Source organism: Paraburkholderia sediminicola, from assembly GCF_046027355.1.
Lineage (GTDB): Bacteria > Pseudomonadota > Gammaproteobacteria > Burkholderiales > Burkholderiaceae > Paraburkholderia > Paraburkholderia sediminicola_B.
This window is the reverse complement of record NZ_JAQQEK010000035.1, coordinates 1-88,263: the sequence shown is the minus strand read 5'-3', so window position 1 is coordinate 88,263 and position 88,263 is coordinate 1. Positions and strand designations below refer to the sequence as shown.

Sequence of the window (88,263 nt, the reverse complement as noted above, 5' to 3'; positions counted from 1 at the left end):
ACAGTGCGCATAGCCTCTCCGCTAGGTTTTTGGTTCCTCCTCCCGAGGCGGCTGAGATAACGAGCAACACGCACATCCTCCGCAAAAAGAAAACCCACACTAAAGAATACTATCCAGCCCCTTCTCGAACCTCTCCACCGCCCCCTCAGCATCATGCAGTTTATCCAACCCAAACAATCCAATCCGAAAGGTCTTAAAATCCTCAGGCTCGTCACATTGAAGCGGAACCCCAGCCGCAATCTGCAACCCCGCATCAGCAAACTTCTTCCCGGTTCGAATCCCATCATCGTCCGTATAACTAACGACAACACCCGGAGCCTCAAACCCTTCCGCCGCCACGCTTTTAAAACCCTTATCCACAAGAAGTGACCGAACCCGCTTACCAAGCTCAAGCTGCTCCGCTCTCACTTTGTCGAAGCCGTATGCCTCGGTCTCCTTCATGACGTCACGCAACGTCGCGAGACCGTCCGTGGGCATCGTTGCGTGGTACGCGAATCCACCGTTCTCGTAGGCTTCCATGATCTGCAGCCATTTGCGAAGATCACAAGCGAAACTGGTGCTGGTTGTTCCCTCGATTCTTTCGCGGGCAAGCGGGCTAAGCATGACCAGCCCGCAGCACGGCGACGCGCTCCATCCCTTTTGCGGCGCGCTGATCAGGACGTCAACGCCGCTCGCCTTCATGTCGACCCAGACCGTGCCGGAGGCAATGCAATCCAGTACAAACATGCCGTCGACGGCATGCACAGCGTCAGCCACCGCGCGCAAATAAGCGTCCGGCAGCATGATCCCGGATGCGGTTTCGACATGCGGCGCAAAGACCAGGTCCGGCTTGTTTTCCCTGATCGCAGCGACCACCTCTTCGATCGGTGGCGGTGCATAGGCAGCCTGTCTCCCTTGTTCGACTGGGCGCGCCTTCAGCACGATCGATTCAGACGGAATGCCGCCCATGTCGAAAATCTGCGTCCAGCGATAACTGAACCAGCCATTCCGGATGACAAGACACTTCCTGTTCGTTGCGAACTGCCGGGCAACGGCTTCCATACCGAAAGTCCCGCTGCCCGGGACGACAACGGCCGACTTCGCGTTGTAGACCTTCTTCAGAGAATTGGAAATATCGCGCATGACTCCTTGAAAGAGCTGCGACATATGATTGAGTGATCGGTCGGTGTAAACGACTGAATATTCGAGGAGCCCCTCGCGGTCGACATCGGGAAGTAAGCCTGGCACGTTTGTCTCCGGTTATGGACGAATATAAGCATCGAAAAACAGATTCTAACGAAAGCCACCTGTAGCGGAGGCAAAAAGCATGTGCTGTCGGCCCTTCGCGCCGGCTGCCGCTAAGCCAACGGGGAATCCGCCTGGCTTGATGGAAAGAGCCAAGGCGTCGGTTTGAACCATCGCCATGCCCTCCACAGACCAACCTCCAACTTAGAACTATACTGGGACACTTGGAGGTTCCAATGGCCGATCACGAAAAACTGCATCCGCTACGCCCGCTCCTGAAAAACTGGGTTTGGGAGCATGGTCGAGTCGGCACTCGCTATCTGGACTGCGTCGATGGCGAGATCAAGTTTGACGAAGGCAAGAAATCGCATTTCGCAGCCGAGAAATACACCTACGTGCCCCTTGGCAAGGACGCTCAAGACGATGCATCCAAGGATGGTCCTGCGATCCAGGAAGCGGGGCTAGCTCGATTTCTGCGCGCTGCGCAATTGGGCACGCCACAGGAAGCCGGTTCTGTATCGGAGGTTCAACGCGCCGTCCAGGACTGCATCGAACTCGGCCTATTCAGCGCATATCAACTTGCGGCTCGGGAGGCATTGGCCCGCTACGCGGAAGAACCCATGTTCGAGGACGAGATCCGCGCGGCGGTTGTCGACGATATCCGGCGCACCTACGCCGGCATGCCGGAACAACTGGCGCTGTACGATTTCAGCGTGCTTTACGGCTTGCCCACACCGCTGCTTATCAGCGAGTCGCCCTTCATCGACTGGCGCGTGCGCATCAGTCCTGCACTCCCGTTTGTATCGCTTCCGCTGGGACCTTACTGCCTGCTCGTAGGCGCGCCGTCGGGCAGGCAGAGCCGAGTCGGCTCAGTGGTCTGGAAGGCCGCCTCCGCGATGGGCCCGTTGAAGGATCACAACCGCCAGATCGCGGAGCACGCACGTCTGTGGCTGGTGGCGACTACTGATGATCAACTCGTCGCGGCTCAAAGCCGCATTGCTGCAGCCGCGGGCTCCAAGCCGGAGGATACGAAGCGCTAATCGCCACGGAAAGCAAACGTCCGTGAATCAGGCGCCCTGCATGAACACATGCTTCTCAACAATGCGCGCCGCCCGTGTAGTTTGCCTCTCGGCTTTGGTGCCGCTTCGATCGTCTCTTCTTTCTACGCGTCTTTCAGCCAAGGCATTTCCACAGGCGACACCACCAACTGTCGAGCCTCGCGCTTCAGTTCGAAGATAAACCCAACCAGGATCATGGAATCGGCATAAGGAATCGGGAAAACGTGAGGATTTTCCGCCGCGCGCAGCGGCCGCGCTGGCGTATCCGCGGTCGTCGCGGCGTTCTCGCGGACGCTTTCCAGTTCGTCAGCCATTGCCTGCCCACTTACTTTCACGACGCGGCTACGCAGTTCGCTGAAGGGTTCGATACGCGCCCCGTCTTCGTTGTATTCGGGCACTTCATAGATGAACCAAGACATTTTCAGCTCCCAGGAAAAGGGCAGCCATTCTAACAGTCGGCGTAATCGGTCGCGGATTCAACCGGTCGATGCAATAGTTTGATTGAATCGCGCAACCACCGCCTCAAGCCTACGCTTTCCTGCCCACTTTCTCCAACTCAAACGGCGTATCGCGCAACCGCTTCCCCGTCAGCTTAAACACCGCATTAGCCACCGCCGGCGCCACCGAAGGACTGGACAACTCCCCCACACCACCCGGCTTCGACGTATCCCCCTGCACAATCAAAACATCCACCTCCGGCATATCACTCATCCGCATGACCCGATAAGTATCGAAGTTCTTCTGCTCCACCTGCCCATGCCGAATATCAATGCGATCAGCGGTCGCATGCCCTAACCCCCACATCAACCCACCATAAAGCTGTTCCTCGACCCCACCAGGCGAAACCGCCAACCCACAATCCGCAACACAAGTCAGCTTCTCAATCACAACTCCATCACCTTTGCGAGCCACTCGCGCAACCACCGCCGCATAACTGCTATAAGCCTGATTAGTCGCCACCCCCAAAGCAGTCCCAGCAGGCAACGTCTTCCCCCACCCGGCCCGCTTCGCTGCCTCCCGCAAAACAGCCTGATGCCGCGGATCCTTCATATGCGCAAGCCGAAACTCAACCGGATCCCGATGCCCCGCATGCGCCGCCTCATCCATAAACGACTCAACCGCAAACACATTCGGTATATAACTCACCGCCCGATACCATCCAGTCGGCACCCCCGTCTCATGCCGCACCCAACCAATATCCACATGCGGCGCCCCATAAGCGAACTCATACTTGCTAATCGCTTCAGTAGTGCTGTAATCCATCCGATCTGGCCGATCGAAATACCCAGGCTCCCACTGTTCCGGCGAAGCAGGCATCACAGCCCGCAACTGCAACGTCGTCAAATTCCCGCGCTTATCGAGCACAGCCTTCGCCCGGTGATAACTCGCCGAGTGATAGTAAAGCGCACGCATTTCATCTTCCCGGCTATTCATCAGCTTCACCGGCTTCCCAACCTTCAACGCAAGCCACGTCACTTCAAAAAGCCAGTACTTCGACTCACGCGACCCAAAGCTCCCGCCTGAAACAAGCTCATGCAGCACCACACGATTTGCGGGAATACCGCCGATCACCTCAGCCGCCTCCTGCACCGTCGAAGGCACTTGCAACCCACCCCAATACTCAATCCCGCCATCCTTCTTAGCCCAGGCAGTAACGTTAATCGGCTCAAGCGGATTCGCTGCCTTATAAGGCATCGAATAAGAAGCCTCAATCACCCGAGCCCCATGTGGCCAGGCAGTCTTCACATCCCCACTCTGAACAGTCGGCACCACGCGCGCCGTCGGATCATCAAGCCACGCCGCCTGACGCGCAGCAAGCGTGCTGCTATCGAAAGTCTCAAGCGGACTATCTTCCCACTCCACATGCAAGGCCGCCTGCCCCTTGTGCGCCGACCAGTAATCATCGGCTAACACAGCCACGCCCGCCTGATTACCGCCGAGAATGTCGGGCCGCCCAGGAATCTGCAAAACCTGCCGCACACCCGGCACGGCCAACGCGGCTTTGTCATCCACGCTGCGCACGCGCGCATCGATTACCGGTGCACGCGTGACGACCGCGACGAGCATGCCTGGCAACGACACGTCGATGCTGTACGGAAACGCGCCCCGCGCCTTCTCCGCAGCGCCGCGTTTCTTCTGCAATTTGCCGATGTATCTAAACTGCGACGGGTCTTTCAACGCGACGTCTTTCGGCGCAGGCAATTGCGCCGCGACCTGCGCCAGTGAGCCGTAGTTCGCACGCTTACCGCTAGCCTTGTCGATCACGAAACCGTTTTCCGTCGAGCACGCCGACGGCGCCACATTCCATTGTTTCGCCGCGGCAGCGATCAACATCGCGCGCGCCGTCGCGCCTGCACGTCGCAAGCGATCATATTCCAGCGACACGCTCGTACTGCCGCCCGTCGAAAACACCTTCCACAATGGATGAATGTAGTCGCCGTAAAACGGATTCTCCGGCGTGATCACATCGACGCGAAACAGATCAACGTCCAGTTCTTCCGCGACCATCGCCGCGAGCGCGGTACGCGTCCCCGTACCGGAGTCGTGTTTATGGACGACCAGCTTGATCGTATCGTCCGGCAGCACGCGCACCCACGCATTCGGTTCGAACTCACCGGCTTGCGGTTTAGGGTCGCCGCTTTTGTTGTCGCCCTTGGCGAAGGCTTCAGGCAACTGGAAGCCGATCGCGAGACCCGAGGCCAACAATGCCGAACTCTGTTTGATGAAGCGACGGCGCGCAGCGCCGCGAACGCTGGTCAGCGCTTCTTTATCGTTGCGCATTCAAGCCTCCTCGTTCGTGACGTGAAACGAGCAGGCGGACGCGCAAGCAGGCATCTCCACAGCCGCCAACGCCGGATCACCCGACGCCGCTCGTTTGATCGCCTTGCGAATCCGCGAGTACGTGCCGCATCGACAGATGTTTCCCGACATCGCCGTCGTGATGGTTTCGTCGTTGACGGTCGGCTTGTCCTTGAGAAACGCGGCCGCCTGCATCAACTGACCGGACTGGCAGTAGCCGCATTGCGGCACATCCTCGGCGACCCACGCGAGTTGCAGTGGATGCCGGCCGTCCTTCGACAACCCTTCGATCGTCGTGATACGTTTGCCGGCCACGGCGACAGCGGGCAGCAAACAGGAGCGCACCGCCTCGCCTTCCAGATGCACGGTGCACGCGCCGCAAAACCCGCCGCCGCAGCCGAATTTCGTGCCGATCAATTTGAGCCGGTCGCGCAACACCCACAACAGGGGCATGTCTTCCGGTACATTGTCGAGCGAGTGCCGCGTGTCGTTGACCACGATCTCGATCATGCGCTGTCTCCTGAATGTCGTTGTGCAGCGCGACGCATTGCATGGGTGGATGCGTGACAAGGGCCGCGTGCTTGCGGCCATTATTGAAAGCCGTTAAGCGCAACGCCAGCGACCATTTCTTCCATCACCCGTAAGTCCGGCTAACACCATGTTGAAGCGCTATCCGTCCATTCAGTCGATGCAGGCCTTCCTGCAGGCCGCGCGCGTCGGCAGCTTTTCGAGCGCGGCGCGGCAGTTGTCGCTCACGCACAGCGCGATCAGCCAGCAGATCCGCACGCTCGAGGAGTTCGTCGGCCAGCCGCTCTTCGTGCGCGAAAGCGGCCGCGTGGTGCTCACCGACGCGGGCGTGCTGTTCGCGAATCAGTTGGCGGATGGCTTCGAGCAGATCGATCGCGCGTTGTCGTCGGTGAAAGAGCGCACGGTTAAGCAGTCGATCACGCTCGACGTCGATCCCGAACTCGCGCAGAGCTGGCTGGTGGCGCGGTTGCCTGCGTTGCTCGGTGCGTTGAGCGGCACATCGCTTACCGTGCTGTCGACGCCACGTCATGACCGCAGCGCGTTCGAGCGCGTGGATATTGCGTTGCGGTATGGGTATGGAGAATGGGACGGCTTCGAAAACGCGCTGATTTGCGGCGACCGTCTGACGGCTGTGGGTTCGCCTTCGTTGTTGCAGGCGCACGGACTCAGCGTGCCGCTCACGCCGGAACAGCTACTGGAGTTGCCGTTGCTCGGCTATACGAAGCGTTCGTGGATTCCCTGGCTCGCCGCAGCGGGCCTGCCCGAGGTCGAGCCTGACGCGGTAGCGGTTTTCGACAACGCTGCGGGCTTGATCGCCGCGGCCAGCGCAGGCGTGGGCGCAGGTTTGGCGCGCGGCCTGCTCGCCGCCGACGCCCAACGCAGCGGCACGCTGATCGAACTCACGCAAGTGGAAATTCCCACCCACTACAACCTCTACGCCGTATGGCCGCGCGAGAAAGCGGAGCGCGTGGCGCCGCTGATTGAAGTGATTCGCGACCTGGTCGCACGAACTAACAGCGCGGGTTAGGTCGTGCTGGCAGCCACTTCCCGCACAGTATCGAGAAACAGCGACAACACCGGCGAAGGTGCCTCAGCACGATAGCGCGCGTGCAGCGACACTTCGGGCCGCGGCGCAGCCACCGGCACAAACGCGACACCGCCCGTCGACAACTGTCGTGCCGACGAAGGCAGCAACGCCACGCCCAACCCTTCGCGCACGAGACACAACAGCGTATGCACCTCGACCACTTCCTGTTCGATCCGCGGTGTAAACCCTGCCTCGACGCAACAGTCCTGTAGAAAACGCGCCAATTGCGACTGCAGCAAACCGAACGACACGAAACGCTCGGCCTCCAACTCACGCAACGCAATCTCCTCACGCGACGCCAGCGCATGCCCCAACGGCAACGCGACCACCGCCGACTCGCGCATCACCACTTCGCTGCGAATCTCCGCGTCCTCATGCGAAACGCGAAAGAAACACACATCGAGCCGCCGCTCTTTCAACGCGAGAATCTGCGCGGCCGGCGTCATCTCATGCAGCGTCCATCGCACTTGCGGATGCTTCTCCGCGAATACCCGTAGCGCGCGCGGAATCGGCTCGACCATCGCCGAACTGATGATGCCGATCTCGAGGTTCCCCACTTCGCCACGTCCCGCGCAACGCGTCAGATCGATCGCGCGTTCGAACTGCGCGAAGATCAACGGCACCTGCTCTTTAAGTGTTTTCCCTGCCTCGGTGAGTTCGACACGATGCTGCGAGCGCGTGAATAACGCAGTGCCCATCTCCTCTTCGAGGATGCGAATCTGCTGACTCAGCGGCGGCTGGGAAATGTGCAGGCGCGCGGCTGCCCGGCCGAAATGCAGTTCGTCGGCAAGCACCGCGAAGTAACGCAACAGCCGGATGTCCATATCGCAAACGTATCAAGATCGTGGTTAAAAAATATTGTACAGAGCGTTTTTATCTTGTGAGACTGCATCGCAAGCAGCAGTGCACATCAGTGTGACACTCGATGCCGGCGAGGGGAAGGCGCACAAACACTGCGTCTTGCAAAGGGCCGCATGGGCAAGCCCAACGGGCTGAGTTCCATCGATGCGCCTGCCCGCGATCCGGCAACTGGATACACCAGTTCCTCTCAAGGAGATCGAGTACATGATCATCGACACTAGCTGTTATCCGACCAACCTGGTCGACCTCGCGTGGCGCCATGACGGCGAGCCATTTTCCGGCGAGCGTCTGATCGAGGTGATGGACGGCCCTTACATCATCAACGGCAAGCCTCGCCGCATCGACAAGGCCTTCATTCAGCCGCCGCAAGGCAACACCATCTATACGTGGACCGACGGCGAACGCTCGGGCCGCGAGTCGATCGACGACTACATGGCGTACACCGTGGAATGCGTTCAGAAGCACCCGGACCGTCTGCTCGGCTGTTTCGTCTACAACCCGCGTTGCGGTCCGGAGAACGGCGCTGAAGCGATCGAGTTCTATGCGAAGGAACACGGCTTCAAGATGGTGCAGTTGCAGGCCAACATGCATGCGTACCGTCCCGACCGCGCGCTCGATTGGCTGCGTCCTGCGTTGCGCAAATGCGCGGACCTCGGCCTGCTCGTGAAGCTGCACACCGGCGACGGTCCGTACAGCATTCCGAGCGAGTGGTATCCGCTGATCCGCGAATTCCCGTCGGTGAATTTCATCATGGCGCACTTCGGCGTGCAGACGGGCGGCGTGTATTGCTTCGAGCCGTATCAGATGGCGCTCGATACACCGAACGTGTATTGCGAATCGAGTTGGTGCCTGCAATCGCGGATCGTCGAATTCGCGAAGGTCCTGCCCACGCACAAGATTCTCTACGGTTCCGATACGCCACCGAACGAGCCGGGCATGTGGCTGCGTTTGCTCGAAGTGTTGTGTCACGAACCGCCGCAAGGCCTGAATCTCGACGAAGACACGCTCGAGGATTATCTCGGCAACAACCTCGCCCGCATGATCGGCATCGAGCCGAGCGCGCCGCCGAGGAGCGTCGAAGAAGCGCAAGCCTATCTGAAACACCATGCCGGCGCCGCGACGAAACACGCGGGCCAGGCCGACTACGCAGGAGCCCGCTGATGATCATCGATACCCATCTGCATCCCACGAACCTCGTCGACGAAGCGTGGCGCCATACCGGCGAGCCGTTCACCGGCGAACGTCTGCTGAAGATGATGGACGGTCCGTACATCATCAACGGCAAGCCGCGCCGTATCGACATGGGCTTCATTCAGCCGCCGCCCGGCAACACGGGCTATCGCGACGGCAATCGACGCGGACGTGAAGGCATTCGCGATTACATGTCGTATATCGCCGAACTCACGCAAAAGTACCCCGATCGCTTTATCGGCAACTTCACGTACAACCCGCGTTGGGGTCCGGAAAACGGCGCGGCCGAACTCGAATTCCACGTGAAGGAGTACGGCTTCAAGATGCTCAAGCTGCACGCGAATATGCATGGCTACCGGCCGGATCGCGCGCTCGACTGGTTGCGTCCCGCGATGAAGAAGTGCGCGGAGCTCGGCGTGGTCGTGTTGATTCACACCGGCGACGGACCGTACACGATTCCGACGCAGTTCTATCCGATCATCCGCGAATTCCCGATGGTGAATTTCATCATCGGTCACTTCGGAATTCAGACGGGCGGCAATTACTCGTTCGAAGCTTTCTGGATGGCGATGGATACGCCGAACGTGTACTGCGAATCGGGTTGGTGTTATCAGTCGCGCATCGTCGAATTCGCTCGGGAACTGCCGCGTAACAAGATCGTGTTCGGCACGGATTCGCCGCCGAACGAGCCGGGCATGTGGCTGCGTGAACTGGAAATGCTGTGCGGTCCCGCACCGCAAGGCATGAATCTGGATGAGGATGGTCTCGAAGACTATATGGGCAACAACATCGCCCGTCTGGTCGGGATCGAGCCGACCAAGCCGCCGAAGGATCTCGCAGAAGCGGAGAAGCGTTTGAAGGCGACCTATGTGAATGATGTGACGCAGCCAGCCTAACGCTGACTGACTGATGTTTTAAAGCAGGCGCGGTCAGCGCCGCGCCTGCGTCGGTTGCATCACCCAGCAGTCCGCTTCAGTTATCGCTTTCGACGGAGTTCACTATGGCGGATAACCTCTTCCGCGCCTCACAAGATTTTCATCGCTTTGCGCAAGCGTATCGCGAGCACTATTCCGACGATGTATTGACGCTTACTCAACCGTTGTCCGCCGATCAGGACGTCACGGCGGTCGTCGCCGAACTCGCGGTGCGCGGGCAGCATCCTATGCTGATCTGCGAGAAGGTCGACGGTATCGCAACGCCTCTCGTCACCAATTTCTTTGCTTCGCGTACACGTATTGGGCGCTTATTCGACGTGGATGCGTCCGGCTTGTTCGAAGCGTATCAACAACGCGCCAATGCACCCATCCCGCCGGTGTTCGTGGCGAACGGTCCCGTGTTGGACCAGGTGATCGAAGGCGACGCCGTCGATCTCGCGCAACTGCCGATGATCCGTCACTTCGATACCGACCGCGGCCCGTATATCACCAATGCGGTGATCGTCGCGGAAGATCCGGTCACTGGCGTGGCGAATCTCAGCTATCACCGCTCTATGCGTCACGCGAAAAACGCGCTGGCCACCAGCCTGCATTCACGTGGCCACCTCTGGCGCATGCTGCAAACCGCTCGGGCACGCGGCGACACGTTGAAAGTCGCGATGGTGATCGGCGCGCATCCGCTGTTCATGTTGGCCGCAGCCGCGCGCGTGCCGTTCGGCACCGACGAACGCGCGATTGCAGGCGGCCTATTCGGTGCGCCGCTGCAACTGGTGCGCACGCCGCGCTACGGCATCGGCGTGCCCGCGTCCGCCGAGTTCGTGCTGGAAGGCACGATCGATCCTTCCGCCCACGCCGAAGAAGGCCCGTTCGGCGAATTCACCGGCTATTCATCGGACCGCTCGACCAACAACGTTTTGCGCGTCGACACGATGATGCGTCGTAACGATGCCTGGCTCGTCGATGTAGTCGGCGGTCCTTACGCAGAACATTTGACTTTAGCCCGCTTGCCGCGTGAAGCGGAGATGAGCGAGAAGCTGAAGGCGCGTTTTCCATCCGTGACCGCGCTGCACTATCCCAACTCCGGCACGCATTTTCACTGCTACGTCGCGTTGAATCAGACGCGCGACGGTGAAGCACGCCAGATCATGCTCGCGCTGCTCGGCTGGGACCCGTATCTGAAGAACGTCGTGGCGGTGGATAGCGACGTCGACATCACCAACGACTCGCAGGTGCTGTGGGCCATCGCGACGCATTTTCAGCCGCACCAGGACGTGTTTATGGTCGACGGTTTGCCGGGCAGTCCGCTCGATCCATCATCGTCCGCGGCGGGCACCACGTCGCGTATGGGCATCGACGCGACACGCGGCTCGCATTTCGACGGCATCCGCGCTCGCATCAGCGAACGCGCTTCGCTACAGGCCGTCGACATTCTGGCCCGCGCCGCCGGAGCGCAGCGATGAGCGCGCGGCGACTCGTAGTCGGCATCAGCGGCGCATCCGGTTTTGCGTACGGCGTGCGTCTGCTGCAACTGCTGCGTCAACTCGATATCGAAACGCATCTGACCGTTTCGCGCAGCGCGCTACTCACGATGACGCACGAAACCGACTACAAGTTCGCCGACGTCAGCGCGCTCGCCAGCGCCACCTATCGTTGCGACGACATGGCCGCGGCCATTTCGAGCGGCTCGTTCCGCTCGCTGGGCATGATCGTCGCGCCCTGTTCGATGAAAACACTTGCCGAAATTGCCAGCGGCATGTCGTCGAGCCTGATTTCGCGCGCCGCCGATGTCACGTTGAAAGAGCGCCGCCCGTTGGTGCTATTGGCGCGCGAAACGCCGTACACGTTGGCGCATCTGCGCAACATGATTGCCGTAACTGAAATGGGCGCGATCGTCGCGCCACCCGTACCGGCGTTTTACGCGCGCCCGGCTTCACTCGACCAGATGATCGACCACACGCTAGGCCGCGTGCTCGATCTGTTCGGTCTCGAAGCAGGCACCGTCAAACGCTGGCGAGAAGTTGAAACACCCGCACCGAATATCGCCTGATAGCCGAACCGCAGCACGAACGAAGAAACGGAGACGAGCCATGAATCACATTCACACCACCCACAACGAAATCGAGAAAATCCCCGTCACGGTGCTGACCGGATTTCTCGGCGCCGGCAAAACGACGCTGCTCAACTACATCTTGCGCGAGAAGCACGGCCGCAAGATCGCGGTGATCGAAAACGAGTTCGGCGAAATCGGCATCGACGGCGGCCTCGTGCTCGAATCGACCGAAGAGATTTACGAAATGACGAACGGTTGCGTGTGCTGTGTCGGCGCGGTGCGCGAAGATCTGGTGCGAATCGTGCGCATGCTCGTGGAACGGCCGGACAGGCTCGATCACATCATCGTCGAAACTAGTGGGCTCGCCGATCCGTATCCGGTCGCGCAGACTTTCTTTCTCGACGATCCGATTGCTAAACAGGTCACGCTCGACGCCGTCGTCACGATGGTCGACGCGAAGCATATCGCGGCGCATCTGGACGATCTGGTGCTCGACGGCAGCGATAACCAGGCCGTCGATCAGATCGTGTGTGCGGACCGTATCGTCATCAACAAGGTCGATCTGGTGGGACCGGACGACATCGCTTCGCTCACGCAACGTATTCGCGGACTCAATGCGACGGCGGAAATCGTCGAATCGAGCTATGCGCAGATCGACCTCGACAAGATCCTCGGCGTGGGCGCAAACGAGTTCTCGCAGATTCTCGTCGAAACAGATGGCTTGCATGAAGAAGAACACGGGCACGGCCACGAAGAACATGAGCATGAGCACGAAGATGAGCATGCCCATCACGACGAGGATCACGCCGACCACCAGCACGACGAAAGCGTGTCCTCGGTCGGAATCGAAGTCGATACCGACATCGACCTCGATGCGCTGCAAGCCTGGCTCGCCGAGTTGCGCGACTCGGACGCTGCCAACCTGTTCCGTATGAAAGGCATTCTCGCCGTGCAAGGCCAGTCGCATCGTTATGTGCTGCAAGGCGTGCACAACGTCATCGAACTGCGCGCGGCGCAAGTGTGGGGCAGTGAGCCGCGCTCGTGCCGCATCGTATTCATCGGACGCGATCTCGATCGCGCCGCGCTGACCGACCGCTTCCATGCCTGTCTTGCCGAGCCGGTTACGGCCTGACGGGGATATCCGGTCGGCGCGCGGAGTGATGCCGCGCGACGCGCTCCGACCGAAAACAATAGTCTGGAGACACGTCATGAACACCGCCATACACCCCGTCGATCGGATTCTGCCGAAGCGTCAGATGATCACGCTCGGTTTGCAGCACATGCTAGTGGCTTACATCGGCGCCATTGCAGTTCCGCTGATCGTCGCGTCGGCACTGAAGATGTCGCCGGCCGACACCACCGTGCTCATCAGCACGGCGCTGTTTTGCTCGGGCATCTCGACGATTCTGCAAACCGTCGGCGTCTGGAAGTTTGGTGTGCGCCTGCCGATTCTGCAAGGCGTCGCATTCAGCAGCGTCGGACCTGTGATTGCGATCGGCACGAGTCCTGGTGTCGGCTTTGCCGGCGTGTGCGGCGCGGTGATTGGCGCGGGTTTGTTCACAATGTTTGCCGCGCCACTCGTCGGGCGCTTACGAAGGTTCTTTCCACCTGTGGTGACCGGCTGCATCGTGACCGTGATCGGCTTGCAGTTGTTTCCTGTTGCGTATCAATGGGCCGGTGGTGGGGAGGCCGCGCAGCAGCAGTTCGGCGCACTGCCCTTCCTGAGCGTCACGCTGTTCGTCGCGTTGGTGATTCTTGCGATCAACCGTTTTGCCAATGCGTTCCTGCGCAATCTGTCGGTGCTGATCGGTTTGATTGCGGGCGGCATTCTGGCCTGTTCGCTTGGTATGGGCAACTTCGCGAGCGTGGCGCAGGCGCCGTGGTTCACCATGCCATTGCCGTTCCACTTTGGCACGCCCGTGTTTTCGCTGGTTCCGGTGCTGACGATGATCGTCGTGATGGTGGTGCAGATGGTCGAATCCATGGGCCTGTTCGTCGCAATCGGTGACATCGTGGATAAGGACGTGAGCGAGGAAGACGTCGTTCGTGGCATGCGTGCCAACGGCCTGGCGAGCGCGATTGCCGGCATGTTCGCGGCCTTTCCATTCATCGCGTTCATGGAGAACGTCGGACTCGTCATTCTGACCGGCGTGCGCAGCCGATGGGTGGTCGCGATCAGCGGCGTGCTGATGTGCGTGGTGGCGCTGGTGCCGAAGATCGGCGCGGTGGTCGCTTCGACGCCCGCCGCGGCGCTTGGCGGCGCAGGTATCGCCATGTTCGGTGTGGTGGTTGCGGCCGGTGTGCAGACGTTGGCGAAGGTGGACTTCGAGCGCAATCGCTACAACGTGCTGATCGTCGGCTTTACGATCGCCACCGCGCTGATTCCGGTGATGGCGCCGCAAGTCTTCAAGCACATGCCCGACTGGACGCAACCTTTCCTGCATAGCGGCGTGGTGCTGGCGTGCCTCGTTTCCGTGGTGCTGAACGCGGTGCTCAACGGTGCGCATGAAGAGGATGTGGTGCCGGCGCACAACATGGTCCGCGAATAACGGACGCTGCATGACGAGCGCGGCCGTCTTTGTAAAAACGGCCGCTTCGCAGTAACTGAAAGGATATCGAATCGTGAGCATGCAAACTGAAGCGTTGCTGATCAAGAACCCTGTCGCGGTGATGAGTGGAATGAGCGGCGAGCGCGCAAGGCTCGGCCAGGTCGATCTGCGGATTCGCCACGGGCGTATCGAATCCATCGCGCCGAATCTCGAACCGCGTGCCGATGAACGTGTGATCGACGCGCGTTCCTGCGTGGTTTATCCGGGCTGGGTGAATACGCACCATCATCTGTTCCAGAACCTGCTGAAGGCCGTGCCGTCCGGGATCAATGCGGATTTGCAGGAATGGCTGGCCGCCGTGCCGTATCCGCGTCTTGCGCGCTTTACGCCGGATCTGGCGCGCGTTGCCGCCCGTTTGGGTCTTGCCGAGTTGCTGCTCTCCGGCGTGACGACTTGCGCCGATCATCACTATCTCTATCACGCGGACGGCACTACCGAGACAGGCGATCTGCTGTTCGACGAAGCGGCTTCGTTCGGCATGCGCTTCGTGTTGTGCCGTGGCGGTGCATTGCAGGCGGCTGGCGATCATCCGGGGTTTTCCAAAGTCGCGCTCAAGCCTGAGACGCTCGATCAGATGCTCGCCGACATCGAACGTTTGAAGTCGCGCTATCACGATGGCGGCGATGCTTCGATGCGCCGTGTTGTTGTCGCGCCGACCACGCCGACGTTCTCCTTGCCGCCCGAACTGTTACCTGAAGTCGCGCGCGCGGCTCGGCGGATGGGCTTGCGCTTGCATACGCATCTGTCCGAGACGACCCGTTACGTCGATTTCTGCAGGGAGCGCTTCAACAAACTACCGGTCGAATTCGTTGCCGATCACGAGTGGCTCGGACCGGATGTGTGGTTCGCGCATCTCGTGCATTTGCAGGCGAGCGAGATCGCGATGCTCGCTGAAACCGGCAGCGGTTGCTCGCATTGTCCGGTTAGTAACGCGCGCTTAGGCAGCGGCATCGCGCCGGCGCCGCAAATGGCGGCCGCGGGCGTGCCGATGTCGCTGGCCGTGGATGGCGTGGCGTCGAACGAATCCGGCAGCATGACCAACGAAGCGCATTTCGCGTGGCTCGTGCATCGGGCGGCGCAGGGCGCGTCGGCGACCACTGTGGAAGAGACGATCCATTGGGGCAGCGCGGGCGGTGCAGGCGTGCTCGGTCTCGACGCGGTCGGCACGCTCGAAGCCGGCATGGCCGCGGACTTCGTGCTGTATGACGTCAGCGATCTGCGCTTCAATGGATTTCACGATGTCGCGGTCGCCCCCGTGACAGCGGGCGAGCCGGCGCGCGTTCGCTATAACGTCGTGAATGGCCGTGTGGTGGTGGATAACGGTGTGATTCCGGGCCTCGATCTCGACGCACTTCGTTATGAAGCTGCTGAGGGTGTGAAGTTACTGCTGGCCGACTAAGACACAGGGAGACGCGCTGCGATGCAAAGCAAACGAATCCGGCTCGGTATTCTGACGCCGTCGTCGAACACGGCGCTCGAGCCGATTACAGCGGCGATGCTGAGCGAACTGCCGCACGTCAGCGCGCATTTTGCCCGCTTCACGGTGACGGAGATTGCGTTGTCCGAGCAAGCGCTCGGTCAGTTCGACGCGAGCCGAATTCTGGCGGCCGCACGTCAACTGGCCGATGCGCGAGTGGATGTGATCGGCTGGAGCGGCACGTCGGCGGGTTGGCTGGGGTTCGAGCGCGATCAGGCGTTGTGCCGTCAGATTACGGAGGCGACGGGCATACCTGCGACGACTTCCGTCCTGGCGCTCAACGAGATCTTCGAGAAAACTGGGGTAAGGCGGTTCGGTCTGGTCTCGCCCTATACCGATGACGTTCAGCAGCGAATCGTGCGTAACTACGAGAAGCTCGGTCTTGAATGCGTGGCGGAACGGCATTTTGGGCTACAGGATAATTTCAGCTTTGCTGAAGTACCTGATACACAGCTGGCGATCATGATGCGTGAGGCCGCGTTCGCAAGACCGGATGCGGTGACGACGTTCTGCACGAATCTGCATGCGGCGCATCTGGTGCGTGCGTTTGAGATGGCTACGGATATTCCTGCGTATGACACGGTGACGACGGTGGTGTGGAAGGCACTGAGATTGTTGAACGTGGACACGGAGCCGTTGCAGAGTTGGGGGCGGTTGTTCGCAGAGGTGCGGTAGCTTCTTGCCTTTGAGCCATGACGCCGCGCCGCCCGCCGTCGAATCGACGGGCCGGAGGGCGCGGCCCGCAACGCCCTCCAGCAAACGTCACGTCAAATCCTCTACGCCACCGCAGGCGGCAGCGCCGCCAGCCTTACATGCTCGACGCCGTCAGCAAATGACAAAGTCGCTTGCCGCCCATCCCGCATGCGAATACTGATCGTCCGATCCCGCTCGTCGCGCGAGCCCACCACGACGAGAAGCGGCACCTGCTTCTCGCGCGCATCGTAGATCTTCTTCTCAAGCCGCTCAGGCCGGCTATCGAGCACCGTTCTGACACCCGCATCGTCGAGCGCCTGCATAACCTCTTGCGCGTAAGCGATATTCGCATCGCTGATCGTCGCAACCACGACTTGCTCAGGTGCCAGCCACACCGGCAACCATCCCTCATGATGCTCGAGCAGCATCGCGATAAACCGCTCCATGCTGCCAAGCACCGCGTGATGAATCATCACGGGCCGCTCGCGCTCATTACGCTCGTTGACGAACTCCGCGTCGAGCCGCTCGGGCAGCACGAAGTCGAGCTGGATCGTGCCGCACTGCCAACTCCGCGCGCGGCTGTCCGTCAGATGAAACTCGAGTTTGGGCCCATAAAAAGCGCCCTCTCCTTCGAGCACGTCGAACTCAAGCCCAACCGCACGCGCAGCCTTCGCCAATGCGTCTTCCGCACGGTCCCACGTTTGATCGCTGCCCGCGCGCATGGCCGGCCGCGTCGCGAGCGCGACCTTGAACTCGGGAAAACCGAGGTCCGCATAGACCGCACGCAACAGTGCACAGAAGCGGCCGACTTCCGCCTCGATATGCGCTTCCATGCAGAACACATGCGCATCATCCTGCACGAAAGCGCGCGTGCGTTTCAGCCCTTCGAGCGAACCCGACGGCTCATCGCGATGACACGCGCCGAACTCGCTATAGCGGATCGGCAACTCGCGATACGACCGCACGCGCTGATTGAACACCTGCACATGACATGGGCAACTCATCGGCTTCAGACACAGCGCACGGCCTTCTTCCGCATCGGCCAACGAATACATCGCCGCGCCGAACTTCTCCCAATGCCCGCTCTTTTCCCACAGCGAACGCGCGAGCAATTGCGGCGTGCGAATCTCGCGAAATCCCGCGCGACGCATGCGCGCACGCACATAATCTTCAAGCACGCGATACAACTCCCAGCCGCGCGGATGCCAGAAAACCATGCCGGCACCTTCTTCCTGTTGATGAAAGAGGTCGAGTTTATTGCCTAATACACGATGGTCGATGTCGTTCACAGTCTTGCTCCATTTGATCGGTTGCCGCGAGTGGATGCCGCAAACGGAGGTCCAGAAACGCCAAAGGCCCCGTCCGTTTCCGGCGGGGCCCTTGGTGGTTTGCCACAGCTTCGTGCTTCTAGCGCGTGCAACCTCCAGACGACCCGCCTGAGAAGGTGGTCGTCGTGGTGGTGACGGCAGCGAAGGGAATCGAGTGGAAGTCCATGGATCGACAGTAATCGATTTTGTGACGAGGCGTCAATCGCATTCTCGTCGCGCTCTGGTCAGAAGAGCACGTTAAACGCTACGATGTATGTCTGATCCGAAACCGACGCGCCTTCGCGAAACTTCGGTCTGCAACTCAACCGATCCATCGAGCCTCTGACCTTGACTATCCATATCCGTCCCGCTCACGCTGCCGACGCAGCATTGATTCTTCGCTTCATCACCGAACTCGCGGTGTACGAAAAGGCGGAGCACGAAGTCGTCGCGACCGTCGGCGACATCGAAGCGAGCCTGTTTTCCGCCAGTTCCAGCGCGACGGCGCTGATCTGCGAGATGAACGGCGAGCCCGTCGGCTTTTGCGTCTACTTTTTTTCGTATTCCACCTGGCTCGGCAAACAAGGGCTTTATCTGGAAGACCTGTATGTGTCGCCGGCATCGCGCGGCAGCGGCGCCGGCAAACAGATGCTGCGCCACCTCGCGCGCATTGCCTGCGAGACCGGTTGCGGCCGCTTCGAATGGAGCGTGCTGGACTGGAACGAGCCGGCCATTGGCTTCTATGAATCGATCGGCGCGAGCGCGCAAAGCGAATGGGTGCGGTATCGGTTGGCGGGGGACGCGCTGAAGAAGTTTGCCGAGGACGAGGTGTGAGTAGAGCGCGTATTCGTCTGCCCGGCCCTACGCATTCATGCAGCCGTAACTCGGCGCGTTACTGGAATCGAAGGCGGGCAAATTCCTTCGAAGCATGTAGCGGTGCGCGCCGAGGCTCACTCACTCGTCGCGCCATTCGCCACGGCGTTCACCTCGAACGCGTCGCCCGTGGCAAAGAACGTCCCGCCGGCCACGTAGTGGCAGGTACGCAGATCGGGATCGTCGCCGAAGTGCCAGCGGTTGTTCGAGTACACGCGACTGTCCGCATACGCCGCGACCACTTCGCCGATGATCAGATCATGACGCTGGCTATCGTCCGGAATGACCTTGCATTCCATCCACGTGATGCAACCCGCGAGCATCGGCACGTCGATCTGTTGCGCGGGGAACGTCTCCAGGTCGAAGGCAGAGAACTTGTCGAGTTCAGTGCCCGCGTTCGTGCCCACCGCCAGCGTCTGTGCGGCGAATCCACGGCTCGGCAGTTGCAGTCCGAACACGCCGCTCGCCTCGATCAGTTGTCGCGTGAGCGTGCGGCTGTCCACCACCACGACCACCTTCGGCGGATTGAAGTCTAGCGGCATCGCCCAGGAGGCCGCCATGACGTTCGAACGGCCGCCGTGCGCGCTGGTGATGATCGTGACCGGTCCGTGATTCAGTAGCTGCGTGGCCCGCGACAAGGCCACGGGTTCCCGGGTGATTTTCATACGTAGGTTCCGCGTCAAATGAATGAGAGCGATTGTAGCGTCGGGGCTAGAAGTGCGCTGCGCGTGCCATTGCTGGGCGATTCAGGCGAGAATGCAAGACCATCCAACTCTGAACGAGAGACTGCGCGCGCCGCCTGCCTGTATACCGCTGACAGCAACACAGCCGCGCTCGCAAACTGAAGCTCAAATGTTCACCGAGTACATCGTCAAATGGGATCTGCAGCAGGACGGCGAGCCGATTCGCACGCACAGCAGTCGGCTTCTGCCCGTGCGCCGGCACGGCATTCCCGCGATGCTAAAAGTCGCGCAGGAACCCGAAGAAAAATTCGGCGCACGGTTGATGGTGTGGTGGGAAGGCGAAGGCGCGGCCCGCGTACTCGCCCACGATGCCGACGCTCTTCTGCTAGAGCGCGCGCAAAGCAGCCACACGCTGGCGGACCTGGCGCGCACCGGCAACAGCGACGCCGACGACCGCGCCATCGACATTCTTTGCGCCACCGCCGCGCGGCTCCACGCGCCGCGAAATAAACCGCCGCCCGAATTGATCGATTTGCCACGCTGGTTCGCGAGCCTCTGGCCCGCCGCGCAACGATACAGCGGCTGGATGCAGGACAGCGCCACCGTCGCACAAGCCTTGCTCGCCGCGCCGCAAGACCCGGTGGTGTTGCACGGCGACATCCATCACGGCAACGTGCTCGATTTCGGTCCGCGTGGCTGGCTCGCCATCGACCCGAAAGGCCTTTACGGCGAACGCGGATTCGACTACGCAAATATTTTCTGCAATCCGGACGAGGAGTCGGCGTTGCGATCGGGATGGTTCGAGCGCCGCGTCGAGCGGGTCGTGCGGAATGCCGGGCTCGACCGACGCCGTTTGCTGCAATGGATACTGGCGTGGTCCGGTTTGTCCGCGGCGTGGATTCTCGAGACGGGCGAGACGCCCGACATCGATACGGAGATCGGCAAGCTGGCTGCCGAGGCGCTCAAGCGCGAGTAAGGTCAGGCAAATCAGGGCGGCAACTCGCGAGCCGCCGCCCGGGTGTGCATCAGTGCGGCGCTTTGCCGTTGGGCACGGCGTCCAGTGGTTTGTGTTGCTCCTCGCCGAGTCCGGGGAAGAAAGCGTTCCACGCGGCGCGTACGCCTTGGGCCGCGGTGGCTTCGGCGGCGATCGATTCGGTCTCGCCTTCGCCGGCTTTCGATGGATCGGCGGACAAGCCGCGCCAGTGTGTAAAGACCAGCAACGGTTTCTCGGTCCATACGCCGTCGCCAAACTTCGCAAAAGCCGTGTCCCCGCTCGTCAACTGCACCTCGTACCAGCCTTCACGGACGGGCGTGTGGGCCTCAAGCTCAAACCACGGGGTCGGTTCGATTTCCTTCATGTCGTCTCCGGTCGGATAGATCGTCATAGATAACCACAACAAAGGCATTCTTCATGCCCGAGCCAACAGCGACCCGGCAAGCGCGCTTGCGGCACCGCATATCACGCGATGTTGCAGTGCGGCGCGTGTGGCATGAGCTGCGGGCGATCCGTCGATGAAGCACACTTCGAAATCGCCGCGCATAAGCGACACGATAGCGCGACATGGGCCGCGCGGACAAACGCAAAAAGTTACACGCGCATCTTCGCGGCCGACGCCGCGGCCGGCCGGCGCTTCGGCTTGCCGTCCAACTCGGCCGCGAGCCCGGCCAGCACACGGATTGCGGGCGCCAGCCGCTCGGCCGGCGTACTACCGTAGCCGATCACCAGCCCGTTCGTCTCGGCGCGAGGCTGCAACGCGAAACCGGACAGCGCGCGCGGATTGAGCCCGTGGGCGAGCGCGCGTTCGGCGAGGGTCCGATCGTCGATGTGCCCCGGCAAGCGCAACGTTAGATGCATGCCGCAATTGCCGCCGAGGATTTGCGACGGCGAGAAATGCGCGGTCAGCGCATCGCGCAACGCCTGCTGGCGCTCGCGATACAGACGCCGCATGCGCCCCAGATGCCGCCCGAACTCGCCGCTCTCGATGAACTGCGCAAGCGCCAGTTGTTCCAGCCGGTGCCCGCCGCGCAGCATCTCCTGCACCGCGACAGCGGTGTGCGCGGCGATCGGACGCGGCAGCACCACGAAGCCGATGCGCAGCGCGGGAAACATCGTTTTGCTGAACGAGCCGACGTACAACACCGGCGCGTCCTCGACCAGCCCTTGCATGCTGGCGATCGGCTCCCCGGTGTGGCGGAACTCGCCGTCGTAATCGTCCTCGATCAGCCACGCGCCGCTGTGGCGCGCCTCGGCGATCAGCTCCAGACGGCGCGCCACCGACAGCACCGACCCCGTCGGATACTGATGCGCGGGCGACGTGTAGATCAGCTTCGGCGGCTGCGTGCGCCACGCGTTGGACGGCACCGCCATGCCTTCCGTGTCGACAGGTATCGGCAGCGTGGTCAGGTCGCCCAGATTGAACGCGGCCTTGGCGCCGCGATAGCCGGGGTCCTCGACCCATGCGACGTCGCCCGGATTGGTGAAGAGGCGCACGCACAGGTTCAGCGCCTCCTGCGCGCCCTCGGTGATCACCACCTGCGAGCCTTCGCAGCGCACGCCGCGCGCCATCCGCAGGTGAGCGGCGATGGCGTCGCGCAACGCCGGCTCGCCAGCCGGCGTGCCGTAGCCGAGCGCGAGGGGTAGCGCGCGTTCCATCGAGCGTTCGAGCGCACGCCGCCACGCGGTCACCGGGAAGCGGTCCAAGGCGGGCGTGCCGGGCGTCAGGGGCAAGGTGTTGTCGGCGTGGGTGCGCGTGGCCGCGAACTGGCTGACGCGCGCCGCGTAGGCCACATCCGGCGGCGCCAGTAGCACTCGCGGCTCGCCGCGTGCGGAAGGGCTGGAGAGCGGGCTCACGCGCGTGCCCTTCTTGTCGGCGACCACATAACCCACCGCGGCCAGATGCTCGTACGCGATTACCACCGTGTTGCGCGACACGCTCATTTCCGCAGCCAGCAGGCGCGACGACGGCAGCAGCGATCCCGCCGGCAAACGCCCCGCGAGAATCGCCTGCTGCAAGCGCTCGATCAGTTGTTTTTGCAGCGGCTCGGGCTTTGCGCCGCTGCCGGCGGCCGTCGAGGCAGCCGGGCTGGCAAGCGGGCCAATGATCTCGATCATCGCGGCTGGACCTATCAAATGACGTTCATGTGGATCTTTTTAACATACCACGTTTGCCGTATCGTTCTCCATCATCGACGATCATTCGTAACCGCCAGGAGAATAGACATGGAACCCAGACGTAACGCGTTCGAGCAGCCGATCGGCGCCCCCGTCCCGGGCTGGAACGGCGCTCAGGCGCCTGGCCGCGAGCCGCTGGTGGGCCGCTATTGCCGGATCGAACCGGTGGACGTGGAGCGTCACGCCGAGGATCTGTACGACGCGTACAGCTCGGCCGCCGATGGCCGCGACTGGACCTACCTGGCAGTCGGTCCGTTCGAAAGTCTCGCCGCCTATCGCGAGCATCTGACACGCGCCGCCGCGTCCGTTGATCCGCTGCACTACGCGGTGATCGATCTGACGACCGGCAAGGCGGTCGGCACGCTGGCGCTGATGCGGATCGACCGCGCGAACGGTGTGATCGAAGTCGGCCATGTCACCTATTCGCCGCGCCTGAAGCGCACGCGCATCGCCACCGAAGCGATGTTTCTGCTAATGACGCAGGTGTTCGACAAACTCGACTATCGGCGCTTCGAATGGAAGTGCGATTCGTTGAACGGACCGTCGCGCACGGCGGCGTTGCGCTACGGCTTCACGTTCGAGGGGATCTTCCGTCAGGCGATCGTGTATCGCGAGCGCAATCGCGATACCGCGTGGTTTTCGATCATCGATAGCGAATGGCCCGCGCTGCGTCCGAGCTATGCGCGTTGGCTCGATGCCGGCAACTTCGATGCGCAAGGGCAGCAGATTGAACGGCTGGTGGATCTGATCGCACAGCAGCGGGCGGCGGCGAGCAGCGACGCGCGGTGAGGTGATTGTCGAGCCGGCCGGCGCACACGGCCCGCTCGACGTAACGGGCAATAACGGCGCTCGCCACACGCCGGCTCAAACCGCGTGTGCCTGCCGACGCAGCACGATGGTCGGCTTGCCTTTATACGTGGTGCGAAGTTGCTCACGATAGCCGCATTTATGGGCGACGCGCAGCGACGGCAGATTTTCCGGCGCGACGATGCAGGCCGTTTCGCCATCCGGCCAATGCTGGTCGGCCCACTCCAGCGCGGCACGCACGGCCTCGGTCGCATAGCCGCGGCCATGCACGGCCGGGTCCAGCGCCCAGCCGACTTCGGGGGCCAACAAGGACGGCTCGATCTCGCGATGGTAGTCGGCAAAGCCGACTTCGCCGAGAAACCGGCCGCTCTCCTTTTCCCGCACGACCCAATAGCCATAGCCCAGCATCGCCCAATGTCCGGCGTAACGCAGCAGACGCGCCCAGACCTCCTCGCGCGTGAAGGGCTTGCCGCCGATATAGCGGATCACTTCGGGATCGGACCACATCGCGTAACTCTCGAGGAAATCGTCGCGGGTGTGGGGACGCAGGGTGAGGCGTTGGGTGGTGAGGAACGTGGGAGCAATCGACATTGCGTAGGAGCAGATAGTGGATGAAGTGGCCCGGCAATCAGTGCGCTCGATCATCGCAGATTTTTTGCGCGCCATGTGCGTTGCCAAAATCCTGGCCGCGCGCGCAGCAAGCCATGGCAAGCGAAGAGACTTCGCCCTACACTCGCCGGGTACGTCCGCGCATCGTTGCCACGCTCACCACCGCTCCGTCGATGAAACCTCGCCTGCGCTACCTCACCGCGCTGATCGTGAACGTCGCCTTGCCCTGGCTCGCCTACCGGCTCGCGTTCCCGCACTGGGGCCAGCTCGGCGCGCTGGCCGCGTCGGCGCTGCCGCTGATTGCGTGGATGAGCTGGGACCTGCTGCGCTATCGCCATTTCGACGCGCTCAGCGCGCTCGTGCTGGTCGGCATCGTGCTCTCGCTGCTGGCACTCAGCGTCGGCTTCGGCGGCAGCACGCGAATGCGCGAGATCGAAGACCCGATGGTGTCCGGCATGATCGGCGTGTCGTTCCTGGTGTCGCTCGCGCTGCCAAAGCCGCTGGTCTTCTATCTCGCGCGCTCGACCATGTCGCGCGAGGATCATCGCAGCGTCGCGAGCTTCGAAAAGCATTGGCGCGAACGCGCCTCGCTCGTTGCGTATATCCGCTTGATGACGCTCGTGTGGGGCATCGGCATGATGGGCGAGAACATCTTGCGCAGTCTGATCATCTGGCAATGGCCGGACGATCCGCGCTCGGCCATCGCCTCCAACGTGCTGAGATACGGCGTCTATGCCGGCCTGACGGCCTGGACCTTCTGGTGCCGTCGGCTCATCAAGCGGGATGCGCTGCGCTATCCGGACGACACCGTGGACCAGACCAACCACCTCGCCAGTTCATAAGCCCTCCCCTCACGCCAGCTCGAGAAAGCGCGCCAGACACGGATTGCGATTCGCCGGCGACCACGCCAACACCTGTTCGATCAGCGGCGCATCGACCAGCGGCCGGAACACCACGCCGGCGAGTTGCGCTTTGCGCATGGAAGCCGGCACCAGCGCCACGCCGACCCCTTCGTCGACGAGACTCAGCACCGTCTGCTGCAACTGCACTTCGAAGCGTATATCAGGCTCGAAGCCGCCCGAGCGACAATGCTCGACGATCGCCGCGCGCAAAGTGGGCGCCACGTCCTCGGACGCGAGCACGAACGGCTCGCCCGCCAGTTGCGCGATCTTCAGACGCCGCGCGCGGGCCCGCGGATGGCTGCGCGACAGCGCAACACATAAAGGCTCGCTGAGAATCGTGCGCGTGGCGAGCCCCTTGTCCGGCACGTTCGGGAACATGATGGCCGCGTCGATCTGGCCGGCAAGCACCTGCGCGGCGAGATCGTTGGAGACGACCTCGCGCAAGTTCAACGCGACTTCGGGATAGGCCGCGCCAAAAGCCCGCGCATAGCCGGGCACGACGTTGTACGCGGCGCACATCGTGAAGCCGATGGCGAGCTTGCCGGCATCGCCACGCGCGGCGGCTTGCGCGTTGCTGACCGCTTGCTCCACGGAGGCGAGAATCGCTTTCGCGTCGGCGTAGAAGCGCTCGCCCGCGGCGGTCAAGCTCACGCTGCGCGGACTGCGCTCGACCAGCGTCACGCCGACGCTCGCCTCCAGCGCCGCCAGTTGCCGGCTCAACGGTGGCTGCGACAGATTCAGACGCGCGGCCGCCCGGCCGAAATGGCGCGTCTCGGCAAGCGTCACGAAGTAGCGCAGCGGCTTGATATCGATCACGACACCTCACGGGAAAGGACAATGCAAAAAAGGTATTGTCGGGCACAAAAAACAGTATTGGATTGTATCAACGAGAGCCACTACGCTGGCGGATCGCCACTCCTCCCCACATTCTTGCGCCGATGTTAGCCACCCTCGAAATCCTGCTCCCCGTCTTCGGCCTGATTTTCGCGGGTTTCGCCTGCCGCCGGCGCAACGTGCTCGGGCCGAACTCGGCGTCGGAACTGAACCGCTTCGTGGTCTGGCTGGCGCTGCCGGCGCTGCTGTTCGACATCATGGCGCACGCCACCTGGCGGCAGCTGTATCAACCGGCGTTCGTCGCCACATTTTCGATTGCGTGCGTCAGCGTGTTCGTCCTGATTCTGGCGATGCGGTTGATGAGCGGCCGGCATCTCGCCGATGCGAGCGTCGATGCGATTGCGGCCTCGTATCCGAACACCGGCTATATCGGTTTCCCGCTGGGCATGATCGCGTTCGGCTCGGCCAGCCTGACGCCGACCACGATCGCCACGATCCTCGTCGCCTGCGTGCTGTTCGCGGTTGCGATCGTGCTGATCGAAGTGGGTCTGCAGACCGAGCGCACGCCGCATAAGCTGGGTTTGAAAGTGCTGCGCTCGCTGGCGCGCAATCCACTCATCGTGTCGCCGATCGTGGGCGTACTGTTCGCCAGCCTCCATGTCGCGTTGCCGGCCAGCGCAGAGACCTTTCTGAAACTGCTGGGCGGCGCGGCGAGTCCGTGCGCGCTGGTGAGCCTCGGCTTGTTCCTCGCCGAGAAGCGCCCGTCCGAGGCCGGCGCACGAGGCATTTCCTGGCTGCTGACCGGCGTCAAGCTGCTCGTACAGCCGGCGCTGACGTGGTGGCTCGCGGCGCGCGTGTTCGGGCTCTCGTCCACGCTGGTCGAAATGGCGGTCATCCTCGCCGCGTTGCCCACCGGCACCGGCCCTTTCATGCTCGCCGAGTTCTACGAACGTGAAGCCCACATCACCTCGCGAACGATCCTGCTGTCGACCGTGGGCTCGATCGTGACACTCTCGTTGCTGCTGCTGTTGATGGGCCATCGCACGTAAGCGCACCTAAGCGCCTCCAAGCGCATCTGAACGCGCTGACCGGCGCGCAACCTGCACAGGCCCGCGCCTCGCGTTATGCTTCGCGGACGGATTGCCCCGGTCCGCGATCTTCATCCGCCATGCGCGAAGCCTGAACCAAGCCGCCGTGCCCAAAGCCCGCCCACCCGAACTCCACGACGACGCCGACGCCCGTTCGCTCGCCCGGCACTATCCGCGCGGGCTGCGTATCGACCCGCACTCGCACACGTGGGCGCAGGTGCTCTATGCGGTGTCGGGCGTGATGTGGGTCGAGGTCGGCCGCGAAGCGCTGGTGGTGCCGCCGCAACGCGCGGTCTGGCTGCCGGCCGGCACGCTGCACTCCATCCACATGATGAGCGAGGTGGAGATGCGCAATCTCTATCTCCACGCGCGCAATGTCGGTCACCTGAGCCGGCGCAGCGACGTGTTCGAGGTGAACGGCCTGCTGCGCGAACTGATCACCACGATCGCGGAGCATGAAAGCAGCGACTCGCGCGATCAAGCCTATCTCGACGCCGCGTACCGTCTCGCCATGCTGGAACTCGGACACGCGCCGCGCTCGTCGCTGCGCATCGCGCTGCCCGATGCCTCGGACCGACGGCTCGAGGCGTTGTGCCGCGCGGTGATCGACAATCCGTCGATTGCGATCAGCTTCGAGCAGCATGCGGCGTCGGTCGGGGCGAGCGTGCGGACGCTGGCGCGGCTCTTCACGCGCGAACTGGGCGTCGGCTTTGCCGAATGGCGCCGCCAGGTGCAACTGGCGGTTGCGGTCTCCTGGCTCGCCGAAGGGCGGCCGGTGAGCAGCATCGCGCGCTCGCTCGGTTTTCAGCCGAGCAGCTTCAGCGACATGTTCCGGCGCGAACTGGGCGCGCCGCCGACCGGCTTCGATCCAAGCGGCACGCTGAGCGAGGCGGCGTCCGCGGTCTCGCCCGAACCCGCAAAGAGCCGCCAAAGTTGATCAGCTTCGCAGCGCCACGGGAGCAAGGGTCTCCAAACGCCTTGTCCGAATTTCGAAAGTATTTGTCCTAACGCCTTCATGCCGGTCACCTAGACTAACGTTCAATCTACTGCGCAACGCAGCCCGGAATCCAATTGGAGCGACATACGATGAAAGCCATCCAGTTCAAATCTTTTGGCAGCCCCGAAGTGCTCGACTACACCGATCTGCCGACGCCGCAAGCCGATGCGGACAACGTCGTCGTGCAGGTCAAGGCGGCCTCGGTGAATCCGAGCGACGTCAAGAACGTCTCCGGGCATTTCGGACACACGGTGCTGCCGCGCACGCCCGGCCGCGACTTCAGCGGCGTGGTAGTGGAGGGCCCGCAAGCCTGGCTCGGCGCCGAAGTGTGGGGCACCGGCGGCGACATCGGCTTCACGCGCGATGGCACGCACGCCGAGTTCATCAAGGTGCCGCTCGCGGCACTGTCGCGCAAACCCAAGACGCTGAGCCACGCGGAAGCGTCCGCCATCGGCGTGAATTTCGTGGTCGCCTGGCTTGGCACGGTCGAGTACGCGCATCTGCAAGCGGGTGAAACCATCGCCGTGATCGGCGCGGGCGGTGGCGTGGGCGGTGCGGTGGTGCAGATCGCCAAGGCGCGCGGCGCGCGTGTGATCGCGGTGGACCGTCATCCGCTCGACGCGGATACGCCGGCGGGCCGCCTGATCGACGACTATGTGCCGTTCGATGAAAACATCACGGACCGCTTGAGGGCGTTGACCGACGGCGTCGGTGCGGACGTGGTGTACGACACGGTCGGCGGCGTGGCGTTCGAGACGGCATTGAGCCTCGTCAAACGTCGTGGCCGCGTGCTCGAAATCAGCGGCACGGGCAAGCGCCGCGTCGAATTCGATCTGATCGACTTCTATCACAACGAGACGCAGTTGCTCGGTGTGGATAGCGCAAAGCTCGGCGTCGCGGAATCGGCGCCGCTGATGACGGCGCTAGTCGAGGGCTTCGAAACCGGCAAGCTGACCGGGCCGGCCATCGCGCAGACATTCCCGCTCGAACGCGCCCGCGAAGCCTACGAGGCCGTGGCCGCCGGCACACGCGGCCGGGTCGTCATCACGATGTAATCTCCCTGCGACCGGCGGGCGTGGCAGCCCGCCTCTCATCTGGATACAACAGTCATGAAAGCGTATTTGATCTCGCTGGCCGCCGGTGTCGTGGTCGGCCTCCTCTACAGCGTGATGGAAGTGAAGTCGCCCGCGCCGCCGACCGTCGCGCTGGTCGGGCTGCTCGGCATGCTTGGCGGCGAACATATGATTCCGTTGGTGCGGACCTGGCTGGCGTCAGGCATTCATTGACTCGCATCTTGCCGCCGCGCCCCCGCTCGCGTTGAGTCGCGCGTGGTCGTCAAATAAAACGCCGACTCGGCCGCATCTCTCAGGGGCACCTTTTCCGTCACCCTGCGTCACACGCTAAGATTGAGCCCGACGGGCTCGTGCGTCGCCCGCAGACGACAAGAAATGCTTTGCCTTGGAGAATCAGATGCCTGAAGAATATGAAGTGCATGGTCCGCACGACCATGCCGTGGAACACGCCGGTCATCACGACGCGGATCCGTTTGCGAGCCGCATGGCCGTGATCACGGCCATCCTCGCGACGATCGGTGCACTGTGCGCGTACCAGAGCGGCAACAGCGAAAATCTCGCGCTGTACTACAAGAACGAAGCCGCCATCAAAAAGACCGAAGCGTCGAACCAGTGGAACTACTACCAGGCGAAGGGCGAGAAGCAAAATCTCGCCGAACTCGGCGCGGCGCTGTCCACCGGCAACACGGACGCGCATGCGAAATTCCTCGCCGACGTCGACAAGTACAAGCAGCAGAAAGAGCCGATCCGCGCGAAGGCCGAAGCGATCGAAAAGGAAGTCGTCGATAACGACGCTCGCAGCGAAGCGTTGCTGCATGGCCATCATCGCTGGGCGCAGGCCACCACGCTGATCCAGGTGGCGATCGCCCTGTGCGCGATCACGTTGCTGACCCGCAAGAAGTGGCTGCGCAATCTCTCGTTCGTGGTGGCGGGAGCGGGCGTGATCACGGGCGCGTTGGCGTTTTTCTCGGCTTGATATGTGAAGCGCCGCGCTGCCAGAGTGCGCCGCGCGGCGCAAATGAAGGAGTGCAGCGTGATTGATGGGTCCGCGGTTCTAGGCGTTTTCTCTGTGTATGTGGCCGGCGTGGTCATTCCCGGCCCGAACTTCGTCGCGGTCGCGCACAAGGCCGCATCGGCGACGCGCGTCGAAGCGCTCGCGATGGTCGGCGGCATCGTGCTGGTCAATCTGTTCTGGGCAAGCTGCGCGATTCTCGGCGTCGGTATCGTGTTCACGGCTTTTCCGTGGCTCGCATTGACGGTGAAACTGGCCGGCGCCGGCTATCTGATCTGGTTCGGCGGACGTCTGATCGTCAACGCGTCGGCGGGCAAACCGACCGCCGGTGTCAATGCCGCGGCAGGCGGTTTCCGGCAAGCGTTCGCACAAGGCTTCGCGACCAACATCGCGAATCCGAAGTCGATGGCGTTCTTCGCCGCCGTGTTCTCTTCCGCGGCGCCCGCGCATGTCAGCGTGGGCACGTTCGCCGCGATGCTCGGCATGGTGTGCGTGGTCGCGGGCAGCTGGTACGGGTTCGTCGCGCTCACGTTGTCGCATGAGCGGATTGCGACCGCTTACCGGCGCTGCAAGGCGTGGATCGACCGCGCGTGCGGCGGCCTGATCGTCGCGTTGGGCGTGCGGCAGTTGATACGTTAGGTATCTACACGCCGACGCACGAGGCGCGCGTTAAAAGTGTTTTGCATTTCATCTCGTCTCGAACAAAGTGGGTATTAAAGAGATACCCGCGGCGTGGCTTCATGACATAAATTGAGGAGGACGTACCATACGCGCGTCTGCAGCGAACACTGCAACCGGCGCGATCTGTCATGGAGGAACCGCTGTGAGAGAAACAACTGATCCGTTAGGCGAGGTGACCGCCAACCTCGAGGAAAGCATTCTTCTTCCGCAACTCGGCTGTCCTGCAGGCAAGATCGGCATCGCAGTCGGCGATATGTTGGAGCGATCGAATCACGCCGTCATCGTTACTTCATTCGATCTACTCGACCTGCATGCGAACGAGCGGGTGCTCGAAGTCGGCCTCGGCAACGGCGGCCACATCGCGTTCGTGCTCGATCAGGCCGAGAGACTGCGCTTCACCGGCATCGATATATCGCCGACCATGATCGCCGCCGCTCGCAGCCGCAACGCGGCTTTTGTGCGCGACGGCCGGGTCTGGCTCGAAACCGCCGACGTCGTTGCCATGCCGTTCGCCACTGCCTCGTTTGACAAAGCGGTGACGAGCAACAGCACGTATTTCTGGCCGGACCTGACGGCCGGCCTGAAGGAAATTCGCCGCGTGTTACGTGTGGACGGCACGCTGGTCATCGCGGCCATCACACCCGAGGCGGCAATCGAAATGCCTTTTGCCGAGTACGGTTTCACCGTGCATGACGCGGCGGCACTCGAAGCCGCCTGCGTGGCCGTGGGATTCGATCGGATCGGCATCACCCGTTACCTCGAACCGCTCCGCGATCCGCCGCAAGAGCAGGGCCCGCGCGAGTTTTATCTGCTGCGGGCGTGCGCCGTCTGACACGGCGGTGTACGTAAGGGCGATACGTGGCAAGGCTCAATGCGCGATGCCGTGCGCGCGTTCGAGCAACATCTCGCGCTCGCGTGCATTGCGCGTCATCCCGGCGGCACGTTCGAACTCGGCGCGCGCTTCTTCCACGCGTCCGAGTTTCGCCAGCAGATCGCCACGCACGCTCGGCAACCAGTGATAGTTCGCCAGCGCGGCATCGCTTGCCAGCGCATCGACGATCTCCAGACCGGCCGCCGGACCGAACGCCATGCCGACCGCCACCGCGCGGTTCAACTCGACCACCGGCGACGGCGCCACTTGCGACAGCGCGTCATACAACGCGACGATCTGCGCCCAATCGGTATCGTCCGCGCGACGCGCTCGAGCGTGACAGGCGGCGAGCGCTGCCTGCAACGCATACGGGCCGCTCGCGCCGCCCAGCGCATGCGCGCTGTTGAGCGCAGACAGTCCGCGACGGATCAGAAGCGGATCCCAGCGGCTGCGATCCTGATCGAGCAGCAGCACCGGACGGCCCTGCGCATCCGTGCGCGCATGCGTGCGCGAGGCCTGAATCTCCATCAGCGCGACGAGGCCGTGTACTTCGCTTTCGTCGGGCACCAGACCGCTCAGCACGCGGCCGAGCCGCAGCGCTTCCTCGCAGAGCGCCGGACGCATCCAGTCGTCGCCGGCCGTGGCCGAATAGCCTTCGTTGAAAATCAGATAGATGACCTGCAGCACCGAGGCAAGCCGCGGCGCGCGGGCGTCCGCTTGCGGCACCTCGAACGGCACCTTGGCCGCTGACAACGTGCGCTTAGCCCGCACGATACGCTGTGCGACGGTTGGCTCGGGCACGAGAAACGCGCGCGCGATTTCGTCCGTGCTGAGGCCACCGAGCAGGCGCAGCGTAAGCGCGACGCGCGCATCGGTCGACAACACCGGGTGGCACGCCGTGAACACCAGCCGCAGCAGGTCGTCGCCGATATCGTCGGCGCGGGCGGCATCGAGGGCATCGACGAAATCGGGCACGAGATGGGCCTCCATCGCGTCGAGATCGTGACCCAGCTCCTGGCGCTTGCGGGCGTGCAGCGCTTCCTGCCGCAAGCGGTCGAGGGCACGGTTCTTTGCGGTCGCCATCAGCCATGCTCCCGGGTTGTCGGGCACGCCCGCGTCAGGCCAATGTTCGAGCGCGGCCACCAGCGCGTCTTGCGCCAGTTCTTCGGCGAGCCCGACGTCGCGCACGATTCGCGCGACGTGGGCAATGACCTTGGCGGACTCGATCCGCCAGACTGCCTCGATGGCACGGTGGGTGGCTGCCGTGGTCACAGCCTCAGCCCGCCGTCTTGGCGTTCGGGTCCATGTAGATGAGCTCCCAGATGTGGCCGTCGATATCCTCGAAGCCGTGCCCATACATGAAACCATAATCCTGCGGCGCGCGCGGTACGGTGCCGCCCGCGGCGAGCGCCTTGGCGACCAGCGCATCGACCTCCGTCCGGCTTTCGCACGACAGGCCCACCAGCGCTTCCGTGCTCTCCTTCGGATCGCACAGCGACTTGCGGGTAAACGACTTGAACAGGTCCTTGACCAGCAGCATCGCGTAGATGTTCTCGCCGAGGATCAGACAGGCCGCCTGTTCGTTCGTGAATTGCGGTTCGAAGCTCAAACCGATCGCGCTGAAGAAAGCTTTCGATCGTTCGAGGTTATCGACCGCGAGATTGACGTAGATCTGCCTATGCATGATGGAGTCCGTTAACCGGTTGTGGACAGGGCGCGGCTGGAACGCCCTGCGCCGTGTTCAGCTCGCCTCGGCGAGCGTTTTCAGATTGTTCAGGCCGTCCTCGAAATCCTTGCCGACCATTTTGTCCATGTTGAAGAACACCTGAACCAGCTTCGACATGAACGGCGTGGGTCCGTGCATCGCCCAGGTCACTTCAGTCGCGCCTGCTTCAGGCTTCAGTGTGAATTCGGCCATGTTGTGCGCTTCGAACGGCTTCAGAAAATCGAGGTTGAACGTCACGCTCGTGGGCACGGCCGTATCGACGATCTCCATTTGCCCCACGCCGACCTTATCGCTTTGCCACGCATAACGCGCGCCCTTGCCGTTCGGTGTGCCGCTATAGGTGCCTTGGGCCGCCGGGTCTTTGCGCAGAAACGGATTCCACAGATTGAATTGATGGAGATTGTCGATCAGCGCGTAAATCCGCTCGGGCGGCGCCTGGATGCGTACGCTGCGTTCGATGCGAAAGCTGTCGGGCCGAGTCGCCGCGTAGACCAAGAGCAGGCCCACGGCCGCGACCACGGCGATCAGTATGGTCTTGAGCATGATGAATCCTTCGATAAAGCCGGATCGGCGCGGGCTTCGCGTTGCCGCTTCAGCGCTTGCCGGCTTCCAGTTCACGGAACCGGTCCAACTCCGGGCTGGGTTCGAAGTCGTCGAGTTCGAACAGTTGACGCACTTCGATTTCGCCGTCCGCTTGCTCGCCGAACGGCGCCGGAAAGCGCCGCGCCCATTCCATGGCTTCTTCACGCGAGCGCACCTGGATCAACGTGTAGCCGGCAATCAGTTCCTTGGTTTCCGGAAACGGGCCGTCGACCACCGAGCGCTTGCCGCCGCTGTAGCGAACGCGCCAGCCTTTCGAACTCGGTTGCAGGCCGGTCGCGTCGAGCAGCACGCCGGCCTTGGCCAGCTCTTCGTGGTACGCGCCCATCGCGGCCATCAGGAACGCTTCCGGCATCTCGCCGGCTTCACTGGCAGCGGTCGCTTTTACAAGGATCATGAATCGCATCGCCGTTACTCCTTATCGTTGTGAGAGGGAGAGCCGAGCCCGCAGGCTGCCTCCTTACTCACACGACGAGCAACGCACAGCCGGATCGACACCTGTGCCGATCCGCCAGGGAAAACCCCGAAAACAAATGCTGTCGATGCGCGAATCGGCTAGAGGAAACAAGGTCCGAGCTTGCGGACTTCGACCGTGCACCAGGTTGCCGCCGGGCAGGCTTGCGCAATGGTCACAGCTTCTTCACGCGTGTCGCAATTGAGGAGAAAGAACCCGCCGACCATTTCCTTGGCTTCGGCGAACGGGCCGTCGAGCAGTTTCGGCTGGCCGTCGCGCACCTGCACGCGCACGGCGTCGTTCAAGGACGTGAGCGATTCGACCGCGACCAGTTTGCCGCGTTCTTTCAGATCGGCGGCGAACCGGACCATCTGGTCGTAGACTTCGCGGCCCGCAGCTTCACCGCGTTCAATGCGTTGATCCGTGGGTTCGACGATGAGCAGCATATAAGACATGGCGTCTCCGATTTGATCGCGCCGCAGACGTGAACGCCCTGGAGGCGTATGAAGGCAAAAACGCGCTTGCGGTGAGTTTGCGAGAGGCAGTCTAACAAGCATGAAAGCCTCCGGCAAACCCGATCCGGCGCTGGCGCGGCGGCCGATCAGGCGTCTTACGGAGACTCGTAATATCCGCACGGCATGGGGACCGTTTTCTACCGTGCGATACGATATCGCCGCATTGAAGTAATCCTCTCCAATGCGCTAAAGACCGTACGCGGTACAACGATCAGCGCCACGAAGTGGAACGTCAACGCGGCTGAATAAGAAAACGCCCCACATGGGGCGTTTCACTTGCGTTTGTACAAGGGGGGAGTCCATGCGTTCGGTTCAGACCGCGGCTTCCGCAATCGCCTGCACCTGCGCTGAGCGCATCAATCCTTCGATCATTCTCGCTTCCGCGCTCGCAATCTCGCTCAGCGATGCCACGGACAATTGGCCGTCGAGAATCGCCAACGCGGTGCACAGGCGGGCGTATTCGCCGTCTTCCAGGGCCCACGCGCCTTCCTCGTGTTCACGCGCGTCGAGCTGCACCATCGCCGCATGCGCGCTTTCGATGTCGGACAACACGTCCTCGCCGAGCCCGAGGCGCGCAAGTTCTTGCGACACCAGCAAATGCCGGCTCAAGGTCATATGCAGATTCCGCGAGCCGTAGCCGTGCCGGAATGCATCGAGGGCGGCGTAGCACTGCAGAAGCATCGCCGACGTGACCGGCTCATGGGCGGTGCGGCTGTAGGTCAACGCGCGCAACAACGGGGACATGGCCGACTGGTTGTGCTTGCGGGTTCGCGATTTACTGGACATATCGGTTCAACCTCCTTCTCTGACTCTCGGCTTCGCCACCGAATTCTTCTGCTCTCCGGTGGCAAACGCCGCCGATACGCCGGCGGCCTGACAGGCTCTGATGGGAGTCTGTGCAACCATCATGGCAAGCAACTATTAAGACAGACTTAAACGGCTTCAAGTCCGGTTTGTATGAAGCATCTCATACTACGCGGCCGGTCGGTGGTTCGATGCCACCCAAGAGCGCACCGCGCAGTGCAACGCTGGGATATCGGTTCGAACTTGGCAATTGCAAGTCGCGTCGCGTGTCTCGACGAAAAAAAACCCTGTTCCCGCGAGGGAACAGGGCCAGACAGGATGGAACAGGCGTACTCGCGCGTGGATGCTCGCCGACCTATACCCACCGCAAACTAACAAAGCTGTTGCTACTTGAACTGCCACTGCAAATAAAACCGTGCTGCCTATATTGCTGCTGCGAAAAACATTCGTTTCGGAACTGCTCACTGCAATCACAGCCGGGTCCTTCGCCTTCAACATCGCCTAGCTGCAACCCCCTGCTGCTTCACGCGCAAATTGCATGGATCGCGCGCCGTTTGCATTGCTTCTCTTACCTACTGCTTTACTGCCCTGCCGCGTTCGACAACCGCGGCAAACTGCCATCAACGGTACGGTTCAAAACAACGCGGGGGAAGACCGCGTCGATGGGGCTCGGTGATTTGTCGCTCCATGGAAAACAGTGTATTCCGGCACTTGCGAATGCAATTGGGCGAAGCGAAGGGATTTGGCAGGCCAGTTTGGCGAATCGGTGTAACAGGCCGATTTCCTCAGAGGTGAGCGGCGCGCAGCCTGCGCCGCCACGGCGAGACACACGGTTATTTACCGCGCCAATTCGTCGCCGGCGACTTCAGCCGCGCGGCCGAAAAGTGCCGATCGAATCGGCAACGAAACGAGCGACGGCACCGTCACCGTCGCTCGCTGAACTTTGAGCATCTGCGCTTGCAAGACGAGCGGCGTAAATCTCATCAGCCCCGGGCGGCGAAATCGCTGATCGTCAGCAGCACTTTTTCGCCCGGACGCGCGAGCATTTTTCTTTCCGCCACGGCGGTAATGCGTTTGCGCCCGTCAGCGAAAGTCTTTAGTACGCGTTCCTCGCCGGCGTCGCGTTGCAACCAGAAATGCTGTTCCAAGGCCTCACGCGTGACGGCGCATTCGAGGTCCCGTCCTCGCGTCGAAAGCTGGAAAATCACCGCGCGTCCGTCTGCCGAGACGCTTGGTTCAAGCTCGATAATCTCCATGGCCCACCTCGCAAAGTTCGTTAAGCCGCTCGCCGTGTTGAACGAACGACACCGAAAAAAACTGAATACAAACGCGAAACCACGCGTCGAGTTCTTTTGACTGACCAATGCACGCTATCGCGCCACGGCCACGCTCACTGTGCGCTAGCCCACCGTCGAGTGGGCCGTAGCATGCGCACTCAACCCACGCGGGCGTTTCGCGCAGAACTCATGCAGCAGTGCATTCAATCCTTCCGTCATGGCTTGCGTGCCGCGCCGCACGCCTCGCGACGCGGACGATATCGCGAACCAGGAATGCGGCGGCCGAAGCTCGTGGCACGTGCCGCGCGCATCGACAAAGCGCAAACAACCGGTATCGGGATAAAAGACGAGCGTCATCGCGTCGCCGTCGACCCCGTGCGTGACCGTATGTGGTTTCGCATTCAGCATTTTTCGTTTTATGCCAGGTTGGCGTCGTTCCTCGGCGGTTCGACGTCCGAACCCGCACGCGCCAGCAATTCGCGGATAAGGCAAAAGCAAAGCGCATGCCAATGAGCACCCAACACGTCGCGCGAACTGTGGCGAGCGCAACGCAAACAGACGACATGACGCCTCCGGCACACCGCAAACACCGACCGCGCCTGACGCGGCGCACGCGGCAGCGCGCGAATCCATCGTAGCGCGGAGCATCGGCCGACGGGATCGGCACGACCGGCGAACAGCAAAGTCGAGAGGCACAAACATAACCGCGTGGTAAAAAAGCGCTGCTGGCGCGACAATTCACGGCCATTCTTACTAGCCGCCGGCACGCCGGAAACGTTACCAACATGTCCGTTCAAGAACCTGTCTTCACCCTGCGTCCGGCGCTGGACAAGGACGAAGCCTTTCTATTCGAGCTGCGCAAGGCGACCATGACGGAGCACCTCGCGCGCGTCGGCGAACCGTCGGACGATACCGAGCATCGCGCGCGACTGCTGCATCGTTATGACACGGCGCGCGTGATTTGCATCGACGGCGCGCCCGCCGGTTTGCTCAAAGCGCATCGCACCGACGCCGAGTGGGTCGTCGTGCAATTGCAGATCACGCCGGCGCTTCAAGGGCGCGGCATCGGCGAACGCGCGCTGCATACGGTGTTGCGCGCCGCGCAGGCCGACGCATTGCCGCTCACCCTCAAGGTGCTCAAAGGCAATCCCGCGCAGCGCCTGTACGAGCGCCTCGGCTTCGAGATCGTCGGCGAAGATGAGAGACAGTTTCACATGAGGCGCGAGCCGCGCGCGTCGGCGGAAATTGAAGCAGAATGAATGTCGGATAAAGACTGATACGTAACGGACTTGATATGACCTTTCGCGACACCTCCGCCATCGCAAGCTGGCACGCCCACGTGTATTTCGATGCGAGCAGCCGCGACGCCGCGTGGACCTTCCGCGAGCAGATCGACGCACACTGGGGCGACACACTGCAGCTGGGCCGCTTTCACGAGCGCCCGGTGGGCCCGCATCCCATGTGGTCGTATCAACTCGCGTTCACGCAGGCGCAATTCGCCGAACTGGTCGGCTGGCTCACGCTGAATCACGGCGCACTGGATATCTTCGTGCACCCGAATACCGGCGACGCGCTACGCGATCACCGCGACGCAGCCGTGTGGATCGGCCGTTCGCATGAACTGGTGCTGAGCGCGTTGAATTGATCGCCGTGAACGCGGCGCCCCGTGCCGTTCACATATTCGAGTACGAACTGCACCAGCCAAGCGCCGCGACCTGCTTATCGCCGAACAGCGTGCACCCGCCGTATGCGTCGTTGGCTTTGCCCTGGAACAGCGAGCAGTTGGCACAGCTTTGTCCGGCGGCGTAGCCGGGGAATTTCGCCTTGTCGACCTTGGTCGCGTCCGCCTTATAGCCAACGGCTTGCGCCTTCGGATCGGATTCGCTGAGTGCGTTCGCCGTATCGGCGAAAGCGGCGCGGGTGAGCATGAGCGCGGAACCCGCGCTCATGCCTAGCAGCAGAAAATGACGACGCGATGTTTTCATATGGGTCCGATGGAAAGTGGGGGACTTGTCTCGATCGCAATCAATCGCCGTCAATCGAGAAATCGCGTGAACCGTTCGACTGGTTCGCGTTCGGTGCGTAACGTGTTGACCAAAGCGTTTTCGTCGGCGAATCCGAGCGACATGCCGCACACCAGTTGCTCTTGCGGCGGCAAGCCGAGCTGCTCCGCAATCACCCGATGAAACGGCGTAAACGCGGCCTGCGGACAGGTATCGAGACCCCGTCCACGCGCAGCCGTCATGATCGCCTGCAGGAACATGCCGTAGTCGAGCCAGCTGCCGCGCTCCATCACCCGGTCGATGGTGAAGAACAAGCCCACCGGTGCGCCGAAGAAGCGGTAGTTCTGCGCATGCTGTTCGTGCATGCGCGCCTTGTCGCCCTTCTCGATGCCGAGCAGGCCATACAGGTCCCAGCCGATTTTGCGGCGCCGATCGATATACGGCGACACCCATTGATGCGGGTAGTACGGATATTCTTCCTGATACAGCGCGTCGCGTTGCGGGTCGTCGTAAGCGTCGAGCAAGGCCTGCGAAAGACGCGCGAGCGACACGCCCGTCACCACGTAGACTTTCCACGGCTGCGTATTGGTGCCCGAAGGCGCGCGGCTGGCGGCTTCAAGAATGGCTTCGATGTCGTCGCGCGACACCGGCGTGGGCAGAAAGGCGCGAATCGAACGCCGCGTGACGAGCGCGGCGTCGACTTCGTTGGCAGCGGGTGTGGTCATCGGCGAATTCCGGCGGAGCCAGCAGTCGTGGCGGTCTGCGAGAATTCTAGCGCGAGCGCCCACTTTCCCGCTGGCGGGCCGGCAACGCCGGCCGCGCGTAGCGGGTTTAGCGCAGCGGCGTTTTCAGCGCATCGATGAGATCGAGCGGATCGTAGGGCTTGCGCAGCAGGATCGCGTGCGGCAAAACCTTGCGCTGCTCCGGCGTCAGCACGAGGTCGTAGCCGGTCAGGAAGATCACGCGCAGATCGGGCCGCTCGCGACACACCTCCAGCGCCAGGTCGATGCCCGACTTGCCCGCCAGCCCCACGTCGGTCAGCATCACGCTGATCGCGTGTTCGCTGAGAATCTGCTTGGCGTCATGCTCGCCTTCGGCTTCCAGAATGTCGAAGTCGAACGTGCGCAACAGTTCGGCGGTGCTCACGCGAATCAGCTCGTCGTCTTCCACCAGCAGAATCCGCAGCCGCGTCTGAGCGACGAAACTATCGGCGCTATCCGGCATCACGGGCGGATCGATCTCGAGAAGATGCTGCTCGGCCTCGGCGATTTCGGCGGCCTGCGGATTCTGCGCTTGCAGCACGTAGCGGACTTTGCGCGCCAACGCTTCGTGCGTGTACGGCTTGCTAAGCAATTCGATGCCGTCATCGAGCCGCCCCGAATGCACGATCGCGTTATCCGTGTAGCCCGACGTGAACAGCACCGCGATGGCCGGCAATCGCTCGCGCGCCTTGCGGGCGAGTTCGGTGCTGCGCAGCGGACCGGGCATCACCACATCGGTAAACAGCATGTCGATCGGCACGCCGCTTTCGACGATCGCCAGCGCGCTTTGCGCGTCTTTCGCCTTCAGTACGCGGTAGCCGAGGTCGGAGAGCATTTCGACCACGGTCGTGCGTACTTCCTCGTCGTCCTCGACCGCCAGAATGGTTTCCGTGCCGCCCTTGGCAGGACCGGCGTCGATATTCGTCTCGAGGTCTTCTTCCTGGCGCACCCGCGGCAGATAAATGCGGATCGTCGTGCCGTGGCCTTCCTCGCTGTAGATCTTCACATGGCCGCCGGACTGCTTGACGAAGCCATACACCATGCTCAAGCCGAGGCCCGTGCCCTGGCCTTCGGGCTTGGTCGTGAAGAACGGCTCGAACACGCGCTCGCGCACTTCCGGCGGCATGCCGGAGCCCGTGTCGGTGACCGCCAGCATCACGTACTGGCCTGGCGTGACCTCCGCGTTGCGCTTGGCGTAGGCGTCGTCGAGCGCGGCGTTGCCGGCTTCGATCGTGAGCTTGCCGTGGCCGTTCATGGCGTCCCGCGCGTTGATCGCCAGATTCAGCAGCGCGTTCTCGACCTGAAACGGATCGACCAGCGTATTCCACAAGCCGCCCGACACGATCGTTTCGATTTCGACGCCGTCGCCGAGCGCGCGCCTCAGCATGTCGTCGAGTCCGCGCACGAAGCGGCCGAGATTGACGACCTTCGGCGCCAGCGGCTGACGCCGCCCGAACGCGAGCAGTTGCGAAGCGAGGTTCGCGCCTCGCGCGACGCCCGCCAGTGCGTTGCGCACGCGCTGTTCGGGCTTCTCCGAACCGGCGACGTCTTTCGCCAGCAGTTGCAGATTGCCGCCGATCACTTGCAGCAGGTTGTTGAAGTCGTGCGCGACGCCGCCCGTGAGCTTGCCGATCGCTTCCATCTTCTGCGCCATGCGCAGCGCTTCTTCGGCGTGCCGCAGCGCTTCGGTGGTTTCCTTGTCGGCGGTGACGTCGCGGCCCACGCCGTGAATGCGCGCCGTGTCGGGATCGAGCGCGAGCGTCCACGCGACCCAGCGCCATGTGCCGTCGATCCGCTTGAAGCGGTTTTCATAGCGTACCGGCACGCCCGTTCTGCGCAGTTCGGCCAGATGCGTGCGGACAGTCTCGACATCATCCGGATGAACCAGATCAACGTAGGAACGCGACATCAGCCAGTGCACGTTATGACCGAGCGCCGTGCTCCACGATGGACTCACGCGCTGCAAGCGGCCTTCGATATCGGCCACCACCAGCAGATCCTCGCTCAACTCCCACAGACGGTCGCGGTCCGCCACCGTCTCGATCACGCGGCGCTCCAGCGTTTCGTTCAGATCTCGCAACGCGCTTTGCGCCTTGGTGCGCTCGGCGATTTCCGTTTGCGCCGCCTGATACAAGCGCGCGTTGTCGATGGCAATCGCCGCCTGCGCGGCGATACCGGCCACGATGCGCTCGGCGCGCTCGGTGAACACGCCGGGCTCCGGGTGGCCGAAGAACAGACCGCCGACCACTTCGCCGCTGCGCGACTGCACCGGCGCGGCCAGATAGCTGCGCACCTTCAGATGACCCTCCGGCATGCCACGATGTGGCGCGTTGTGGCCATAGCGCGGATCCTGCGTGATGTCGTCAACGCGCACGATGCCCTCGCCCTGGAACGTGGGCGCGAACACCGCTGTGTTGCGCGGCATCGGAAACCGCTCGAACGCTTCTTTCGGCACGCCGGACAGGGTATACAGCATGTAGCTGCCGCCCTTTTGGTCGAGCACGTTGTAGAAGAACGAGCCGAACGCGGCGCCGGTCAGTTCGGTGGCCGCGTCGGTCACGATCTGCACTGCGCGGTTCAGATCGAGTTCGGCCGCCACCGTCGAGCCGACGCGATTGAGAATCTCCAGCGTGCGCGATTCCTCGCGCAGCTTCATCTCGGTCTCGCGGCGCAAGCGCGCGAGTTGCAGATTGCCCGACACGCGGGCCAGCAACTCGCGGGCCGAGAAGGGCTTGGTCAGATAGTCGTCGGCGCCATGCTCGATGCCGTCCATGCGCGCTTCCTCTCCCGCACGCGCGGACAGGATCAGCACCGGCGTGTCGCGCAAGTCCGGATCGGCGCGCAGTGCGCGCAGGAGCCCGAAGCCGTCGAGGCGCGGCATCATCACGTCGGAGAGCACCAGATCGGGCGGTTCCGCGCGCGCGGCTTCCAGCGCGGCCAGGCCGTCGGTGGCGAGCCGCACGTCATGGCCCGCCGCGCGCAATATGCGGCTCATGTACTCACGCAAGTCGGCATTGTCGTCGACGACCAGCAGCCGCGCGGCGGCGACCGGCGCAGCCTCGGGCGGCGCCTCGTTAGCCGATGCCGTCTCGATCGACGCGCTGTCCACGAGTTCGTTCTCCGGACTCCAGCGCAGCGCGGCATCGACGTAGGTGCGCGCGTGCTTGCTCATGGCGGCGTGCACGGCTGCGTCCTCGGGCTGGGACAGCACGGCGCCGCGCGGCAGCGAAACGGTAAAGCACGCACCTTCACCGAGCACACTGTCGACCCGCACCGTGCCACCGTGCAGCTTCACCAGTTCCTGCACCATCGCGAGCCCGATGCCGCTGCCTTCCACGGAGCGCCCCGGTGCGCCCGCCACCCGATGAAAGCGCTCGAAGAGGCGCGGCACTTCTTCTTCCGCAATGCCGATGCCGCTGTCCGTCACGCTGACCTCGACGCCGCCGCCTTCGTCAGCGCGAACCGCGACCCGGATCGTGCCGAAGAACGTGAACTTGTACGCGTTCGACAGCAGGTTCATCACGACCTTTTCCCACATCTCGCGGTCGAGTTGCACGACCACGGGCGTGGCCGGAATCTCCACTTCGAGGCGCAGGCCGGCCGCCTCGATCGCGGACTGGAATAGCGACGCGAGTTCGGCCGTGAAGGCGGCGATGTCGGTGGGCTGCGTGTGGATCTGGATGCGACCCGCCTCGATCCGCGAGAAATCCAGCAATGCGTTGACGAGCTTCAGCAGACGCAAGCCGTTGCGATGCGTGATCTCGATCAGCGCGCGGTCGTCGATATCGTTGCCCGTCTGCGCGCCGTCGCCGCTCGCGGCTTGCTGCGGCTTGGCGAGCAGTTCTTCGAGCGGGCCGAGCATCAGCGTCAACGGCGTGCGGAATTCGTGGCTGATGTTGGAGAAGAACGTGGTCTTCGCGCGGTCGATTTCGGCCAGCGCTTCCGCGCGCCGCCGCTCTTCCTGATACGCCTGCGCGTAGCCGATCGCCGCGCCGATCTGGCCGGCGGCCAGGTTCAGGAAGCTGCGATAGGCGTCGTCGAAAAGACGGCAAGGGTTCAGGCCGGCAATCAGAACCACCGTCTGCGTCGACTCACTGCCGGGCGACACCGGCAGGATGACCGCCTGCTCCGGTGCGAGATGCCACGGCCCCTTCGGCAACGCGATGCCGAAACGCTGCGTCAAGTCGCGAACCAATTGCGGCGCCTGGATTTTGAACACGTCGGCGACCGGCCAGAGAGAATCATCGACGCGCAGCGTCTGCGGCGCCGCCGGGTGGCCCGGCTCGATGCCGCTCGCGCCTACCAGCGTCGCCGTGTCGCTGCCGGGTTCGGCTGCGTATAGCAAAGCGAAAGGCAGGTCTTGCGGATTCGACTGCAACGCGCGCGCGCTGAGTTCGCACGCCTCGCGCCAGTCGCGGCCGTCCGGACTGACGGCCGCCAGTTCCTTCAGCAGCGCCAGTTGCCGTTCGCCGACCACCTGCACGGTGTCGTCGCTGTTGGCGCAGATGATGCCGCCGGGTTCACCGTCCTCGCCGGGAATGGGGCTGTACGAGAAGGTGTAATACGTCTCCTCGGGAAAACCGTTGCGCTCCATGATGAGCAGCTTCTGTTCGACGAAGATGCCCTCGGCGCCCGCCAGCGCGGTAGCCAGGAGCGGCTCGATGTCGGTCCAGATTTCCCGCCACACGACGTGCGTCGGTTGACCGAGCGCGACCGGATGCTTGCCGCCGATGATCGATTTGTACGGGTCGTTGTAGAAATAGAGCAGATCGTCGCCCCAACCGATCCAGATCGGCTGACGCGACGTGAGCATGATGCGGATCGCGATCTTCAGACCTTGCGGCCAGGTGTCGGGCGCGCCGAGCGCCGTCTGCGTCCAGTCGTAGGCGCGGATCAGTGCGCCGAGTTCGCCGCCGCCGGCAAGAAAGGACGGGGCGGCCAAACCGGCGGGCGGTGCATCCGACATGAAGCGGTCCGGCTGTTTCAACGCGATCTCCTCGACGCGGCGGATCATATTCGTGCGGACCGCTATTGCAAAAGCGGTGCCTGATACGACGGATGGCTAACGATCACCACGCAATTGACGTAGCGCGATTCTCGCACGGAGCGGTGTGCCGGAGGAAGATGAGACGAGGCGCAAAAGCCCGGCACAGCGGGCTTTTCGCGGCGCGGGACTGAGCGCTGTGCAGAGGATTGGGCGGCATCGGCAAGACACCGCGAAATGAAACGGAAATGCAGGTAAAACGTACCTTGATGCAATGCGTACGGAAAGGCAATTTTCCCGATCGCAACGCCTTTGGCGCGCGACCGGTTTTCTTCGATCACGGCAGGCTTGCAGGGTCTTTACAGCAGGCCCACACACACCGCGGCGACGATCGACCCCAGCACCAACACCGCGCCGACGGTCTTGCGTTTGCTCAACTCCGTCCAGAGCAGAACGCCAGTGAGCGACAGCAAGATGATGCTGCCTGCGAGCGTATCGATCAGCAGCACCCAGCCGACGCTCAGGCCGACGCCCTTGTGCAGGTTGGTCATCATCGCAAGAAAGGTGTTCTCGCTGCGCTTGACTGTCACATAGCCGTTGCCCACCCAGTATTCGGCGGACGTGTTCTCGTGCGGCGACGCGAAGTTGAGCTGCCAGTGCTCCGGCTGGACGACGCTGTGCTCGCCCCACGCCACCGGATGCGCCGGCTCTTTCTGAACGCGTCCGGGCGTGCCCGCCAGCTTCAGTTCGTGCTTGAGCCACTTGCCCAGCTCACGCGGCGACTCCGGCGCGGGTTGCGGCAACGGCACCTGCAACACCGCTACTTGCGGCTCGCCGGTCGACACTTTGAGCGGCCCGCCGCGATGGTTCAGCAGAAACCCCGTGGTGCCGAACAACAAACCCAGCGCCGCGCCCCACAAGCCGATCCAGCCATGCACCTTGCGCAGCCATTTGACGAAGGTGGCGCGGCGCGAGCGCTGCTGCCGCGCTTTGAATTCGTCGTTATCCAGCCGCCGCGGCTCACGCGTCACATGGTCGATGCCCACGGGCGATTGAATGTCGATTGCCTCGGGTACGCTCACGTTTCGCTCCAGGTCCGCAACAGGTTGTGATAAATGCCGACGAGGCTGCGGCGCGCGGTATCGTCGGCGTTGCTGGCGTTCAGCCGTTGAATCGCCGTGTCCATGTCGAACAGCATGGCGCGCTGCGTATCGCTGCGCACGAGGCTTTGCACCCAGAAGAAACTCGCGATCCGCGCGCCGCGCGTGACCGGCGTGACTTGATGCAAACTCGTCGCCGGATAGACGATCATGTCGCCGGCCGGCAGCTTGACCTGCTGCACGCCGTACGTGTCTTCGATCACGAGTTCGCCACCGTCGTAGTCGGCGGGGTCGGAAATGAACAGCGTCACCGATACATCGGTGCGCAGCTTCACGCCGTTGGGTAGCACGCGCACGGCGCCGTCGACGTGACTGCCGAACTGCATGCCGCCTTCGTAACGATTGAAAAGCGGCGGGTACACCTGGTTCGGCAACACCGCGCTGATGAACAGCGGATTGCGCTCGATCGACGCGAGAATCACGTCGCCGAGCTCGCGCGCAATCGGCGTGTGCTCGGCGATCTGCTGATTACGCTTGACCGGCGCGCCCTGATAGCCGGCGGTCGCGCGGCCGTCGACCCAGGCGTCGTCCGCCTGGTCGAGCCGCTCGCGCACGAGCCGCAACTGCTCGGCGTTCAGTACGTTCGGAATGTGCAGCAACATGGTGTTTCCTTTTTGCGTCGGCTTGCCGTCTTCGAAAACGGCAAGCCTAACGCATCCGTTCAAGGCGTATCAAAAGCGGTAGTCGAACGTTGCCAGCAAAGTGCGACCGATACCCGGCACGGAACGGCCGCCGTCCGACGGAATCAGCGCGTCGTAGTAGTACTTGTTGGTCAGGTTCAGCAGATTCAGGCGTACGTCGTATTTCTTCGCGTGATACGCAGCGGTCGCGTCCCAGCGCGTGTAGCCCGGCACCTGCACGTAGTTCGTATTCGATGCGTAGCGCGGCGACATATACGTTGGGCCGCCGCCGATTTCCCAGTGCGGCGTGAGCGCGTAGGTGGTCCAGAACGTCAGCGTATTGCGCGGCGTGTTGGCCGGCACGTGCCCTTGCGTACCATCGCGCGCCTTCAGGATGATGGCGTCCATGTAGGTGTAGCCGCCGAACACTTGCCACTTGTCGGTAATGTGGCCCGTCACGCCGGCCTGGAAACCGTCGACACGGATGTCGCCGTCGAGTTCGTATTCGGTCGGCGAGACCTGCGTGCGCGCGTTGGTCTTTTCTTCGCGGAAGAATGACGACGTCACCGAGAGATTGCCGCCGAGCAGGTCCCATTTGCCGCCGACTTCGTACGACTTGGTCGACTCGGGCGCAAGGTTCTGCGTGAGGTTGGTCACCGTCAGCGCTTCGAGCGACGGATTGAACGACGTGCCGTACGACACGTAGTACGACTGCCAGTCGGTCGGCTGATAGATCACGCCGGCGCGCACGCTGGTGAAGAAGTTGGTCTGCGTCGCATAGCTCGGCAGGCTGATCGAGTTGTGGATCTGCGCCTGGAAGCGATCCCAACGCAATCCGCCGATCACCTTCCACTGCTGGCCGATCGACACGGTGTCGTTCACGTACGCGCCAATTTCGTTCGAGCCGGAATCGGCATAGTTACCGACCGTGGTGGTCACACCGGCAGGGTTGGACAGATACGCCGGGTTCACCATCGTCACGACCGGCAAGTTGTTACGGGTGTATGCCTGGTTCGAATAGCTGTCGTGGCCGAGATCGACACCGGCGATCAGGTCGTGCTTGATCGGGCCGGTGACGAACTTGTATTGGAGCATCGTGTCGTTGTACAGCGAGTGGTTCTCGATCACGCGGTCGTGGCTTTGCAACTTGATGAACAGTTGCGACGGCGAGAGCGTCGTGAAATTGCCGTTGGTCAACGCGGTGCTACTGGCGAGCGGTCCCGTCAACACCGCTTGCGGCGCGGTTTCGCGCGCGTCGGTCATCGAGTGCGAGAACTGCGTCTGGTTCGTCAGGATCAGGTTGTCCGAGAACTTGTGCTTGACCGCGGCGGTGACGGTCTGCACGTCCTGGATCGTCCGGTCGGTCGTCAAGCCGTAGAACGTGTTCTTCGGCACCGGCGACGGGCGGCCGTTCAACGCCTGCACGCCGTAGTCCGGCATGTCGTAGTTGTGCTGGATCAGCGCGGAGATCGTCACTTCAGTCGGCGTGCCGATCCCGAAACGCACTTCCGGCGCGATGCCGTAGTCCTTGTTCTTCATCTCGTCGCGCGTCGAACCGAGGCTTTGGCCGAAGGCGTTCAGGCGAATCGCCGACGTATCCGTCAGCTTATGGTTCACGTCGACGGTGCTGCGATATTTGTCGTCCGTGCCGATCATGCCCGTGACTTCCGCCGAGTCGTGCAGGTTCGCCTTCTTGCTGACCTGGTTGATCACGCCGCCCGTCGAGCCGCGGCCGAACAGCATCGACGACGGACCGTAAAGCACTTCGAGTTCTTCGAGGTCGAACGTGTCGCGATAGTACTGGTTACGATCGCGGAAGCCGTCCAGATAGATGTCGTTCTGCGCGGTGAAGCCGCGCAGGTTGATGTTGTTGCCGATCTGGCCGCCTTCAGCCGCGCCGATCGTCACGCCCGGCGCATTGCGCAGCGCGTCCTGGAACGAGGTGGCGCCTTGCGATTGCAGCACGGCCTTGTTGATGACGGTGACGGTCTGCGGAATATCGCGCAGCGCCGTGGGCGTCTTTGCTCCGACGGTCGAACGCTCTGCCTGGAAGTCCTGTTGTTCAGCCTGTGCCGCGACGCCGATGGTCGGCAAGGTGCCGCTGTCGGTTGCGGTGGTCGTCGTCGTCGCATTTGCATTCGCGGCCGGCGGCTGCGAAGTGGTTTGCGGAGCAGTCTGCGCGACCGCCGGAGTCGCAAAGGGAACGGCAAAAGCTAACGCTAACGCAGTCGCAAGCGGCGTGTGGTTGAACATGGGAATTCCCGTCGGAAATGCGCTTGCCGGATTCGCATACCTGAGATGGAATCGATGACAAAGTCGCAATTGGCTGGCTGCCGGTCTCGTGCGCACGGCACAGACGACGGGATGGCTGGCTAGTGGTTAAATGAGAATCGCTATCATTCCACACGCATAAAACCGCATCAATCGCGGCAAGCCTTACCCCTAGTAACAGAATTGTTTCTATTTTTTACGAATGTATGTGATTTGTAATTTTAGAGCCCGCTGTCACGCCGATTTATTACATATCCGTAATATTTAGTGTGTTGAAACGAAAGGCTTTTGAAGTCGAAGGTAAAAAAGACACTGCCACAAAGCTTTCAATTTAATAACGGCCGCCGGCAGCCGCTGCCGGCACTAAATCCCGACTCCGTTTATCCTTTTTGCAACACTGCCTATCGAACTGTTCCGTTCATCCCCGGAGTTGACCATGCAATACCGCAAATTCGGCCGCACCGGCCTGACCGTTTCGCGCTTGTGTCTCGGCACGATGACCTTTGGCCTGCAGACTGAAGAAGATGTCTCGCATCGCATTCTCGACACGGCGGCGGATGCCGGCGTGAACTTCATCGATACCGCCGATGTTTATCCGCTCGGCGGCACCGAGAACATTGCCGGCCGCACGGAGGAAATTGTCGGGCGCTGGCTGAAGGGCAAGCGCGAGCGTTTCATTCTGGCGACGAAAGCAGTGGGCAAGATGGGACCGTCGGCGTGGGATCAAGGCGCGTCGCGCAAACATCTGCTGAATGCAATCGACACCTCGTTGCAGCGCCTCGGCACGGATTACGTGGACCTCTACCAGCTCCACTCCGACGACGCGAATACGCCGCTCGACGAAACGCTCGAGGCGCTGGACGTGATCGTGCGATCAGGCAGGGCGCGCTATATCGGCGTGTCGAACTTTCTCGCGTATCGGCTGGCGCGCGCCTTGGGCCGCGCCGATGTCTTGCGCGTGGCGCGCTTCGTCTCCGTGCAACCCCGCTATAACTTGTTGTTCCGCCAGATCGAACGCGAATTGTTGCCGCTCGCAACCGAAGAGCAATTGGCCGTGATGCCGTACAACCCGCTCGCGGGCGGCCTGCTCACAGGCAAGCATCAACTGGATGCTGCGCCGACGTCCGGCCGTTTCACCGAAACCGTCGGGAAGGCCGGCGCGATGTATCAGCAACGGTACTGGCACAAACGCGAGTTCGAGACGATCGAGCAATTGAAAGCGATCGCGACGCCGACCGGCGAATCGCTGACGCGGGTTTCGCTCGCCTGGGTGCTGGCGAATCCGCTCGTCACGTCGGCGATTATCGGCGCGAGCCGCGCCGAGCAATTGAGCGACACGCTCGCGGCGTCCGAGTTCGTGCTCGATGAGCAGGTCAAGACGCAGCTCGATGAAGCCAGTCTGGAATACCGTTGGGGTGACGCAGCGCGATGAGCGTAGTCGGCTGTCGCGGAGGCCGCTGCGTTCATCGCCCGTAACGCAGCACCATACTCGTGGCCGCAATCACGTGGTCCTTGATTGCGGTGAACAACGCGTCCCGCGTCAAACCGGGCGGCAGCGCATCCGGCGGCAGATCGAGCGCATAGACTTGCGCGACGTAGTGATGCGGGTTGTCCCCCACCGACGGGCATGGTCCGCGATACCCGGGGGCACCTGTCTGATTCGCGCCGGCGACGCTGCCGGGCGGCTGGCTGGCGCCCGCGCCGAGCGAGGTCGTCGAGGGCGCGACGCCATATAGCACCCAGTGCACGATTCCCAGACCCTTCCCGCCGTCGGGATCGAAAAGGGTCACCGCATAACTCTTCGTGCCGGCGGGCGCGTTTCGCCATTGCAGAGCCGGTGACACATCGCCGCCACCGCAATTGTTCGCGCTCGCCGCGTGGCTCGAATCCAGCGTGCCGCCGTCGGCCAAACCCGGCGACGACACCACGAAGACTTCTGCCGCCCGGGCATGCACCGCGGCAAGCGCCAGCGCGGCACACACGCCGACCGATAACACATGTCGTGCGACGCTGAGGCGACTGCTGTGAATCGTCATGTCTGACTCCGCGCAAGGTCCAACATCACTTGAAGCGGCCCGTCCGTTCATTCGCTTCCGGCAATTGCCGCGTCTCACGCACGGACCTCGGATGCCATAAACGCGCGCCGCCTTCGATCCCCGCATCGTTCGACACGGTGGCTACATTCGCCGGCAAATCGAACGAGAGGCGCGCCGCGTTGCCGCCGCCGATCCACAGCTTGTCGTAGTTCACGAGCGTGCTCAGAATCCCAATCACCTTCTCAACGCGCCGGTTCCAGCGTTTATTCCCGGCTTTTTCACGTGCCGCGTCGCCGATGTATTCGTCGTACGCCACGCCCTTCTTGCTGACCGGATGATGCGCGAGCTCCAGATGGGGCATCAGCTCGCCGTCGCGAAACATGGCCGTGCCCGCGCCCGTGCCGAGCGTCAGCACGAATTCGAGGCCCTGGCCTTCGATCGCGGCGAAGCCCTGCATCTCGGCGTCGTTGATCATGCGTACCGGCAAGCCGCCCAGGCGCTGCGCCAGCGAATCGGCGAGCGGAATGTCGTGCCAGCCTTCCACGCCGAAGTGCGGCGCGGTCAGGATGCGGTTGTTGCGCACCACGCCGGGAAAGCCGATCGACATCAACGTCGGCGGCTCCTGTTCGACAAGCGGCGCAACCAGCTTCGCCAACACGTCCACGAGTTGATCCGGCGTGCACGGATGCGGCGTCGCCACCCGCAGGCGCTCGGTTTTCATCTTGCCGTCGGCGTCGATGATCGCGGCTTTCAAGCCAGTACCGCCGACGTCGATCGCCAGAATCCGCTCGGTACTGCTTGTCACTTTCGTCTTACTTTTCGCGTTGCTCGTCGTCTTACCTGTCGTCTTGCGTGTCGTCACGGTGTCCCCCGGTTGTGTTGGTTCGGCTCGTTGACTTACTTCTTCTGCACAGCAGCCCTTTTCAACGGCCGCCATGCGTGACCGTCGCGCGCCAGTAACGCGTCTGCTTCCGCGGGGCCTTCGCTGCCGGCCGCATAACCATGCACCGGCATCGCGCCGCCGGCTTTCGGATGCAGCACGTCGTCCACCGCACACCAGCTCGTTTCGATGCTGTCAGCACGCTGGAACAGCGTCTCGTCGCCGAGCATGCAGTCGTAGAGCAAGGTCTCATAGCCGACATTGGCGCGTTCCGCGAAGAAGTCGCCATAGTCGAACGACGACTGCACCGCGCCGATCTGCATGACCGGCCCCGGCGTTTTCACATTGAAGTCGAAGCTCGTGCCGTGAGCCGGATCGATGCGCAAGGTCAGCACGTTCGGCGTGAGCGCGTCGACGGGTGTGTCGCGGAACAGGCGGAACGGCACCGGCTTCAGTTGCACCGATATTTCCGTGCGACGCGCGGCCAGCCGTTTGCCGGTACGCAGATAGAACGGTACGCCGGCCCAGCGCCAGTTCTCGACGAACACGCGCGCCGCGGCGTAGGTTTCCGTCGTGCTGTCCGGCGCGACGTCCGGTTCCTCGCGATAGCCGACACCGGCCGGGCCTTTTTCGTATTGGCCGAATACGACATCGTCCGGCGTCAGCGGCTTGATCGCGTCGAAGATTTCCGCCTTCTTGTCGCGCACGGCTTCGGCGTCGAACGAATTGGGTGGCTCCATGGCGACCATGCCGAGCAACTGGAACAGATGGTTCGGCAGCATGTCGCGGAACGCGCCAGTCTGTTCGTAGAACTTGCCGCGCCCTTCCACGCCGATGGTTTCCGCCGCCGTGATCTGCACGTTATCGATATATTCGCGCCGCCACATCGGTTCGAACAGCGCGTTGGCGAAGCGCACCGCGAGAATGCTCTGCACAGTGTCCTTGCCGAGAAAGTGATCGATGCGATACACCTGCGTCTCTTTCGCGTACGACAGGATATGCGCGTTCAGATCCTTGGCCGAAGCCAGATCGGTGCCGAACGGTTTCTCGATCACGATCCGGCGGAAGCCGCCGCCGCTGTCGCCCTCCTCCAGCAGACCCGCTTTGCCGAGATGCTCGACGATCGGTTTGAAGAAGCGCGAGCTGACAGCGAGATAGAAGATCACGTTGCCGCCCGGCGTCTGTTCGAGCGTTTGCTTAAGCTTCGTGAAGATGTCGTCGGTCTCGAATTCGCCGGCCATGTACTCGAGGCGTTGCGCGACCCAGTCCCACGCCTTGTCGTCGAGCTTGCCGGCGTGGAAGGTGCTGGCCTTGTCGGCGGCGAACTGCTCGAGCGACTTATGCAGATCTTCACGCCACTCGCTCGTCTCGCGCTCGCCATGATTCACCCCGATGATTTTCATCCCGCCGTCGAGCAGGCCATCCACTGCCAGGTTGTACAGCGCCGGCATCAGAAGCCGCTTGGTCAAGTCGCCGCCGGCGCCGAAGATCACCAGCGTGCACGGTGGCGCGGGCCGCTTGCCTGGCGGCGAGGCCGGCCCTTCCTGCGGGCTCGCGCTGACTTTGCAGCTCGGTGGCTGACTGGCGGCGGGGCGATCGGCTGCTGGGGTATTCGGTGTAGTCGACATGGGATTCACTTTTGGAAAACCAATGGAACGGACGTGGTGGTACATGAAAAGACCACGCTTGAACCCACACAGTTCAAAAACGGCCACGCAACCTGTTCACCGGGCGACGTTGCATGGCTTGTGTCACCTCACTCGCTCGCGCCGCCGCGCACTACTTCGCCGATGCGTGCACCGGGTCAGGGACAGACGCGGGCTCGGCCGGACGTGCTGGCGCCGTGGCTTGCGCCGAGGGTGAAGTCGGAATCGGCGCCTGATCCGTTTCGCCCGCCAGCGGCACATTGCCCGACGCGCTCATCGCGCGCGGCTGCAACAGCAACGCAACCAGCCCGGTCCAGCCGGTCTGATGCGACGCGCCCACGCCGCGCCCGTTATCGCCATGGAAATACTCATGGAACAGGATCAGATCGCGCGAACGCTGGTCGGCCTGCAACAGCGGATAAGCACCCATCACCGGGCGCTCGCCGTTCTTGTTCTTGAGAAACAGCGTAGCGCAGCGGCGCGCCAGTTCGTCGGCGATCTGGCTCAGCGAGAACTTCTCGCCCGAGCCGGTCGGATACTCGACTTTGAACTCCTCGCCGTAATAGCGGTGAAATTCGTATAGCGACTCAATGAGCAGATAGTTCACTGGCATCCACACCGGACCGCGCCAGTTCGAATTGCCGCCGAACACACGCGTATCGGATTCGGCCGGCAAATACTTCACGGTAAAACTGTCGCCATTGTGATTGAACACGAACGGATGATCGCGGTGGTATTGCGACAGCGCCCGCACGCCATGATCGGAAAGGAATTCGCTTTCATCGAGCGCGCGACGCAACAACGCTTTCATGCGATGCCCGCGCAATAGCGAGAGCAGCAGCGCATTGCCCTTGCCCGGCTCGTTCCAGCGCGAGACCAGCCTCGCCAGATCGGGACGATGTTCGAGGAACCAGACAAGCCGTTCGCGCAGACCCGGCAAGCCGCCGTGCAGGCGCTCTTCGAGCACGTGCACCGCAAATAGCGGAATCAGACCCACGATCGAGCGCAGCCGCATGGGAATGCTGCTGCCGTCCGGCAGGTGCAGCTTGTCGTAGAAGAACTCGTCCTCGCTGTCCCACAGGCCGGTTTCGCAGCCGTCGTCGCAACTCACGGCCTCGGCGATATACAGGAAGTGCTCGAAGAACTTCACACCGATGTCGACAAACACATGATTGGCGTACGCGAGTTCCAGCGCGATACGCATCAGGTCGAGCGCGTACGCGGCCATCCACGCCGTACCGTCGGACTGATCGATGTGGCCGCCGGTCGGCAGCGGCGACGAGCGGTCGAAGATCCCGACGTTATCCAGCCCGAGAAAGCCGCCCTGAAAAATATTGTGGCCGTCGGCATCCTTGCGGTTCACCCACCACGAGAAATTCAGCAACAGCTTATGGAACACGAGTTCCAGAAAATCGCGATCCGCCTTGCCGGTCAGCGCACGGTCAATTTCATACACGCGCCACGCGGCCCACGCATGCACGGGCGGATTGGCGTCGCCGAGCGCCCATTCATAGGCGGGGATCTGACCGTTCGGATGCTGATAGCGGTCCTTCACCAGTAGTAGCAACTGCCGTTTCGCGAACGCCGGGTCGATCAGCGCGAATGCGGCCGCATGAAACGCCAGATCCCACGACGCGTACCACGGGTATTCCCACTTGTCGGGCATCGACACGATGTCCGCGTTGCACAGGTGCCGCCAGTCCCTATTGCGCCCGCGTTTGCGGCTGGCGGGCGGGGTCGGCTGAAGCGGATCGCCGTCGAACCAGCGCTGCACGTCGTACTGGTAGTACTGCTTCGACCACAACATGCCGGCGAGTGCCTGCCGCTGCACGAGCCGCGCATCGGGGTCGGTGATCTCGTGTTGCAGCGCGCCATAGAATTCGTCGGCCTCGGCGATGCGGCGCGCGAAGATCGCATCGGCATCGAGCTGCACATCGTCAGGACTCGACTGCGGACGCCAGCGCATGTACACCACGGCGCGCCCATACGCTTCGAGCTCGATCGCGGCATGCGCGCCGGCCTTGGTGCCGGTGTCGCGGCGAATCGCCTGTTGATCGCCGTGCACGAGGTAATCGTTGAAGCCGTCTTTGAACGGGCCCGCGCCGTCCATGTTGAAGAGGCGCTTGACGTTGGTATCGTTCTCGCAGAAGAGCCACGTCACCTGCGGTGCGTCTTTCGACCAGGCGGTGACGACAATCGGCTCATGGCCATGCTGATGCCCAACCACATGGGCCTCGCCGTTGTGGTCCGTGCCGGCGACAAGCGAGGGCTTGTCCTTGGTCTCCTTCCACGACCACGAATTGCGCGCCCAGATTTGCGGCAGCACATCCAGCGAGGCCGCCTGGTCCCCGCGATTCTCGATGGTCACGCGCATAAGGATGTCGTCAGGCGCGTGTTTGGCGTATTCCACCTGCACGTCGAAGTAGCGCAAATCGTCGAACACGCCCGTGTCGAGAATTTCGTACTCCGGCATGTCGCCGCCACGGCGCGCGTTTTCCTGAACGAGATCGTCGTACGGAAAGGCGGCTTGCGGATACTTGTAGAGCATGCGCATGTACGAATGCGTCGGCGTGCCGTCGACGTAGAAGTACAGCTCCTTCACGTCCTCGCCATGATTTCCCTGCGCATTCGTGAGGCCGAACAGGCGCTCTTTCAGGATTGCGTCATTACGGTTCCATAGCGCGAGCGACACGCACCAGCTCAGCTTGTCGTCGCCGAAACCGGCAATGCCGTCCTCACCCCAGCGATACGCGCGGCTGCGCGCATGGTCGTGCGGAAAATAGTCCCACGCGGTGCCGTCCGGGCTGTAATCCTCGCGCACGGTGCCCCATTGACGCTCGCTGAGATACGGCCCCCAGCGCTGCCAATGGGCACAGTCGGCCGAATGCAGCCGTGAACCTTCAATGGTGGCGAGCAGATTGGCAGCGCGCAGCGGTGGCATGACTACATCCTTGCGTCGGGCTTGCGGTGGGACACACATCGTAGCGCGGTTTAGGCGCCGGCGGTCGCCAACCCGGCAAGCAGGTGTTCAATGCGCAGCAACTCTCCCAGTGACCATGCCTGAAACGGCGTGCCGGCGGGTGCGTGCGGCGCGTCGCCGTCGGCGATTTCGGAGAGATGGTCGAGACCGGCGTGGTCGAGATGCGCGTAGAGCGGGTCGAGAAAGCGCGTTTTCGCCTGCATACGGGCATCCGCCGCGCCGCCGTGGACTCGCAGCCACGCTTCGACGAACGGACCGAGCAGCCACGGCCACACGGTTCCTTGATGATAGGCGCCATCGCGCTCGAGTGGAGGCCCGCCGTAGTGTCCGCGATATGCGGAGTCGGATGGCGCGAGCGTCCTCAGTCCCAGCGGCGTGAGCAAGTGGGCTTCGACCTGATCGAGCACCGCGCGCGCCGCCGCGCCCTCGAGCAGCGGGAACGGCAGGCCGCCTATGGCAAAGATCTGGTTGGGCCGGATCGCGCGATCTATCGCGCCTTTAATGTGGTCGACGTCCACGTTGTCGAAAAGCGCTTGCGTGGACGGATCGACGAAGCGTTCATGAAACGCTTGCAACGCCCGCTCAGCGGCCGGCTGCCATTGCGGATTCCACGTTGCTGCAATGCGCAATGCGTTGATCCAAAGTGCTTGCACCTCGACCGGCTTGCCGATGCGCGGCGTGACCACCCAATCGCCGACTTTCGCATCCATCCACGTGAGTTGGACGCCGGGTACGCCGGCGCTCAGCAGTCCATCGTCGGCTGACGCCTGGATGTTGAAGCGCGTGCCGTGCGTGTAGCCCGTGAGGATGGATTCGCTGGCCTGTTGCAGCCGCTGCTGCGTTGCAGCGCTCGCGTGCTGCGCCGCCAGATAGTCGTGCACGGCGACGATGAACCACAACGATGCGTCGACGGAGTTGTATTCCGGTGTGTCGCCATAGTCGGGGAAGCGATTCGGCAGCATGCCTTCTGACAACCTACTCGACCATTCGAGCAGGATCGCTTCGGCGTCGTCGAGCCGGCCGGCGGCGATCAGCAAGCCGCGCATCGCGATGAAGGTGTCGCGGCCCCAGTCGGTGAACCATGGAAAGCCCGCGAGGATCGTGCGGCCTTCGTTGCGCGTTACGACGTACGCATCGGCGGAACGCTGCAAACGCGAACCGAGCGCGTCGCGGCGTTGTTGTTCGATGCGCGCGAGTTCTGTTGCGTGGATTGCTGCCGCTTTTGCGTTCGCTGGTTGCGCTCCGCTCGTCGCGCCTGAAGCGCTGAGAATCATCACCGCTTCGCCATCGGCGAGATTGAAGCTGAACACACCGGGCGTGGCGAGATCCTCGCTGAAGTCGAGGCCGCGTTCCCGCTCACGAACGTAGCAGAAGTTGCGATACCAATCGGGCGCGTGCGTGTAGACGCCGTTCGTCGCGGCGTGGATCACCGGCAGGTCGCCGTACGGTTGCCAATTTACGCCGGCCTGGTCGTCGCTCGTCTGTGCGTTGAAGTTGAACGCGGCGTTTTCATGGTGCAACGCATGGTAGTCGCGGCCCGACAGCAGCGGCCTGACTTTCAACGTGAGCGCGTTCGTTTCAGAAGCAACTCCCGCACTATCTTCCAGACGCCACCGCAAAACCGTTTCGCGGGTCGCCTTGCTGACGAACAGGTCAGCGGTCAACGCTAGTTGCGCATCGAGTTGAAGACGCCACGTCGGCCACGGCTTCGTATCGAACGAAACAAGACTCGTGGTCAGGTCCGGATAGATCGCGTCCGGCACGTATCGCTGCATGCTCAATGGATAACGCTCGCCGTTCGCCTCGAGCCACGCCTCCACGCCGTTGACCAGCACCACGCGCCCACCCGGCGCGCGCGTCGCTGTGAGCAACAACGCGTGATAGCGACGCGTGCGCAGCGTGCCCGCGGTGCCCGACGCGAAACCGCCGAAGCCGTCCGCTTCCAGCCATTCGTCTTCGAGACGCGTGATGTCGAAGGGTCGTTCGATGCGTGTCATGAACTTACCGGTTGAGCAAAGCCATCCATCTTTCAGTGGCCTGAATGTCAGGCATAAGGCGCCGCGGTGACCATTCTCCTACTTATCACTTTCCGCTTCCTTTCGAAAAACCGACTTATCGACGCAAGTTTTACCACTCGCAAACGTTTCACATTTATTTCTTGAAAGGGTTGGAGACTGCATCCGCTTTCACGAAACCGGATGCAGACATGAGAAGAGAGAAATGCCTCGCGAGTGCCGCTTTGGTTGCACTTGCAACTTTAGCGTTGAGCGGTTGCGGTGCGGATGATTCCGCGCCGTCGGCAGCCTCTTCAACGCCGGCCGTTGCGAACAACGACGCCGCGCCGAATGCGGCTAGCTCTCCCGCGATGCCGATGCTCAACGCATCTTCGCCGCTCGCGGCAGATCCCGCAGCGGCCTCCGATCCGATTACCCAGAACATGCAAGCCAGTCTCGCCGCGGACAACCAGCAAGTCGCGCCTGTCATGCATTACGCACCCGGCGACAGCGCCAACAGCAACTGACCCGATTCCACCGGCGCGCGTGGCGCGCTATTCTTCCCCCCCGCAGAAGGTGATATTCGATGACATCAACTAGCCGTCGCCGTTTCCTGCAGACCGTGGCTTCATCCGCCGGCGCTGCTGCCGCGCTGACCGCGCTGCCCGAGTCGATTCGCAATGCGCTCGCCGTTCCCGCGTTTTCGCGCACCGGCACGATCCGCGATGTCGAGCACATCGTCGTGTTCATGCAGGAGAACCGCTCGTTCGACCACTACTTCGGCCACATGCGCGGCGTGCGTGGCTACAACGACCGCTTCCCGATTCCGCTGCCGAACGGCAAGCCGGTGTGGTACCAACCGTCGAAGGAAGATCCGACCCAGCCGGTCCTGCCGTTCCATCTGAACACGGCGACCACCAGCGCGCAATGCGTCGGCGATCTGGATCACTCCTGGTACAAGACTCATGCCGCGATCGACGGCGGCCGCTACGACCAGTGGCCCGCCAACAAGACCGACATGACGATGGGCTATCACCTGCGCAGCGACATTCCGTTCCACTACGCGCTGGCCGATGCGTTCACCATCTGCGACGCCTACTTCTGCTCGCTGCCGGGACCGACGCACCCGAACCGCTCGTATCTGATGACCGGCATGGTCGATCCGAGCGGCACGCTGGGTGGTCCGCTGCTCGACAACAACGATTTCGTCGACGGCGACGGGCCGCCGAATTATCAATTGCTCTCATGGACCACGTACCCGGAGCGACTGCAATCCGCGGGGATTTCGTGGCAGGTGTACCAGCAAGGGTTGACCGGCGCCGATCCGTTGAACGGCAACTACGGCACCAACATCCTGCAGAACTTCACGAACTTCATCAACGCGCAGCCGGGTTCGCCGCTGTATGAGCGCGCGCAAACCGTGCGCACCATCGACGACCTGAAGGCCGACGTGCTGGCCAACAAGCTGCCGCAAGTGTCGTGGTTGTGCCCGCCGGCCGCGTACTCGGAACATCCGAGCTATACGCCCGCATACGGCGCGGAGTACACGTCGCAGATTCTCGATGCGTTGACGTCGAATCCCGAGGTGTGGAGCAAGACCGTGTTGTTCATCATGTACGACGAGAACGACGGCTTCTTCGATCACCTCGTGCCGCCGCAACCGGCGACGACCGGCGCGCAAGGCAAGTCGACGGTCAGCACCGAGGGCGAAATTCACAACGTGGTGAATCCGCTGCGCGGCGGCAGCTACACCGCCGACGGCCTGCCGTACGGCCTCGGCCCGCGCGTGCCGATGACGATCGTGTCGCCGTGGAGCAAGGGCGGCTTTGTCTGCTCGCAGGTGTTCGATCACACGTCGGTGATTCGCTTCATCGAAGCGCGCTTTGGCGTGTATGAGCCGAACATCACGGCATGGCGCCGCGCGGTGTGCGGCGACCTGACCACGGCTTTCGACTTCCGCACGCCGGACTCGAAAGTGCCGCCGCTGCCGGACACGAGCAACTACAAGAGCATCGCCGACAACCAGTGCGCGACGCAGCCGAAGCCGACCGTCCCCGCGACGCCGGGCGCCATCGATCCGCAGGAAAGCGGCATTCGTTTCGCACGTGCGCTGCCGTACGAGTTGCATGTGAATGGCCAGGCCAACGAGAAGAAGAACACGTTCGAGATTTCGATCGGCAACACCGGCGATCAGGGCGCGCACTTCTATATGTACGCGACGAATCGCACGGACGGTCCGTGGCGTTATACCGTCGAAGCGGGCAAGTCAATCAACGAGACTTTCGATCTGACGATGACCAACGGCGTGTACACCTTCGAAGTGTTCGGCCCGAATGGCTTCGTGCGCAAGTTTGCGGGCAACACGCAGCAGGCAACGGCGCAGAACGCGCAGATTGCCGGGCGCCATGGCGACAACAAGCCGGCGGAACCGGAAGTGAAGGTGCAATACGACGCCGCGAACGGTAACGTGTTCCTGAAGTTCAGCAACAAGGGCAGCGGCATTGCGCGTTTGACGGTGACGGACAACGCGTACGGCGCGCGCCCGCGTCCGGTGCTGGTGCCGGCCGGCGCGCATATCGAAGAAGCGTGGGTGCTGGCGTCGAGCCATCACTGGTACGACTTGACGGTGACGAGTCATGACGATGCAAGCTTCTCGCGCCGTCTTGCGGGTCACGTCGAGAATGGTCGGCCGAGCATTAGCGATCCGGCGGCGGTTGCGCCAGTGTTGGTGGTGAATTAAGGGCCCTCGAAAGTGAATGGGCTTCGGTCAAGGCAGCATGTTTGATCGAAGCCCGTCGCCGCTCTGTGGCCGCGCACGACGCCCTGCACGAAATGGCGGATAGCGTTACAGTCATTCTTCACCACTTCCTGCTGACGGGCACATCATGGACCGTAACGCATTCACTGAAAGCCTGACGAAAGAAGGTTTCCCCGACGCCGTGGTTGTCACGCGCGAGGCCAACGTCGAGATGGAAATTCACGAGCATTCATTCGAAGCCAAGGCGCTGATCCTGGACGGCGAACTGAGCATCCGCGTGGACGACGAAGAGCGGGCGTATCGCGTCGGCGACGTCTTCCACTTGCCGGCGAACAAGCCGCATTCGGAGCGCTACGGTCCGAACGGTGTGACGTATCTGGTGGGAAGGAAGCAGTAAGGCGCGGCCTGAATGACAGTACGCGCCCGTAGAAAGGAAAGCGTCAGGCGCCCAGTAAAACTCCGGTCCTGAAAGGACGCGTACCCGTCACACGCCCAAGCGGCGCGCCGGCCGTCACGAAGCGAATCGCGCGCCGCATGTAAAACACACCTTCAGTTTTGCTGGCGATCGTCGTCGTCTCGTCGGTCAGCGGATCGACGATATCGAACAGCGCCTGGCCGACGCGAATCGTGTCGCCGATCTTCGCGCGATGAATCAGAATCCCGCTGACAGGCGCATAGAACTGCTCACTGCCGGCGAGCGGCGTGGCAGGCGACAGCAATTCCGGCAAAGGCTTGGCATCGAGCTTGATCGCCTTGCGCCACACCAGATAATCGACAAGCGCGTCGGCATCTTCCTGAGCGACTTCATAGGACACGTCGCGCTGCCCGCGGCATTCCACGGTCACGGCGATCGCACCGTTGGGCACCGGCTTATCGGCCGGCAACTCCTGCTGTAATTTCCACCACAACAGGCTATGCGTTTCATCGAACGATTCACCGCCCGAGTTCGTGGCGAGCAACGACGCCTGCGAGCCGAGATAGCGCGATAACGGTTCGAACTCCGGCCACGCGGCCTCGCTGGTGTAGAGATGCATGGCCGCTTCGAGCGAACAGTGCAGATCGATAATCACATCCGCATCGAACGAGAGCTTCAACAACGCCAGTTGCAGCGATTCGAACTCGGTCAACGGTTTCTGATCGGCCAATTCCTCGGCAATCAACTTTCGCACTAGCCGCACGTTCTCGGCTGCATCGGAACCCAACGTTTCTTCAGCGCGCGCCACCAGCTTCGAGAACTGCAAGAAGTGGCGATTGAAGTTCTTCCCGCTACCCAGATCGAAACGGCCAAGAAACTGCCCGAGCACGTATTGCCCGAGCCCGACCGGATTCGCCACCGGCACCAGCACGATTTCCGCGTTCAGCGCGCCTTGCCTTTCGAGTTCGAGCAAGCGACGCTTCAGCAACACCGTGGTCAACATCGCCGGTGTTTCATCGGCATGCAGCGACGACTGGATATAAATCTTCTGCCCGCTATTTGCCGGGCCGAAGTGAAACGACACCAGTTCGCGGTGCGTGCCGATAGCCGGCGAGAGAAGCGGAATCGATTGCCTGTTCATGAGCGGGAGAGTCTGTAGAAGAGAAGTCGGAAAATCAATTGCCGTACGGATCGAAGTCGAAGTACTTCTTCGCGATCTGCGCGTACGTGCCGTCCTTGAGCATCGAGGCGATCGCCGCGTTGATGGAGGCCTGCACCGCGGTCTCATCCTTGCGCAAGCCGATGCCCACGCCGCGGTCGCCCATCGAAAGCGGTTCGCCGACAAACGCAAAGCCCTTGCCCGCCGGCGTGCGCAAGAAACCGATGTCCGCTTCCACAGAGCCGAGCAATGCGCCATCCAGACGTCCGTTCTGCAAGTCGGCGAACACTTCTTCCTGACTCTTGTACGCCACCACATGCGCGCCGAGCGGCGCCCAGTTCTTCAGCGCATAGCCTTCGAACTGCGTGCCCGACTGCACGCCGATCTGCTTGCCGGCCAATGCATTCGTTCCGCCCGCGAGCGCCGAACCTTGCCGCGCGATCAGCCTCGATTTGAACTGGAAGAGTTTCGACGAAAACAGAATCTGTTGCTCGCGCTTCTCCGTGATCGCCATCGATGAAAGGATCGCGTCGATCTTGCGCGCCTGCAGCGCCGGAATCATCCCCGAAAATTCGAGCTCCACCCACTGGCAGCGCGCGTGGATACGCTTGCAGATTTCGTTGCCGAGATCGACGTCGAAACCTTTGAAGCTGCCGTCGGGCGCCTTGGCGTCCATCGGCGGATAGCTCGGGTCGATACCGAGGCGCAGCGTGGTGGGCTCGGCGGCGAATGCGCCAGTGCTGAAAGCCAGCGCGGCGCTCAAGATCATCAGCGGAATTTTCATGGGAGCACGGAGTGTGGGTGGGCGGATGACGACCGAGCTATCCTATGCCGCGTCCGTGCCTCAAAGAAGTCCCATTCGGACTATCATGATCACTTTTACCGATCACTGAACTGGCGATTCCCTCATGGCGTTGACGATCTCCCAGCTCCGCGCGTTCACCGCGGTGGCCGAGCATGGCAGCATCCGCGCGGCCTCGCGAGCGCTCGGCATTGCGCAGAGCGGCATCACGCAGCAGTTGCAGAACCTCGAATCGATGCTGGGTGCGACCCTGTTCACCCGCACGAATCGCGGCATTGCGCTGACCGCGCTCGGCCAGCGGCTGTTGCAGCGCGCCGGTGCGATCATCGGCGAATGCGAACGCGCCGAGCAGGAAGTGCAGCAACTGCGCGGCGACTACGTCGGCGAGGTCACCTTCGGCATGACTACCGAGCCGCTGATCGACGCGTTCGCGCCGGTGCTGATGGAATTTCGCACGCGCTTCGAGCGGGTCGCGGTGCATCTGCGCACCGGCACCTCGCGCATGATGATTTCGTGGATTCGCGAAGGCACGCTGGATTTCGCGGTTGCGCTGGTGTCGAAGCACACGGATACGGCCGATCTTTCGGTAGTGCCGCTGTATCCGTCCGATCCGGTGATCGTCTGCCGCCAGGGGCATCCGAAAGCCGGTGCGACCTCGCTGGCCGAACTGGTCGATTGCACGTGGGTCGCCACGCGCTCGCCGAATCTCACGGACGATCCGCAAATCAACCGCCTGAACCATCTGTTCGAGAGTCACGGCCTGCCGCCGCCGAAAATCGTTGCAACCGTGGAAGGGTTGTACGAGACGCTACATCTGGTGGGCGCGACGGATTGCCTGTCGCTGGAAGCGTCGATCGTGGTGAAGCGCGGGCCGTTTGCGAGCACGCTTACCGCTATTCCGGTGCGCGAGCGCGCGGTCGAACAGAACGTTTGTCTGCTGCAGCGCGCGGCCATTCCGCTCACGCCCGCCGCGCAGGAACTCGCGACGATGATCGCTTCGTACACGCGCACGGTGCGGGCGCGTTGAAGCGGCGCTGAAATCAGGCGGACGCTTCTTCGAGCGCGAGCAATTCGTCGATAGTTTGGCGCCGGCGGATCAGTCGCGGTTTGCCATGCTCCAGCAACACCTCGGGCGCAAGCGGCCGGCTGTTGTAGTTCGAGGACATCGACGAGCCGTACGCACCTGCATCGTGAAACACAATGAAGTCGCCCACTTCGGGCTTGTTCATTGAACGGCTCAAAACGACGCCGCCTTCAGCTTGCGTGAATACATCGCCAGCTTCACACAGCGGCCCGGCCACCGCGAACGAATCGACCGGCGCTTCGCTCGGCGAGCCATCGCCTTTCAACACCGTCATCTCGTGATGACTGCCGTAAAACGACGGCCGTACGAGATCGTTAAATCCGGCATCGACCAAAGCAAACTGCTGCGCGGGCCGTCGATTCAACGCGTGAACTTCCGCGACGAGCACGCCCGATTGCGCGACCAGAAAGCGCCCCGGTTCGATTTCCAGCCTCACGCGATGCCCGACATGCGCTTCGATCTGCCGGCGCGCCGCGTCCCAAAGCCGGAAGTAATGCGCGACGTCGATATCGGGCTCGCCTTCGCGATACGGCACCGACAAACCACCGCCCGCGGAAATCGCTTCGATATCATGGCCCAAGCCCTTCACGGCTTCGACCATCGCATCGCAGACGCGCGACAGATGCCCATAGTCGACGCCCGAGCCGATATGCATGTGCAGCCCGACCAACTTCAGGCGATAACGCCGGACCAGCTCGACCGCTTGCGGCACATCGTCGAGCCAGATGCCGTGCTTGCTATGCTCGCCGCCCGTGTTGGTCTTGTTGCTGTGCCCGTGACCGAACCCCGGATTGATCCGCAGCCACACGCGATGACCTTCGGGCGCATGCCGTCCTATCCGCTCGAGCATATCGAGCGAGCCCGCATTGACCGTGATGCGATGCTCGATCACGGTGGCGAGCGTCGCATGATCGATCAGATCCGCGGTGAACACGACGCCCTCGGGGTCGCCATCAGGCGTGAAGCCTGCCGCGAGACTGCGTTTGATTTCGCCCAACGAGACCGCGTCGACCATCACCTCTTCATCGCGCATCAGTTTGAGGATATGGAGGTTCGAACACGCCTTCTGCGCATAGCGAATCACGTCGAAGCTGCGCAATTCGGCGATGCGTCTGCGGATTGTGTCAGCGTCGTAGACCCACAGCGGCGTGCCGTGCTCGTGGGCGAGTTCGACGAGTTGTTGCGGATTGAATGGCGTCACGGTTCCCGTCTCTCGATGTCGAAGCGTTGGTGTGATCGACATGATGCTGAAAACGTGCCATTCAGTAAAATAGCAATTGTTGGCACGTCCATTCACTCCTGATATACCCATCATGGCGCTTACGCATCGGCATATCGAAGTCTTCCGCGCGTTGATGACCGCGGGCAGCGTCACCAAAGCGGCCGAGATGCTGTTCACCTCGCAGCCCACGGTAAGCCGCGAACTCGCGCGCATGGAGCAGAGCATTGGTTTCGCCCTGTTCGAACGCACGAATGGCCGGCTGCGTCCCACCTTGTCCGCGCTCACCTTGTTCGACGAGATCAAGCGCGCGTATGTCGGGCTCGAACGCGTGGCGTCCACCGCCGCGAGCCTGCGCGAATTCCAGGGCGGCCAGCTTGCCGTCATCGCGTTGCCCGCGTTTTCGCATTCGATCTTGCCGGGCGCGGCGAAGCGCTTTCACGACGCGCAACCGGGCGCCAGTTTGTCGATCGCGACGCAGGAGTCGCCGTTTCTCGAGGAATGGCTGACCGCGCAGCGTTACGACCTCGGCCTGACCGAACACGGCGCGCCGCCGGCGGGCACGCGTCTGACGCCGTTGCTTGAGGTGGATGAAGTGTGCGTGCTGCCCGACGAGCATCCGTTGCTCAGCAAGCGAGTGATCGCATTGAAGGATTTCGCCAATCAGCCTTTCATCAGCCTGTCGTCGAACGATCCATATCGGATTCAGATCGACGAGGCCTTCGCGCTGGCGGGAATCGCGCGCCGCCAGATTGTCGAGACGCCTACCGCGGTCTCCGTGTGCAGCTTCGTGCGGCAAGGGCTTGGTCTCGCGATCGTCAATCCGCTGACAGCCCTCGATTTCGCGGGCCGCCATCTGCATATCCGGCCGCTTGCCGTGTCGTTGCCGTTTCGCGTGAGTGTGATTCAGCCGGAGCATCGTCCGAGCCATCCGCTCGCCGCTGCGTTCGTCAGAGCGCTGCAAAGCGAAGTCGCGGCACTGCGGCTACAATTGAAAGTCCACACCGGACGCAAGCAGCAATAACGGCTTCGGTTCGCAGATCAACGTGCGCGAACAACAGCCGACATCCACCGAAAAAGTCCGGGCACGCTTCAAGCTAAACACAGCAACACACCGATTGCGAACGCGAACGACGCACGGCGCCTTCGCGCCGCATGAGTTTTCACATGTCGTAGACCATCAACAGGAGTTTCCCAAATGATGAATCGAGACAATCCCGTCTGGCTGATCACAGGTTGTTCCACCGGCTTCGGCCGCGAGTTGGCGAAGCTGGTGCTGGAGCGCGGCTGGCGAGCGGTGGTGACCGCACGCGACGCGTCGAAAGTGAAAGATATCGCCGAAGCCCACGGCGATCGCGCACTGGTTCTGCCACTCGACGTGACGAACCCCAAGCAGATCGACGAGGTGGTGACGCAAGCGAAGCAGCGTTTCGGCCGCATCGACGCGCTCGTCAACAACGCGGGTTATGGTTATCTGGCGGCGATCGAGGAAGGCGAGGACGACGAAGTCCGCGCCATGTTCGAAACCAACGTGTTCGGCCTGGTCGACATCACGAAGGCGGTCTTGCCGATCATGCGTGCGCAGCACAGCGGCTTGATCGTCAATGTGTCGTCGATCGGCGGTATCACGAGTTTCGCGGCGACCGGCTATTACCACGCCACCAAATACGCGGTGGAAGGTCTATCCGAATCGCTGGCGACGGAGGTGAAGCCGCTCGGCATCGACGTGTTGATCGTCGAACCGGGACCGTTCCGCACGAACTGGGCGGGTCCGTCGATCAAACAATCGACCACGGTAATCGACGACTATGCGGCCACGGCCGGCGAGCGCCGCAAGCAGACGGAAGCGCGCAGCGGCAAGCAGGCGGGCGACCCGGTGCGGGCCGCGCAGGCCATTATCGACGCCGCGCTGTCGGACACACCGCCGCTGCGGTTGCTGCTCGGCAAGACCGCGCTCGAACTGGCGCGCAAGAAGCTGGACTTCATGCGCGGCGATTTCGATGCGTGGGAAGCCACCACGCTGGGCGCGGATTTTCCGGAAGGAGCGGGTTGAGTCGCGGGAGTTTTTCGCTGTGCGTCGTCCGTTGGCCGGGCTTAAAACTCGACCAACGCGAAATCTTCCTTGCCCACGTCGCAAAGCGGGCAGCGCCAGTCGGCCGGAACGTCCGCCCAGCGCGTGCCCGGCGCGATGCCCTCTTCCGGCAAACCTGCGGCTTCGTCGTAGACCCAGCCGCAGATCACGCAGACCCACTGCTTGAAGTCATCCGCCGACGCGGCAAGCTCCACCGCCGCGCTCGGCGCATCGGCCGCGTGCGACGCCGGTGTTTCATCGAGGCTCACCACCAACGGCGCGGCTGTGCCCACGCCGGATTCGGCGAGGCGCGCCTGCAGGCTTTCCAGCAACCGCTGCGCTTCGGCCAGCGTCAGATCGATCCAGTAGGGATCGCCCGCGCCGTCGTTGAGCCGCTCAGGGGAAAACTGGATTTCTACGGCTACGCCCTTCTTGTACATGGCAAATCGGAATATCGATGAAGCCGGCAGCGCGTCCCGCAAGGAATCTCCTTGGGAGCGTGCCGGCATGGGTCGGAAGCGTCGCGCAGAGACTTCGCGCGGAGATCAGACGAACTGGTTCAGCACGATCGCGGCGATCAGGCCGGCGGCGCCGATGAGGCCCAGCAATTGCAGCAGAGTGAGGGATTTACGGGGTGCGGTAGGGATTTGTTGCGTAGTCACGGGCTATTCTTGAAGATCGGAAAAAGCGAAATGGTACACGGGTCCGCGGCCGGCGCATGTCGATTAGCGCAAACCGCCGTGCATTAGCTGCCATTATCGCTGCTCGATCGCCCTGTATTCCCTACCGTCCGGAGATGGATTAATTCCCCTCGAAGGGGAAAGATCAGCTCTTCGCCAACGGGTTGCCGTGACGCGAATCCCAGAAGCGAATCACAGCCGTGTCGCCCGTGCCGGCGCCCACCACCTGATCCGGCGCGCCGTTCTCGCGTAGCAACGCTCGCAGGTCGTTAATGACCGGAAACACCTCGTGATTCCAGTCCGCGCCTTGCGAATCGTGGGCGCGCTGTTCGGCTTCGACGATCGCGCGGTCTTCCTTGAAAATGCGCTCGGTGAACCACACCAGCAGCGGCCACGCGAGATTCAACACGCCGGGAACGCCGGGTTTGCGAATCGACAGCAGCCCGAATGTGCGGTTGGTGCGCTGCTCGCGATCGAGCGGCACGTAGACGATCCACAGATCCATCACCAGCGTCTGCTCGGACGTGCGGATCTGCAGCGTCTGATACGGATACTCGGTGCGGATCGTCATCACGTCCTTGTCATTGTCGCCGCCGGTTTTACGGCTCTGGCCGAACACGATCGCTTCGCCGATCGGCTGCTGGCCGGCCATGCGCGCGAACGTGTAATCGACTTCGACCCAGCCCTCGCCGCGCCGCCGGCCGAGCGAACGCGCCCGCATCTGCCCCATCTGCTTGCGATGCAGAAACTGATGGTTCATGTCCATCAGGTTCTCGTGCATGAACGAATAGTGGCAATTCACCGGACGGCCGAAGCGGCGCGTCTTGTACTTCTTGTCCGAGACCGAGCCGAACGCCGGCAGCGGCCGTTGCTCAGCCAGCGCGGCATCGCCGGGGAAAACGAAAATCAGGCCTTCGATTTCGCGGCACGGATAAGAGCGCACGCCGTTCGGCAGACGCTCGCGGCCCAGGTACGGCACGTCGATACATTTGCCCGAGCAGTCGTAAGTCCAGCCGTGATAGCCGCAGCGGATCGATTCGCCATCCACCACGCCCTGATGTAACGGCACCTGACGATGCGCGCAGCGGTCCTCCAGCGCGAACACCTTGCCGGACTCCGTGCGCGCCAGCACGATCGGATCGCCCGCGAACGTCACACCATGCGTCTTGCCCCGCTTCACCTCGTGCGACCACGCCAGCGGGTACCAGTAGTCAGGGTGAATACCGACGCGGCGCAGATCGCGCACCGGTGCGTCGTTGGCGGCCTGGCCCGGCGTGTGAGCGGGTTTCTGCGATGCGGCCTGGGCAGGCGACGCATCGACGGTTGCATCGACGGTGTCTTGTTCTAGCGGGGGAACAGCATGCATAGGTGGCTCTCCGTGCACGGGCGGATAGAAGGTTGCCGCCCTGCAAATTGCGGGCGGCATCGTCGCCAGTCTACTAGAACCCGACGCCGTATGGGTTCGGGGACCGTGCAACCACCTACCGCGGCGCCTGCCCAACCAATGCCTGCTTGAAGCGACGAGGCGGCGCGTCAGCTCTCGTCGTGCGCCACCAACCCCGAGCGGCGCTGCACGCCCCACGACCGTCCGCCGCGCAGGAAATGCAGCCAGCCGAGCGCGGCGCCCACGTGCCGCACCAATTGAAACGTGAACGGCTCGGCGACCGCCGCGAGCATCGCCATCCACAAACTGGAGCCGGTGCGCTCGCCGGTCCAGCGCCGGTACAAATGGATGCTCCACAGATAGAACGCGAGGTCGATCGCCGTTTTGATCCCGATCACACTGAAGATCGACACGACGATCGCGCCATGTCCGCCGACCAGAAAGGCGAGCAGCAGCGCGAAAGCGGTCAGGCCGTAGATCGGCTGCATGGTGTCGATCGCCTTGACCGGCAGCATCAGCATGCCGAGCGTGCCGTAGCGCGGATTGCCGGTCATGTCGCGATTCCAGTACTGCGTCTGCAGGAAGCCCGCGAACCAGCGGCGCCGTTGACGCAGAAAACTGGCGAGATTGTCCGGCGCATCGGTGTGGGCATGCGCGTCGCCGACCACGCGCACGTCCCAGTCGAGGCCGTGGTCGACCGAATAGCGGCGCAGCCGGTGAATCAGTTCGTAGTCTTCGACCAGACACTGCGGATCGAAACCGCCCACGTCGACCAGCGCGTCGCGCTTGAAGGACGCAAAGGCGCCCGAAATCAGCAGCAGACTGTCCGCACGCATCCACGCGAAACGGGCGATGAAGTTGCGCATGTACTCGTAGGTCTGGAACCACTGGAACACGCGCCCCGACACCGACTTGCCGCACACCGGCACCAGAATGCCGGCCGCGGCGACCAGCTTCGGTTCGCTCGCGAAAGCGGCGCGCATGGCGTAGGTGGCGTCGTCGTCGAGAAGCGTGTCGGCGTCGACCGTCATGACGGTTTCCGTGGTCATCACGGTGATCGCCGCATTCAGCGCGCGGGCCTTGCCGCCGTGCGCCACACGCAGCCAGAACAGATTCGGATACAACGCGCTCGGCGCGCTCAGCACGCCGTCGACGGCCGCGGTGAGGCCGAAGCGGTCAGTGAGCAACTCGCGGGTCGAATCGGTGGAACCGTCGTCGGCAATCACGATTTGCGCCGGCCCATGCGTTTGCCGCAGCAGCGCGGCGATCGTTACCGGCAGCACTGTCGCTTCGTTATGCGACGCGACGATCACGCCCATGCTCGGCAGGCTGCGCCGTTCGAAGTCTGGCTCGAGCGGCGGAGCACGCCGCATCAACGGCAGCGTTTTCCACGTGACGAACGCAAGCAGCAAGGTGTCGTACACCACGTAGGCGATACCCGTCGACCACGCCAGCGCGCCCTGCAGAAAGAAGGCGCGCGCGAACAGCAGCAGCCACAATACGACCACACTCAGATGAATCAGCGTGCTCAACGGTGTCGTGCGACGCGGCACAATGCGCGGCGAAGCGAGAGCGAGAGCCTGTTCCAGGGTTTTCTTCAAAATGACTGCCGGGTTTGTCGATGTTGCGGTTGATAAGGGGAGGCGGCGCTTAAGGCACCATGCGCTTCAAAACCGACTTGCGATCGATCCACTGATGCTTCAACGCGCCGCCGATATGCATCGCCAGCAGTGCATAGAGCGCGTAGCCAAGCCACGTGTGCAAAGCGCCGAAGCGATCGTGCAAGGTCTCCTTGAGCGCCGGATCGAGATTCATCACATAGCCGATACGCGGCCACGGAACCAGGTTGAACAGGTGCATGGGGTGCGTCGCCGCGTCTTTCCATGCGGAATCGTGCAGCCAGCCAGACAGCGGCAGCGCAATCATCAGCAGATACAGCAGAAAATGCGCGATGTGCGCGGCGATCTTTTCCCACGATGGAAACTCGCGCGGCAACGGCGGCGGCTTGTGCGACACACGCCACAAGATGCGCATGAGCGCGAGACCGAGCACCGTGATGCCGATCGACTTGTGGGTGTCGACCACCGGGCGCACCCAGTCGTCCGGCAACGAATCCGCGCTCAGGCCGAGCACCACGTTGCCGATCATCAGCAGCGCGATCAGCCAGTGCAGAACCATGGCAGTACGCGTGTAGCGCGACGGCACTGGTGTGCCGGTCGAATCGGTCAAAGAGTCGGCGTGTGTGTTCATGATTATTCCGTCCGCAGCGGCATGGCTGCGAAAGCTGTTTGAAAATCCGGCGATGCGTTAGCACATCCAGGGGCGCCGATGTATAGGCAAACGCCCGAGTGTGCCGCTTTATTCCGCCGGGCGCTTAATTCTATGTTTTCGGATTATTTCGCGCGCGCCGGCTCAGGCAGGCCGTTGTTGCACCTCAACCGCGCGCCGCCTCGCGCCGCGCGATCAGTGCGGTCGACTCGATCCGTTCGTCGAGCCAGCCGTTGGTTGCATGCGCATCCAGTAGTTGCCGGATACGCGCCAGCAGTTCGTCCAGCCGCTCGCCGAGCCGTTCGCGCGACAGACTCGACATCGACAGCGGCCGCGTGACCAGCGATTCGACCGAGACCCGCCGCGTCTCGACGATCGACACGCGTTCGAGCATCGGAAATGGCGACTTCGCCAGCACCGCGTCGTGGCTTTCCCAACCGTCCGCCTTGCGCTGCATGCGCGCCGGGTCGCCCTCCGAGTACGCCTCGAGCAGCGCTCGGTATGGCGCGAGCCAGGGCATCGGCGCGTCGGTGGCGAACGCTGTCGAGAACAGGGCTACCGCGCCTTCCGGTTCGATCAGCGCATCCAGGCGCGCGAGCGTGTCGGGACGGTCCATCCAGTGAAACGCCCGCCCGATGACGGCCAGCCGAAAGCGCCCCAAAGCCGGCGACAGATCATAAGAACTCCCCTCGCGATACTCGATGTTCGGCGCAATCCCCGCGCCCAGGCTCGCGGCGACGCGCAGCATTTCCGGTTCAGGGTCGAGCGCGAGACCCGAGCCGACCCACGACGAAAACGCCAGTGACAGTTGCCCCGGCCCGCAGCCGAGGTCCAGAAGCCGGTGCGAGCCGCCGAGTTCGCAGGACTGGGCGACGCGGCGGATCAACTGCGGCGAATACGGTGGACGGCCCGCCAGGTAATGCGCGGCGGTGGTCCTGAAGCGGTCGGGCACGAAGGGGATCGGGGCGGTCATTGGCGATTCCAGGCGGGTCGGTTGGGGCAATGGCAAACGACGAACGGAGCGCCATTGTCGTTGCTGCGGCTCATTGCCGCCGCTGTTGCGAGGCAATTCGATCAGACAGGGTTTCCCTGCCTCGGGGTGCACCCAAGGTTTGATGCCCAGATCACTGTGCAGTTTCCTGCCGATTCGATAAGTCGCAGGGCGGCACTCGCGAGACGGTCGCTCAGCAGGAAGCCGAGTGTGAAAACACAATGAAAGCCAGCCGGCGCATCGCGTCGCGCCTCGCGCTTAAGGGAATCGGCCCACCGCAGTTCGACGCTTCACGAAACGATAATGCCCGACGCCCCATTCGTTCCCATTCGCGTAGCCGAACAGCTCGGCCACCGCCATATAGAACATGCGCCATCGTTGCAGCCACACTGCCGCATCGCGCGCGCCGTAGGTGTCGATCAGCATCGGCATCACCCGGTCGCGCGCCGCATCGAGCGCGGCGAGCCAATGATTCGCCGTGCGCTCGTAATGCGTGCCGCTCACCCACCACTGTCGCTCCATGCGCAGGTCGTCCTGGAAATTGAGCAACAGCGCCTCCGACGGCATCGTGCCACCGGTGAAAAAGTACTTCGACATCCAGTCACTGCCGTCCTGCACCTGGAAGTGATAGGCCAGCGTCCGATGTGCGAAGAGATGCACGAACAACTTCGCGTCGTCGCGCATCCAGCGGGCGATTTTCGCGAGCAGCAAGCCGTAGTTCTTCATATGCTCGAACATCTCGATCGACACCACGCGATCGAAACCGTGGCCAAGCTGCGCGTCGTCGAATTCGAAATCGACGATGTTGCCCGTCACCACCGAGAGGTTGTGCAAACCTGCCTGCGCCGCGCGCGCTTCGATGAACGCGCGCTGCCCATGTGAATTCGATAGCGCGACGACGCGCGAATTCCGATACCGCGCCGCCAGCCATAACGACAGCGAACCCCAGCCGCAGCCGAGATCAAGAATCCGCTGACCGTCGGCGAGTTCCGCGCGCTCGGCATAGCGTTCGAGCATGGCCGCTTCGGCTTGCGCGAGCGTCTCGTCGCCGGTCGGATACAGGCAGCACGAATACTTCAGATGCGGCCCGAGATGCGCGTGGAAGAAAGACGCCGGCAGCTCGTAATGCTGCGTGTTGGCGGCTTGCGTTTCGATGGCGATCGGACTCGCGCGCAGATCGTCGAGCAAACGGTTGAGCCGTTGCGCGCGCAACTCGCCGTTGTCGACCGCTTCATCGCGCAGGCGCTGACGCATCAACTGACGCATGCCGAAACGGATCACGCCGTCCGGCAGCCAGCCGCGTTCGCAGCGTTGAATGAGCCAGCCGTCGCTGGGCTCGGCGGGCGACGGCGGCGGCATCGTGTGGTCAGTGGTGGAAAGGCTCATGAGGCTGACTCCTTGGCGTTTTTCTGTTCTTGTTCGAAGGCGCGCTTGCGCCCGGGTTGCGTCGTCAATGCCGCGGCGGCCACGGAATCAGCGCGCTGGTGGTGCGCATGTAGTCGGCGTAACCGGGACGCCGTTTTGCCATGCTTTCTTCGAGCAGCGGAATGCCGGAGAGCTTCAGCAACAGAAACGCCATCAGCACCGGCGGCAACAGCGTGAACCAACCCCACGGCGTGCCGATCGACAACGCGATATACGCGAGCCAATGCACGCATTCGAAGAAGTAATTCGGATGCCGCGAGTAACGCCACAAGCCGACGCGGCACACGGCGTCGCGGTTGACCGGATCGGCCTTGAAGTTTTGCAACTGACGGTCGGCCATCGCTTCGCCGGCCACGGAGACGATCCACACCACGACGGCCAGCACGATCCATCCGGCGGCCGGCGCAGTCGCGCGGTACGACGGCACCAGAAACGCGATGGACAGCAGCATCGAAATGACGACTTGCAACTGGAAAAACCAGAACATCCTGCTTGCCGCCCTGTCGCCCCATTCTTCGCGGAAGCGGTGATAGCGTGCGTCTTCCGGCTTGCCGGCGTTGCGTTTCCACAGATGCACGCCGAGCCGCACGCCCCAGATCAAACCGCCCAGCGCGCTCAGTACGCGCGCGACGGGGTCGCCGGTGCCGAGCACCGCGTAGAGCACCGCCACGAAGCCGAGCGAATACGCCCAGATGGGATCGACCATGCCGGCGTTTTGGCTTTTCAGCTGCCACGCCCAGACCGCGCTGAAAATCGCGACGAGTCCGATCAGGGCAATCACGACGGCGGCAAGTGGCGGCATGGTTTCCTCGTTCGACGGCGATGCGGGTTATACGCTGCGACGGTTGTATCGGATGCGTGCGAAGCGCCCGCTAGTCCTTGTCGCCCGGCGAGGCGAAGCCCGGCTTGCCCACCTGATCCGGCCGCTGTGGCACGCGTCTGAAACGCGACGTGTCGTAGCCCATTGCGTCGAGCCGCGCAAGCAAGCCCCGATACGTGTCGTCGCTCATGTCCGGGTCACGCGAAAAAATCCAGCCGAGGTTTTTGCCCGGATAGCCCAGAATCGTGTGCCGATAGTCTGGGTCGACGTAGAGCGTCAGTTGCGTCACGCGGATAGGCCAGAACAGCTGCACGCGCCACTCGCCGCCGTCTTTGCCGGGCACGGGTGTGTCGAGAAACTGGTAGTGCTTTTCCTCGGCGTCGAAACGCTTCTTGCGGGCGTAGTACGAATCGTCGATCTTGCCGTCCGGGCGTAGTTTCCATTCCGCGCGGCTCGCCACCATGTCGCGCTCGGCGAAATACGGAATGTTCGCGATGATGTACCAGCGGCCCATATAGCGCGGCAAGTCGACGGGCACCGTGGCGAGCGGTTCGCTCGCGCGCGGGTTGGGATTGGGCGGGTCGTTGGAGCAAGCCGCGAGCGATAGCAGCAAAACCGCCGCAACAACAACAGCGGTGGCGGTGGCATAGACAACTCGGCGCATGGCAACGGCCTCGAACGTGGCGGCAATACACGTATTACGCTCGACGAGGCCGTCTGGATGCGTACGGCGCTCGTGAAGCGGCGCGGCTGCTCCCCGACGACGCTGACCTGCGACAACATGGAAGCGCTGCGGCCGTCCAGCCGGCACTATCGCCGAAGCTGCGCGCTTTCGTGGATTTTCTGTCGGAGCGCCTGTTCAGCGAAGCATAGCGACGATACAAGCGGCGCGATCCGGTTAGCGTTATCGTGTCCGCAACACCCGCTCCCACACGAATTCCCTCATGCCTACCCGTTTCAACGCCGCATTCACCGCCTTGCTCGCCGCCGCCCTGTTCGGCGCGACGACGCCGCTCGCCAAAGCGCTGCTCGGCTCGCTCTCGCCGTTCCTGCTGGCCGGGCTGTTCTATCTCGGCAGCGGCTGCGGCCTTGCCGCGGTGATTCTGGCGCGCCGGCTGAAAGGCGGCCGCGCCGGGCAGCCGGCCGGCCACAGCCACTTCCCATTACGCGAAGTCCCGTGGTTGGCCGGCGCGATCGCAGCCGGCGGCATCGCAGGGCCAGCTTTACTGATGCTGGGTTTGCAAACGACGCCAGCCGCCACCGGTTCGCTGCTGCTGAATCTGGAAGGCGTATTCACCGCATTGATCGCGTGGATCGTGTTTCGCGAGAACGTCGACGTGCAGGTGTTCCTCGGCATGACCGCGATCGTCGCGGGCGGCGCGGCGCTGTCGTGGCAGCCAGGCGCGGCGGGACTGCCGCCGGGCACGCTGCTGCTGGTCGGCGCCTGCGCGTGCTGGGCCGTGGACAACAATCTCACGCGCAAGGTGTCGACGCACGATGCGATGTTCATCGCCTGCATAAAAGGACTCGTGGCCGGTTCGGTCAACGTGGCGCTCGCGCTCACCCTCGGCACCGCGTGGCCGAAGGTCTCGACCGTCGCGCTCGCCATGCTCACCGGCTTTGCGGGCTACGGCGTGAGTCTCGTGCTGTTCGTCGTCGCACTGCGCAATCTCGGCACCGCGCGAACCGGCGCATATTTTTCGGTCGCGCCGCTATTCGGCGTGACCTTGTCATGGCTGCTGTGGCCGGAACTGCCGCCGCCGCTTTTCTGGGTCGCCGCCGCGCTGATGACGCTGGGCGTGTGGCTGCACATTCGCGAACGTCATGAGCATCCGCACACGCACGATCCGCTCGAGCACTCGCATCGTCACCGGCACGACGCGCATCACCAGCACGAGCACGATTTCGCGTGGGACGGCGACGAGCCACATACCCATCCGCACCGCCATGTACCCATGACGCACGCGCATGCGCATTTCCCGGACATCCATCACCGGCATACGCATTGATTTTTCGGCCGGCCGCGCCGCACGGGCGCTTGCTGCATCGCAAGACAAAAATCTCTCTGAAAAAAAATCATGCGATAGGCCGATTCAATTGGCATCGTCGCGCATCGCATCCTGTAATGAAACTCCTGTTGTCCGCGTGCCATCCGTTCAACCTGTCTGCATCTTTGGAGAGATCTATGTCACAACCCGAGCCTAATGTAGATGAATTAGTGAAAAGCATCGCCGAAGAAACCGACACGCCGGCGGAAACGGTCTCGAAGATGTACGCGGACACCTTGGCCAACTACCGGCACGACGCGCGAGTATTCGATTACGTACCGCTCTTCGCCGCGAAAAAGGTGCGCAACCAGCTTCGCGACAGTTCGAATCGCAAACACTGACACGGCGGCGCGCGGAGACCACCGCCTGCTGAATCGCATTTTCGCCTCGACCGACTCGCGCAAAAATTCACATAACGCGCACCGATTTTTTTCCCGCTGATAGACTCTCGCCCAGAACCATCGACTCGGGGGAGTTGGCATGCGGGTAACAATCGTAGGCGCGGGCATCGCCGGTTTGAGCACGGCGTGGTCGCTCTCGAAACAGGGACATGACATCACGCTGATCGAGCAGGGCTCGATTCCAAATCCACTCGGCGCGTCGGGCGACCGGCATCGCATGATTCGTCGCGCATATGGCGACGCAGACGGTTATGCGCGAAACATCGAAGAGGCGTTCGATAGCTGGGACCTGCTGTGGAACGATCTCGGCGTGTCCCACTATGCCAACTGCGGCGTGCTCGGCATTTCGCAATTCGCGGGCGATGGCGCCGAACAGTTCCGCAACGGCCTCGACCGCATGGGATTCGAGTATGAAAGGCTCGAACCGAGCGAAGCCGCGGCGCGCTACCCGTTTCTCGACCCAGCCACGTTTCGTTACGCTTACCTCGATCACGACGGCGGCGCACTTTTCAGCGAACGCATTGCACGCGACATGAAGGCGTGGCTCAAGATGCGCGGCGCCGACATTCGTATGAACACCAAGGTACTCGCAGTCGACCCGCAGACCGCTTCCGTGCGCATCGAAAACGACGTGATCGTGCATGCGGACCGGCTCGTGGTCACCGCGGGCGCATGGACGCTGCAACTGTTTCCCGCGCTCGCCGAAAGCCTGATGACGTATCGCAACACCGTCGCCTATCTGGAGCCGCCCGCGGATCTGGAAGACGCGTGGTCGACGGCGCCCGCGATCGTCGATATCGGCGGCGCGAGCGATGGCTATGTGCTGCCGCCCCTCGACGGCATTGGTCTGAAGTTTGGCGCCGGCATCAATAAAGCGCGCGCGCCGGACCCCGACGCGAATCGCATTGCGGCGCCCGGTGAAGGCGACCGTTTGCGGCGGCTGTTTGCGCCGCCGTTCAGCCGCATCGACGAATATGCGGTATCCGAAGTAAAGACCTGTGCATACACGTTCACGGCGGATAACCGTTTCTTTTCGAAGCGCATCGGCAATACGCTGGTGGTGTCGGCTTGCTCCGGACACGGCTACAAATTCGGCGCGGCGGTGGGGCGGCGAATCGCGGAGGCGCTGGAGACGGACGACGACGCCACGCTCTCGCGATGGCTCAGAGCCGAAACGGCCTGAACGTTTTCCTCGATTCACACGCAACGATGGCTGACGCCAACGCATTGTTCATTCCGCGGCAAGACGACATCGACGAAGCCGCGATGACGCTTGCCGCGCTTGCCTGCATCGACGGCTTCACCGCCTGCTTCAACGCGCGCGATCTCGACGGCATGGACGCGCATTTGCATTTCCCGCACGTCATTCTTTCGGGCGAACAGCTGGTGATCTGGGAACGGCCTGGCCAACTGCCCGCCGCTTTCTTCGACGATCTGGCACGCGATACCGGGTGGCATCACACTGCGTATCAGGAAAAGGAAGTGGTACTGGTGAGCCCACGCAAAGTGCACCTGCGTGTGGTGTATTCGCGCAATCGCGCGGACGGTTCGATCATCGCGCAGCATCGCAATGTCTGGATCGTAACGTGGCAGGACGGGCGTTGGGGCATCAAGCAGCGTTCGTACTGAGTGCGGTTTGCGGTTTCTCGGCGCGCTGACTGTGCGAGCGGAAATTCATCGAGCGAGCGACTCGTGAGCATACAGCTGTCGTAACGAATGTCGCCGTCGCGAATCGCACGGCGCAGGCCGTCGCAATGCAAGTCCTACTGCGCGAGTCTCCTCCCACCCAAGGCGCCTTCGACATTCGGCACCCACAGCCCATGGTCCAATTCGTGGCTCCACATTCTGAACGTACTGTGGATCTAACAATGGCACCGCAAATTTTCTATGCTGACGGTTTGGCGTCTTCACTCAACAAGGAACCGCACATGTCCGCCTCGATTCAAATCCGCCCCGTGGTCCCCGGCGACTTCGACGCCTGGCTGCCGCTATGGGACGCCTACAACGCGTTCTATGGCCGCTCGGGCGAAACCGCATTGCCCCGCGAGATCACGCAAATCACGTGGGAACGTTTCTTCGACGGCTACGAGCCAATGCATGCAATGGTCGCTGAACGCAACGGCCAGCTGCTCGGCCTCGTGCATTTCCTGTATCACCGTCACACGACGATGAAAGGACCGATCTGCTATCTGCAAGACCTGTACACGCTCGACACCGAGCGCGGCAACGGCGTCGGCCGCGCGTTGATCGAGGCTGTGTATGAGCGCGCCAAAGCCGATGGTTCACAACGCGTTTACTGGCAAACGCACGAAACGAATCAGACCGCGATGAAGCTGTACGACAAGGTTGCGGACCGCTCGGGCTTCGTGGTCTATCGCAAAGCGCTGTGATGCCACGCGGCGGGCTCGCCTAGCACGCTTCCCGCTCCTCTCGCCGTGCCGCGCGCTCTGTGCGGCACATTGCATTTCTATCCCCGACCGATCTTGCGGCCACCATGCGCCGCGCATTGTCCGGTCCGATTTCCGCCGCCTTCGTTTCCCGCGCCGCTCAAGTTTGCGTGCGGTCTGCCGTTATCGCCATTGGACGGAGCTACACCCGGCTCCACGCGGTTCATCAGCGAAACCTTGGGCGATCTCCTCATGGAGGGGCGCAAACGAATCGGAAACTGTACATGCCTTCGATCATCGGCATCGATCTTGGAACCACGCATAGTCTTGCGGCAATCTGGCGCGACGACCGCGCCGTGCTCATCCCGAACGCGTTAGGCGAGACGCTCACGCCCTCGTGCGTCTCCATCGACGGCGATGGTTCGATCCTCGTCGGCCGCCCCGCTCATGACCGCTTGCATACGCATCCCGAGCGCACCGCCGCCAACTTCAAACGCTACATGGGCACGAGCCGCACCGTGTCGCTCGGCACACAGATGCTGCGTCCCGAAGAGTTGTCGTCGCTGGTGCTCAAGTCCTTAAAGGCCGATGCCGAAGCGTTTCTCGGCGAAACGATCAGCGACGCCGTGATCGCCGTGCCCGCCTATTTCAGCGACGCACAACGCAAAGCCACGCGCATTGCCGGCGAACTCGCCGGCCTGAATGTACTGCGCCTGGTCAATGAACCGACCGCGGCCTCGCTCGCGTATGGCGTGCATCAACGCGACAGCGAACGCAAATTTCTGATCTTCGATCTGGGCGGCGGCACCTTCGACGTCTCCGTGCTCGACTTCTTCGAAGGCGTGATGGAAGTGCGCGCCAGCACCGGCGACAATTTTCTGGGCGGTGAAGACTTCACCGAAGCATTGGTCGAGTTGTTCTGCCTGCGCAACGGTTTCAAGGTCCAATCGCTCACGCGGGTTGCCGCGCAACGTCTGCATCAGCAGGCCGAACGCGCGAAACGTCAGCTTACGCAGAACGGCGTCGAAAGTGTCACGCTCGAACTCACAATCGGCGACAACCGGCACGCGCTCGAACTCGACGCGGCCGCCGCGGAGCGTACCTGCGAGCATTTTCTGCAACGGCTGCGCAAACCCGTGGAACGCGCATTGCGCGATTCGAAGATTGCCGTCGCCGCGCTCGACGAGATCATCCTCGTTGGCGGCGCATCGCGCATGCCGATGGTCCGCAAGTTGGTCTCGAAGATGTTTGGCCGGCTGCCCGCCGGACATTTGAACCCGGACGAAGTGGTCGCGCTCGGTGCGGCGGTGCAGGCCGGACTCGTCGGACGCGATGCCGGGCTCGACGAAATGGTGCTGACCGATGTCGCGCCCTATAGCCTCGGCATCGATACGGCCATGCAGGTCGGGCCGGCTCAGTTCGTGCCGGGTCACTTTCTGCCGATCATCGAACGCAATACGATCGTGCCGGTGAGCCGCATGCAGCGCATTTTCACGGTGCGCGACCGTCAGCAGATGCTGAGCATCAAGGTGTTTCAGGGCGAAGCGCGTTTGACCACCGACAACGTCGCGCTCGGTGAATTCACGCTGGAAGTGCCGCTCAAAGCAGCGGGCGAAGCGGGCGCGGATGTGCGCTTCACTTACGACATCAACGGCGTGCTGGAAGTGGAAGCCACCGCGTTTCCGGGCGGCGTGAAACGCGCGATGGTGATCGAAGAAAATCCCGGCGTCATGACGCCGGAAGAAATTCGCGAGCGTCTCGCGGCGTTGAGCGCGTTGAAGATCCACCCTCGCGATCAACTCGAGAATCGGACGCTGTTGACGCGCGCCGACCGTGTCTATGAAGAAACGCTCGGCGATCATCGGCAATATCTGGCCGCGCATATCGCTCGCTTCCAGGCACTGATCGAGCGCCAGAACGCCGACGAAATCGCGCAGGCGCGCGGCGAACTGAACGCGCTGCTGGATCGCTTCGACGTGCATGTGACTTACTGAGCGGCCATGAATACGATCTCCAACAATCATTGGCCGTGGGACGTGCTCGGCATCGAGTCGAATGCCGACGAGCGAGCGGTGCGTCGCGCTTATGCGCGGCTGTTGAAGCAGCAACGTCCGGATGAAGATGCCGAGGCGTTTCAGCGTCTGCGGTACGCGTATGAGTCGGCGCTGCAGATGGTTACTGGCGCGGCCGCGAAAGAAGTAGGCGCGGCACCGACAGCGAACGCCTCTGTTGCTGAACCCGCGGTGTTGATCGGAACCACGCGGGAGCCTGCAACCGCGCCGGCGACGTCCCGCGTGACGATCAACACTTCGGAAGTCGAGGCCGCCGTCCGCGAACCCGACGCTTTCGAAACCGCCGTCCAGCTTTGGCAAAACTTCATCGCGCAAGCGGAAGACCTCGAGTCGCGCCGATCGTTGCAGGATCTATTCGCCGCCGTCGTCAACATTGCAACACGCGATGAACTCGAATGGCAGGCGCTGTGTCATTGTCTGAACGAGGACACATCCGCCACGCTGCGCATGAATTTGAGCGCTGTTCTCGGCTGGCGGGACAACGCTGCGCATCTGCGGCGCCGCAACGCGGCGATCGCCACGCTCGCGCTGAACCGCGTATTCGCCGACGAGGACTACAACACGCTGCGCCTGCGCTTCACGAGCGCAATGGCATTGCTCGAAGGTCCGTTGCCGCAAATGGCGGCCGGCGCGCGAGCGCTGCTTCGTGCCGGCGTGCGCGCCGAGATGGAGCAGCTATTGACCGCGCTTGGCCGCTACCATCCGAATGTCGTGCGGCTGCGACTCGATGCCGAGAAAGTCGATTTCTGGGGACGTTGCCTCAAATTTCGCATCGGCGCGGGCCGTCTGTTTGGACCGGCGCTCGCGTTGAACGCGTGGTGTGGTTTGCTGTTCGCAGACGCTTCACTGAACCCCAATAGCAGCCGATGGTTCGATCAATGGTCGCCCGCTCAGTCGGGCATTCTTCTGTCGACGCTGATGCTCGCGCTGGTGACTGTCGCCGCCACGACCGTGCTGCTGTCCGAGCCGCAGCAACAGCGGCTGCGGGCGTTGCGCTCGGTCAGCTGGCTGCGTTATGGCTGGATCCCTGTCTGGCTCGGCGCAACCACTGTTGCGCTATGTGAGGACGGCAGCGGCCGTTCGACATCGATCGCGATGGCCACGCTGGGCGTCTGTACGATCTGGGCAGCGCTGATTCACGGCTGGCCGCCTATCAAGGAGCTCGCGATACTCGCCGCATTCAGCGCGACGGCATTGGGCTTTGCGGGCCACTGGCTCGCCATGGACTCGCATGCGTGGTTGATGCCTTATGCGCATGGTGTGCTGTTCGCGTTCTTCGTTTCGTTTTCGCAAGCGGAATGGCGCGGATGGATCGCGCGTCGGCCGCTGTTGTTTTGGGTTTGCGCGCCTTTGTGGTTCGCTGGATTCGCAGCGTTGATCGTGTTGCTGTTGCAGCGTGAAGTGCGTGCGACGCAGTTCGCGTGGGCGTTGTTTACGGTGATGTCGGCAGCGGGCGGCGTGCTGGCGACGACGCGTTGGAATGATCTGCGCGCCGCGATACCGGCGTTTTTTCGCGGGTATGCGAACCTTGTGTGGATGGCGCTGGCGATTTATAAGCCGGACATTATCGCCTGCGTGAGTGCGGGGTTGATGAGTGTCTGGGTTATTGAGGGGTTTAGGCAGCGGCGGGTGGGGTAGAGCGCAATCGATGTTCAGGGGCGCGTAAGAGGGTGATGTAACGCCGTCAACGAAGTGCGGACAGGTTCCGGGCGATGAGTGCTACCAACATTCACTCCTGCTGACTATCGCCCACTCTTATCAAGTGTATTAGCCTGGACCCGATCTGACAGATAGTCGGGAAACGAAGTAACGAAGCCGATCAGTAAGGGATCAGTTTCTCCCTGGCAAGATCAAGGGAGTCGAGAAACGTGCGCATTGGCGTCTTGCCGTAGCACCATCGTCCTTGATGTTCGCGCTCGTTGTTGTACTGGTCAAGCCATACGTCCAGATCAGCCTGCAAGGCCGGGATCGAGTCGTAAATCCTCTTGCGGAAGGTGACGCGGTAGAACTCGTTGAGCATGGTTTTGTGAAGGCGTTCGACGATGCCGTTGGTTTGCGGAGAGCGCGCTTTGGTGCGGGTGTGGTCGATGTTTTCCACCGCCAGATAGAGCTCATATTCATGATGCTCGGGGTTACCGCAGTATTCGGTGCCCCGATCGGTAAGCACGCGTGCGAGCGGGATGTCAAAGCTGTCGAAGAACGGTACGACGCGATCGTTGAGCAGATCGGCGGCCGGCAACGGCGTCTTGCGATCGTAGAGTTTGGCAAACGCGACCTTTGAGTAGGTATCGACAAAGGTCTGCTGATAGACACGGCCCACGCCTTTAAGTGTGCCAACGTAAAAGGTGTCCTGGGCGCCGCAGTAGCCGGGACATTCGGATTCGAACTCACCGTGCGTTTCCTTTTCCAGCTTGGCGCGCTCGAGCGCGGCCAGTTGCGACTCGGTCAGCACCATCCCTTCCTGGGCGGATTTGGCCTCCAGAGCCTTGAGACGCTTGTTCATGGTCTGAAGGTCATGGCGCAACCAGACGCCGCGCACGCCCTGCGGCGAGACGCTCAGGGCGTGCCGTTTAAGTACCTCGTTGGCGATGCGTATCTGGCCGTAGGCGGGCAACTCCAGCGACAGTTCGAGCACGGCGGCCTCGACCTGAGGATCCACGCGGTTCTTGATGATCGGGCGATGGTGCGAGATTTCCTGCAGCGCCGCTTCACCGCCTGTTTCGTACAGGTCCTTGAAACGGTAGAAGCTGTCGCGGGAATAGCCCATTACACGACAGGCCTGACTGACATTGCCAAGCTGTCGTGCCAACTCCAGCATGCCGAGCTTGGCACGGATGACCTTCTGTTCCTGAGTCATGGCGGACTCCTTGCGGTTTGCTGTTTGCGTTGTCGCTCCGGGCTACGCCCTTCGCGCCAGCGCAAACAGCACGAGAAACCAACCACTGTCAGATTTAGTCTAGTTCAATACATATCAAGAGAGTCGGTCATGGCTGACGCCAATCATAAAGTGTGTGATTCACACACATAAAGCACCACCGGCGCCCGTCACCGAACGGTCTGTCACCATCCAGCAGTCCTGGCGCTATCAGAAAACCGGCACGCCAGCCTTCCATATGCGCAAGGGGTCGCCTACCTTTTCGTGGATGAAGCTCTCCGGGCGCTGGATCGAGACCGCCGGCTTTGAGCCCGGATCCCGCGTGCGTATCACCGTCGAGTACCAGCGGCTCATCATTACGCCGCTTTAAACGCAGAAGGGCCGCAAAGCGGCCCTTCCGTCACAACTTGATTCCCAAACACATCTACCTGTTTAAGGCTACGCTCTTCGCAAGAAGAACAATCCATCCGCCGTACACAGGCTCGATCTCAACGAACACTTTTTCCCCTCGTTCGATCGCAATCACTTCGCGCTCAATCACCGGTGACCAGGCTGCCTCATCCCTCTGGTCACCACTCACCCCGGACAACAGAAGCGCTAGCGAATCCCGATAGTCATTCGGTTCACTCGCCGAATCCCACAGATGAACTCTGTCAACAATGTTCTGCTCGCGGAATTCATCAGCAACAAAGCGATCCACTCCTTCCGCAACCAGAGTGAAACGCTGCCTGGCCTGTCCGCGGAAAAAAATGCTGACGCCTTTATCGTCCTCAGTAAAGGTGATTCCAGTGACACGCGCCTCCACGAAACCAGAGAAATCAATCATCGATGCGCTCCCGTCTGTCACGGTTTTCGGCGCCACGGCGAGCAAGGGCGTCCCGGCTCCTCGCGCGAGCCCCCTGGCCATTCATGCACGTGATCCACCTCGTTGCCTTGATGCGGTTTGTCATAGTCGCCCTGCGGCAAACCATCCGGTCCATATTCACGCCCCCGGCGCGGACCCTCAATCCAACCATTTGCCGGGCCCTCATCGGGTGGATTCTTTGGCCTATTAAAAGTCGACCCATCAAACAGATCGCTAAACCATTTCGGAACGCCTCCCGAACCCGGATTGCGACTCGGCCCAGTTGGAGGAGGCATAGGAACCGGAACTGCCTGCAACCCCATTGGATCGCTGAACTGTACCGGATTCCCACCCCACATAAGCATACGCATTCGTCTGCCCACTCGCCCACCCGATCGGATCCTCACTGACGAATCGGGCTTTGGTTGGGTCGTAGTACCTATTGCGATAGTAATACATCGGTACTGCCTCGACAGTCACCCGCTTGCAGTCGGGCGACCGCGTCGTAGTTGCATTGGCCGAACGTAATCATGCTCAATTGGCCACCGATAGCCCGAACTCCGAATTCGCCAATTCGAAGAGCCGCATTGCCGCCTTCTGTACTAGATACTATCTATCCGAGCAACTTCAGACTCTCGTGGTCGAAACATTACTCGTTCGCAGACCACGGCTATCTGCGCTCCGATCGATGACTCGAAAACTAACAGCTCCAGCCTCCCTTCATTGAAGGCCGCCAACCAATGATGCTTAGAGTCAGGCTTCAGCCAGGAGTCGGTATCAGAAAAACTGGTAGCCCAAGTCATCCAATAGTCGATCGCCTCCGTCGAAAATTGTTTTGCTGAGGACCTTAACATTCGGCTTACTACATTTTGCAATACGAAATCTTCGGCGCGAAATGCTTTAACGCCGATTAACTCGATTGTGCAACATTGTCCCGCGACACGTAACAAGCCGATCCTGCATACCGATATGTTTCGATCCACGCTGATCGAGACTATTTCTGCATCGTGCAAGGAGCAGTTATCGGAGGAGACGTCACTGATAGTCATTTTTCCGTCCATCATTTTGGTTGCCACGGACCATGAATGGGGACAGGATTTCCGCGGGTAGGATCGCCATTTTCCTTACGCCCCCTGTCATGCCCGTGCGGCACAGGCGTATTTGGGCCATGGTGTTGGTCCCAGTCAACATCCGAATCCGGCCATCCGTCAGCGCCATAACCTCGCTCCTGCCCGCTGCCGGGATTCACGTAGACTGACCCTGCCTCGCCTTTATTCGGCGTCTTACTCGGCCTGTTAAAAGTCGACCCACAAACAGATCGCTAAACCATTGCGGAACACCTCCCGAGCCCGGACTGCAACCCGGCCCAGCCGGTGGAGGTGGCGGAAGGATGGGAATTGCCTGCAACCCAGATGGGTCGCTGAACTGCACCGGATTCCCACCCACATAAGCATACGCATTCGTCTGCCCACTGGCCCACCCGATCGGATCTTCACTGATGAACCGTCCGGTTTGCGGGCTGTAGTACCTATTGCGATAGTAGTACAACGGGGCAGCGGCGCACGCGAAGCGTCAACAGTTGGGGTGTCTCGTCGTAGCCGAAAAGGTTGTGAACATATCGAATTTCGAAGGGGCACCCGCGCCCCCTCCCGCCTCGCTCGCAAACGGCAATCTTATCTTACTGAGCCTCATCGTCGGAACAGGGGTATCCGATCGTCTCGAGCGACATGCCGCAATCCGCCAACAACCTGAGCGTTTTTGATGACGCGTAAAACGAAAACACAATCGTTTCACTCAATTTATAGAATACGGCAATGCGTAAGGTGTTTTCTAATTTCTCATCGAACCCGCATCTTTGCAAATTCCTCAAAAAATTCTGAATTTCCGCATCTACGTCATCAACGATACGCTCACTGGAGGAGAGCCAAACATGAAATATCTTTCGCCCGTCCCGCCCCTCTCTTTCTTGAACGGAAAAAGTCTCTTTCATTCTGTCAATTTGCACGGTCTGCAACTCATGGAATTGAGCATCGACCCGGATGTTGAGTTTCATATCCCGTCCCAACGATAGGCTTCAAGGGGATGTTGCATCATTTGCACTCGGGGCCCGGCTTACCCAGACGCAACCACTCTAAGTACGCTCCTCGTGCCTCGTCCTTAGGTACTTGGCCGTTGGATCCTTTTTCCCCTTTCATATTGCCACTGTCGTGATACCAATTCCAAAAGTCCTTCGGAAGCCCGTATGGGTTATCCCATGGCCCGAGCCCATACGGATCCGTGAACTGAACCGGATTCCCACCCACATAGGCATACGCATTCGTCTGCCCACTCGCCCACCCGATCGGATCTTCACTTATGAACCGTCCGGTTTGCGGGCTGTAGTACCGATTGCGATAGTAATACAACCCCGTCCCATCGTTCTCCCGTG

85 protein-coding genes and 1 pseudogene are annotated in these 88,263 nt (G+C 62.2%); 38 read left to right on the top strand and 48 right to left on the bottom strand.

The features are described from left to right. Nucleotides 1-99: 99 nt before the first annotated feature. A complete protein-coding gene (locus tag PQR42_RS37810; RefSeq protein WP_408388565.1) occupies nt 100-1,227 on the bottom strand; it encodes an aminotransferase class V-fold PLP-dependent enzyme in 1,128 nt (375 codons plus the stop codon). Between the two features lie 233 nt (nt 1,228-1,460). On the opposite strand from PQR42_RS37810, the gene PQR42_RS37805 reads away from it, so the two are divergent. Further along, nucleotides 1,461-2,264, top strand: coding sequence for a hypothetical protein (locus PQR42_RS37805; RefSeq protein WP_408388567.1), 804 nt, complete (start codon nt 1,461-1,463; stop codon nt 2,262-2,264). A gap of 122 nt (nt 2,265-2,386) precedes the next feature. On the opposite strand, the gene PQR42_RS37800 is transcribed toward PQR42_RS37805, so the two are convergent. The 3 genes from PQR42_RS37800 to PQR42_RS37790 all read right to left on the bottom strand — a co-directional run bounded on the left by PQR42_RS37800 (nt 2,387) and on the right by PQR42_RS37790 (nt 5,591). Then, nucleotides 2,387-2,701: a helicase gene (locus PQR42_RS37800; protein WP_408211457.1), complete on the bottom strand. Its 315-nt coding sequence runs from the start codon at nt 2,699-2,701 to the stop codon at nt 2,387-2,389. 109 nt (nt 2,702-2,810) lie between these two features. Further along, entirely contained in the window at nt 2,811-5,063 is a 2,253-nt protein-coding gene (locus PQR42_RS37795; RefSeq protein WP_408388569.1) for a xanthine dehydrogenase family protein molybdopterin-binding subunit, read from the bottom strand. Then, complete coding sequence (locus tag PQR42_RS37790) at nt 5,064-5,591, bottom strand: (2Fe-2S)-binding protein (RefSeq protein ID WP_408388571.1); 528 nt, start codon at nt 5,589-5,591, stop codon at nt 5,064-5,066. Between the two features lie 148 nt (nt 5,592-5,739). On the opposite strand from PQR42_RS37790, the gene PQR42_RS37785 reads away from it, so the two are divergent. After that, a complete protein-coding gene (locus tag PQR42_RS37785) occupies nt 5,740-6,636 on the top strand; it encodes a LysR substrate-binding domain-containing protein (protein ID WP_408388573.1) in 897 nt (298 codons plus the stop codon). Here PQR42_RS37785 and PQR42_RS37780 read toward each other — a convergent pair. After that, on the bottom strand, nt 6,633-7,520 hold the full coding sequence (locus tag PQR42_RS37780) for a LysR substrate-binding domain-containing protein (protein WP_408388575.1): 888 nt from the start codon (nt 7,518-7,520) through the stop codon (nt 6,633-6,635). The two genes, PQR42_RS37785 and PQR42_RS37780, sit on opposite strands and share 4 nt — an antisense overlap. A 241-nt stretch (nt 7,521-7,761) precedes the next feature. On the opposite strand from PQR42_RS37780, the gene PQR42_RS37775 reads away from it, so the two are divergent. From PQR42_RS37775 to PQR42_RS37740, 8 genes are all read left to right on the top strand, one after another. Continuing rightward, nucleotides 7,762-8,718 carry an amidohydrolase family protein gene (locus PQR42_RS37775; RefSeq protein ID WP_408388577.1) on the top strand — a complete coding sequence of 319 codons (957 nt, stop codon included), beginning with the start codon at nt 7,762-7,764 and terminating at the stop codon, nt 8,716-8,718. After that, nucleotides 8,718-9,644: an amidohydrolase family protein gene (locus PQR42_RS37770; RefSeq protein ID WP_012428924.1), complete on the top strand. Its 927-nt coding sequence runs from the start codon at nt 8,718-8,720 to the stop codon at nt 9,642-9,644. Before PQR42_RS37775 ends, PQR42_RS37770 begins: the two co-directional genes overlap by 1 nt. 104 nt (nt 9,645-9,748) lie before the next feature. Beyond that, complete coding sequence (locus PQR42_RS37765) at nt 9,749-11,143, top strand: UbiD family decarboxylase (RefSeq protein WP_408388579.1); 1,395 nt, start codon at nt 9,749-9,751, stop codon at nt 11,141-11,143. Continuing rightward, entirely contained in the window at nt 11,140-11,730 is a 591-nt protein-coding gene (locus tag PQR42_RS37760; RefSeq protein WP_408211479.1) for a UbiX family flavin prenyltransferase, read from the top strand. Before PQR42_RS37765 ends, PQR42_RS37760 begins: the two co-directional genes overlap by 4 nt. A 40-nt stretch (nt 11,731-11,770) precedes the next feature. Next, a complete protein-coding gene (locus PQR42_RS37755; RefSeq protein ID WP_408388581.1) occupies nt 11,771-12,865 on the top strand; it encodes a CobW family GTP-binding protein in 1,095 nt (364 codons plus the stop codon). 76 nt (nt 12,866-12,941) lie between these two features. Next, on the top strand, nt 12,942-14,282 hold the full coding sequence (locus PQR42_RS37750; protein ID WP_408211485.1) for a nucleobase:cation symporter-2 family protein: 1,341 nt from the start codon (nt 12,942-12,944) through the stop codon (nt 14,280-14,282). Between the two features lie 79 nt (nt 14,283-14,361). Then, nucleotides 14,362-15,741 carry an isoxanthopterin deaminase gene (locus PQR42_RS37745; RefSeq protein ID WP_408388687.1) on the top strand — a complete coding sequence of 460 codons (1,380 nt, stop codon included), beginning with the start codon at nt 14,362-14,364 and terminating at the stop codon, nt 15,739-15,741. Between the two features lie 21 nt (nt 15,742-15,762). Continuing rightward, nucleotides 15,763-16,494: a maleate cis-trans isomerase family protein gene (locus PQR42_RS37740; protein ID WP_408388583.1), complete on the top strand. Its 732-nt coding sequence runs from the start codon at nt 15,763-15,765 to the stop codon at nt 16,492-16,494. 101 nt (nt 16,495-16,595) lie between these two features. Here PQR42_RS37740 and thrS read toward each other — a convergent pair whose 3' ends face one another. Then, the gene (gene thrS, locus PQR42_RS37735) at nt 16,596-17,801 is read right to left on the bottom strand and encodes a threonine--tRNA ligase (RefSeq protein ID WP_408388585.1); all 1,206 of its coding nucleotides are present in this window, start codon (nt 17,799-17,801) and stop codon (nt 16,596-16,598) included. Nucleotides 17,802-18,167: 366 nt separating this feature from the next. Here thrS and PQR42_RS37730 point away from each other — a divergent pair, with 366 nt between their 5' ends. Continuing rightward, nucleotides 18,168-18,653, top strand: a complete 486-nt coding sequence (locus tag PQR42_RS37730; RefSeq protein ID WP_408211493.1) for a GNAT family N-acetyltransferase — start codon at nt 18,168-18,170, stop codon at nt 18,651-18,653. Between the two features lie 116 nt (nt 18,654-18,769). Here PQR42_RS37730 and PQR42_RS37725 read toward each other — a convergent pair whose 3' ends face one another. Then, nucleotides 18,770-19,357, bottom strand: coding sequence for a flavin reductase family protein (locus PQR42_RS37725; RefSeq protein WP_408388587.1), 588 nt, complete (start codon nt 19,355-19,357; stop codon nt 18,770-18,772). A 187-nt stretch (nt 19,358-19,544) separates the two neighbouring features. Here PQR42_RS37725 and PQR42_RS37720 point away from each other — a divergent pair, with 187 nt between their 5' ends. After that, nucleotides 19,545-20,351, top strand: coding sequence for an aminoglycoside phosphotransferase family protein (locus PQR42_RS37720; RefSeq protein ID WP_408388589.1), 807 nt, complete (start codon nt 19,545-19,547; stop codon nt 20,349-20,351). A 49-nt stretch (nt 20,352-20,400) separates the two neighbouring features. Here PQR42_RS37720 and PQR42_RS37715 read toward each other — a convergent pair whose 3' ends face one another. Both PQR42_RS37715 and pdxR read right to left on the bottom strand, forming a co-directional pair. Continuing rightward, on the bottom strand, nt 20,401-20,733 hold the full coding sequence (locus tag PQR42_RS37715) for a hypothetical protein (protein ID WP_132379516.1): 333 nt from the start codon (nt 20,731-20,733) through the stop codon (nt 20,401-20,403). Nucleotides 20,734-20,963: 230 nt separating this feature from the next. Continuing rightward, nucleotides 20,964-22,487, bottom strand: a complete 1,524-nt coding sequence (pdxR, locus tag PQR42_RS37710; RefSeq protein WP_408388591.1) for a MocR-like pyridoxine biosynthesis transcription factor PdxR — start codon at nt 22,485-22,487, stop codon at nt 20,964-20,966. Nucleotides 22,488-22,595: 108 nt separating this feature from the next. On the opposite strand from pdxR, the gene PQR42_RS37705 reads away from it, so the two are divergent. Continuing rightward, nucleotides 22,596-23,336 (top strand): GNAT family N-acetyltransferase, encoded by a 741-nt coding sequence (locus PQR42_RS37705; RefSeq protein ID WP_408388593.1) that lies wholly within the window; start codon nt 22,596-22,598, stop codon nt 23,334-23,336. Between the two features lie 75 nt (nt 23,337-23,411). Here PQR42_RS37705 and PQR42_RS37700 read toward each other — a convergent pair whose 3' ends face one another. Next, a complete protein-coding gene (locus PQR42_RS37700; protein WP_408388689.1) occupies nt 23,412-23,945 on the bottom strand; it encodes a GNAT family N-acetyltransferase in 534 nt (177 codons plus the stop codon). Between the two features lie 191 nt (nt 23,946-24,136). Here PQR42_RS37700 and PQR42_RS37695 point away from each other — a divergent pair, with 191 nt between their 5' ends. After that, nucleotides 24,137-24,805: a VC0807 family protein gene (locus tag PQR42_RS37695; protein ID WP_408388691.1), complete on the top strand. Its 669-nt coding sequence runs from the start codon at nt 24,137-24,139 to the stop codon at nt 24,803-24,805. A gap of 9 nt (nt 24,806-24,814) precedes the next feature. Here PQR42_RS37695 and PQR42_RS37690 read toward each other — a convergent pair whose 3' ends face one another. Beyond that, nucleotides 24,815-25,681: a LysR family transcriptional regulator gene (locus PQR42_RS37690; RefSeq protein WP_408388595.1), complete on the bottom strand. Its 867-nt coding sequence runs from the start codon at nt 25,679-25,681 to the stop codon at nt 24,815-24,817. A 122-nt stretch (nt 25,682-25,803) separates the two neighbouring features. Here PQR42_RS37690 and PQR42_RS37685 point away from each other — a divergent pair, with 122 nt between their 5' ends. The 7 genes from PQR42_RS37685 (at nt 25,804) to PQR42_RS37655 (ending at nt 31,382) form a co-directional block, all read left to right on the top strand. Further along, the gene (locus tag PQR42_RS37685; RefSeq protein ID WP_408211514.1) at nt 25,804-26,748 is read left to right on the top strand and encodes an AEC family transporter; all 945 of its coding nucleotides are present in this window, start codon (nt 25,804-25,806) and stop codon (nt 26,746-26,748) included. A gap of 145 nt (nt 26,749-26,893) precedes the next feature. Beyond that, the gene (locus tag PQR42_RS37680; RefSeq protein ID WP_408388597.1) at nt 26,894-27,724 is read left to right on the top strand and encodes an AraC family transcriptional regulator; all 831 of its coding nucleotides are present in this window, start codon (nt 26,894-26,896) and stop codon (nt 27,722-27,724) included. A gap of 149 nt (nt 27,725-27,873) precedes the next feature. Further along, a complete protein-coding gene (locus PQR42_RS37675; protein WP_408388599.1) occupies nt 27,874-28,839 on the top strand; it encodes a quinone oxidoreductase family protein in 966 nt (321 codons plus the stop codon). A 54-nt stretch (nt 28,840-28,893) separates the two neighbouring features. Then, a complete protein-coding gene (locus PQR42_RS37670; protein ID WP_408211519.1) occupies nt 28,894-29,070 on the top strand; it encodes a DUF1427 family protein in 177 nt (58 codons plus the stop codon). Nucleotides 29,071-29,254: 184 nt separating this feature from the next. After that, nucleotides 29,255-29,833 (top strand): DUF4337 domain-containing protein, encoded by a 579-nt coding sequence (locus PQR42_RS37665; RefSeq protein ID WP_132379156.1) that lies wholly within the window; start codon nt 29,255-29,257, stop codon nt 29,831-29,833. A 57-nt stretch (nt 29,834-29,890) separates the two neighbouring features. After that, the gene (locus PQR42_RS37660; protein WP_408388601.1) at nt 29,891-30,508 is read left to right on the top strand and encodes a LysE family translocator; all 618 of its coding nucleotides are present in this window, start codon (nt 29,891-29,893) and stop codon (nt 30,506-30,508) included. 184 nt (nt 30,509-30,692) lie between these two features. Further along, nucleotides 30,693-31,382, top strand: a complete 690-nt coding sequence (locus PQR42_RS37655; protein WP_408388603.1) for a class I SAM-dependent methyltransferase — start codon at nt 30,693-30,695, stop codon at nt 31,380-31,382. Nucleotides 31,383-31,418: 36 nt separating this feature from the next. Here PQR42_RS37655 and PQR42_RS37650 read toward each other — a convergent pair whose 3' ends face one another. The 8 genes from PQR42_RS37650 to PQR42_RS37615 all read right to left on the bottom strand — a co-directional run bounded on the left by PQR42_RS37650 (nt 31,419) and on the right by PQR42_RS37615 (nt 37,205). Beyond that, the gene (locus PQR42_RS37650; protein ID WP_408388605.1) at nt 31,419-32,693 is read right to left on the bottom strand and encodes an RNA polymerase sigma factor; all 1,275 of its coding nucleotides are present in this window, start codon (nt 32,691-32,693) and stop codon (nt 31,419-31,421) included. 4 nt (nt 32,694-32,697) lie between these two features. Beyond that, nucleotides 32,698-33,105, bottom strand: coding sequence for a VOC family protein (locus PQR42_RS37645; RefSeq protein ID WP_408211530.1), 408 nt, complete (start codon nt 33,103-33,105; stop codon nt 32,698-32,700). A gap of 57 nt (nt 33,106-33,162) precedes the next feature. After that, entirely contained in the window at nt 33,163-33,690 is a 528-nt protein-coding gene (locus tag PQR42_RS37640; protein WP_408388607.1) for an SRPBCC family protein, read from the bottom strand. Between the two features lie 49 nt (nt 33,691-33,739). Further along, nucleotides 33,740-34,153: a YciI family protein gene (locus PQR42_RS37635; RefSeq protein WP_408388609.1), complete on the bottom strand. Its 414-nt coding sequence runs from the start codon at nt 34,151-34,153 to the stop codon at nt 33,740-33,742. A gap of 149 nt (nt 34,154-34,302) precedes the next feature. Beyond that, nucleotides 34,303-34,656 (bottom strand): YciI family protein, encoded by a 354-nt coding sequence (locus PQR42_RS37630; protein ID WP_408388611.1) that lies wholly within the window; start codon nt 34,654-34,656, stop codon nt 34,303-34,305. 372 nt (nt 34,657-35,028) lie between these two features. Continuing rightward, nucleotides 35,029-35,502, bottom strand: a complete 474-nt coding sequence (locus PQR42_RS37625; RefSeq protein WP_408388613.1) for a hypothetical protein — start codon at nt 35,500-35,502, stop codon at nt 35,029-35,031. Nucleotides 35,503-36,503: 1,001 nt separating this feature from the next. Further along, the gene (locus tag PQR42_RS37620) at nt 36,504-36,776 is read right to left on the bottom strand and encodes a DUF1488 family protein (protein ID WP_095421882.1); all 273 of its coding nucleotides are present in this window, start codon (nt 36,774-36,776) and stop codon (nt 36,504-36,506) included. A 144-nt stretch (nt 36,777-36,920) separates the two neighbouring features. Then, the gene (locus PQR42_RS37615; protein WP_408388615.1) at nt 36,921-37,205 is read right to left on the bottom strand and encodes a hypothetical protein; all 285 of its coding nucleotides are present in this window, start codon (nt 37,203-37,205) and stop codon (nt 36,921-36,923) included. Nucleotides 37,206-37,582: 377 nt separating this feature from the next. Here PQR42_RS37615 and PQR42_RS37610 point away from each other — a divergent pair, with 377 nt between their 5' ends. Together PQR42_RS37610 and PQR42_RS37605 are read left to right on the top strand one after the other, a co-directional pair. Then, nucleotides 37,583-38,056, top strand: coding sequence for a GNAT family N-acetyltransferase (locus PQR42_RS37610; RefSeq protein ID WP_408211544.1), 474 nt, complete (start codon nt 37,583-37,585; stop codon nt 38,054-38,056). 35 nt (nt 38,057-38,091) lie between these two features. Next, the gene (locus PQR42_RS37605; protein WP_408211546.1) at nt 38,092-38,442 is read left to right on the top strand and encodes a DOPA 4,5-dioxygenase family protein; all 351 of its coding nucleotides are present in this window, start codon (nt 38,092-38,094) and stop codon (nt 38,440-38,442) included. 28 nt (nt 38,443-38,470) lie between these two features. On the opposite strand, the gene PQR42_RS37600 is transcribed toward PQR42_RS37605, so the two are convergent. The 6 genes from PQR42_RS37600 to PQR42_RS37575 form a co-directional block, all read right to left on the bottom strand. Next, the gene (locus tag PQR42_RS37600; protein WP_408388617.1) at nt 38,471-38,782 is read right to left on the bottom strand and encodes a high-potential iron-sulfur protein; all 312 of its coding nucleotides are present in this window, start codon (nt 38,780-38,782) and stop codon (nt 38,471-38,473) included. A gap of 50 nt (nt 38,783-38,832) precedes the next feature. Next, a complete protein-coding gene (locus PQR42_RS37595) occupies nt 38,833-39,525 on the bottom strand; it encodes a nitroreductase (RefSeq protein ID WP_408211552.1) in 693 nt (230 codons plus the stop codon). Between the two features lie 106 nt (nt 39,526-39,631). Next, on the bottom strand, nt 39,632-44,575 hold the full coding sequence (locus PQR42_RS37590; protein ID WP_408388619.1) for a response regulator: 4,944 nt from the start codon (nt 44,573-44,575) through the stop codon (nt 39,632-39,634). 329 nt (nt 44,576-44,904) lie between these two features. Further along, nucleotides 44,905-45,627, bottom strand: a complete 723-nt coding sequence (locus PQR42_RS37585; RefSeq protein WP_408495147.1) for a PepSY-associated TM helix domain-containing protein — start codon at nt 45,625-45,627, stop codon at nt 44,905-44,907. Next, complete coding sequence (locus PQR42_RS37580) at nt 45,624-46,307, bottom strand: Fe2+-dependent dioxygenase (RefSeq protein ID WP_408388625.1); 684 nt, start codon at nt 46,305-46,307, stop codon at nt 45,624-45,626. The genes PQR42_RS37585 and PQR42_RS37580 overlap by 4 nt, the downstream gene beginning before the upstream one ends. Nucleotides 46,308-46,376: 69 nt before the next feature. Next, entirely contained in the window at nt 46,377-48,578 is a 2,202-nt protein-coding gene (locus tag PQR42_RS37575; protein ID WP_408388627.1) for a TonB-dependent receptor, read from the bottom strand. Nucleotides 48,579-49,032: 454 nt separating this feature from the next. Between PQR42_RS37575 and PQR42_RS37570 the strand changes: the two genes are divergently transcribed. Further along, the gene (locus PQR42_RS37570) at nt 49,033-50,028 is read left to right on the top strand and encodes an aldo/keto reductase (RefSeq protein WP_408388629.1); all 996 of its coding nucleotides are present in this window, start codon (nt 49,033-49,035) and stop codon (nt 50,026-50,028) included. 31 nt (nt 50,029-50,059) lie between these two features. Here PQR42_RS37570 and PQR42_RS37565 read toward each other — a convergent pair whose 3' ends face one another. The 6 genes from PQR42_RS37565 to PQR42_RS37540 form a co-directional block, all read right to left on the bottom strand. Further along, nucleotides 50,060-50,632, bottom strand: a complete 573-nt coding sequence (locus PQR42_RS37565) for a YbhB/YbcL family Raf kinase inhibitor-like protein (protein ID WP_408211567.1) — start codon at nt 50,630-50,632, stop codon at nt 50,060-50,062. A 25-nt stretch (nt 50,633-50,657) separates the two neighbouring features. Beyond that, nucleotides 50,658-51,437 (bottom strand): ROK family protein, encoded by a 780-nt coding sequence (locus PQR42_RS37560; protein ID WP_408388631.1) that lies wholly within the window; start codon nt 51,435-51,437, stop codon nt 50,658-50,660. Between the two features lie 92 nt (nt 51,438-51,529). Beyond that, nucleotides 51,530-53,140: a glucose-6-phosphate dehydrogenase gene (zwf, locus tag PQR42_RS37555; RefSeq protein ID WP_408388633.1), complete on the bottom strand. Its 1,611-nt coding sequence runs from the start codon at nt 53,138-53,140 to the stop codon at nt 51,530-51,532. 151 nt (nt 53,141-53,291) lie between these two features. Next, entirely contained in the window at nt 53,292-56,099 is a 2,808-nt protein-coding gene (locus tag PQR42_RS37550; RefSeq protein WP_408388635.1) for an MGH1-like glycoside hydrolase domain-containing protein, read from the bottom strand. Between the two features lie 50 nt (nt 56,100-56,149). Further along, entirely contained in the window at nt 56,150-58,135 is a 1,986-nt protein-coding gene (locus PQR42_RS37545) for an amylo-alpha-1,6-glucosidase (protein WP_408388637.1), read from the bottom strand. 154 nt (nt 58,136-58,289) lie between these two features. Further along, nucleotides 58,290-58,517 (bottom strand): hypothetical protein, encoded by a 228-nt coding sequence (locus tag PQR42_RS37540; protein ID WP_408211582.1) that lies wholly within the window; start codon nt 58,515-58,517, stop codon nt 58,290-58,292. Between PQR42_RS37540 and PQR42_RS37535 the strand changes: the two genes are divergently transcribed. The 3 genes from PQR42_RS37535 (at nt 58,510) to PQR42_RS37525 (ending at nt 61,287) form a co-directional block, all read left to right on the top strand. Next, on the top strand, nt 58,510-58,659 hold the full coding sequence (locus tag PQR42_RS37535; RefSeq protein ID WP_241974838.1) for a hypothetical protein: 150 nt from the start codon (nt 58,510-58,512) through the stop codon (nt 58,657-58,659). The genes PQR42_RS37540 and PQR42_RS37535 overlap by 8 nt on opposite strands. Nucleotides 58,660-58,718: 59 nt before the next feature. Further along, on the top strand, nt 58,719-60,872 hold the full coding sequence (locus PQR42_RS37530; RefSeq protein WP_408388640.1) for a phosphocholine-specific phospholipase C: 2,154 nt from the start codon (nt 58,719-58,721) through the stop codon (nt 60,870-60,872). A 145-nt stretch (nt 60,873-61,017) separates the two neighbouring features. After that, nucleotides 61,018-61,287, top strand: a complete 270-nt coding sequence (locus tag PQR42_RS37525; RefSeq protein WP_408211591.1) for a cupin domain-containing protein — start codon at nt 61,018-61,020, stop codon at nt 61,285-61,287. 43 nt (nt 61,288-61,330) lie between these two features. Here the strand turns inward: PQR42_RS37525 and PQR42_RS37520 are convergent, their stop codons facing one another. Next, nucleotides 61,331-62,446 carry a succinylglutamate desuccinylase/aspartoacylase family protein gene (locus tag PQR42_RS37520; protein ID WP_408388642.1) on the bottom strand — a complete coding sequence of 372 codons (1,116 nt, stop codon included), beginning with the start codon at nt 62,444-62,446 and terminating at the stop codon, nt 61,331-61,333. 34 nt (nt 62,447-62,480) lie between these two features. After that, nucleotides 62,481-63,248, bottom strand: a complete 768-nt coding sequence (locus tag PQR42_RS37515; protein ID WP_408388644.1) for a transporter substrate-binding domain-containing protein — start codon at nt 63,246-63,248, stop codon at nt 62,481-62,483. A 124-nt stretch (nt 63,249-63,372) separates the two neighbouring features. Between PQR42_RS37515 and PQR42_RS37510 the strand changes: the two genes are divergently transcribed. Beyond that, entirely contained in the window at nt 63,373-64,293 is a 921-nt protein-coding gene (locus tag PQR42_RS37510; RefSeq protein ID WP_408388646.1) for a LysR substrate-binding domain-containing protein, read from the top strand. A gap of 13 nt (nt 64,294-64,306) precedes the next feature. Here PQR42_RS37510 and lysA read toward each other — a convergent pair whose 3' ends face one another. Continuing rightward, nucleotides 64,307-65,593 (bottom strand): diaminopimelate decarboxylase, encoded by a 1,287-nt coding sequence (gene lysA / locus PQR42_RS37505; protein ID WP_408388648.1) that lies wholly within the window; start codon nt 65,591-65,593, stop codon nt 64,307-64,309. A gap of 70 nt (nt 65,594-65,663) precedes the next feature. On the opposite strand from lysA, the gene PQR42_RS37500 reads away from it, so the two are divergent. Together PQR42_RS37500 and PQR42_RS37495 are read left to right on the top strand one after the other, a co-directional pair. After that, entirely contained in the window at nt 65,664-66,593 is a 930-nt protein-coding gene (locus PQR42_RS37500; RefSeq protein ID WP_408388650.1) for a LysR family transcriptional regulator, read from the top strand. A gap of 174 nt (nt 66,594-66,767) precedes the next feature. Further along, nucleotides 66,768-67,622: an oxidoreductase gene (locus PQR42_RS37495; RefSeq protein WP_408388652.1), complete on the top strand. Its 855-nt coding sequence runs from the start codon at nt 66,768-66,770 to the stop codon at nt 67,620-67,622. 41 nt (nt 67,623-67,663) lie between these two features. On the opposite strand, the gene PQR42_RS37490 is transcribed toward PQR42_RS37495, so the two are convergent. From PQR42_RS37490 to PQR42_RS37455, 8 genes are all read right to left on the bottom strand, one after another. After that, on the bottom strand, nt 67,664-68,080 hold the full coding sequence (locus PQR42_RS37490; protein ID WP_408388654.1) for a rubredoxin: 417 nt from the start codon (nt 68,078-68,080) through the stop codon (nt 67,664-67,666). 385 nt (nt 68,081-68,465) lie between these two features. After that, nucleotides 68,466-69,686 (bottom strand): Rieske 2Fe-2S domain-containing protein, encoded by a 1,221-nt coding sequence (locus PQR42_RS37485; protein ID WP_408388656.1) that lies wholly within the window; start codon nt 69,684-69,686, stop codon nt 68,466-68,468. Between the two features lie 167 nt (nt 69,687-69,853). Next, nucleotides 69,854-71,305, bottom strand: a complete 1,452-nt coding sequence (locus PQR42_RS37480) for a glycosyltransferase family 2 protein (RefSeq protein ID WP_408388658.1) — start codon at nt 71,303-71,305, stop codon at nt 69,854-69,856. Between the two features lie 49 nt (nt 71,306-71,354). Next, on the bottom strand, nt 71,355-71,954 hold the full coding sequence (locus tag PQR42_RS37475; RefSeq protein WP_408211617.1) for a cytochrome b: 600 nt from the start codon (nt 71,952-71,954) through the stop codon (nt 71,355-71,357). Nucleotides 71,955-72,138: 184 nt separating this feature from the next. Further along, nucleotides 72,139-72,945: a class I SAM-dependent methyltransferase gene (locus tag PQR42_RS37470; protein WP_408388660.1), complete on the bottom strand. Its 807-nt coding sequence runs from the start codon at nt 72,943-72,945 to the stop codon at nt 72,139-72,141. 276 nt (nt 72,946-73,221) lie between these two features. Continuing rightward, a complete protein-coding gene (locus PQR42_RS37465; RefSeq protein WP_408388663.1) occupies nt 73,222-74,349 on the bottom strand; it encodes an SAM-dependent methyltransferase in 1,128 nt (375 codons plus the stop codon). A gap of 64 nt (nt 74,350-74,413) precedes the next feature. Continuing rightward, the gene (locus tag PQR42_RS37460; RefSeq protein ID WP_408211624.1) at nt 74,414-75,190 is read right to left on the bottom strand and encodes a DUF1295 domain-containing protein; all 777 of its coding nucleotides are present in this window, start codon (nt 75,188-75,190) and stop codon (nt 74,414-74,416) included. Between the two features lie 70 nt (nt 75,191-75,260). Then, the gene (locus PQR42_RS37455; RefSeq protein WP_408388665.1) at nt 75,261-75,872 is read right to left on the bottom strand and encodes a lipocalin family protein; all 612 of its coding nucleotides are present in this window, start codon (nt 75,870-75,872) and stop codon (nt 75,261-75,263) included. 280 nt (nt 75,873-76,152) lie between these two features. Here PQR42_RS37455 and PQR42_RS37450 point away from each other — a divergent pair, with 280 nt between their 5' ends. The 7 genes from PQR42_RS37450 to PQR42_RS37420 all read left to right on the top strand — a co-directional run bounded on the left by PQR42_RS37450 (nt 76,153) and on the right by PQR42_RS37420 (nt 83,754). Continuing rightward, nucleotides 76,153-77,217 carry a DMT family transporter gene (locus PQR42_RS37450; protein WP_408388667.1) on the top strand — a complete coding sequence of 355 codons (1,065 nt, stop codon included), beginning with the start codon at nt 76,153-76,155 and terminating at the stop codon, nt 77,215-77,217. A 176-nt stretch (nt 77,218-77,393) separates the two neighbouring features. Beyond that, a complete protein-coding gene (locus PQR42_RS37445; protein ID WP_132379526.1) occupies nt 77,394-77,597 on the top strand; it encodes a DUF3562 domain-containing protein in 204 nt (67 codons plus the stop codon). Between the two features lie 139 nt (nt 77,598-77,736). After that, nucleotides 77,737-78,840: an NAD(P)/FAD-dependent oxidoreductase gene (locus tag PQR42_RS37440; protein WP_408388669.1), complete on the top strand. Its 1,104-nt coding sequence runs from the start codon at nt 77,737-77,739 to the stop codon at nt 78,838-78,840. Nucleotides 78,841-78,866: 26 nt separating this feature from the next. Further along, nucleotides 78,867-79,286, top strand: coding sequence for a DUF6841 family protein (locus tag PQR42_RS37435; protein ID WP_408388671.1), 420 nt, complete (start codon nt 78,867-78,869; stop codon nt 79,284-79,286). A 299-nt stretch (nt 79,287-79,585) separates the two neighbouring features. Beyond that, on the top strand, nt 79,586-80,047 hold the full coding sequence (locus tag PQR42_RS37430) for a GNAT family N-acetyltransferase (protein ID WP_408211637.1): 462 nt from the start codon (nt 79,586-79,588) through the stop codon (nt 80,045-80,047). A 281-nt stretch (nt 80,048-80,328) separates the two neighbouring features. Next, nucleotides 80,329-82,038, top strand: a complete 1,710-nt coding sequence (locus tag PQR42_RS37425; protein WP_408495139.1) for an Hsp70 family protein — start codon at nt 80,329-80,331, stop codon at nt 82,036-82,038. Nucleotides 82,039-82,044: 6 nt separating this feature from the next. Continuing rightward, the gene (locus PQR42_RS37420; protein WP_408388675.1) at nt 82,045-83,754 is read left to right on the top strand and encodes a J domain-containing protein; all 1,710 of its coding nucleotides are present in this window, start codon (nt 82,045-82,047) and stop codon (nt 83,752-83,754) included. A 181-nt stretch (nt 83,755-83,935) separates the two neighbouring features. Here PQR42_RS37420 and PQR42_RS37415 read toward each other — a convergent pair whose 3' ends face one another. Beyond that, nucleotides 83,936-84,973 carry an IS481 family transposase gene (locus PQR42_RS37415; protein ID WP_408393956.1) on the bottom strand — a complete coding sequence of 346 codons (1,038 nt, stop codon included), beginning with the start codon at nt 84,971-84,973 and terminating at the stop codon, nt 83,936-83,938. A 154-nt stretch (nt 84,974-85,127) separates the two neighbouring features. On the opposite strand from PQR42_RS37415, the gene PQR42_RS37410 reads away from it, so the two are divergent. Then, nucleotides 85,128-85,361, top strand: a complete 234-nt coding sequence (locus PQR42_RS37410) for a SymE family type I addiction module toxin (RefSeq protein ID WP_408447866.1) — start codon at nt 85,128-85,130, stop codon at nt 85,359-85,361. Nucleotides 85,362-85,415: 54 nt separating this feature from the next. Here PQR42_RS37410 and PQR42_RS37405 read toward each other — a convergent pair whose 3' ends face one another. The 5 genes and pseudogenes from PQR42_RS37405 to PQR42_RS37385 form a co-directional block, all read right to left on the bottom strand. After that, nucleotides 85,416-85,817 (bottom strand): hypothetical protein, encoded by a 402-nt coding sequence (locus tag PQR42_RS37405; RefSeq protein WP_408393833.1) that lies wholly within the window; start codon nt 85,815-85,817, stop codon nt 85,416-85,418. A 252-nt stretch (nt 85,818-86,069) separates the two neighbouring features. Next, a complete protein-coding gene (locus PQR42_RS37400; RefSeq protein ID WP_408393836.1) occupies nt 86,070-86,294 on the bottom strand; it encodes an RHS repeat-associated core domain-containing protein in 225 nt (74 codons plus the stop codon). A 945-nt stretch (nt 86,295-87,239) separates the two neighbouring features. After that, nucleotides 87,240-87,383, bottom strand: a pseudogene (locus PQR42_RS37395) (RHS repeat-associated core domain-containing protein); the annotation flags it as partial. A 130-nt stretch (nt 87,384-87,513) separates the two neighbouring features. After that, nucleotides 87,514-87,888: a hypothetical protein gene (locus tag PQR42_RS37390; RefSeq protein ID WP_408393839.1), complete on the bottom strand. Its 375-nt coding sequence runs from the start codon at nt 87,886-87,888 to the stop codon at nt 87,514-87,516. Nucleotides 87,889-87,925: 37 nt separating this feature from the next. Further along, nucleotides 87,926-88,240: an RHS repeat-associated core domain-containing protein gene (locus PQR42_RS37385; RefSeq protein WP_408495155.1), complete on the bottom strand. Its 315-nt coding sequence runs from the start codon at nt 88,238-88,240 to the stop codon at nt 87,926-87,928. Nucleotides 88,241-88,263 lie beyond the last annotated feature (23 nt).

Coding starts and splice junctions, on each gene's coding strand:
- PQR42_RS37805 (WP_408388567.1), top strand. CDS start 1,461: ATGGCCGATCACGAAAAACTGCATCCGCTACGCCCGCTCCTGAAAAAC.
- PQR42_RS37800 (WP_408211457.1), bottom strand. CDS start 2,701: ATGTCTTGGTTCATCTATGAAGTGCCCGAATACAACGAAGACGGGGCG.
- PQR42_RS37795 (WP_408388569.1), bottom strand. CDS start 5,063: ATGCGCAACGATAAAGAAGCGCTGACCAGCGTTCGCGGCGCTGCGCGC.
- PQR42_RS37790 (WP_408388571.1), bottom strand. CDS start 5,591: ATGATCGAGATCGTGGTCAACGACACGCGGCACTCGCTCGACAATGTA.
- PQR42_RS37785 (WP_408388573.1), top strand. CDS start 5,740: ATGTTGAAGCGCTATCCGTCCATTCAGTCGATGCAGGCCTTCCTGCAG.
- PQR42_RS37780 (WP_408388575.1), bottom strand. CDS start 7,520: ATGGACATCCGGCTGTTGCGTTACTTCGCGGTGCTTGCCGACGAACTG.
- PQR42_RS37775 (WP_408388577.1), top strand. CDS start 7,762: ATGATCATCGACACTAGCTGTTATCCGACCAACCTGGTCGACCTCGCG.
- PQR42_RS37770 (WP_012428924.1), top strand. CDS start 8,718: ATGATCATCGATACCCATCTGCATCCCACGAACCTCGTCGACGAAGCG.
- PQR42_RS37765 (WP_408388579.1), top strand. CDS start 9,749: ATGGCGGATAACCTCTTCCGCGCCTCACAAGATTTTCATCGCTTTGCG.
- PQR42_RS37760 (WP_408211479.1), top strand. CDS start 11,140: ATGAGCGCGCGGCGACTCGTAGTCGGCATCAGCGGCGCATCCGGTTTT.
- PQR42_RS37755 (WP_408388581.1), top strand. CDS start 11,771: ATGAATCACATTCACACCACCCACAACGAAATCGAGAAAATCCCCGTC.
- PQR42_RS37750 (WP_408211485.1), top strand. CDS start 12,942: ATGAACACCGCCATACACCCCGTCGATCGGATTCTGCCGAAGCGTCAG.
- PQR42_RS37745 (WP_408388687.1), top strand. CDS start 14,362: ATGCAAACTGAAGCGTTGCTGATCAAGAACCCTGTCGCGGTGATGAGT.
- PQR42_RS37740 (WP_408388583.1), top strand. CDS start 15,763: ATGCAAAGCAAACGAATCCGGCTCGGTATTCTGACGCCGTCGTCGAAC.
- PQR42_RS37725 (WP_408388587.1), bottom strand. CDS start 19,357: ATGAAAATCACCCGGGAACCCGTGGCCTTGTCGCGGGCCACGCAGCTA.
- PQR42_RS37720 (WP_408388589.1), top strand. CDS start 19,545: ATGTTCACCGAGTACATCGTCAAATGGGATCTGCAGCAGGACGGCGAG.
- PQR42_RS37715 (WP_132379516.1), bottom strand. CDS start 20,733: ATGAAGGAAATCGAACCGACCCCGTGGTTTGAGCTTGAGGCCCACACG.
- pdxR (WP_408388591.1), bottom strand. CDS start 22,487: ATGATCGAGATCATTGGCCCGCTTGCCAGCCCGGCTGCCTCGACGGCC.
- PQR42_RS37705 (WP_408388593.1), top strand. CDS start 22,596: ATGGAACCCAGACGTAACGCGTTCGAGCAGCCGATCGGCGCCCCCGTC.
- PQR42_RS37700 (WP_408388689.1), bottom strand. CDS start 23,945: ATGTCGATTGCTCCCACGTTCCTCACCACCCAACGCCTCACCCTGCGT.
- PQR42_RS37695 (WP_408388691.1), top strand. CDS start 24,137: ATGAAACCTCGCCTGCGCTACCTCACCGCGCTGATCGTGAACGTCGCC.
- PQR42_RS37685 (WP_408211514.1), top strand. CDS start 25,804: ATGTTAGCCACCCTCGAAATCCTGCTCCCCGTCTTCGGCCTGATTTTC.
- PQR42_RS37675 (WP_408388599.1), top strand. CDS start 27,874: ATGAAAGCCATCCAGTTCAAATCTTTTGGCAGCCCCGAAGTGCTCGAC.
- PQR42_RS37670 (WP_408211519.1), top strand. CDS start 28,894: ATGAAAGCGTATTTGATCTCGCTGGCCGCCGGTGTCGTGGTCGGCCTC.
- PQR42_RS37665 (WP_132379156.1), top strand. CDS start 29,255: ATGCCTGAAGAATATGAAGTGCATGGTCCGCACGACCATGCCGTGGAA.
- PQR42_RS37645 (WP_408211530.1), bottom strand. CDS start 33,105: ATGCATAGGCAGATCTACGTCAATCTCGCGGTCGATAACCTCGAACGA.
- PQR42_RS37640 (WP_408388607.1), bottom strand. CDS start 33,690: ATGCTCAAGACCATACTGATCGCCGTGGTCGCGGCCGTGGGCCTGCTC.
- PQR42_RS37635 (WP_408388609.1), bottom strand. CDS start 34,153: ATGCGATTCATGATCCTTGTAAAAGCGACCGCTGCCAGTGAAGCCGGC.
- PQR42_RS37630 (WP_408388611.1), bottom strand. CDS start 34,656: ATGTCTTATATGCTGCTCATCGTCGAACCCACGGATCAACGCATTGAA.
- PQR42_RS37625 (WP_408388613.1), bottom strand. CDS start 35,502: ATGTCCAGTAAATCGCGAACCCGCAAGCACAACCAGTCGGCCATGTCC.
- PQR42_RS37620 (WP_095421882.1), bottom strand. CDS start 36,776: ATGGAGATTATCGAGCTTGAACCAAGCGTCTCGGCAGACGGACGCGCG.
- PQR42_RS37615 (WP_408388615.1), bottom strand. CDS start 37,205: ATGCTGAATGCGAAACCACATACGGTCACGCACGGGGTCGACGGCGAC.
- PQR42_RS37610 (WP_408211544.1), top strand. CDS start 37,583: ATGTCCGTTCAAGAACCTGTCTTCACCCTGCGTCCGGCGCTGGACAAG.
- PQR42_RS37605 (WP_408211546.1), top strand. CDS start 38,092: ATGACCTTTCGCGACACCTCCGCCATCGCAAGCTGGCACGCCCACGTG.
- PQR42_RS37600 (WP_408388617.1), bottom strand. CDS start 38,782: ATGAAAACATCGCGTCGTCATTTTCTGCTGCTAGGCATGAGCGCGGGT.
- PQR42_RS37595 (WP_408211552.1), bottom strand. CDS start 39,525: ATGACCACACCCGCTGCCAACGAAGTCGACGCCGCGCTCGTCACGCGG.
- PQR42_RS37590 (WP_408388619.1), bottom strand. CDS start 44,575: ATGATCCGCCGCGTCGAGGAGATCGCGTTGAAACAGCCGGACCGCTTC.
- PQR42_RS37580 (WP_408388625.1), bottom strand. CDS start 46,307: ATGTTGCTGCACATTCCGAACGTACTGAACGCCGAGCAGTTGCGGCTC.
- PQR42_RS37575 (WP_408388627.1), bottom strand. CDS start 48,578: ATGTTCAACCACACGCCGCTTGCGACTGCGTTAGCGTTAGCTTTTGCC.
- PQR42_RS37570 (WP_408388629.1), top strand. CDS start 49,033: ATGCAATACCGCAAATTCGGCCGCACCGGCCTGACCGTTTCGCGCTTG.
- PQR42_RS37565 (WP_408211567.1), bottom strand. CDS start 50,632: ATGACGATTCACAGCAGTCGCCTCAGCGTCGCACGACATGTGTTATCG.
- zwf (WP_408388633.1), bottom strand. CDS start 53,140: ATGTCGACTACACCGAATACCCCAGCAGCCGATCGCCCCGCCGCCAGT.
- PQR42_RS37550 (WP_408388635.1), bottom strand. CDS start 56,099: ATGCCACCGCTGCGCGCTGCCAATCTGCTCGCCACCATTGAAGGTTCA.
- PQR42_RS37545 (WP_408388637.1), bottom strand. CDS start 58,135: ATGACACGCATCGAACGACCCTTCGACATCACGCGTCTCGAAGACGAA.
- PQR42_RS37535 (WP_241974838.1), top strand. CDS start 58,510: ATGCTCAACGCATCTTCGCCGCTCGCGGCAGATCCCGCAGCGGCCTCC.
- PQR42_RS37530 (WP_408388640.1), top strand. CDS start 58,719: ATGACATCAACTAGCCGTCGCCGTTTCCTGCAGACCGTGGCTTCATCC.
- PQR42_RS37525 (WP_408211591.1), top strand. CDS start 61,018: ATGGACCGTAACGCATTCACTGAAAGCCTGACGAAAGAAGGTTTCCCC.
- PQR42_RS37520 (WP_408388642.1), bottom strand. CDS start 62,446: ATGAACAGGCAATCGATTCCGCTTCTCTCGCCGGCTATCGGCACGCAC.
- PQR42_RS37515 (WP_408388644.1), bottom strand. CDS start 63,248: ATGAAAATTCCGCTGATGATCTTGAGCGCCGCGCTGGCTTTCAGCACT.
- PQR42_RS37510 (WP_408388646.1), top strand. CDS start 63,373: ATGGCGTTGACGATCTCCCAGCTCCGCGCGTTCACCGCGGTGGCCGAG.
- lysA (WP_408388648.1), bottom strand. CDS start 65,593: ATGTCGATCACACCAACGCTTCGACATCGAGAGACGGGAACCGTGACG.
- PQR42_RS37500 (WP_408388650.1), top strand. CDS start 65,664: ATGGCGCTTACGCATCGGCATATCGAAGTCTTCCGCGCGTTGATGACC.
- PQR42_RS37495 (WP_408388652.1), top strand. CDS start 66,768: ATGATGAATCGAGACAATCCCGTCTGGCTGATCACAGGTTGTTCCACC.
- PQR42_RS37490 (WP_408388654.1), bottom strand. CDS start 68,080: ATGTACAAGAAGGGCGTAGCCGTAGAAATCCAGTTTTCCCCTGAGCGG.
- PQR42_RS37485 (WP_408388656.1), bottom strand. CDS start 69,686: ATGCATGCTGTTCCCCCGCTAGAACAAGACACCGTCGATGCAACCGTC.
- PQR42_RS37475 (WP_408211617.1), bottom strand. CDS start 71,954: ATGAACACACACGCCGACTCTTTGACCGATTCGACCGGCACACCAGTG.
- PQR42_RS37470 (WP_408388660.1), bottom strand. CDS start 72,945: ATGACCGCCCCGATCCCCTTCGTGCCCGACCGCTTCAGGACCACCGCC.
- PQR42_RS37465 (WP_408388663.1), bottom strand. CDS start 74,349: ATGAGCCTTTCCACCACTGACCACACGATGCCGCCGCCGTCGCCCGCC.
- PQR42_RS37460 (WP_408211624.1), bottom strand. CDS start 75,190: ATGCCGCCACTTGCCGCCGTCGTGATTGCCCTGATCGGACTCGTCGCG.
- PQR42_RS37455 (WP_408388665.1), bottom strand. CDS start 75,872: ATGCGCCGAGTTGTCTATGCCACCGCCACCGCTGTTGTTGTTGCGGCG.
- PQR42_RS37450 (WP_408388667.1), top strand. CDS start 76,153: ATGCCTACCCGTTTCAACGCCGCATTCACCGCCTTGCTCGCCGCCGCC.
- PQR42_RS37445 (WP_132379526.1), top strand. CDS start 77,394: ATGTCACAACCCGAGCCTAATGTAGATGAATTAGTGAAAAGCATCGCC.
- PQR42_RS37440 (WP_408388669.1), top strand. CDS start 77,737: ATGCGGGTAACAATCGTAGGCGCGGGCATCGCCGGTTTGAGCACGGCG.
- PQR42_RS37435 (WP_408388671.1), top strand. CDS start 78,867: ATGGCTGACGCCAACGCATTGTTCATTCCGCGGCAAGACGACATCGAC.
- PQR42_RS37430 (WP_408211637.1), top strand. CDS start 79,586: ATGTCCGCCTCGATTCAAATCCGCCCCGTGGTCCCCGGCGACTTCGAC.
- PQR42_RS37425 (WP_408495139.1), top strand. CDS start 80,329: ATGCCTTCGATCATCGGCATCGATCTTGGAACCACGCATAGTCTTGCG.
- PQR42_RS37420 (WP_408388675.1), top strand. CDS start 82,045: ATGAATACGATCTCCAACAATCATTGGCCGTGGGACGTGCTCGGCATC.
- PQR42_RS37415 (WP_408393956.1), bottom strand. CDS start 84,973: ATGACTCAGGAACAGAAGGTCATCCGTGCCAAGCTCGGCATGCTGGAG.
- PQR42_RS37405 (WP_408393833.1), bottom strand. CDS start 85,817: ATGATTGATTTCTCTGGTTTCGTGGAGGCGCGTGTCACTGGAATCACC.
- PQR42_RS37400 (WP_408393836.1), bottom strand. CDS start 86,294: ATGTATTACTATCGCAATAGGTACTACGACCCAACCAAAGCCCGATTC.
- PQR42_RS37390 (WP_408393839.1), bottom strand. CDS start 87,888: ATGAAACTCAACATCCGGGTCGATGCTCAATTCCATGAGTTGCAGACC.